The following is a 110,977-nucleotide window of genomic DNA, read 5'->3' on the forward strand; positions in this document are numbered from 1 at the left end:
CCCTCAGTGGCGATTTCCTCGCCGGTTTCCTGGTTCACGACCTTCATGGAAAGTTTCACCTTACCCCGGTCGTCAAAGCCCATCAGCTTCACCCATACAAGGTCGCCTTCCTTGACGACGTCGTTCGGGTGATTGACGCGCTCGGCTTTCAGCTGCGAGACGTGAACGAGGCCGTCACGCGCGCCGAAGAAGTTCACAAAGGCGCCAAAGTCCATGACCTTGACCACCTTGCCCTGATAGACCGCGCCCTGCTCCGGCTCGGCCGTCAGGGAGTGAATCCAGTCGCGGGCCGCCTTGATCGACGCGGCATCAGACGAGGCGATCTTGATCGTGCCATCGTCTTCGACATTCACCTTGGCGCCGGTCTTCTCCACGATCTCGCGGATCACCTTGCCGCCCGTGCCGATAACATCGCGGATCTTGTCGACCGGGATTTTCATCTGCTCGATGCGCGGCGCAGTATCAGCCAGTTCGCCGCGGGCGCCAGTAAGCGCCTTGTTCATCTCGGCAAGGATATGGGCGCGCCCGGCATGAGCCTGACTAAGGGCGGTTTCCATGATCTCCTTGGTGATGCCGGCGATCTTGATGTCCATCTGCAGCGAGGTGATGCCGACTTCCGTACCGGCCACCTTGAAGTCCATATCGCCGAGATGATCTTCATCACCGAGAATATCGGAGAGAACAGCAATGCCTTCCGGGTCCTTGATAAGGCCCATGGCGATACCCGAAACCGGACGCTTGATCGGCACACCGGCATCCATCAGCGCGAGGGATGAACCACACACCGTCGCCATCGAGGACGAACCATTGGACTCGGTGATCTCGGAGACCAGACGGATCGTGTAGGGGAAATCCTCTGCGCTCGGCAGAACCGCGCGCATGGCCCGCCAGGCCAGCTTGCCGTGGCCGATTTCGCGGCGGCCCGGAGCCAGGCGGAACGAGGTTTCACCGACCGAATAGGGCGGGAAGTTATAGTGGAGCATGAAGCGCTCCTTATACATCCCCGTCAGATCGTCGATCATCTGCTCGTCTTCACCGGTGCCGAGCGTGGCGACGCACAGCGCCTGCGTTTCACCGCGGGTGAAGAGTGCCGAACCGTGCGTGCGCGGCAAAATGCCCGCTTCCGACACGATGGCGCGCACATCATCGAGCTTACGGCCGTCAATGCGCTTGCCGGTCTTGATGATGCCGCCGCGCACGACAGACGCTTCCACGTCTTTGAGCACGCCTTTGAGCACCACTGGATCAGCACCGTCCGGATTGGCTTCCGACAGGGCGAGTTCAGCAAGCGCCTTTTCCTTGGCAAGGCCAACAGCGGCGTAGCGCTCTGCCTTGTTCTGGATGGTGTAGGCCTTGGCGATGTCCTTGCCGACGAGCTTCTGGACTTTGGCTTCCAGCTCGGAATGGTCTTCCGGCACGAAGTCCCACGGCTCCTTGGCGGCTTTTTCCGCCAGGCGGATGATCATGTCGATCACGGGCTGGAAGGCCTCGTGGCCAGCCATCACCGCGCCGAGCATGATTTCTTCGGTCAGTTCTTTCGCTTCGGACTCGACCATCATCACGGCGTCGCCCGTACCGGCGACAACCAGGTCAAGATCGGACTCTTTCATCTCGTCAATGGTCGGATTGATGACATAGCCGCCATCCTTGTAACCCACGCGCGCAGCGCCGATGGGGCCAAGGAAAGGCAGGCCGGACAGCACCAGCGCCGCCGACGCGCCGACCATGGCCACGATATCGGGATCGTTTTCCATGTCGTGCGACAGCACGGTCAGCATGACCTGCGTGTCGTTCTTGAAGCCTTTGGGGAAGAGCGGGCGGATCGGCCGGTCGATGAGGCGCGAGGTCAGCGTCTCCTTGTCGGTCGGGCGGCCTTCGCGCTTGAAGAAGCCACCGGGGATTTTCCCGGCTGCGAAGTATTTTTCCTGGTAGTTCACGGTCAGCGGGAAGAAGTCGATCCCGTCCTTGACCTGTTTCATCGCCACGGCGGTCGCGAGCACACTTGTCTCGCCGTAAGTGACCAGAACCGATCCGGTTGCCTGGCGGGCCATGCGGCCGGTTTCAATGGTGAGCTGGCGTCCAGCCCAGTCGATCGTCTCTTTTTGAATATTGAACATGTTCTCTCGTACGTACGGACAGGGCCGTGACCATCACGGCCCCTAAGGAAACGCCGGTCACCAGGGGGTGACCGGCGTTGAAGGGAAGCAGAGCCTAGCGGCGCAGGCCCAGCTTTGCGATCAGGACCCGGTAACGCGGTTCGTCAATACGGGCCAGATAGTCAAGAAGGCGGCGGCGCTGGGAGACGAGCTTGAGCAGGCCCCGGCGCGAGTGATTGTCCTTCTTGTGAGTCTTGAAATGCTCGGTGAGGTTGGCGATGCGCTCGGAGAGCACGGCCACCTGGACTTCCGGCGAGCCGGTGTCGTTGGCCTCACGGGCATATTCCTTGATGAGCGCAGCTTTGCGCTCTGCAGTGATCGACATATGTCATCTCCTCAGTGCCGGTCATTTCCGGCCTTGCCAGGGCACCGTCCAGCAAGGTCGGCAGTCATGCGCGGTGCTTATGGACGCAAAGTGTGCCGATAGCAAGGCATGTAAGGCGAATACACGCTCACATGCGCGCGAGGATCAGGCCCCGGACGGCACAAATACCCGCCAGGGCGAAAGCTTGCCCGCCTGCAGGTCGCCAATGGCAACCGGCTCATCGCCGTCCATCGCCAGTACCGAGCGCGAACAGTCCCGGTCGCCTATCCAGCGCTCACAGCGCAAGGCCCGCAAAGCCTCGACCCGGCGGGGCGGCACTACAATGGCCCGGCCCTGGCGCAAATAAGCCACCTGATCAGGGGTTACATCCAGTACCGGCAGATCGCTGGCAGCGGCGTGGACGGGATCGAGCGCTTCGCTTTCGCGGCCCTCAGATTTCAGCGCATCGAGATCAGCCAGCGTGATGGCGTCCGCGATATCAAACGGCCCGACCGCCACCCGGCGCAGCGCGGCGACATGGCCCTCCGCGCCCAGCGCCGCCGCAATGTCGCGCACCAGAGAGCGCACATAGGTGCCTTTACCACAATGCATTTCCAGAACGGCAAGGTCTGCGGACGGCGTATCGAGCAGGGAGACCGCATCAATGCGCACAGTGCGCGCTTCCAGCTCCACAATCTCGCCGGCACGCGCCAGATCATAGGCGCGCGCGCCATCCACACGAATGGCCGAGAAGGCAGGCGGTATCTGGCCGATCTCGCCAACAAATTGCGGCAGGACAGCCTCGATGGCCGCGCGCGCAGGGCGTACATCGCTTTTCGCTGTCTCTTCGCCTTCGGCGTCCAGCGTATCGGTGGAGATGCCCCAGCGAATGGTGAAGCGGTAGGTTTTCATGCCGTCCTGCGCGAACGGCACGGTCTTGGTGGCCTCACCCAGCGCAATCGGCAACAGGCCCGTCGCCAGCGGGTCCAGCGTGCCGGCATGCCCGGCCTTGCGGGCATCGAAAATGCGCCGCACCGCAGACACGGCCTGCGTCGAGGTCATCTCGGCGGGCTTGTCCAGCAAGACCCAGCCATCGACCGGATTACCCTTTTTCCTGCGTGCCATTATGTTTCCGGTCCTGCCTGATAATTAACTCCGTTTCGTCGTTCCCGCGCAGGCGGGAGCCCAGAGCTGGCTTTCAACGTCCTCGCAAAACAAACTCTGGACCCCCGCCTGCGCGGGGGTGACGAGAGAAAGAAGCGCCTTCCTAATCCAGATCGCGTTTCACCTGAGGGCGTGAGAGCACCTCGTCCACATGGGCGGCGTCATCAAAGCGGTCATCGGCTTCAAAGCGCAGCTTGGGCGTAAAGCGCAGATCAATCCGGCGGGCCAGCTCGCGCTGGAGATAGCCAGATGCGTGATCGAGCGCCTTTGCCAGCTTCACCCGGTCAGCCTGGCCCATGGCGGCGACGAACACGGTCGCATGGCGCAGATCGGGGCTCATGCGCGCCTCGGTGACGGTCACCGGCACGCCTGCCACCGCCGGATCATGGATCGCGCCTTCGGCGATGATATCGGCCAGCGCCCGGCGCACCAGCTCACCGGCGCGCAGCTGCCTCTGGGATTGGGCTTTCATGGGTCTGCACCTCGTTTCCGCGCAGGACGGGCCGGGATTGAACCGGGACGCCCTTGAGAAGGGGGCGGGTGATACGCGCTTGTACGCCCGCTGGCAAGCCGCTCAGCCGCGCACGACCATGATGGCACCGGCCATCAGAAGAAGAACACCGCCAATGCGCATCAGATTGGCCGGACGCACATCAAGGCCCAGAAGACCGAAATGGTCCATCACCAGCGCCGCGATAAGCTGCGCGGCGATGAGCACGGAGAAGAAGGCCCCTACCCCGATCTTGGGTGTCGCCCATGCCGATGTGGTGACGAACAGCGCACCGAGCGCACCGCCTGCAATCCAAAGATAAGGAGGCACAGAGACCATGGTTTCGCGGGCAGGCAATCCGTTGCGCAGGGCGAAGACCAGTACCAGGCTGAGCAGTATCAGCGCGCCCGCCGTAAAGTTCACCAGCGCGGCACGCAAAGGGGAATGCAGCAGCGCGGCAAGCTGGGCATTGAACGCCGGCTGCGTCGCAACCGCAGCACCTGCGATAACGACCATGATAACGGGCAAGACAAGAGAGGCGTTCATCCGGGATCCTTCAATTCAGGCATCCCCGCTTCAACCCTGCCGGACCCGCGCGTGTTCCCCGGCCGCCTGCGCCTTCCCTGCCGCAAACAAAAACCCCGGCTGTTTCCAGCCGGGGTTTGTCACTCTGCGGTCTGGTGCGAGATGATCAGAGCTTGCGCTCGATCTCCTCCACGGTGAAGCACTCGATCTGGTCGCCCTTTTGCAGGTCCTGATAGCCGACAAAGCCCATGCCGCATTCGGTGCCGGCACGCACTTCATTGACCTCGTCCTTGAAGCGTTTGAGCGTGGAGAGCTCGCCTTCATGGATGACGGTGTCATTGCGCAGCAGGCGCACACCGCAGCCGCGGCGCACCACGCCTTCGGTCACGCGGCAACCGGCCACCTTGCCAAGCTTGGTGATGTTGAAGACTTCCAGAATCTCGGCGTAACCGATGAAGGTTTCGCGTTTCTCAGGTGCCAGAAGGCCTTCCAGCGTCTTCTTCACGTCGTCGATCACGTCATAGATGATCGAGTAATAACGGATCTCGACCTTTTCCTGCTCGGCCAGATCACGCGCCTGCTTGTTGGCGCGCACATTGAAGGCAAAGATCGGAGCGCCGGAGGCTTTCGCCAGCTGCACATCGGCCTCTGACACACCGCCCGGGGCCGCATGAATGACGCGGGCACGCACTTCCTCATTGCCCACTTTTTCCAGCGCGCCGGTCAGCGCCTCGGCAGAGCCCTGAACGTCCGCCTTGATGAGGACGGGCAGTTCCTGCACTTCGTTCTGCTGCAGGCGGGCCATCATCTGTTCCAGCGATGTGCCGCCACCGCCCGTGCCGCCCGACTTGTCGCGGCGCTGACGCATGCGGTAATCGACGATTTCACGCGCGCGTGCCTCGCTCTCAACCACCGAGAAGGCCTCGCCCGGCTCCGGCGCGCCATCAAGGCCGAGAATCTCGGCTGGCAGTGACGGACCGGCTTCGCTCATCTGCGCACCGCGCTCATTGGTCAGCGCACGCACCTTGCCCCATTGAACACCGGCGACAACGATATCGGCACGTTTCAGCGTGCCGCGCTTGACCAGAACGGTCGCGACCGGGCCGCGGCCCTTGTCGATCTGGCTCTCGATCACGATGCCTTCGGCAGAGCGGTCTGGATTGGCTTTGAGCTCCAGCATTTCCGCCTGCAGCGAAATCGCGTCAGTCAGCTCATCAAGACCGATCTTCTTCAGCGCGGAGACCGGCACGAACTGGACGTCACCGCCCATGGATTCGGTCACGATCTCGTGCTGGAGAAGCTCGTTGAGCACCTTGTCCGGCGTCGCATCGGGCTTGTCGATCTTGTTGACCGCCACAATCATCGGCACGCCGGCCGCCTTGGCATGATTGATGGCTTCCGCCGTCTGCGGCATCACGCCGTCATCAGCGGCCACCACCAGGATCACAATATCGGTGGCTTGCGCCCCGCGGGCACGCATTGCCGAGAAGGCGGCGTGGCCAGGCGTATCCAGGAAGGTGATCTTCTCGCCGGATTTCAGCTGCACCTGATAGGCGCCGATATGCTGCGTGATGCCACCGGCCTCGCCGCCAGCAACGTCGGTGGAGCGCAGGGCATCGAGAAGCGAGGTCTTGCCGTGGTCAACGTGGCCCATAATGGTCACGACCGGCGGGCGCGGCTGTTTGGTCTCTTCAGCATCATCTGCAGAGATGAAGCCTTCTTCCACATCCGCGTCCGACACGCGCTTCACGCGGTGACCAAACTCTTCAACGATCAGCTCGGCATCATCGGCGTCAAGGAAGTCCACAGCACGGACCATCTGGCCCTGCTTCATCAGGAATTTCACCACATCGGCGGCGCGTTCCGCCATCCGGTTGGCCAGTTCCTGCACGGTGATGCTTTCCGGCACGACAACGTCGCGCGCAACCTTCTCGCGCTCGGTGCCGCCTTGCGTGCGGCGCTGCTTCTCGCGTTCACGGGCGCGGCGCATCGAGGCGAGTGAGCGCTGGCGCCCCTCATCGTCCTCGACGAGATTCTGGATGGTCAGGCGCCCCTTGTGGCGGCGCTCGCCAGCATCCTTGGACCGTGACGGCGCAGCCTTGGCAGCCGGAGCCAGCTTCTTCTTGGCGCGGCCCTCGTCATCCTCAACGTCACCGCCGCGCGCCTCGTCCTTGGCGCGGGCGTCCTTGTCGACAACCTTGCGCAGGGGTTTGGCCGTGTCGGGATCGACGGGAACAGGAATGTCAGCCGGATCAGGCGCCGCGGCCCGTTCGGCCTCGGCCTTTTTGCGGGCCTCAGCCTCCTTGCGGGCCTCTTCCTCACGCCGGCGCTGGTCTTCGAGAGCCTTACGGTCCTCTTCGGCCTTGCGGGCGTGCTCGGCCTCTTCAGCCTTCTTCTTCGCGTCACGCTCTTCGGCCTCGGCCCGCGCACGCGCAATCGCCCGCTGGCGGCGGATCAGCTCTTCTTCGGAAAGCCCGAGCTGCTTGGCCTTGGCGGCCAGCGCTGCACGCGCCTTGTCAGCGTCGCTGGCAGCAGGCTTGCCAGCCGGTGTGCCGGCATCCTTGCCCGCAGGCGCACCTGAAGCGCCTGGAGCAATCCGCTTGCGTTTCTTCTCAACCACAACCGCCTTGGAGCGGCCGCGCGCAAAGCTCTGCTGCACGGTACCCGATCCGGTACGGGCGCCGAGGGTGAGGGGCTTGCGGCCCGAAGGATTGCGTTCGTCAGCGTCGCTCATAAACGTCTTTCATCGCGGCTCTGCATAAAAGGCCTGTCGAAGCACTGCGCCGCAGCAATGCTTACTGCCCTGTCCATCCGGCTCTGGCGAAAGGTCCGCTAAACTAGCGGTCCTGCCTGCCGTTTCAACTCTCTCGTGCCGGGCCGTCCGGCGTTTGCGGGCCTGTGGCCCTGAAACCGGCCAGCTTGCCCATCAACACTCCGAACGCCGCAGCCTCCGGTCCCGGTGACAGCACAAGATGCACCACACCGGAGCGCCCAAGCGCCGCGCCAAGTTCCCCGGCGCTGAAACACATCGCCACAGGAACACCCGGCGCCGCACCGTGCGCCAGCTGGTCCAGCTTGCGCCGCCCGTCCGCCGCGCCGTCACTGGCCTCGATGCGCCAGGCCGGCGGCGGCGATGCGGTGATGGCACCTCTGGAGCCATCATACCCCATTGCGAGCCGTCCTGCGCGCCTTGCGAGACCTAAAATTGACAGTGCCCGTGCGGCAAGCTGTCTTTCGATCTCGTCAGCAAGCCCCTCAGGCACCGTTACCGGCCCCTCGAAAGCCCGCTGAAAGGCCTTGCGCCTTATGGCGGTGGCAACCGCCTCCCGGCTGGCGCTGATCCAGGCCCCGCGTCCGGGCAGCTTGGCCGCAATATCCGGCACCACCATCCCGTCAGGACTGGCCACCACACGGATCAGGCTGGCCTCGTGAGCGGTCTCACCGCTCGCGATGCAGCGCCGTGTCCGGGGCGTCTTCACGCGGGTTTCCCGTACGCCGCGGCTCACCTGTCTTCGTCTTCCTCCGCCGTCTCAGCTTCCTCACCCGCATTGATGAGGGTTTCAAGGTCCACGCCCAGGCGCTCGGCCTCGGCCTCCAGCGCGGCAAGGTCAAACTCGCCATCCTCGGCGAGCGCGTCCTCGACGGCCTCGTCGATGTCCGCCCCTGCGTCCGCCTCGGCTTCTTCGGGCTCCTCGGCAGGCAGGTCCTCTTCGGAAATCCAGCCAGCGGCCACGCGGGCCTTCATGATGAGGCGTTCAGCGTCGGCGGCCTCGATATCAAAGCCATCAAGAATGCCCGGCTCACGCACGCGCTCGCCATCGCGGGTTTCGTACCAGCCACGCAGATCGTCCGGCGTCATGCCGGCCAGATCGTCGACCGTGAACACCTCGTTCTCGCCGAACTTCACCGCCATCGGCAGGGTGACGCCGTCAATCTCCAGAAGCGCGTCGTCCACGCCCAGCTCCTTGCGGCGGGCATCCTGCTCGGTAGCCCGCTTGTCGAGGAATTCGCGCGCGCGCGTCTGGATTTCTTCAGCCGTTTCATCATCAAAGCCTTCAATGACGGCGATTTCATCCAGCTCGACAAAGGCGAGGTCTTCCACATCAGTGAAGCCCTCTGTTGCCAGAAGCTGGGCAATCACCTCGTCCACATCAAGGGCTTCGATGAAGAGGGCCGTGCGCTCGGTGAACTCTTTCTGGCGGCGCTCGCTCTCTTCAACCTCGGTCAGGATGTCGATCGACCAGCCGGTCAGCTGGCTGGCAAGGCGCACATTCTGGCCCCGGCGGCCAATGGCCAGCGACAGCTGGTCATCAGGGACCACCACCTCGATGCGCTGGCTTTCCTCGTCCAGCACCACCTTGGCGACTTCCGCCGGCTGCAGCGCGTTGACGATGAAGGTCGCGGGATCCGGATTCCACGGAATGATGTCGATCTTCTCGCCCGCCAGCTCATTCACCACCGCCTGGACGCGGCTGCCGCGCATGCCGACGCACGCGCCCACAGGATCGATGGAGCTGTCATTGGAAATGACGGCGATCTTGGCGCGGCTGCCCGGGTCACGCGCCACGCGGGGAATTTCGATAATGCCTTCATAGACTTCCGGCACTTCCTGCGCGAACAGGGCGGCCATGAAGTCCGGGTGTGCGCGCGACAGGAATATCTGCGGCCCGCGCACTTCGGTGCGCACATCGTAGATATAGGCGCGCACGCGGTCATTGGGCTGCAGCGCCTCGCGCGGAATCGCGTCATTGCGCCGGATAATGCCTTCGGCCTTGCCCAGATCGATAATCGCATTGCCGTATTCGACGCGCTTGACGATGCCGTTGATGATCTCGCCGATACGGTCCTTGTACTCTTCGTACTGACGCTCGCGCTCGGCCTCGCGCACTTTCTGCGTGATCACCTGCTTGGCGGTCTGCGAAGCGACGCGGCCAAACTCGATCGGCGGCAGCTCTTCCTCGAACACGGTGCCGATCTCGGCATTCGGGTCCATTTTCTTAGCTTCTTCCAGGCTGATTTCCTGGGAGTCGTTCTCGACTTCCTCAACCACTGTGGTGTGGCGGGTCAGCTTCATCTCGCCGGTCTTGGGATGGATCGAGCAGCGTATGTCCAGCTCGCTGCCATAGCGCGAGCGCGCCGCTTTCTGGATCGCTTCCTCGATTGCGGCGAGCACCAGCGGCTCGTCAATCATCTTTTCCTGCGCAACCGCGCGGGCAATCTGCAGAAGTTCCAGCCTGTTGGCGCTGACCCCGATGGCCATGATGAGTATCCTGTTATCTGTTGGTCTTTGAGGTTTTGTCGGTTTGGGTGTCGTCAGTCACGGTTTCGGCCCCGTCTGTCCAGACCGGGGCTTCCCCGCCGCGCCCTTTTAGGGACTCGGCGATCAGCGCATCGGTCAGCACAAGGCGGGCCTCGGCAATCCATTCAAACGGCAACATGGCCGTCTCTTCCTCGCCCTCGAGGTCGATCAGCACGTTTTCGCCCTCGATCCCGGCCAGAATGCCCCGGAAGCGCTTGCGGTTCTCTACCAGCCGGTCGAGCTCGATCTTGGCTTCAAACCCCTCCCAGCGTTCAAAATGGGCGAGCATGGTCAGCGGGCGGTCAATGCCGGGCGAGGAGACTTCCAGCACATATTCGCCCGAAATCGGATCGTTTGTTTCAAACACTTCGGACAGGGCGCGCGACAGCTTCGCGCAATCTTCCACATCCATCGTGCCGTCGGCCTTTTCCGCCATGATCTGCACGGTCTGGCGCTTGCCCGACAACACGCGGATGCGCACGATCTCATAGCCGATCGCGTCAGCGACCGGGTCCGCGAGCGCGGCAATGATCTCGTCCTGGCGGTTGCGTGTTCTCAAAGAGGGCTCCGAAGCGGCAAACTGGCCAAAAAAGGCAATGAAAAAGGCGGCCCCCGATGAGAGCCGCCCGATAGTGCCATCCGGCACATCGAACCTGATGAGCGCGCTTATACGCCTGTTGGCTGCACATTGCAATGGGGCGGGGCCTTGACCCTCCACCCGGCGCAGGGCGCTAATGGGCCATGGCCTTACGTGTCTTTGCCGCCCTGCCTGTGCCGGAGGAAATCGCCGAGCGGGTAAGCCCGCTCCTCAAAGGCGTGCCCGGCGCGAAATGGCGCCCGGAGGAAAACTTCCACATCACCCTCGCCTTCTATGGCGAATGGCCCGAAGACATGATCGCAGAGCTCGATCACGAGCTGTCCCTCATACGCATTGCCCCGTTCGAGCTGCGCCTGAAAGGCACTGGCCATTTTGGCAAGGCGAGCCCGCATGCGCTGTGGCTGGGTGTGGATGGCGGCGAACCGCTCGAACGCCTTGCCCGTCAGTGTCACCGCGCCGGGGTGAAGGCCGGGATGGACATGGAAAAGCGCAATTACACGCCGCACCTGACGGTCGCTTATCTCAACATGGCCGAGATAGTGCGGGTGCAGAAATTCCAGGAGCGGCTGAACTTATGGAAGTCGCAGCCCTTTCTGGCCGACCGCTTCCACCTCTATTCCAGCCACAGCCGTAGCCGTGGCCCCAATACCTATGAGATCGAGGCGGAATATCCGCTGGAGGCGTGAGACTTCCTAACCCGCCAGCCTCTCCAGCGCCTTGCGCCAGCTTTCGGGCAGGGAAACCGGGCGGCGGGTTTTACGGTCGACATAGACATGGGTGAAATGGCCCTCGGCAATGGCCTCCTCCCCGCCTTCGTGGAAAATCGCGATCTCGTAGCGCACAGAGGAATTACCCAGCCGCCCCACGCGTATCCCCGCCTCCAGCCGGTCGGGGAAGGCCGCCGGCGCGTGATAGCGGCAGCCGGTTTCGACCACGAGGCCGATGGGATCGCCAGCGGCAATGTCCAGCAATCCTGCCTTCACCAGCCAGCGGTTCACCGCCGTGTCGAAATAGGCGTAATAGGTGACATTGTTGATGTGGCCGTAGACATCATTGTCGGCCCAGCGCGTCTCGATGCGCTCGAACGCCGCGTAATCGGGCCGCCGCGCAGGCGGTTCACGCCCGCTCACAGGATTTCCTCATACATGGCAACGATATCACCATAGGCCATGGGCCGCGGATTATTGGGCAATAGCCGGTCATTGGCCGCCACATCCTCGGCCATGGCGGGAATATCGTTGTGGCTGATGCCCAGCTGTGAGAGGCGGCGCTCAATCCCCACCGCATCGGCAATGCGCTCCATTTCCGCGATCAGCCCGGCAGAGCTGGCCTGCAAGCCGATATGACCCGCAATCTCGGCATAGAGGTTTTCGGCTGCGCTGGCATTGAAGCGCAGAACGGGCGGCAGCACGACCGAGTTGGAAAGCCCGTGCGGCACGTGGAACATGCCGCCCAGCGGATAGGCCATGGCATGCACCCCGCCCACCGGCGAGTTGGAGAAGGCCTGTCCCGCCAGCATGGCGCCAAGCAGCATGCCGGCCCTTGCCTCGCGGTCCGAACCGTCCTTGCACACCCGTTCCAGATTGACGTGGAGCATCTTTAGCGCCGCCAGCGCCAGCGCATCAGAGACCGGGTTTTTAAACCGCTTGCCAGTAAAGGCCTCGATGGCGTGAACCATGGCATCAATGCCGGTCGCCGCCGTGATATGCTTGGGAAGGCCCAGCGTCAGATCCGCGTCAAGCACCGCCATGTCTCCATAAAGCGGCGCAGCGGCAATACCGCGCTTGGATGTCGCCCCCGTCGTGATGACGGCCACGCTCGTCACCTCCGAGCCGGTACCGGCCGTGGTGGGAATGAGGATAAGCGGCAGGCGCGGCCCCTTCACACGGTCCATGCCATACATGTCGGAAAGCGGCTGGTCGGAGCCGAGTAGCAGGGCGACCACCTTGGCAGTGTCCATCGGACTGCCGCCGCCAAAGCCGATCACAGCCTCGGCCCCGAATTCGCGCCCCTCGGCCACGGCCTCTTGGATCACGCTCTCAGGCGGGTCGGCCACCACCTTGTCATACACATGGACCTGAAAACCGTCCGCTTTCAGCCCTTCCAGAGCGCCCTTGAGCAGGCCCAGCCCCATCACACCCTTGTCGGTGACAACCAGCAGGCGTCTGGCGCCTTTCAGGGCAGGCGCGGCATGGCGGGCCAGTTGAGTAGCTGCGCCGGGCGCGGAAACGATGTGGGGAACAGTTCTGAACTGGAATGGAGTCATGGCGCGGCCCTGATGCTGAACGGTGCGAGTTCAGCAAGGCTGGCCGCTTGAGCCTTTCAGTTCAAGCAGAACGTGAAGTGCAGCGCGCCTTAAGCCACACCGATCCGCGGCGGACCGCCATGAGCGGCTTCCGACGGGCCGAAGGCACGGTCCAGAAGATGGGTGGAGTCCTGCGCCAGCTCGATCGCTGCCGACAAATGCTCCAGTATCTTCATGTTGTTGCCCATCACGTGCAGGGCTTCGGGCCGCGTGTCCTCGGAGATTTTCGTCGAACGCGTCAGCACTTCGGCGCGCAGCTGGATGAGAATATCCTCCAGCTTGCGTCCGCCAGGATTGGTTTCGGATACGAGAAAGCGGGTCATGTCTGCCGCCTCCTTTCTTGTTTCACCGGAACCGACTATGCCAGCGATGAGTCTTTTTTGTGTAAACGGCGAAGGAGCGATAAATGGCCCCGCAGAAAATTGGCGCTGATGCCGCCCTGAAGCAGGTGGACGGCTGGACGAAGGCGCAAGGATCGCGAGACGCCATCACGCGCACGGTGAAATTCGATGATTTCAACGCGGCGTTCGGCTTCATGACGCGCGTCGCCCTGAAAGCCGACAAGATGGACCATCATCCTGAATGGTTCAATGTTTACAACAAGGTGGAAATCGTTCTGACGACGCATGATTGCGACGGGGTCAGCGCGCTGGACGTCGAAATGGCCAGATTCATCAATGAAGCCGCTTCCGCCTGAGCCGGGCTTTGGTTAAGCTCCCGTTAACCATGCCGGGACGGGGCCAGACGGCCCCGTTGTCACAACAGGGCATGGGCAATCGAAGGGAGATGTATTCATGCTGACCATGCTTGCTGCCAGCCTTGCGCTGTTTGGCGCGGACGATCATGGCGCGTCTGTTGATGCGCTGCTTGAACATGCGCTTCAGGTCCAGTCCGACAGCGTCACCTACACGGTGATGCTGAACGAGGACGGCACCTATTCCAGCGATGTCGGCATTTCCGGCACCTGGGAGGTTCAGGGCGGCGAACTGTGTACCAGCCGCGCGAGCGGCGAAACCAATTGCCAGCCCATTCAGGAGGGCTTGAGCCTCGGTGATAGCTGGGAAGGCGAGAATACCGCCGGCGAGACCGTCACCTTCACCATCGTGCCGCGCGGCTGACGGGCGCGGCAGGGTACGGGCCTATGGCTCGTGCAGCGCAATCGAACGGATAAGGACCTCGGCGCCGCGTGCGCCGAGCGTCCTGTCGGTCGATTGCTGCAACAGACGTGTGATACGGACGAAGTCGGGCACATCGCCTGCCCGGTAGCCAAGCCCGCCATAGCTGGTCAGCGCCGTGACATAGCCATCGCGCAGGCGAAGCGTGCTGGCGCGCGCCTGCTCGCGCAGGGCCTCGTCGGGAATATCCAGCGAGAACTGGACCTCCAGCACACCCCCCATATAGGCGCCGGCACGCACCGAAGCCGAAACCGGCTCCATACGCACATAGCTTGACGATGTGGACAGCACCCGGTCAGAGACGGGCGCAGCCGTTTCCTCAGCCGGCGGCGGCGGACCGGCAAGCGCAAGGGCGGCAGCCGCCAGAAGGGTTGCAAACAGGGTTTCCATGACAGGGATATTAGCCCGTCATGCGTAAACAAGCGGTTGGCGAGACGCGGCTAGAAATCAGCGCTGAGGCGAGACAGTTCCGGGTCGAGGCTGACGGCCTGGCGGTAATAATCGCGCGCGCTGGCGGTTTCACCACTGGCCCGGCTGGCATAGGCCAGCGAGACAAGGATATTGGCATTATCCGGCGCACCCTCATGGGCCAGCACCAGCGCATGGGCCGCTGAACGGTGCATGCCAAGCGCCGTCATCACCACGCCCTGTTCATAGCGCCGCCACGGCGTGTCTTCTGCGGCAATCGCCTGGTCGATATGCGACAGGGCTTCACGGTTACGCCCGGCCAGGCGCGCATGGCTTGCCTGCTCGTCATGCCAGATGGCTGCAAATTGCGCTGGTAAAGCCCCGGGGCTCAGGCTGGCAAGCCCTGCGCGGGCCACATCATGGTCTCCGTCAAGCCGGGCCGCGCGCGCCGCCATCAGCCGGTCCTGTGCAGCGCCCGACAGCGCCGCTGCATCACGCCATGCCTGGCGCGTGCCCGACCGGTCACCAGCCGCTTCAGCGCGATAGCCATAGCTGCGCAGGGCAAAAAGCTGCTCATCAAGGGTGAGTGTGTGGCGCTCGGCCAGTACGGCCTGCAGCGCCGTCACCGCCCGGTCATGGTCCCCAGCTTCGATGGCGCAAGTGGCGGCTGCCAGCCAGTCGCGCACATTTCCGCTGGAACGGGCAAGTTCGGCAAAGGCGCTGTGCGCGGCGCGGCACTGCCCGCTTCCGGCCAGCGCATAGGCGCGCTCGCGCAAGGCATAATCCTCTGCAACCCGTCCCGATACTGAAAGGCCAGCCGCCACAAGAACCGCGCCGAGCGCAGTCTTGATAACACTGCCTGCCTGTATGGAAGCGAGAAGCGCCATGCCCTGCCTGTGCCAATAACCATACCAGGGCAAGGTTTATACGCCTGGCGGCCCTCAGCTTCCAGTTAAATCGGGCATAGGCATTGAGATCACGTGAATTGTCAGAAATTGACCACCACACGGCCAATCACGCTGTGATCGGGCGTGTCGCCTGTACCCGCCCGGTATTCCAGCTCGAAATCGACCCGGTGGCGGTAGGCGCGGTACTGATCTTCACCAAACCAGCGCGAGACCATCACCCCGGCGCCTGCCTCCAGCCGCTCACGCGTGACAAAGCTGTCATCGGAAATCTGACCCACGGCGGTGAGATAGGGCGTGACGGCCCAGCCCTCTCCGGCCCGGAAGCGCAGGCCATGGCGCACCGAGGCATAGGCGGACATGAATTGCGGATCGTCCGGTATCCAGGCGAGGTCGCCATAAAGGCTGGTATAGACCCAGCGGTCAGCAACCGGGTTCCAGTCGCCCCCTTGCGTCCAGCCATAGGAGGCCCGCAGGAGCCAGGCATCGCGCGCCAGATCACCGCCCGCGATCAGGCGTTCACCGGCAAGGCTGAAATCATGGTCGGCTAACGGCCTCCAGCGCGCACCGAGACCAAGCTGCAACGTATCATCGGCAAGCGAGAGCGATCCGGCCTCAAGGCTCTGGTAAGCGCGCCCATAGAGGGTAAGGCCCCGGCCTGCCCGGTACAGCGCCTCCGGGCGCCAGCCCGCCTCCATGCCGATCTGGCTTTCAAAACTGCCCTGTTCAGGCAGGGTGAACCCGCTGAAAACCGCGTCATTTCGATAGGTCAGATAGCCGGTGAAATAGGTGGTGCGCTCCAGCGTCTCCACCTCGCGGCGCAAGCGATAGAGGCGCGCCGGATCATCATTGCCCGTGCCCGCCTCGCCATGACGGTCAATGGCATCACGAAAGGCGGTGGCGGCGGCGCTGCGTTGTCCGGCCGCCGCACGGGCATAGCCTTCCTCTTCGCGTACGCTGAGATTGAGCTGCTCGCGCCCCGCCACATCGGCAAAGATCAGCGCGGCCTCATCATGGCGGCCAGCGCGCCGGTAGGCATAGGCGTTTGCCAGCGCAATATCGCGGTTGTGCGGGTCCGCCGCATGGGCTGCTTCCAGCGCGATCAGCGCCCCCGCATGATCACCCGCCGCCTGCAGCCAGAGGCCCTTGTCGAAATGCCGGAAAGCGGCCGGCTCGATGGCTATTGCCCTGTCCATCCACATGGCCGCCTCGAGCGGCTGATCAGCGGCAATCGTGCGTGCGCGTTCTTCATAAAAGAGCGCCCGTTCGCTGCCGTCAAAAGCCGTTTCATCAAGTGTGGCCAGCCGGGCGCGCGCTGCACCCTCTTCGCCCGCCAGCCGCAGCGCCCGCGCCGCCCGCAGACGGTCGCTGGCAGATTGTGACAGGCTGGCCGCCTCCACCCACGCCCAGCGCGAGCGGTTCAGATCACCGGCGGCTTCCGCCTGGAAGCCGATGGAACGCAGCACATAGAGGGTCTCGTCCCCAGTCATGCCGCCAATCGTGTGCGCGTAGAGATAGGCTTCCAGCGCCGTCGCCGGATCGCCCAGCGTCACGGCACAATCACCGGCCATCATCCAGCCTTGGGCCGTGCCGGCATTGACGGCCTGCGCGCGCAAATGCTCATAGCCGCAGGCCATCTGGCCAGAATTGCTGGCGAACGCCGAAACGGCGCGGTCCAGATCCACCCCGGACTCAAACAGCAGACCGGCAGCAAGAAGGCCAAGCGCCGTATTGAACCGAAGGCGCGTCAGGCGTGGGCGGGCATGAATCATGACATTGTCTCCGCGATACGGGCCGGAACAGGCATGGGCGGCGGGGCTGGCACTCTTTGCATCAGCACACCGGCCCGTCTGTCCAGATCAAAATTAAAGGGTATGTCCGCTGGCACAGGCGAGGCAGAAGACGCCGCCACAGGGCTGGCAAGGCTTGCCGTCAGCGTCTCGGGCAGCGGGCGGCGGGCGGCAGGCCTCTCATGCGAGGCAAAGCTCGACTGGGTGCGGCGTATCTCCTCGGGAGATGGATAGGAGTGCATGGTCTTGTCCCAGGTGATCGCCACGCCGGTAATCAGGTGGACGATCCAGCGCCGGTTGGCGCGCGCCGCGGCGAGAAAGCCGATATAATTGCCGACCACCATGCGCACCGGCACCAGTGCCATGTATTTGAACCCGTGCGTGATGCCGGTGAAGATGAGCCGGTGAACCAGCCGGTTCACAAGGAACCAGAAATTGATCAGCACAATCGCCCAGACCCAGCTTTTGGGATCAATCAGGGGCGGCAGGCCACCCGCTTCGGGAATGGTAGCCGAAACAAGCCAGTACAGCGCCCACTGCAGGGTGATGAAATAGGCCAGCATGCCGGTCGGCGCGGTCCAGATCGCCTTGCGGTCGCGATAGAGGAAATAGCGGTGCACGAGCGGGCCCACCCAGCCCAGCTGGCGCCAGCCCATATAGGAAATGCCCAGCATCCAGCGTGATTTCTGCTTCACCGACACCTTCATCTGGTCAGGAAAGAACTCGCGCGTACAGACCAGCTCGCGGCGGGTGCGGCGCTTGCCTTTGGGCGTTGTCACGCGCACGCGGGCAAAATAGCGCACGAAAGCCGACTTGAACCCGGCCTCATACAGGCGGTGGCCAATATCATAGTCCTCGGTCAGGCTATCAGTGTTGAAAGGCAGGTTCTCGCGCTCGGTATTGAGCAGATCAATGACGCGCCGTGACAGGGCGGTGGCCACCCCGGCAGAGGGCACTTGTGCAGTCAGGTGAGAGCGCGCGACCAGATCCTTGGTGTGCCACTCGGCAAACTCGTCCATGTAATGGCCTGCCACCAGCGCATTCCAGGCGCGCGGCATCGACAGGACAGGCAATTGCACCATGTCGGCCCGGTCCAGCCACGCATTCATCACCTTGAACGACAGAGGATGGATGACGTCCTCGCTGTCGTGCATGACAAAAGCGTCATAGCGCCTGCCGGTCTGGAACTCGCGGGCAATCGCGTTCTGGATGATCCAGTTCAGGCAATCGGCTTTCGAGGTAGGCCCTGGATGGCCGACATTGGCGCGGTAGACATTACCATGGCGGGCCACCAGCGCGTCGGCCTCGCGGATCGTGTCCGCATCATTGGGATAGACCCCGATGAAGATGTCATAGGCGGTGTAATCAAGCTCCTGAATGGTGTGATCGACCATGCGGGCGATAACATCCGCCTCCTGCCAGGCCGGGACCAGTATGGCGAGCCGCTTCTCCGGCATGGCGCGCAGCTTTTCCACTGACGGGATGCGGCGGAAGGGGCTCAAGACGAGGTTCTGCGCCGTCATCACCCAGTAATAAAGATCCAGAAACGCGTCATCGATGGAGGAGACGAAAATCACCAGCGCGGCATAGACCGTCGCCCAGGACAGCACGGTCCAGTATATGCGCACAGCCTCGCCGAGTTCGGCCCGGATGGCCGGATCGGCAAACCAGTCGCCCAGCCCCCCGATCAGGCCCGCAACCGCCTCTTGAAGAGAAAACCAGTCCATCCCCGCCCCGCTACTCCGATGCCGGGGACATGCCCGGCACGCTCTACGGGTAGGGGCGGAGTTTGCTGAAAATTAATCCTGATTAAGGCTATAAAAGGCCAACAAATACAGTCAGATGGCGTTCATCTCCCGTTCATATTGGGGGGGTTGTGTCTGTTAAGTGGTTGAATTTGTGCGGCGCGGCATGATCCGTCTGCTTCAGTAGTCACAAGCCCCACTGCCTTATTGATGCCGTCTTGGCGGGGCGCGGCCACATTGACGCCTCATACCGCAGCATGGCGGACGCAGCACGCCGGCAGATTGCCCGGCGTCTCAGATATCGAGAGGAAATGGTGGAGCCGAGCGGGATCGAACCGCTGACCTCGTCATTGCGAACGACGCGCTCTCCCAACTGAGCTACGGCCCCACTTCGCGAAGAGGTCAGGGAGGTAGTGCCCGGCCCCGCATCTTGTCAAGCACATGATGGAGCCGCGTCGAAAATCGCTGGCCGTCCGCTTGACGCCCGTCCCGGCGCATAGATAGTGCGCTAGAAACAGGGAGAGGCTTGCCGCGCATGGGCTCCATGACGCATTCGCTATCGACGCACGGCTTCATGCCTCACGGCATGTGCTATCTGTGGGAGCCCTCCATTCTGTGGACCCATGTGCTGTCCGACGCAGTTATCGCCCTGGCCTATTTTTCTATTCCCGCCGCGCTGGCCATATTCTCCATACGCCGGCCGGATCTGGTGTACCGGCCGGTCATGTGGCTGTTCGTGGCCTTCATTCTACTGTGCGGCATGACACACCTGTTCTCGATCTGGACGGTGTGGAACCCGCACTATCAGCTCGAGGGCCTGCTAAAAGCCGCCACGGCGGCGGTCTCGCTGGCTACCGCTATCGCCCTGTGGCCATTATTGCCGCGCGCGCTCGCCTTGCCATCAACCAGCCAGCTGCAACGCTCCAACCAGGCGCTGCAGGCCGAGATTGGCCGGCGCGACGAGGCTGAGGCGCGCCTGATGGCTGTTACCGGCCAGCTGGAGCATCGCGTCCGCCAGCGTACGCGCGACCTTGAACGGGCCAATACGGCGCTGCGCCAGTTTGCCGCCGCAGCTGCTCATGATCTGCAGGCGCCCTTGCGTCACATCCAGATATTTTCCCAGCTCCTCGAGCAGGAAGAGGCAGATGTCATGAGCGCAGACGGCCAGAAGTATCTGGCCAAGGTGCGCGAAGGCGCACTGCGCGCGCAGACTCTCATCAGCGTCCTGCAGGAATATGCCCAGCTGGTGAACCGGCCACCTCAGTCCCAGACGCTTGAATTGTCGCGGGTCATCACCGGCGTGATGTCGGCACTGGAAGATGAGATAGAGGCAAGCGGCGCAACGCTGGATATCGCGGACCTGCCCGAAATCGAGGGCGACCCAGTGCTTCTCACCCAACTTTTTCAGAATCTGGTTTCCAACGCGATAAAATACCGATCTGCCCTGGCACCAGTCATCACCATCCGCGCATCGCAGGGCGAAGACGGTATGGTGGCGATTTCCATAGCAGACAATGGAATCGGGATTGATCCGGCCCACGCCGAGACGATTTTCCAGATGATGAAACGACTGCACGACGATACCCGCTATCCGGGCATGGGCGTGGGTCTGGCCTTCTGCCGGGAGATTGTTGAAAGCCATGGCGGCGAGATTTGGCTGGACGAAACCCACCTTGACGGCGCACGCTTCTGCCTGACTCTGCCATCACCCGGCGCAACGCCCGCCGGCGGGGTCACCCAGTAAGCCAGCGAGCCCACACGGCCCGGGGAGAAAAAAATGGCGAAAACAATCCGCCTCCTGCTTGTCGAGGATGACGAAAGCGACGCCTTTCTGACCAAGCGTGCCTTTGCCGACATGAAAGGCGCCAATCTCATGCACGTGCCCGGCGGGCAGGCGGCGCTGGATGCTCTGCGCTCCAGCCGTTTTGACGCCATGCTTCTCGACCTGAACATGCCCGGCCTTTCCGGCCATGAGGTGATCGAGGCGCTGCGCGAGCGCGAGGACCCTGAACTGGTCCCGATCATCGTATTCTCGTCCTCCAGCCAGCCGGGCGATATCGACAAGGCTTACGAAGCCGGAGCGAACGCCTATGTCCGCAAGCCCGACAGCCTGGGGGGCTATCAGCAGGTAGCCGACGCAGTGTGCCGCTTCTGGCGCGACCATGCAGAGATACCCGGACGGCACTGACCACGTCCTTGCGCGGCACGCTTGCGTGAAAGGGTGGTGCGCGTCTAGACAGGCGCCACCCCTTGCACGGCTGCGGCGTGCGTCCAGACGGAGACAGTGATGACCTTCGGTCAGGCCCTGATTATCTATTTCATCATTCCGGTACTGAATATTCTCGTACTGCTCATCTTCGTGAACGTGGTGCTGAGCTGGCTGGTTGCGTTCAACGTGGTCAATCCGCGCAACCAGTTCGTCAATACGATCTGGCGCGCCACCAATGCCCTGACCGAGCCGGTCCTCTCTCCCATCCGCCGTATCCTGCCGCCGCTGGGCGGGATTGACCTGTCGCCTCTGGTCCTGCTGCTGATCATCTTCTTCGTGCGTGAGTGGGTGATCATGGGGCAGATTTTCCCTCTTCTGGGCTAGCATCCGTGACCACACCTGATTTCATCCGGCATCGCGAAGGGCTTGCCAGCCTGATTGATGGCAAGCTGGCCTCGGCCGCGCTTGACGCCGCCGTTGCCGCCCAGAGCGCAGCACTGGCTGCCCGCATCGGACGCAAGCCTTGCCTCGCCGTGGTGCTGGTCGGCGATGATCCGGCCAGCCATGTCTATGTCCGCAACAAAGTGCGCCGCACCGAAGCGGCCGGCATGATCTCTCAGGAATTCCGCCGCCCCGATGACCTGCCCGAAGCCGAGCTGATCGCTCTGGTGGAAACCCTCAATGCCGACCCGGCAGTGGACGGCATTCTGGTGCAGATGCCCCTGCCCGCCCACATTGATGCCCGCCGCGTTGTGGAAGCCATCGACCCGGCCAAGGATGTGGACGGGCTGACCGCCACCAGCGCAGGCCGGCTGGTGCTGGGGGCCGATGGCTTGCGCCCGTGCACACCGTCGGGCTGCGTGTGGCTCGCCCGGCAGGCGCTGGGCGATCTGTCAGGCCTCCACACGGTGATGATCGGGCGCTCCATCCTGGTCGGCAAGCCCGCCGCCCTGCTGTTTCTGGAGCAGAACTGCACCGTCACGCTGGCCCATTCGCGCACCCGCGATCTGCCGGAAGTCTGCCGCTCGGCGGACATTCTGGTCGCTGCAGTGGGCAGGCCGGAAATGGTGAAGGCTGACTGGATAAAGCCGGGTGCATGCGTGCTCGATGTCGGCATCAACCGCACCGATGCGGGACTGGTCGGCGATGTCGCCTTTGAGGCGAGCGAGAAGACCGCCGGCCATATAACACCCGTGCCCGGCGGGATCGGCCCCATGACCATCGCCGTCCTGCTGGCCAATACACTGAAAGCGGCAGCCGCGCGCACCGGCGAAAAAATCATCGATCCCCTCTGCTGATAATGCAGAAATTTACGCTTTGCTAAGCGCGGGCCAATAGCGTGAAAGCATGAGCGCTGTTGCACAAACCACCCAGATTTTGCGTGTCCTCCACGTCGAGGATGACTTCGCCGATGCCATGCTGCTGCAGCAGGCGCTTTGCGATGCTGGCGGCTATGAATTTGAACTGGAAGTTGTGCGCACGCTGAACGACGCCAAGCGCAAGCTGGCCCGGCGGCAATATGATCTGATCATCGTCGATCTGCGACTGCCTGACTCTATAGACCCCACCGACACGGTGCGTACGGCCGAAAAGATCGCGCGCGGCACGCCGGTTCTCGTCCTGACCGGATCGGCGCGGGTAGATGCCGAGGCATTGGGGCCGCACCTGACGATTCTGGACAAGAACGAGTTCTTCAACGGCAAGGACCGTACGGCCAGCTTCCGCCTGATGCGCAAGGTCCAGGACGCGGCCAACGACGCGCTGCACCTCTAGACGGCCGGTCAGCCCTTTCCGTAAAGCATCGGCGCTCTAGCTCATCTCGTCATGAGCAACACTCTTGAATCCCTGCCTGAGCACTACCGCGCGATCGTAGTCGGCGCGTCCGGCGGCATTGGCGGCGCGTTCGTACGCCAGCTTGCAGACGATCCGCGCTGCGGCGATGTGATCGCCCTGTCGCGGTCAGGCAGCGCGCCACAAGGGCCGAAGATCACCTCCGGCACCATCGACCTGGAAGACCCGGCCAGCATCAGGGGCGCGCTGGAGCCGATTGCCGGTGATGGCCCCATACATCTGGTGATCGTGGCCAGCGGCGTCCTGCATGGCGAGGGTTTCGGCCCGGAGAAGACATGGCGCCATCTGGATGCGTCCAGCATGGCCCGGCTCTTCGCCATCAACACCACCGGGCCGGCTCTGGCCGCCGCCGCCCTGCTGGACGCCCTGCCGCGCGAGGGAAAGTCGGTGTTTGCCGCCCTCTCGGCGCGCGTCGGCTCTATCTCCGACAACCGGCTGGGGGGCTGGCACGCCTATCGCGCATCCAAGGCGGCGCTGAACCAGATCATCCGCACACTATCGATAGAACTCGCCCGCAAGCGCCGCGACGCCCTGATCGTCAGCCTGCATCCCGGCACGGTGGAGACGGCCCTCTCAGAGCCCTTCCGGGGCAATGTGCCAGAGGGAAAGCTCTTCACGCCGGAATACAGCGCCGGACGCCTCCTGAAGGTAATCGACACGCTGACCCCTGACCACTCCGGACGTTGCTTTGATTTTGCAGGCGAAGAAGTCGCGCCCTAGCTCACGGCCCGGTCGCGGCCCTTCCAGTAAGGCTCGCGAAGCACGCGTTTGAGTATCTTGCCCGTGGGGTTGCGCGGCAGGGCGTCAATGAAATCGACCGTTTTGGGCACTTTGTAGGCGGCGATCCGCTCCCTTGCGTGCGCGATCAGGGCTTCGGGCGTCACGTCCGAACCCGGCGCCTTCACCACCACGGCCTTCACCGCCTCGCCCCAGCGCTCATCCGGCACGCCGATCACGGCGACATCCGCCACGCCCGGATGGGAGAAGAGCGCGTTTTCCACCTCTGCCGGATAGATATTCTCGCCGCCGGAAATGATCATGTCCTTCACCCTGTCATGGATGAAGAGATAGCCATCCTTGTCCAGATACCCGGCATCGCCAGACTTGAACCAGCCATCTGAATTGATCGCCTCTGCCGTGGCATCGGGCCGGTTCCAATAGCCTTTCATCAGGCTGGTGCCGCGTATCCACACCTCGCCCACCTCGCCTTGCGGGGCCGGCTTGCCGTCCTCGCCCGCGACGCGGATCTCGATACCGGCATTCGGCTTGCCGGCCGCGCGCAGCTTGCCGCGCGCGGGGTCATGGTCGGCCGGCGGCAGGTGCACTGCCGCGCCATTGGTCTCGGTAAGGCCATAAAATTGCAAAAAGCCGCAATCGAAAATCTTTGCCGCTTTGAGCAGCAATTCTTCCGCAATCGGTGAGGCGCCATAGGCGACAAGCCTGAGCGACGAGAAATCGCGCGGTTTCGCCGCGCTCGCCTGCACCAGAAACAATATCACCGCCGGCACGAAGAAGCTGGTCTGCACCTTGTGCTGCTCGATGAGATCAAGGATCGCGACCGGATCGACTTCCTTCACGATGATATTCGTCGCCGCCTGATAGAAGCCCAGGAGCGCCCAGTTCGTGCCCGCCACATGGAAATAGGGCATGGCGATGAGGTTGGTATCACCCGGCTCCCACCGCACGAACCCGTCTTTCAGACCCTGCTCGAAGAGGGAGAGATACGCGCCGTGCGACAGCACCACGCCCTTGGGATGGCCCGTCGTGCCGGATGTGTAGAGCTGGAGCACGTCCTCTTTCGGGTCCGTCTTAAGCATCGGATCGGTGTCGGACTGCCCATCCCGCCAGCTGGTATAGCCCTTCCATCTGGCATGCCCGCCATCAAGCGCGATGACCGTGCGAAGCGAAGGCCGAGCAGGCAGAAGGCTCTCGACAAGGGGATAGTATTCCGCATCAACAAACAGCGTGGTGACGCCCGCATCCTTCAGGATGAAAAGGATTTCCGGCCCGGCGAGGCGCCAGTTCACGCCCGTCAGCACGCATCGCGCCTTGGCCGCGCCAAAAAGAAGCTCGGCGAAATAGTCGCTATTCTTGCCCAGATGGCCGATGCGCATGCCCGGCTCGCACCCCAGCGCGATCAGCCCGTTGGCGACCCGGCTCGCCGCCGTGTCCAGCGCGGCATAACTCGTGGTGCGATCCTGGAATACTTGCGCCGCTACATGGCCGTTCACGCGCGCCTGCTGGCGCACGACATCGGCCATGGATACGAGCTTGCCCGCATCGATCATTCGCGTCTCCTCCCTCATTGCGCGCGGGAGCTTTGCCCCTCACGCCCCGGCCACTGACGGGCCTTTTGTGCGAGCGATGATAGGCAAAGCGGGGAGAAGGGGAAGGGGGTGTCAGGCGACCATCTCGAACAGCAACCAGGCAGGCGACCGGCCTCCCCCGACCCGGAAAGCGTACCGCCCAGTTGCAGCACTCTGCCTATCAAGACGATCAATAATGCTCTGATCAGGCGTCTCGCTCTGCGTGGCAATGATGAGGCATCCAGCCCGATATTCTGCTTCATAGCCGGGAACGGCTCTGGCATCATTGACGGCGGCCTCCAGGCGGCTCTCGATTGTGTTCGCCGTACCATTCGAAGACGCGAAAAGATACTTGAACTCGATGGCATAGGAACCGCCGGTAGCCGTATCGCCGACCCATAGATCACAGCGTCCCAGGCCATACGGCCTGCCCCGGCCGGGTTTGCGCTTGTACGCAACATATTCGGTCAACGCGACAAAGCGGGCGCGAACGGCGGCATTTGCCAATGCGCTGACACTGGCGGTTTCGTTGAGCCGGAAAGGGTCAAACTCCCCTTCCCAGCCAGCCTTCAATGCCCAATCCATCAGTCGCCTTCTGATTGGGGGAACAGACCCCATCCATTCGGCCAGAAACGCTGAATGCGTCGTCCGGCCATCACCCGACAGTTTAACGATGTCCCGTTTGCTCATCTTCCCGCCCCACCGCTGGACAACCAAATCTGGCGGACAAACACCAGCAGGTCGATACACACAAGATGGTCGGAGAAAAATGGTGCCGCTTGCGTGACTCGAACACGCGACCTACGCATTACGAATGCGTTGCTCTACCAGCTGAGCTAAAGCGGCTTTGCCACGTCGTTTAACGGGCGGGTGCGGGGGCGAGGCGGTCGGCCCCTTCCCGGCGGCGCGCAAACTATCCGCGAACGCGTGTCTTCGCAAGCGCGCTTGTGCGTGTGGTCTGGATGGCGCGGTTTCGCACCTGACTGCCTCAGGTGACGACCTGTCATCCTCCGGTCGCGAAGCGATCCGGGGGACCCATGCCTCTTTAGTTCCGCAACGCATTCCCCGCCTGCGCGGGGACAGGCCGCGTTGCGATGTTCCGCAAAAAGTCGCGAGCGCGCGTTCGCGCTTGCGGGCCGCTAATGCGCCCCGAAATACAAGCTCTCAGGCATGGGTGGCCCGGACAAGCCGGGCCATGACAACTTGAGAGACTATTGGTGATGCCCCGTTTCCCCGACGAAAGTCGGGGCCTAGAAAAGACTGGGCACCGGCGTGCGCCGGTGAAACGAAATCTGGGTTCCGGGTGTCGCTGCGCTCCCCCGGATTGACGAGGCGTAGTGTAGCTGTGGGGTCCCACTACCCCGCCTTCGCGCGTATCGCCTCCACGACCGGCTTTGCCAGCGCGTCGAAAAACGCTTCGAGATGGTCGGCCGGGCGGGCGGCGGCGGCGTCATTGCGGATCACGATATGGGCGCAAGCCGCATTCGGGTGCGTCCACTCATGGTGCATGGGCCGCACCGTCCCCAGATACTGGCCGACGACCGACTGGGCCGTGCGCCCGCGCTCGTTCACATCGCGTAAAAGGCGCCGGGCGAGGCGTATATCGTCGGGCGCATCGACATAGACGCGGATATCAAACAGCTCTTTCAGCCGCGCATCGCAGAAGAGGTGAATGCCCTCCACCAGCACGACATCCGCCGGCGCGATGCGGCGCGTATCGGCGCGCCGGCGGTGAATGGTGAAATCATAAATCGGCGCATCCACGCTCTCGCCGCGCCTGAGCGCGTCCAGATGATCGGCCAGAAGCGCATGATCACGAGAGGCCGGATGATCGAAATTGAAGCGGGCGGCATCAAAATCGGGCGAGGCACCGTGATCGCCGTAATAATCATCTTCGGCCATGACGAGCGCGCTCAGGGGCGCAATGGCGCGGGCGGCGGCACGCGCAATCTCCGTCTTGCCGGAGGCTGACCCCCCGCTTACCCCCACGATCAGCCGTGCCATCCGCTAGTCCCTTAGCCCTTATCGTCGTCATCGACGCCCGGATCATCGGGCGCGAAGCGCGGACCCGCAGCCGGGGTCTCCTCGCGCTGTCTCGTTTCCCGGTCTGGTAAAGGCGCAGGCGCGATGATGACAGGAGCCGTGTCAGTGGCAGGCGTTTCTTTTGCAGCCGGTTTGGGCGCTTCCAGCAGCACGCGGTCCGGGATGGCCTCGGCGATCATCTCGAAGCGCTCATGGCGCGGATGGATCAGCCGCTCTTCATCGCCCCACGCATAGACCAGGCGCTGCCAGTCGCTCTCGGCAAAATTGAAGGCTTCCCCATCCCCGTCAATATCCGACCAGTCTGGTTCCCCCGGCGCATGGGCCGCGCGGGCGAGATAACGCTGGGCAGCGTCCTCATCGCCCTCCAGACGCGTCAGGCGGGCGGCCAGCGTACACACGCGCGCCGAGAGCGGCGCTTCAGCCAGTAGCGGCGTAATGGCGCTGCGCGCGGCCTCGATATTGCGCTGCTGCAGGGCAATGCCGGTGAGCAGCAGGCGCGATTCCCGGTTGTCTGGATTGAACTCGGCGAGCGTACGCAGACGCGCCGCCTTCTTCGCCGCCGTATCGGATTTGCGAAGCTCGCCATAGGCCCGTGCAATCGCCGGGTGGGGCCGCAGCCGCCAGGCAGTTTCGAGGATGTCCGCCGCCTTGCGATGGCGGCGGCGCGCGGGCAGCAAATCGCCTGCCAGCACGGCGGCGGGCGCAAAGCCGGGCGAGGCATTGGCCGCCTTCTCGGCCAGCTCTGCGGCCTTCTCAGCGTCGCTCTGGCGGATCTGGCGCGCCTTCACGGTCAGGATCACCGCCCGGCGGCGCGCGGCGCTGTCCGGCGCGATATGGCGGCGTTTTTCGCCCTCGGAGAGGGTTTCCAGCGCTTCGTCCCAGCGCGCGGCGGCAATTTGCGCATTAAAGAGGCTGTCAAACGCCCAGCGTGCGGTGCGCGCTTCCGCAAACGCCTTGCCCGCGTGGGTTATGACATTGCCGGTCTCGCCTTGCGTTTCGGCCAGCACGGAGAGGCCCCGATGGGCAACGAGACGCGTTTTCGGGTCTTCCAGCAGGGCTTCATAATGCCCGCGCGCGGCCAGAAGATTGCCGGCGGCCTCGGCGGCTCTGGCAGCCAGCAGACGCGACAAAGCCGGCCGCTCCAGCAGGGCATCGGCGCGTGCCGCCTGACGCACGGCGAGTTCGCCTTCACCGGCAGCAGCGGCAATCAGCGCGCGTTCCAGCGCATCAACGCCCTGTTCGCGGCGGCGGCGCTGGCGCAGCTTGCGCCACGCGTCGGGCGCGCCCCACATCTTGGCGATCAGCCACCACAAGACGGTCAGCAGGAAGGCGGCAACGATCAGCACGCCCATGAAGAGCGCAAAGCTGGTTTCGGCCTGCCAGCCAAGGAACTCAAAGCTGGCCGTGCCGGGGTTCAAGGTCAGCCAGACAGCGAGGATCGCCGTGATGACGCACAAGGCAACAGTGAGGATAAGGCGGATCATGGCGTGCTCCTGCCCGCAGTGGCATCGCTGCTGAGCGCATTGCGCAGTGTGATGAGGGCGGCCTCGATTTCAAGGCGGGCGCGCGCGCGAACCAGCCAGTCAGAGGCGGCTTCAGCTGCCGGGCCTTCCAGCCGCCCTGCCGCCTCTACCGCGCCGGACAGATCGCCGCGCGCAAGGCGGTTTTCAGCCTGCCCGACCAGAGCCAGCGCGCTATCAGGGCTGGTATCGGCGGGGCGGATTTCAAACAGACCCAGAAAGCGGCGCGTCTCGCCAGATGCCGAACGTATCGCCGCTGCGGGGAAGCTGTCTGCCAGCTCATCAGACGATGGCACGCCCCGGCGCGCATGAGGCTGCAGGGCGGCAAGGCCCGGCGCGTTTGGCCAGAGCCGGGCCATATTGGCGCGCTCGGCCTCAAAACTCTCTGAAGTCTGAGCCGCTTCGCGCAAAGCCGTGAAGGCCAGAATGCGCGCCGCCGACCGCTCGACGGCCTCGGCCTCGCCGCCAGCGCTGGCTTCGGCCTCGCTCAGCCGGGCTTCAAGGGCATCAAGCCGGGCCTGCACGCTCTCATCACGCGAGGCCAAGGCATCGCGCATCTGCTCTGACAACGCCCCGGACGCTTCGTCCTGCCGCGCCGACAGGGCCGCCAGGCCTGCCTCAGCCTGTTGTGCAGTTTCGTTCAGACGCCTCTCAAGGGCCGCAACCGCCTCTTCCAGCGGGGCGAGGTCAACCTCCCCGCCGCCAGCCACAGGCCGGTTTTCAATGGCCCTGCGCAGACCATCGATCTCGGCGCGCAGCCCCCCTTCGCGCTCATCCAGCAGCGCTTCCAGCGCGGCCTCATCAAGCCCGGCGCCCGTCTCTCCCGCCGAGCGCGCCTCCACCGCCTCCACACGTTCTTCCAGCGCGCGTATCTCGCTGTCGAATGTGCGCAAGGCTTCGGTGGGGACCATTTCGGTCAGCGGCCGGTCTTCTGCCGCGTTCAGGCGCGCGTCCAGCCCTGCCAGCTGGCTTTCCAGCCGGGCGATCTCCGCGCTAGCGCCTGCGTCATCGGTGGCGTTCAAACCGGCAGCAAACCAGCCCGCTACCCCGCCAACACCGCCTGCCAGCACCAGCAGCAATACAAAGCCGGCAAGACGCATCGCTGCCTTGCCGCCGCTGACACGCTTTTCAGGCTTTGCCGGTTCAAATTCGGCATCAATCGGCTCTGCCTCGCCGGGCGGAGGGGTATTTTCAGGAGAGTCCGCTTGCATGATCAGGTCTTCGCGCCTTTTCTGGGTCGGCTTCCTGCGCAGTCTAGGGTGCGCCGCGCCGCTTCGCCAGTTCATCCAGTGCGGCCAGAAGACTGTCTTCAGCCGGTTGGGCGGCGATATGTGCCTGCAGGCCGCGCGTGTGCAGCGGCACCGCGGCACGCTCCGATATGGCGATGAACTCCAGACGCGCGAGGGTGGCAGTCCGTTCCGCCGCGTCCACAAGCGCCAGAAAGCGCTCCGCACCGCGCGCCGAATGGATGAGCACGATGGCCGGGCCGTCTGCAAGCGCCGCTCTGGCACGCGCGGTCAGGCCGCGCGCCAGCCGTGTGCGGTAGACGATGTGGGTCGTAACGTTGAGGCCGAGAACCTCCAGCATGCCGGCCAGATCGCCCGCCCTGTCCTCCCCGCTCAAATGAAGGACATGACCGCCTGCGGGCAGAGCTCGCGCGATTACCCGCGCCAGCGCTTCGGCATCGCCATCGGCACTGGTAACGGACGAGAAGCCGGCATCACGCGCAGCCTGCGCCGTACCTTCACCCACCGCGAACACCGGTAGGTGAAGCAGCGGGCCGGTATTGCGGACGGCCTGCAGCGCATTGGCGCTGGTCAGGGCCAGAGCATCAGTGCCATTAGCGCCAATCACCGCTCGCGAGCGAACGACTTGCGAAACCGGGCAGGCTATCGCGGCAAAACCCATTGCCCGGACGGCCCGGACGGTGCGGGCATTGCCCGGCTGGGTGCGCGTCACAAGGACTGGCGCATGCGCGGTCATGATCCCGTGCCGGTGAGGATGGCTTCCACCGCCGCCCCTCCATCCTTGCGCAGGGTCTCTCCCAAAGACAGGCCGAAGGCCCGCGCCGCTTCAATCGTATCGATCCCGGTTCGCGCATCATTCATGCGCCAGCGCTGTGATCCGTCAGGTTTCAGCACTTCGGCTGTCAGATGGAGCGTATCGCCCTCAAACACGCCATGCGCCGCCAGCGGCGTGCGGCAGGACCCGTCCAGCGCTTCCAGCACGCCGCGCTCGGCTGCGATGGCAAGGGTGGTGGGGGCATGGTTCAGCGGGGCGAGGGCCACGCGGGCCGCATCATCATCGCTGCGGATCGTCACACCGATAGCGCCCTGCGCCGGGGCAGGCAGGCTGTGTGCGAAATCAAGGCCCGGCCAGTCCCCTTCCGGGCGGCCCAGCCGTTTCAGTCCCGCCTTGGCGAGGAAGGTCGCGGCAATGGGGCCCTCATTCAGCTTTTGCAGGCGTGTGCCGACATTGCCGCGCAGAAGCGTGATCTGAAGGTCTGGCCGGGCGTGAAGCGCCTGTGCCTGACGGCGCAAGGAGGCTGTGCCGATCAGCGCCCCTTGGGGCAGGCTCTTCAGCGTGCCGGGGCCGGTCGCGGTCAGTAATATGTCTGACGGGTCTTCACGTTCGAGCACACAAGCCAGCTCCAGCCCGTCCGGCAGATGGGTGGGAACGTCCTTCATGGAATGGACAGCAAACGCCGCCTCGCCGTCCAGCTGCGCGCGGTCGAGCTCTCGGGTGAAGAGCCCCTTGCCGCCGGCATCCAGCAGCGCCCGGTCCGTGATCTGGTCGCCCGTGGTGACAAGGCCGAGGATCGGGAAGCCTGCTTCGATGTCCTCCACACCGTGCGCGGCCGCCAGCTGTACTTGCACCATCAGCGCCTGCGCCATGGCCAGCGGAGAGGTGCGGGTGGCTAGCGCCATGACGGGCAGGGAAGCGGTCAAGATGATCTCCGTGAGTTGTCAGCCTGCCGGAGCGGCGCTAACGGATGGGTATGGCGTTATCCCATACCCACCCCGGCGCGCAAGAAGGCCAGCCCGTTACCGTGCTGGGCCTTGAATCGAGCTGCGATGACAGCGCGGCGGCAATCGTGCGCCTGAACCCTGACGGAAGCACGCAAGTTCTGGCCGAGCGCGTCGTCAACCAGAATAGCGATCATGCCCCCTTTGGCGGTGTGGTGCCGGAGATTGCCGCGCGCAGCCACGCCGAGCGCATGGACCATCTCGCGCGCGAGGTGATGGAGCAAGCCGGGCTGGAATTCGGCACGCTCGACGCCATCGCCGCCACCGCCGGTCCCGGCCTGATTGGTGGGGTGATGGCCGCGCTGATGACCGCAAAAGGGCTGGCACTCGGTTCGGGCAAGCCGCTGATCGCCGTCAATCATCTCGAAGGCCACGCGCTCTCCCCGCGCCTTGTCGAACCGCTTCCCTTTCCCTGGCTGCTCTTGCTGGTCTCTGGCGGGCATACCCAGCTTTTGAGCGTGGACGGCGTGGGACAGATGACCCGGCTCGGCTCCACCATCGATGATGCGGCAGGCGAAGCCTTCGACAAATCGGCCAAGGTGCTGGGCCTTGGCTTTCCCGGCGGGCCGGCGCTGGAAAAGCTCGCCGCGCAAGCAACCGACCCGTCACGCTTCCCCCTGCCGCGCATGCTGGCCCACGACAAAAGCTGCAATTTCTCGTTTGCGGGCCTGAAAACAGCCGTGAAGCGCAGCTTTGACGCGCTGGACGCACCGGCAGACGCTGACAAGGCCGATCTCGCCGCCGCTGCGCAGTCTGCCATCGCGGCGCATCTGGCCGAGCGCACGGGCCGCGCGCTCGATCTGTATGCCGAGCAAAATCCTCAAGGCCGGGTGCTGGTCGCGGCGGGCGGTGTAGCCGCCAACCGGGCCGTGCGCGACGCACTGGTGAAAGAGGCCGAGGCACGAGGCTTCCGCACGCTCTTCCCGCCTCTGAGATACTGCACGGATAATGCCGCGATGATTGCGCTGGCGGGCGCAGAGCGTTTCCGGCTGGGCATCACCGATGATCTGGAGGTGCCGGCACGCGCGCGCTGGCCGCTGGATTCCGGTGCAGCCAGCGATGATCCGCTGCTAGGGTCTGGCAAGAAGGGACCAAAGGCATGAGCGCAAGACTGGGCATTATCGGGGCGGGCGCATGGGGCACGGCGCTGGCGCAAGCAGCCGCGCGCGCTGGCACGCCCTCTATCCTCTGGGCGTTCGAGCCGGAAGTGGCAAAAGCCATCAACGAAACCCGTGAAAACCCGGCCTTCCTCAAAGGCGTGGCGCTCGACGCGTCCATCCGCGCCACCAATGATGCCGCAGACCTCTCGGCCTGCGATGCCTGGCTGGTCGTCACCCCTGCCCAGCACATGCGCGCCAGCCTTGAGGCGTTCGGCACGCATCTCAAACCCGGCACGCCGGTCGCCCTGTGCTCGAAAGGCATTGAGCGCGGCACATTGAAACTAATGAGCGATGTGCTGGCCGAAACCCTCCCCTCAGCCATTCCCGCCGTCCTCTCCGGCCCGTCCTTTGCCGCCGATGTGGCGCGCGGCCTGCCGACCGCCGTGACGCTGGCCTGCACCGATGCGGGCTCGGGCGAGAAGCTCATCGCCATGATCGGTTCAGCCAGCTTTCGGCCCTATCTGGCTGATGATCTCATCGGCGCGGAGATTGGCGGCTCGGTGAAGAACGTGCTCGCCATCGCCGCCGGGATCGTGGAAGGGCGCGGGCTTGGCAAATCAGCCCATGCCGCCCTGATTGCGCGCGGATTTGCCGAGATGACGCGCCTCGCCGTAGCGCTGGGCGCGCAGCGTGAAACCCTCACCGGGCTTTGCGGGCTGGGCGATCTGGTGCTCACCTGCTCCTCACCGCAATCGCGCAACATGTCGTGCGGGCTGGCGCTGGGCCGGGGCGAGGCGCTGGCAGACATCATGGCGGCGCGCAATTCGGTGACCGAAGGCGTCGCGACGGCCCCGGCCGTGATGGAACTTGCTGCGCGCCACGGCGTCGACATGCCCATCTGTGAGGCGGTGGCCGCGATTGTGGGCGGCACGGCCAGCGTTGATGACGCCATCAACGCCCTGCTCTCACGTCCCTTCACCAGCGAGGGCGCGTGAGTATGAGCGACATGCCCCCACCCGGCACGGTGCTGGGCCGTCTCGATGCGCTTGGCGATCCGGGCGCCTTCCCGTCAGACTATGAAGCGCTGCCGATCCTGCTGGTGCGCAAGGGCGATGAAGCCTTTGCCTATGTGAATGTGTGCCCGCATCAGGGCCGCCCGCTCTGCCTGCCTTCAGGACGGACACTCATCAGCGAGGAAAGCTTCATCGTCTGCCCGTTTCACGGGGCAAGCTTTGCCATTGAGAGCGGCGCCTGCACCGGTGGGCCGGCAGGCAGGGCCGGGCTCAAACCTGTGCCGGTGAAGGTATCAGGCGGCGAAATCATCGCCGCCTGAACCTTTTCTCTAGTCCTTAGCCGCGTTCTGCGCCAGTTCACGCAGCTCGGTCGAGGCAATGGCGATCTTGGAAAGAGTCCACCCGCCAGACGCTGACAACTGTTCGATCAGGTGATCAGTGCGGTCAACCTCGTGGGCGTGGGTCACCTGCCAGGACGAGACCAGCTCTTCGGCCCATTCCTCTGACGGCTCTTCCGCGCCGGCTTTCAGCTTGCCGCCCGCCGCATCAGCATAGCGGGCAATGGCGGTGGAGATGGCCAGCTGGCTGGCAAACAGATCTTCCACCAGACGGCGCGTGGCCAGCCGGTCCCAGTGCTGGTCCGAGGTCAGATAGCTGGCGGCAGAGCGCAAAGGATCGAACCCGAAACGTTCCCCGATGGCATGATAGGCGCGCGCCGCCGCCGCCAGCGGCCAACCCGCACTCGTGGCCAGATCGATAATGTCCGTAGCGGGAATCAGCGGCTGCAGCAGCGCCGCCGCGCCCGCCAGCTTTGCCGGTGCGCCCTCCTCGGTCAGACGCGACCGGCGGCCGGCCACACCTGCCCGCTCATGGCTGGATAGGATGCTTTCGCCCCATTCACGCAGCTGGTCTGCGCCTTCCTGGTAGCGCGCGATCATGTCACCGACCGGCGTGGTCTTGCCCGCTTCCTCAGCTCGCGACCGGCGGGCCAGCCAGACCGTCTGCTTGAAGAGCAGGCGGCGCACCTCCTGGTGCAGACTCGTCTGGGCGCTGGCAGGCACCTTGTTGTCGAGCGCATTTATCTTCGCGGTCAGATCGTCAATGCGGAAAATCTCCCGCGCGGCGGCAAAGGCCCTTGCGATGGCCGGGGCATCCGCCCCGCTCAGCTCCAGTGCGCGCTGGAGGAAGTCCGGCCCGCCCATATTCACCAGATCATTGGCAATCCGCGTTGCAATGATCTCCCTTTTCAGCCGGTGCCCGTCCATGGCATCGGCAAATTTGTGCAGGGCTTTCGGGAAATAGGTGACCAGCGTGTCCTTGAAGTGCGGGTCGTCCGGCACGTCACACGCCACGATCTTGTCGAACAGGGCGATCTTCACATAGCTGGTGATAATTGCGATTTCCGGCCGCGAAAGCCCGTCATTCTGGTCTTTGAGCTCGCGGATCGTCTCCTTGCCGGGAAGCCCCTCCACGGCCCGGTCCAGACGCCCTTCAGATTCCAGGCTCTCCATGACACGCTCGTGCACATCAAGGTCCTCTGCCGCCCGCTCGCGCGCCAGCGTCAGGGTGAGCGTCTGGTCGTAATTGTGGCGCAGCACATGCTGGGCCACATCGTCGGTCATGGATTCCAGCAGTTTGTTGCGGTCCTCCCGGCTCATATCGCCCGAACGCATCATCGGGTTGAGCAGGATCTTGATATTCACCTCATGGTCAGAACTGTCGACACCGGCCGAGTTGTCGATGAAGTCGCCATTCACGCTGCCGCCCCCGCGCGCAAAGGCAATGCGGGCCGCCTGCGTCATGGCCAGATTTGCCCCCTCGCCCACCACACAGGCCTTCATCTCTTCGGCATCGACCCGGATGGCATCGTTATTCTTGTCGCCTACTTGGTAGTTCTGTTCAGACGCCGCCTTCACATAGGTGCCAATGCCGCCGAACCAGAGAAGCTCGGTCTCAGCCTTGAGAAGGGCATGCATGAGCTCACTTGGCGTCGCGCTCTTACCTTCAAGGCCGGTCAGGGCCCGGATCTCGTCATTGAGCTGGATGGCTTTGGCAGAGCGCGAGAATACGCCCCCGCCCTTTGAGATCAGCTTGGAATCGTAATCCTGCCAGCTGGAACGGTCCATCTCGAACAGGTGCTTGCGCTCCTTCCAGCTGGCTTCCGTGTCCTGCGGATCGGGATCAATGAAGATATCGCGATGGTCGAATGCCGCCAGAAGGCGGATCTGCTTCGACAAGAGCATGCCATTGCCGAACACATCGCCAGACATGTCGCCCACGCCAATCACCGTGAAGGGCTCGCTCTGGATGTCCTTGCCCCGCTCGCGGAAGTGGCGCTTGACCGATTCCCACCCGCCGCGCGCGGTGATCGCCATTTTCTTGTGGTCATAGCCGGCTGACCCGCCAGAGGCGAAGGCATCGCCTAGCCAGAAATCATACTCGTCCGTGGCGACACCATTGGCGATGTCGGAGAAACTCGCCGTACCCTTGTCGGCCGCGACAACGAGATAGGGATCTTCCCCGTCCCAGCGCACGACGTTGTCCGGCGCCACGACATTACCGTCCGCGTCGAGATTATCGGTGATGTCGAGAAGACCGCGCAGGAAGGTGCGGTAGCTCTCCTTGCCTTCGGCCATGAAGGCTTCCCGGTCAGACGGCTTGGGCAATTGCTTGGGATAGAACCCGCCCTTGGAGCCGACCGGCACAATGACGGCATTCTTCACCTGCTGGGCCTTCACAAGGCCCAGAACCTCGGTGCGGAAATCTTCACGCCGGTCAGACCAGCGGAGCCCGCCGCGCGCCACAGGTCCGAAACGCAGATGCACGCCCTCCACGCGCGGGCTCCACACGAATATCTCGCGATAGGGCTTGGGCGCAGGCAGGTCGCGGATCTTGCGGCTGGCAATCTTCAGCGAAATCCAGGGCTTGGGCTGACCGTCCTCATCGGTCTGGTAGAAATTGGTCCGCAGCGTATATTTGATGAGCTTGACCAGCCGGCGCAGGGCCTTGTCGTGGTCCAGGCTGGAGACCGCATCGAGCTTGCCGCGCAATTCCTTCTCCAGCGCATTGGCCTTTTCCTCACGCACCTTGTGGTCAAGATCGAGCGAAGGATCAAAGCGCAGGCGGGCAAACTCCAGAAGGCAGCGCGCGATTTCAGGATGCCCGGCAAGGGCTTCTTCCTGGATGGATTGCGACGGGTCTAGCCCGGACTGCTGGCGGTAGCGCGCGCAGGTACGCAGGAATGCCGCCTCGCGCCAGCTGACCCCGATCGCGGGCACCAGCGTGTTGAAACCGTCATCTTCGGTTCGCCCGTCCAGAACGGCCAGAACCGCGTCCTCAAACAGCGGCGCCAGGGTTTCCAGCTCGGCAAACTCACCCGAACGCGCGCCTACCTCGAACTCATGCACCCACAGCGTCTCGCGCTCCTCGCCATCACGCTGGCGCTGGACCGGATAGCCAGCCTCCGCCTCGACATGCAGGCCGAGATTCTCAAGAACCGGCAGCACATCCGACAGCGCCAGCATCCGGCCATGGCTGTAGAGCTTCACACGCAGATGCGCATCGTCATCTTCCGATTCGCGGTACACACGCGCACCGCGGGGATTGTCTGCCGACAGGGTCTCCAGCCGCGCGATGTCAGCCAGTGCCGACAAGGGCTGGTAGCGCTCGCGGTAGCCGGCCGTATAGCCATCAAGATAAGTGCGCACCGCGCGCAAGGAATCAGCATCGCCATCACGGCGCGCCTCAGCTTCCAGCTCGTCCTCCCAGGTGCGCGCCAGAAGCGCGATCTCGCGCTCCAGCTCGGCCGGATCAGGCTCGGGGTGGTTGAACGGGTCCAGCCCGATAATGAAGTGGACGCGCGCCAGAGCGCCATCGCCAAACATGGGGTAGAAGGCCGACAGGCGGCCATTGAAGGCCTTGCGGATCAGCTCGCCCGCCTCGATGCGCACGCGCGTATTATAGCGGTCACGCGGCACGTAGAGCAGCACCGAGACAAAGCGGTCAAACTGGTCGCGGCGCAGGAAAAGGCGCGTGCGGGGCCGGTCGAACAGGTGCAAAATGCCCTGGCTGATCTTCAGCAGATCCTCTTCGGAGGTCTGGAACAGCTCGTCGCGGGGATAGTTCTCGACGATGTGCTGGAGCTTTTTGGCCGAGTGGGAGCCTGGCGCCTTGCCGGCCTTGTCGAGCACGCGGCGCACTTTTCGCCGGATCAGCGGCACATCGCGCGCCATCTGGTCATAGGCCTCTGCCGTGAACAGGCCGACAAAGCGCGTCTCGCCCACCACCGCGCCATCATCGCGGTAACGCTTGACCCCGATATAATCCATGTAGACGCGCCGGTGGACGCGGCTTTTCATATTGGCCTTGGCCACGATGACTGGGCTCGGCGCGCGCAGGAAAGCCTCAATGGCCGGTACAATGACCAGCGGCTCGGAGGTGCGGCGCAGCACGGTGCGGTCAGGATCGCGCAGAATGCCCTTGCCACTGTCCTTGAGAATTTCCGGCTCGCGCGAGCGCAGATTGCCCTCCTCGTCAACGTCGAACGCGTAAGCGCGGCAGCCGATGAACGCGAAATGGTCGTCGCGCAGCCAGCTCAGGAAGGCGAGCGATTCTTCCACCTCCTCGCGCGGCGCGCGGGTATTGGCAGCCTTGAGGTGCTCCAGGCACTCATCCATGCGCGCGCGCATGTCGCGCCAGTCCTCGACCGCCTCGCGCACATCGCTCAGCGTCGCGCGCACCTCTGATTCCAGAGTTTCGCGTGCGGACGGATCAAGCAGATCCACATGCACCTGGATCATGGACTCGGCGGCAACGCGCCCGTCCTTGCCGTTGCGCTTGCCATCCTCGTTCCGGCGCACCTGCACGATCGGGTGCACCATGGCTAGCACGTCCAGCCCGTGAGAGGCGATCTCGCCCATCACCGAATCAACCAGGAAAGGCCGGTCCTGCCCGATAACCTCGACGATATCGCGCCCCAGCGGCTTGCCGTCGCTGCCCGCGCCTTCGCGCACACGCACCTTGATCTTGTCGCTGGCACGTTCGGCCGCGAACTCCCAGAAATCGCCAAAGACCGTCAGCGCATCATCCTGCGTGATGCCTTGCAGATCATCAGACAGGGAATCTTCCCAGACCTGTTCGGCAAAGCTCGCCGCGGCATCATCCAGTCCGCCAAAGCGGGCCTTCCAGTGCTTGCGGGCTGCTTTGAGAAACTCATCGCGGTCAAAGGCATGGGCGGAACTGACGACAGCGGTCATGCTCGGGGGCGCTCCGTTTCGGACTTGCGGGTACGCGCCGGGGGCGGCGCGCCGCTATTGATGACGCCAGCCTAGCTGCACTGCTGCGCCGTTCAAGCGATGAACGCCACTGCGGCATGATGAACACCGAGACTGGACCAATTGGCGCGCGGTGTGGTTCGTTGCGTGACTGAAAACAAGTCCTTTTTCTGCGGAGACTGTCGAACCATGCCCCACATGCTCATTACCGGCGCCAACCGTGGCATTGGCCTGGAACACACGCGTGTTCTTTTGTCACGTGGCTGGCATGTCAGCGCAGCCTGCCGCAACCCCGGCAAGGCCAGTGAGCTAAAAGCGCTCGATCCCGGTGACGGACGCCTGACCCTGCTGGAATATGACGCCGCCCGGCCCGATGGCGGCAAGGCTCTGGCCGGCGCGGTGAAGGGCCCGATCGACATTCTGTTCGCCAATGCCGGCATGTTTGGCCCGCGCGAACAGGGCTTCGGCCAGACCGACTATGCCGGCATGGCTGAAATCGCGCAGGTAAACGCCTTTGCAGCGCTGGAGCTGGCGGAAACCTTCGCCGGTCAGGTCGCGCAGTCCCAGCTAAAGGTGATTGCCCTTCAATCGAGCCGTATGGGCTCCATCGCCGACAATACCAGCGGCGGCTATTACGCCTACCGCATGTCCAAGGCAGCGCTGAACGCGATTGGCAAGTCACTGAGCATCGACCTCAAGCCAAAGGGCATTGTGACGCTCATCTTCCACCCCGGCTGGGTGAAGACCGATATGGGCGGCGCAGGCGGCACCCTGACCGTCAATGAATGTGTGGAAGGCCAGCTCGATCTCATTGCACGCGCCAACCCGGCAATGAATGGCCGCTTCTTCCATGTCAGCGGCGAAGATCTCGACTGGTAAAAAAGGAAAGGCGGGCGCTGCCAGACGGGGACAGGACAGTCCGGCAGCGCCCTTCGGGTCTCACGATGGCAGGCTGGGGACGCGCAAACGGAGACCCGTCTTTCTAATACGCCAGTAACGCACGAGCGGATCAGCGGCGGAACAGGAAACCGGGTTGACGGGTTTCCAAGGCAGACACCGCCGACAGGAGCCTGACATGGCAGATCGCAACCCAAACCCCGTGCCGCCCCCAAAAACCGTTACGCCCTCGCAAAGGCGTCCGCGTAAGTCCGCTCGTGAAGAGGCGCTCGACGAAGCGCTGGAAGAAAGCTTTCCGGCCTCCGACCCGCCCGCTCCGGTGCAGCCGGACAAGCGCTGACACAGAGTCCCGACAGCATGAAGAGCGGGAGGTAGGCTAAGGCCGCCGCAACACGCTTATACCCGGTTTGCACAACCAGGTATAAAGGCTGGCGCCAATGCGCTGCCCAAGGCTGCCGGCAAAACAGGGCAGCCGGCAAAATCACAGATTATCGGGATCTGGTCCGGAAAATGGAGCGGGCGATGAGATTCGAACTCACGACCCTCACCTTGGCAAGGTGATGCTCTACCCCTGAGCTACGCCCGCTCATTTGCGTTACCGGGGCTGGTCACATGGACCAGAGGGCGCGGTATATCGCGCATCGCGAATGGTTTGGCAAGCCTTCACTGCGGCGCTCATTTCATCTCTTGCATCCGGGCGCTTGCGCGGGGCAGGAAGGAAGCCATGACAGTTTCAGACCCGGCCCCGCCACTGCCCGCCCCGCCCGTCACCCGCGAGAGCCTGCTGGGCTTTCTCGATGCGCTGGGCATTGCCCACACCACGCACGATCACGCGCCGGTCTTCACCGTTGCCGAGAGCGACGAGATCAAGGCGCACATGCCCGGCGGGCACACCAAGAACCTGTTTCTCAAAGATAAAAAAGACAATCTCGTCCTGATCTCGGCCGAGCATTCGACGACAATCAAGCTGAAGCGCCTGCACGAGCGTCTGGGCTGCGGGCGGCTCTCCTTCGGGTCGGCAGAGCGGCTGGAAGAGGCACTGGGTGTAACCCCCGGATCGGTAACAGCCTTTGCGCTCGCCAATGATCCTGAACGCCGGGTGCGCTTCATCCTCGATGCCGCGCTGATGGCGCACGAGACCATGAATTTTCATCCGCTGAAGAATGACGCCACCACCGCCATATCGCGCGACGGCCTGCTGGCCTTTCTGGCGGCGCTTGGGCGCGAACCGGAAATCATGGATTTCACGGCCGGGGCCTGACCGCCTACTTGCAGTCTTGCCTCTGCCAGTCCACCTAAGGCGCAACATATCAGACATTCCGGGATGCCCCTCCTGCGCCCCGGACAGGAACTCCAGGGATCAGACGTCATGCAGATTTTCGGCAAGCAGCCCGCCAGCACCCCGGCCAGCAATCCCGGCGGTGGCCATGTGAAGGACTCCACCGACCAGAATTTCATGGCCGACGTGGTGGAGGTCTCAAAGCAGGTTCCGGTTCTGGTCGATTTCTGGGCGCCCTGGTGCGGCCCGTGCCGCCAGCTCGGCCCCGTCATCGAGAAGGCCGTCAATGCGGCTGGCGGCAAGGTGAAGCTGGTCAAGATCAATATCGACGAGAACCCGCAAGTGGCCGGCCAGCTGCGCATCCAGTCCATCCCCGCCGTGCTGGCCTTCGTGAACGGGCAGCCCGTGGACGGCTTCATGGGCGCACTGCCCGAAAGCCAGATCAACGACTTCATCAAGCGCGTTAGCGGCGACATCGACGAGGCCGCGCTGGACGATGTGCTCGAACAGGCAGAACAGGCGCTTGCAAGAGGCGATGCGGGCGGCGCAGCGCAGGATTTTGCCGCCGTCCTGCAGGCGGCCCCGGACAATACCCGCGCTCTGGCAGGCATGGCACGGGTATTTCTCTCGCAGGGCGACCGGGAAGGCGCTGAAGGCGTTCTGGCACAAGTGCCCCCGGCCAAGGCGGGTGATCCGGCCATAGCGGGTGTGCGCGCCGCCATGGAGCTGGCCAGCGAAGGCGAGGATGCCGGTGATCCGGCTGATGCGCGGGCTGCCCTTGAGAAAGCCGGCGGCAAGGGCGCAGCCCTGCATTACGAACTTGCCCGCGCCCTGATCGGTGCAGGCGATCTGGAAGGCGCCGCCACTGAACTTCTCGACAGCATCTCGGAAGACCGCGAATGGAACGAAGGGGCGGCGCGCCAGTTATTGCTGCGCGTGTTCGAGGCCGCCGGGCAGACATCCGAGCTGACAAAGGCCGGACGCAAACGCCTCTCCTCCATCCTGTTCAGCTAGAGAACTGGCTGCGGGGCGGCTGAGGCCTATCTCTTTGGAGGGGACACGCCACGACTATCAGGAGGCCCGCGAAAACACATGACCGTTCACCCCGCCTTGCCGGACACGCTGCCGCTCTTCCCGATCCGCGGCTGCATATTGCTGCCTGGCGAGGCTCTGCCTCTGAACGTGTTTGAACCGCGCTATCTGAACATGGTCGACGACGCCATGAGCGGAAACGGCTTTCTGGGCATCATCCAGCCACGCGAGACCGGCCCGCGTGACCATCCAGACCTCGAGCGGGTCGGCACGGCAGGGCGCATCGCCAAACATTCCGAAACCACTGACGGGCGCTATCTGATCGTGCTGGTGGGCGTTTCTCGCTTCACCCTGACCGCCCAGCCCCAGATGAAGACCCCCTATCGCGTCGGGCGCGCCGACTATGCCGGGTTCGAGCGCGATATTGACGGACCCGAAGCCGACGGTCCGGGTGCCGACCGGGCCGGCTTCCTCGCACTCCTGAAACGCTTTTTCCAACATGCCGGGATTGATGCAGACTGGGCATCGATGGACCACGCGCCCCTGTCGGCGATCACCAGCAAGGTCGCCATGGCAGCGCCCTTTGACGCGGCCTGCAAGCAGGCACTCCTGCAGGCCTCGAGGCCCTGCGTGCGCCGCGAACTTCTGGCCACCTTGATGGAAGGCGCGCTGGAGCACGCCTTGCGCGGACCGTCATCGGGTCCGGCGGACCGGCTGCACTAGGCTTGCCTGACCCGCGGGCGATGCCGTAAAGACGCTAGCCATGAGCACCGAGACACCCACCGACACGCCCAATCCGCGCCGCTCCGCCCATGTGGACCCGAAGCTGCTGGAAATCCTTGTCTGCCCGGTCACCCGCCAGACGCTGGAATATGACCGCGAGGCAGGCGAGCTGATCTCGCGCGCGGCGGGGCTCGCCTATCCGGTGCGCGAAGGCGTGCCGGTCATGCTGCCCGAAGAAGCCCGCCAGCTAGATGGCTGAGCCCAGGCAGACGCCCTGGCCCGTCCGCCTCGCCTTTCAGGCATCGCACAGGCGTTTGCGGGCGAGCTTTGATGATGGCGCGGTGTTCGACATCCCCTATGCCCTCCTGCGCCGCGAGAGCCCGTCTGCCGAGGTGCAGGGCCATGGCCCCGGCCAGAAGCGCGGCGTCCCCCACGCTGACAGTGTCATGGTTGCAGCGGCCGAGCCTGTCGGACGCTATGCCGTGCGTCTCGTGTTTGATGACGGCCATGATAGCGGCATCTATGCCTGGACCCTCCTGCGCACGCTGGGCGAGGCAGCAGCAGGCCCGGCCTTGAGCCGCTGATTGCCAGCAATGGCCTGACACGCCACACTCCGGGCTGAAATGGTTTTTGAGGGACATTCAGATGAAAACGGTTCTCCGCGCCGGTATGGCGCTCGCATCGGGCTGCCTGCTGGCGGCGCCTGCTGGCGCTCAGGCCACCGGGCCAGTGATCGAGCACATTGATGCGCAGGGCTTGCGCGCACTGGTGACGGGGCTTGGCCACGAGATCACCAATGAGGCCGTATCCGAGGAAGGCCAGCCAATCGTGACGGCCACGACCGGCACCATGAACTATCTGGTGGCCGGCACGGTGTGCGAGAACGGGCAATGCCAGGGCCTGCTGACCGAGCTGGTTTTCACCAACACACCGGCCACACTGGAAATAGCCAATCACGTCAACCAGAGCTATGCGGCCATCAAGCTGGTGGTTCTGGATGGCGATAACGTAGTGTTTTCGCGCTATGACGTGCTCAATGGCGGTACGACACTGGGGGCGCTATCGACCTCGGTCAGCACATTGCTGGAAATCGCGGGCACGATCGTTCAATCGAACGGCGAGTAACGCACTACACTTTTCGCTCTAGGCCTGGTCCCCGGCGGGTACGGGATCTGCGATCTCGGCAGGAGCAGATGGCCGGGGGGCGGGCTGTATCCGCGCTAGCAGGCCTTGCAATTCCTGCAGCTTGGCGGGGCCGTTTTCGGCGCGCGCTTCGGCCCGGCCCATTTCCGAGGACAAGAGCCGCATGGCGCGTGCCTGCGCGTCCTGCTGGCAGCGTCCCAGTGGCAGTATGTCCTGCGCGGCAAGCCGCAATAGTCCCGCAGCCCGGTCGAGGGCGGGCAGGTTTGAGGCCGTGATACGTTCAAAGAGCTTGTTATCGTGAATAATGGCCACGCCCAGCTGGTCAAATGCATCACTCATTTCCAGCTTCGCCGCTTCGGGAAATGTCCCTTTCAGGGCCCGCTTTTGCAGTGATGCCAGCGTGGCCAGGCGTTCAAACGGCTGGCCGGGGCCCTTCACAAACCAGCTTACCGATTTCTGTGATGAGAGCTTTGCCCGCACGTAGGTAGCCAGCTTCACCTTGTTCTGCTCACCGACCAGATTGTCTTCCATCGACAGGAGGCGGGTAATTTCCTCGGCGGGTGTCGCGGCGTCCTTCAAGGCCTCCTCGACCGATTCAGGCGATAACAGGCGCGCCGAGCGCACCGTGAACGCCTCCACCAGGGCCTGCGGATTGAGATGGTCACCTGACGCCGCGATGAGGCGCTGGGCGAGCGAGCGGGCGAGCGCAATTTCTTCAAGCACGTTGTCCGGCTTGAAGCGCTTGGGCTGACGCAGGGCCTCCAGCACACGCCGCGCGATCTCGCCCTTGCTGTCGGGCAGCTGGCTTGCTGCAAATTTTGACGCCAGCCGGCGCGCATTGTCGGGTGCGGCGGTCATGCTGGGATGAGTCTGGGTGCCGGCAAACACGCTGGTCAGACGTTCGACATGACTGCCCAGATCCCGGCTCTGGCCGAGAATCTGGTTCAGCGCACGATCAAAGGAGAGCATTTCGGCCAGAAAGGCATCCGCCTCCTTTGCCGCAAAGGCGCGCGCGTCCGGATCGTCGGGCAGGTCATCATGGAAATCGAGCAGCATTTCGGCCTTGCGCGCCATGCCGGACGCATTGGCCAGCCGCTCGGCTATAGCCCGGCGCAGGCGTGTTTCGGCGCTGCCTTCAGCATGAATTTTCTCGGTCAGCTCCCGGAAGCTGGCATTTCTCGGGTCCTGCGCCTTGCGTTTGGCATCCTTGCGCGCCTTTTCGATCGCCCGCTCAACCAGCTCGGTAAGAAGGCGGACATAGGCATGAACCGATGCATCGGAGTTTTGCGAGCGGGCAATCGCCACTTTCTGGATGGCGTGCTGCAGATCGCTTTCGCACGCATCCAGCGCCTCGGCCATGTCCGGCCGGTACAGCAGTTCCAGCGGGCAGATTTCCTGACGTTCCAGCCATGGGGCGAGAGCGCGGCGCACCGTATCGCGCGCAGCAGGCCCGGCCAGATCCTCCGGCGTCACGCAAGGCAGTGTTGCCTCGCCAGTCTTGGCATCGGGAACGCTGAAGCGTTCTGCGCCTACCTCATGAATGGTGACGGTGCTGAACGTGCCGCTGGCATCATTCCATGTTTCACGCGCCACCCGGGCCGAGCCGCGGGGCATCTTGGCGACAAGCCGGTCAGCCAGATTGATCGCGTCGGAACGTTCGTTGAGCGCTTCCACCAGCACCCATTCCGCCTTTGGATGCTTCTTGAGGAAGACCTCGAAATGGACTTTTCCCGAAGCCATGGAGCCCGCCCGCACCCTGATTGTTTCCCCGCTGCGTCCCACACTGGCGTGTTATGCTTAACCGCTCGTAACCATGAGGCTCGCTCAACCCCCTTGCTCCGGGCGGGCAGCGCTGTAGGTTTGCTCAGACCTGTCCTGATCAGAGGATCAAAATACGCATGGCCCAGATAGCCCTTGTCGATGATGACGAGAACATTCTCACCTCCGTCTCCCTTTTCCTTGAAGGTGAAGGCTATCAGGTGCAGACCTTCACCGACGGGGTGGAGGCCTTGAATGTCCTCTCCGACAACCCGCCGGACCTTGCCATATTCGACATCAAGATGCCGCGCATGGACGGGCTGGAACTGCTGCGCCGCGTGCGCCAGAGCTCCAACCTGCCGGTCATATTCCTGACCTCCAAGGATGGCGAGTTCGACGAGGCGCTGGGGCTGGATCTGGGCGCTGACGACTATATAGCCAAGCCGTTCTCCCACCAGCTTCTGGCCAAGCGGATCAAGGCGGTGCTGCGGCGCGCCCAGCCCGACGATGCCGACCTGCCGGCCAACGAAGCCGACCAGAAAGCGCTGGTGCGCGGCTCGCTGACCCTCGACCCCAACCGGCACGCGTGTCTATGGAATGGCAAGCCGGTGCGCCTGACCGTCACCGAGTTCCTGATCCTGCAGGCGCTGGCCAACCGCCCCGGCTATGTGAAGAGCCGGGACAATCTCATGGACGCGGCCTATGACGATCAGGTCTATGTCGATGACCGCACGATTGACAGCCACATAAAGCGCATCCGCAAGAAATTCCGCGTCGTCGACGACAGCTTTGACGGGATCGAGACCCTTTATGGCGTCGGATACCGCTACAAGGAGGCGTGAGCCGGGCCGCCTGAAGGCGCGGCTGGCAGGGCTCACCTCCACTCTGCGTCAGGCGCTATTTTCGCGCCTTGCTGCCAGCATCCTGGTCGCCAATCTGTTCGCGCTCGGGCTTCTGGCGCTGGGCACGCTCGCCCTGATCGAGAACCGCACCGGCCTGATCGATGCCAAGGTCGACTCGCTGACCCAGCAGGCCGACATAATCCGCAATGTCATCACCGAGACAGCGGTGGAAGGCTCGCCTGAGCCCGCCCTCAATGCGCGCATAGCCGCCGAAGTGCTCGCCCGGCTCTACGTGCCCGAGGGCACGCGGGCCATGATCCACGGGCCTGAAGGACGCCTCGCCGCCGACAGCTATCTGAGCGCCGGACGTGTCAGCGTGGAGCTTCTGCCACCGCCGGGTGAACGCGATATTGAAGGCTTTTTCACCGGCCTCTGGCGGGCCGTGCGCGACTTCGTCGGCGGCTTCTTCCTGTCTGCCGAGGAACGCGAGACCCGCGAGCGCTCACTCACCGAGGAGATTGCGCTAGCCCAGACAACCGGCGAAGCCGTGGCAGGGGTGAGGCGCGGCCGCTATGGCGAGCGCGTCGTGTCGGTGACACTGGCCATAGCGCCCGTACAGACCATTGTCGGCTCGGTGACGTACGAATCCTATGATTATGACGCCCTGATCGCCGCTGACCGCGTGGCGATCCTGCCCTATCTGGGCTTTGCTGCGCTCATCATCGTTGCTTTCGGTGCTCTTCTGGCCTTGCGCATTGCCGGCCCGGTCAAGCGCCTGTCGGATGCGGCGCGCAGCGTGCAACTTGCAGGCGGCCGGCGCGTGCCTCTGCCGGACTTCTCGCGCCGGGGCGACGAGATTGGGGATCTGGAACAGGCCTTCCGGGCCATGACGGATGCGCTTTATGACCGGCTGGACGCGATTGAAAGCTTCGCCGCCGATGTAGCCCACGAGATCAAGAACCCGCTCACCTCCATCCGCTCTGCCGCCGAGGTATTGGTACGCGCCCGCGACGATAGCGCCCGCGAGCGTCTGGTCAGCGTGATCCAGAAGGATGTGCAGCGCCTCGACCGCCTCATCACCGACATTTCCAACGCCTCAAGGCTCGATGCCGAGCTGGCGCGTGATCAGGTCACGCCGGTCGATCTGGTCCGCCTGATCCGCGATATTGTGCGCGTCTATATCGATGGGGAGCGGGCATCGCCCGGACAGCTGGAGCTGCAGACCAGTCTCGGCGAGGCCTTTGTCGCCGCGCGCGAGGAACCGCTAGGGCGGGTCTTCACCAATCTGATCGACAATGCGCTGACCTTCTCTCCGCCAGACGGCAAGGTGCGCATTTTTATCAAACGTAAGCACGGCAATGCCCGGGAGCGCTACATCGTCACGGTGGAAGATGACGGTCCCGGTATTCCGCCCGAAGCGCTGGAAACCATTTTCAACCGCTTTTACACCCAGCGTCCTGCCGGTGCGGCATTTGGCACCCATTCAGGGCTGGGGCTGGCGATTGCCCGCCAGATCATCTCGGCCCATGGCGGCACAATCCACGCGGAAAACCGCACCGGCCCGGCGAGCGGCGCACGTTTTGTCATCGAGCTGACGGGCGTGTCCTGAAAGGCACTGCTGTGGCCTCTTTGCAAGACGCCCCTTTCACATATCTGAAATGCAAGGTTACATGGCGGTCACAAATCGTCCCGCCCCGCTCTTCAGAGTCTCCATGATCGGCCTAGTCATCGTCACCCATGGTCAGCTTGCCCAGGAACTGGTGGCAGCAACCGAGCACGTCGTTGGCCGTCTGGCGGCATGTGTGGCCGTCTCCATCGGCGCCGATGACGATATGGAGCAACGCCGGGGCGATATCCGAGCGGCGGTAGAGGCCGCAGACAGCGGCGATGGCGTCATCATCGTGACCGACATTTTTGGCGGCACCCCTTCCAACCTCTCCATGTCCCTTCTCGAGAAATGCAAGGTAGAGGTGATCGCCGGCGCCAACCTGCCCATGATGATCACGCTGGCCGAGGCGCGCGGGCGCATGAGCCTCTCCGACCTCGCCGCCAATGCCTCAAGCGCAGGCAGGCGTTATATCACTGTCGGCTCCCATCTGATTGACGGGCTGTCGTGAGCACATATACGGCGGACGTCACGATCGTGAACAAGCGGGGTCTGCATGCCCGCGCGGCTGCAAAATTCGTCGGTCTGGCCAGAGAATTCGAGGCCACGGTAACCGTGGAGCGCGATGGCGAGCAGGCCGATGGCCGCTCCATCATGGACCTGCTCATGCTGGGCGCCGGGCCGGGCACCCAGCTGACGCTGAGCGCAGAAGGCACCGACGCTGAGGCGCTGACCGCAGCCCTCCGCACGCTTGTCGAGAGCGGGTTCGGCGAAAGCGAGTAATCAGCCCTCGCGCGGACGCTCGCCCGTTTCGCTGCCCGTGACCCCGGCGCCCGCATCGTCGGCGTCCACTTCGCCGTCACCGGCAACCGCGTTGTCCTGACCGCCAAACGCATCGCCGGCCGTCAGCGAGGCATCTTCCGATGCGTCAATTTCCAGCGGGGTAGCGGCATCGCCGGCTGCCGGCGGAACCATACCGGCTGCCTCGACAGGTGCTTCAGGCCGCAGGGTTTCGGTTTCGGTGATCACCGGACCTGGCTCGGTCTCCACACCCGCTTCCACACTTTCAGCATCACGATTGACGCGCTCAGCCGAAGCATCGCCAGAGAGGGCCTCCGACGGCATGGGCGGTGGCGGCGGAATGTCCATGGACCGGGCTTCGGCGCGCGGATCGTGCACAGCCTGCGCTCCGGCGCTGGCGGCGCCGTGCGCCTCAAACGCGGCCGGGTGTACCGCGTCCTCGCTGGCCGCCATGGCCAGCTCTGGCTCGGTACGGGCTTCCTCTCCGCCTTCCGTTTCTGCCGTCACTTCGGCCAGCGCAGAGCTCGGGCCATCATTATCGCCTGAATGGGCAATGCTGGCGGTCGCAGCAGCAACAGGCGCCGCGACCATTGCGGCCGGTACACCTTGCGCCTCTTCCTCCTCTGGTGTTTCGGCCTGCGCCCCGCCAGCATCGCTAAGCGCGGCAGGTGTCTCACGGCGGGTCACCATTTCCTGCGGGGGGTGGCGCAGCACATGATCGGCCAGACGCGCAATGCGCGCTTCGAGACGCGCAGCGTCCCGCCAGCGATTGATGACGCCTGCAAACAGGAACAGGGTCACGCTGCCTGCCAGAGCCAGCAAGGCGGGAATGGCCGCGGCTTCAGCGCCATTGATGGCCACCGCACCGGCCAGCGTGATGACCAGGAAGGCCGGTACCCAGGCGAACCGCCAGGAACGCGCGCCAGGCGCCAGAAGCGCGCCCGCGAGCGTGATCGCGGCGAAGATCACCGCCCCTTCAAAGCCTGACAATTGTGGCGCCAGCTCCACAAGACTGTCCGATACGGCAGGCACCGCTTCGGCAAGCCGGGCATCGGCCAGACCCGGCTGAACCGCAACCAGCGCCGAAAACACGTCAAATGCGGGAAGGCCGTTAGCCAGACCGGGCGCCAAAAGGGCCAGCAGGGCGAGCATTTGCGGCCAGACAATAACAAGCGCAAGAACCGTGAGCGCGAGAACCGTCAGTAGCCAGTTTGCATTACGCGAGACGCCGGCGCGTGACAGGATGCTGGTATTGTCCTGGCTGGTGCGCGTCCAGCTATTGGTGCGGTAATTGACCACCGCGACCGGGCTGGAGCGCCGTTTCGGGCCGGGCTGCAGGCGGATCACGGCGGCATAGTCACCGGCATCGAGCGCAAAATCGCGCTTGCCGATCCGCACAGGGTGACGTTCGCCGTCCAGATCCTGAATACGGCGCTCGTCAGCGCGGGCACGCGGATCCGAGCCGATCACCTGTCCCGGCGCTACGTAGAAATCGATCGCGCGGCTTCCAAATCGCTGGGTAGCGTGAGCTGTCGGCAGTATCGCCATGCCTGGTATTCCCCTCATCACGCGCCATATTCGTGCTCGTCACGGCTGTAAGCCAATGGCACAGACGCCCCTCGTTAAAAGAGTGTATACAAAAAACGGGCCGGTTTAACCTCTTGTTTGCAAATTCCCTGTGTCAGAGCCGTGACAGCGCTCAGCGCGCCGTTTGCGCTGCACCCGCGCGGGGGCTATACACCGCGCATATCAAGCACTCCCGCTTTTGAATTCCGCGAAAGAAGGATCATCCATGACCCTGCTGTTCAACACGCCCGACGGCAAAGACTATCTCGTCAAGGACCTCTCTCTGGCCCGCTGGGGCCGGATCGAGCTGGACATGGCCGAGATCGAGATGCCGGGCCTGATGGCGCTGCGTGAGGAATTCGGCAAATCCAAGCCCCTGAAAGGCGCCCGCATCGCCGGCTCACTGCACATGACCGTGCAGACCGCCGTGCTGATCGAGACGCTGACGGCTCTGGGCGCCGACGTGCGCTGGGCCTCGTGCAACATCTTCTCCACGCAGGACCATGCCGCCGCCGCCATTGCCGAAACCGGCGTGCCGGTCTTCGCGGTAAAGGGCGAGACGCTGAAAGAATACTGGGATTATGCCGACGCCATCTTCCACTGGCCGAATGGCGAAACCGCCAACATGATCCTGGATGATGGCGGCGATGCCACCATGTATCTCCAGCTCGGCGAAAAAGCCGAAAAAGACCCCTCCGTGCTCGGCGAGCCGAAATCGGAAGAAGAGCGCTGGCTCTTTGACGCGATTCAACGCCGCATCAAGGCGAGCCCGGGCTGGTTTGCCAAGGCCAAGGCCAGCATCAAGGGCGTGTCCGAAGAGACCACCACGGGCGTGATGCGCCTCTACCAGATGGCCAAGCGCGGCGAGCTGGCCTTCCCGGCGATCAACGTCAATGACTCTGTCACCAAGTCGAAATTCGACAACCGCTATGGCTGCCGCGAAAGCCTGGTGGACGCCATCCGGCGCGGCACCGACGTGATGATGGCCGGCAAGACGGCCGTCGTGTGCGGCTATGGCGATGTCGGCAAGGGCTCGGCCGAATCCCTGTCACAGGCGGGTTGCCGGGTTTCCGTGACTGAAATCGACCCGATCTGCGCCCTGCAGGCGGCGATGGACGGCTATGGCGTTGTCCGCCTTGAGGACGTGATCGGCGAAGTGGACATCGTCGTCACCGCCACCGGCAACAAGGACGTCATCACCGTCGACCATATGCGCGCCATGAAGAACATGGCCATCGTCTGCAATATCGGCCATTTCGATAACGAAATTCAGGTCGAGGCCCTGCGCAATTTCCAGTGGACCAATGTGAAGCCGCAGGTCGATCTGGTCGAGTTCCCCGAAGGCCACAAGATCATCCTCCTGTCCGAAGGCCGCCTCGTAAATCTGGGCAATGCCAATGGCCATCCGAGCTTTGTGATGTCGGCCAGCTTCACCAATCAGGTGCTGGCCCAGATCGAGCTGTGGACCAGAGGCGATCAGTACAAGAACGATGTCTACATCCTGCCCAAGCATCTCGACGAGAAGGTGGCGGCGCTTCATCTCGACAAGCTGGGCGCGAAACTGACCACGCTTTCGACCGAACAGGCCGACTATATCGGCGTGGAGCAGAAAGGCCCGTTCAAGGCCGAGCATTACCGCTACTAGGCGTTCAGCCTTCTGCGCATGAAAAAGCCCCGGCGGATCGCTCCGCCGGGGGTTCTTTTACTGCCGGCCCCAGGCGAGCGCCTCGGCCTGCTGGAGGATTGAAGCGGTGGCTTCCGCCTCGCTGCCCGGTATCTCGCGGGCGGGGACAGGGTCTGAAAAGCGCATACGATAGGTCTTGCCGCGCTGGCGCATCAGCCCGTGGAAGAGCGTTATATCGCGCAGCTCCTCATGGATCTGGTCCAGCGCATAAAAGGCGACCGGCATGGACTGGCGCACGCCCAGCGTCACCACCGGCGTATTGAAGCGCCGGGCGAGCGAGATCGCCGTCGGTGCCCACGGCTCCTCCACCAGACCCCAGCGTCTCCAGCGCCAGCGCGCCATGCGCCCGGAGGGGAAGATGGCCAGGCACCGGCCATGATTGAGCGCTTCCATCGACCCACGCAGCGTATCGCGGGCATTGGCCCGGCTGCGCGCATTCTTGCGCCATTCAACCGGGATCAGCATGTCTTCTAGGCCCGGACAGACGCGCAGCGCATCCCGGTTGGCCAGAAAGCAAAGATCAGGGCGCTTTTCCCGGATCGCCTGCCACAGCGCGATGCCGTCCGCGATGCCGCCGGGATGATTGCCGATAATCACCACCGGGCCGGTGTCTGGAATGGCATCAAGCCCGTGCGTTTTCACCGTCAGGTCCAGATAGTCTGCCGCCCAGTCGAACGCCTCTCGCGCGCGCATCGGCCTCACCGTATCGACCATACGGATGGCCTCGCGATAGCCCATCAGCGCGCCCGCCGTGGGCCGGACGACATTCCACAGCCGGGGATGTTTTCTCAGGCGCGGCGCGCGCTCATCGATCAGCTGATCGACAAGTTCCTTCGCCGACCGGGGCGGCGCAGGGGGGATGGGATAAAGGTCGGCGGGGTATTGGCTCATCGCGCCTAGTTCAAACGGGTTTACGTCAGTTGCAAGCCCTTAGCGCGGATACGGCCAGCTTGGCCGTCACATCCCGGCACAGTGCCGGATCCCCGCCGCAGCAATCGGCAATGAGAAAGCTCACGAGCTCCGCCGTCGCCACCAGATTGGCGGCATAAATGCGCTGACGGCCAGCTTTCTCCACCTGCGCGAGACCCGCCCCGGTCAGCACCGCCAGCTGGGCGGAAAGATTGCTGGGACTGATAGCTAGCTGTTCGGCCAGCCTGCCTGCGGCAAGCCCTTTGGGACCTGCAGCGACAAGAGCACGGAATATGCGCAGCCTGCCCTCATGGGCGAGGGCGGAGAGTTGGGCGCAGGCTTGCGCTTCGGCAAGTTCGGGACGATCTGACATTTCATTTCAATACTTCTTGAAATATTGAAATGTCAAGGCTAGAAATCGGGAAAACCCGCGCCCCGGAAAGCCGCCCATGATCCGCATTCTTGTCCTGTGCACCGGAAACTCCGCCCGCTCCATCCTTGGAGAGGCCCTGTTCAATGCGCTGGGCGCAGGAAAAATCACCGCCATCTCTGCCGGGTCGAAGCCCAAGGGCGAACCACACCCGGTAGCGCTGGAAACACTTGCCCGCCACGGCCATGCCGTGGACGGTCTAAGATCAAAAAGCTGGGACGTGTTCGCCGCAACGCAAGCACCAGAGATTCACGGCGTGATCACGGTGTGCGATTCAGCCGCCAGCGAGACCTGTCCCATCTGGCCCGGCGCGCCGGTACAGGTCCATTGGGGCCTGCCGGACCCCGCCTATGTGACCCCGGATGCCGCCTGCCGGGAGGCGTTCGAGCAGGTCTTTCAGGCCCTTAAAGCCCGCGTGGAAGCGGTAATGGCGTTCGACGGTGATCTGTCTGATCCCGCCAGTCTAAAAGCCGCCCTGAAGGCCGCGCATGACGGCGCAGCCCTGCCAGACTTTCAGCCCTGAAGGACATGTCCATGACCGCACAGAAGGACGTTGCGCCTGCCGGTATTGGCCCATTTGAAAAATGGCTCTCGGTCTGGGTGGGCCTTGCGATTATTGCCGGTATCGCGCTCGGCGCGCTTGTACCGGGCGCGTTCGGCTTTCTGGCCGGGCTGGAATACGCCTCTGTCAATCTGGCGGTGGCCGTCCTCATCTGGGCGATGGTCTCCCCGATGATGGTGAATGTCGATTTCGGCGCGCTGATGCGTGTGGGCGAGAGGCCCAAGGGCCTCATCATCACCTTGGTGGTAAACTGGCTCATCAAGCCCTTCACCATGGCGCTGCTGGCGGTTGTGTTCTTTGAGGGTGTCTTCGCCCGCTTCATCGAGCCCGAGAATGCCGAGCAGTATATTGCGGGCCTCATCATTCTCGGCGCCGCGCCCTGCACCGCCATGGTGTTTGTCTGGTCGCAACTCACCAAGGGCGATCCGGCCTACACCCTCGTTCAGGTGTCGGTGAATGACGCGATCATGGTCGTAGCCTTTGCGCCCATCGTGGCCCTGCTGCTGGGCGTCACCTCCATCTCGGTACCGTGGGAGACGCTTGTTCTCTCCGTGGTGCTCTATGTGGTGATCCCGCTGGCCGCTGGCATTGCTGTGCGCCGCTGGCTGATCCGCTCTGGTGGCACGGCGCGGCTGGACGGGTTCAATGCCCGGATCAAGCCGGTTTCCATATCCGCGCTCATCGCCACCGTCGTGCTACTTTTCGGCTTTCAGGGTGGGACCATACTCGCCCAGCCACTGGTCATCGCCATGATCGCAGTGCCCATCATCATCCAGTCCTACGCCATTTTCGCGCTCGCCTATGGCGCAGCCTGGATGTGGAAAGTGCCGCATAACGTGGCCGCGCCCTGCGCCCTCATCGGCACCTCCAACTTCTTCGAGCTGGCGGTCGCCGTCGCCATCGGGCTCTTTGGGCTCAATTCCGGCGCAGCGCTGGCGACGGTCGTGGGCGTGCTGGTGGAGGTCCCAGTCATGCTCTCGCTGGTGGCGCTCGCCAACCGGACACGCGCGAAATTCCCGACGGAGCAACCCCGATGAGCCTTGATCCCTCCACGCCCCATCTGGACGAGGATTGCTACCGCGATGTGGAGCCGGAGCGGCTCTTCCCCTCGGCGCGCGCCACGCACAGGCCGCGTATCCTGCTGCTCTGCGGCTCGGTCCGCGACCGCTCATTCAGCCGCATGGCCACAGAAGAAGCTGCCCGCATACTTGAGCGGCTTGGCGCGGAAACGCGCATCTATAACCCGTCCGGCCTGCCTCTGCCCGACGATGCGGAAGCAACTCATCCCAAGGTCGCCGAGCTGCGCGATCTCGTGGTGTGGTCGGAAGGCATGGTGTGGTGCTCGCCTGAACGCCATGGCGCGATGACGGGCATCATGAAGGCGCAGATCGACTGGATACCGCTTTCGCTCGGCGGGGTGCGGCCCACACAAGGAAAGACGCTGGCCGTGATGCAGATTTCCGGCGGCTCGCAGAGCTTCAACACCGTCAACCAGCTGCGCGTGCTGGGGCGCTGGATGCGCCTCATCACCATCCCCAACCAGTCTTCGGTCCCGAAAGCCTGGCTGGAGTTTGACGAGCACGACCGGATGAAGCCCTCCTCCCTCTATGACCGCATTGTCGACGTGATGGAGGAGCTGGTGAAATTCACCCTGCTGACCCGTGATTGCGCCGATTATCTTGTCGACCGCTATAGCGAGCGCAAGGAAAGCGCCGCCGAAGTATCAAAGCGGGTCGGCCAGCGCTCCATGTAGTATGCAAGACCGTGGGGGGCGACGTGGCGGCAAACCGGCGCTAGGCTGGAGACGCACGCTGACCTAAGCAGAGGATCTGGCCGTCATGAGCATACTTCTCGCCCTCCTGCTTGCCGCCCAGACGCCGCAAGCCTCAGCCATAGCCGGAAACTACACCGCCACCAGCGAGGCCGGCACGCAGTGCGCGCTCGTCCTGATGCCGCCCGCCCGCCGCCCGCAAGGGGCAATGGCGCTGATGACCGGCGCTGCGGGCCTCGCCGCCGTGTCGCCCGAGTGCGAGCTGGCAATCGCTGAAACCATGTTCTGGCAGTTCGACGAGGAGGGTGGCGGGCGCCTTCTCTTCGTGGACGCTGCCGGCAACACACTTTTTGCCGGCGAGCGGGCGAGCGCGGACAGTCCCTGGCAAGGCGCCATGACCGATGGCGCGCGCATCCGCCTGGAACGCAGCCGCTAGCTTTTGTAGAGCCTGAATGCAAAAAGGCCGCCCCGGGATGTCGAGGCGGCCTTTCTGTTTACGGCCCTGGCGCCCTAGAAGCGCGTGCGCAGACCAAGCATGAACACGTCCACATCCCGGATACGGTCATTCCCGGCGCGGGTCTCATACGAGAACGAGACGTCAAACCCGTTATCCATCCGGGCGATGCCGCCAATCGATAGCTCGTACCATCCGCTTTCCGCGTCCAGACCGCTGGCGAGCGCAAAGCCCTGGCTGCCCGGCGTCCCGGCGAAATCACCGCTGATCGTCTCGCTTTCATCGCTCAGACGGCTGGCAATACCGGCGTAGGCACGCGGCTCGAACGTATAACCCGGACCGGAGAGGATATAGCCCACATCCAGTCCGGCACGTGCTGTGGTGAAGGAGTCCGTATAGCTCGCCAGGTCAAAGGCAGCGGGCGAACCGGCCATGCTGCCTGCGTCCATCTCTATGCGCTGCCAGGTGATCCCGGCAACCGGCGTGGCGCGCAAGGCTCCGCTGGTGACAGTGTAACCAATCTGCGCCGTCAGATCATAGCTGGTGGCGCCCAGAGAGCCTGAGACAGGCAGCGAGACACCGCCAACGACGGCCGTGCGGCCCGCTCTCGCAGTATGGTCGCCATAGCTGGCCGCAAGCAGGGCCTGGACGGTGTCGCTGCGATAGGCCGCATAGCCGGTCACCTGCACGCTCTCGACCCGGCTGGAAGCCGAGCCGCCACCAGCAAGAACCTGTTCGCTTTCCGATGTGGCAAAGCCGATGGCGCCGCCAAACCGCCAGCCCACGGACCGGCCGTAATCCACGCCGGCCAGGGCAAACCCGCCCTCGGTCGATGCATTGGCCGAGCTTGCGGTGGTCGGCGCTGACCCGTCCACGAGACCGCCAGCGAAGAACACTTCGAACCCGTTGCCGAGATCCTGTGCCTGATCCTGTACGGCAGAACCGTTCATGCGCATGGCATCAGCGATGGCCATGCCTGTCATTCCGGCCGACGCCTCTGAACCCATCAGGCTGAACATGGCCTGACCGCTGCCGGTTGGCGTGCCTGTCGGTGCTCCCTGCAGCATCCGTCCCCGCAGGGCATCGCTGAGCAGGTCGCTATGTCCGCTCAAGGCACGCCGGAACTGGAAGCCCTCATGCGGCACCAGATTCTCGAACGCGTTTTCCAGCGGTCCATTCGGCAGAAGGTCGATGATCTGGTAGAGCTGGGCCACCGGACCGGCTTGCGGATTGCCGCGCAGCTCATCGAAACGATTGCCCAGAGCGGCCTGGGACGGGTTGGCGAAGTTGGCAAAGCTGGTGAAGTCTTCCGCTTCAATCACCAGCTCCACTTCTCCGGCACCGTAGACCGGCGTGACGAAGAGCACGCCGGGCAGGTCCATCACCGCGTCAAATTCACCGACAAGCTCGCCCGTATAGCCAAGCACGGTGCGGCGGTCGCCGAACTGCGGCACGTAACCATCGACCGGGTTCACCGCCACGCCGCCAGCCAGCGATACATCGCCATTCACCAGCAGAAGGCTGTTCGTGGTGGCGTTCCAGTCAACCGCAAGGACACCGCCAGAGGTCTGGATATAGTCACCATTGACGAGAAGGCCGCCAGCGCTGGCAAGACCCGGATTGACGATGCCCGCGACATTGAAGAATGCGCCCGACATGATCTGGCCATTGCCAAACAGGAAGTTGGGGTCAAACAGGTCGATCGTGCCTGTACCGCGGACCACCCCGCCCCAGTTCACCAGCTCACGCGTGATGAAACCGCCATCAATCGTCAGCGTGCCGGCAAAAAGCTCGGCAGAGATCAGGCTCCACATATCGGCATCGGCCGCAATGGTAAGACCGGCACCGGACCCGGCAAGGGTCAGCCGGTCAATCTCCACGAAAGCACCCGACAGAGTCACTTCACTGTCGGAAGCCAGCGTCACGTCGTAGAAGCGGGGCGCCTCCACACCCTGGTTGCCATAGAAATTGTCCGGCACGAAGCCGGTGGAGCCCGGGCCGGCATTCTGTGTTGTCATCTCGCCATCATCGACGGCTTCAGGCGCTTCGGAGGCATTGGCAGTATCGCCGGACCCCGGCACCGTGCGCTGCAGGTCGCCGCCCACAGTGGCAACAATGCCGTCAGCGGCAAAATTCGTGGTGATCGACAAGCCGCCGGCAAGGCCCCCGGGCGCTTCAGCCGATGCGGCCAGTTCGATATCCGCAACGTCAGTATCAAACACCACGCCCCACGGGGTGCCAGTGCCGGTTTCAAGGTCCGGACCGTCCGGTAGGCCGTTCACGATTTCTCCGTCCTGGTAGACAAAATAGTTCGGATCGAGCGCCTGCACCCAGATCGTCTCGTCAAACCAGTCACCGCCACCCGTATTGGTGACGTATTTGTAGGGGTTGTTCTCCGCAATCCAGTTCGCATAGGCGTAGAGCGGATTATAGTAGCTGACACCGCCATAATCCTGCCCGGCAGCCTGCAGCGAGCCATCGACAAATCCGCCTGACAGCACGCCGAGGATCAGCGGGTTGGAGAAGATGTTCATGGCCATGAGCGGACCGCCGGAATCCCCGCCAGCGGTACCGACCTCATTGGGTAGCGCATCGCCGGGGAAAATATCGAGTGACGGTCCGGGGATAATCAGCGTGTCACCATCGATTAATGCGCCGCTGATACCATCCTCGTCAGAGCAGACGATTGAATTGGTGAAGCCAAAAAAGTCCTCGCGGCCGCATTCGCCGGTGCGGTCTGGCTGATCAAAATCGATCCAGTACATCATCTGCGTGTTCGGGCCGCCGGGGAACGAATTGTCCTGCTGGCCCAGCGCGCTGAAGAACTGATTGAAATTGCCCAGGAAGCCCAGCATGTTTTCGCCAGCCCTGCGGCGGCCATTGATGGCGGATACCGTATTGTCCGAGCCCGGATTGAACGTGCCATAGCCGATCATGTTGACGTGCACGCCTTCGCTGAGCACGTCTTGCGGGATCGGGCTGAACAGCATGCCATAGGTCGGCAGGGTGAAAAGCGGATCGAAGGTGGTCAGCATGGCCACATCGGCCGCCGGGAAGGGATCACCGCCGAACGCGCCCGCCTCCGGCGTCATCACGTTGAGCGCGAAAGTCAGGCCATTGCGGTCATCAATGAACTGGTTGTCGGTATCGATCCAGTTGAACAACGCATCAAATGTGTCGGGGCCGTAGGCGATGATCGGTGTCAGCGGGCCGCCCTGGAGGCCGTAGAAATCATTCGGCAGGCCGTTGAAGCAGTGCGCGGCGCTGATCACGGTGCGCGGATTGATCATCGAGCCGGTACAGTTGAAGCCGATATTGCCGTTAGTCCGGTTCCACATGAAAATCTGGATGACACCGTCCCATTCGGCGGCAAAAGCCTGCGCGCCCTCGTCCCCGACATCGTCACGATACGGAATGGCAGCGGCTGGCGCCGTCATTGCCAGCGCAAGCGTGCTTGCAGACGCAGCGGCATAAAGGCTGCCCTTGATCCCTTTGATCATTGGAGTTTCCCCTTTTTGATTTTCTGGCGCAGGCTTGGAAGTAGCTTCGACATCAGCCCGCAAGACGGCTAAGATTAGGCTGGAACCTCACTTAGACAAACACTTTAGTAATGAATCGCACCCGGTTTTTTTCCGCCTGTGTCCTTCTGGTCTGGATCGCGTCTGGCTGCGCGCCGGCCCCGTCGGCCGATTCCAGCCACGCGCCGCGGCCCTTTCTGGATCTGGAATCGCAGCCCCCCTCCAACCGGATTGCTCCCCCGCAAATGGTCCGTATTTCCGGCATGGTGTCACCCGTCCGGGCAGACCAGATCACCGGCAGCTGGCATGCAGGAACGTGTGAACTGACTCTTTCTGGTGACGGGCTGCAGGGTCAGGCGGCTGTATCCGGTGAGTGCCCGCATGGTCTTGATGCGGTTTCGGGCTGGGTGATTGAGGCGGAGCACCGCGCACGTTTGAGCCTGACGGATCAGAACGGCAATGAGCTGTGGGCGGGTATCTATACCCGTACCGGCCTGCTCAGCGGCATTGCAGCCGGTAGCGGGGCGCTGGAGTTTGCCCGCTAGCACTGGCAGGACACGCCTCGACACCCGCCGCCTGAGCCGTTAATCCCGTCGCCAAAGATGATACCGAGCGGGCCGGTCATGGCCTGCCATCAGGAGGACAGTTCGATGAGCGCCGATATCCGCACCATCCCGCACTTCATCAAGGGCAAGCATGAGGCGGGCGCCTCTGACCGCTTCGGCGATGTGTTCGATCCGAGCGCTGGCGAGGTGCAGGCGCGCGTTCCGCTGGCCACGAAAGCCGAGCTGGCCGCCGCCGTGGAGATCGCACGGGACGCGCAGATCGGCTGGGCGGCAACCAATCCGCAGCGCCGCGCGCGCGTCATGTTCCGCTTCAAGGCGCTGGTCGAAGAGAATATGGAAGAGCTGGCCCGTATGCTCGCCTCCGAGCACGGCAAGGTGGTTGCCGACGCCAAGGGCGACATCCAACGCGGCCTTGAAGTGATCGAGTTTGCCTGCGGCGTGCCTCACCTGCTCAAAGGCGAGTACACCGAAGGCGCTGGCCCCGGCATCGATGTCTATTCCATGCGCCAGCCTCTGGGCGTGGTCGCGGGCATCACCCCGTTCAACTTCCCGGCCATGATCCCGATGTGGATGTTTGGCGTCGCCATTGCCTGCGGCAATGCCTTCATTCTGAAACCCTCCGAGCGTGATCCGTCCGTGCCGCTGCGCCTGGCCGAGCTGATGCAAGAAGCCGGTCTGCCGGACGGCGTGCTGAACGTCGTGCATGGCGACAAGGAAGTCGTCGATGCGCTTCTGGAACACCCGGATGTGAAAGCCATCAGCTTTGTCGGCTCATCCGACATCGCCCAGTACGTCTATGTGAAGGGCGCGGAGAACGGCAAGCGCGTGCAGGCCATGGGCGGCGCGAAAAACCACGGCATCGTCATGCCGGACGCCGACATGGATCAGGTCGTGAAAGACCTTGTGGGTTCCGCCTTCGGGTCGGCTGGCGAGCGCTGCATGGCGCTGCCTGTCGCTGTTCCGGTCGGCGAGGACACCGCCAACCGCCTGATCGAGGCGCTGATCCCCGAGATCGAGAAACTCACACCCGGCCATTCCCTCGACCCGGATGCCATCTACGGCCCCGTCGTCACCGCCGCCCACAAGGCGCGCATTGAGAGCTATATCGAGATGGGCGTGAAAGAAGGCGCCGAGCTTCTCATCGATGGACGCGGTTTTGAACTGCAGGGCCACGAGAAGGGCTTCTTCGTCGGCCCGTCGCTCTTCGACCGGGTACGCCCGGACATGCGCTCCTACAGGGAAGAAATCTTTGGCCCGGTCCTGCAGATTGTGCGGGCGAAAGATCTGGAAGAGGCCGCACGCCTGCCGAGCGAACACCAGTACGGCAATGGCGTGGCCATCTTCACCCGCAATGGTCTCGCCGCGCGCGAGTTTGCCGCCAAGGTGAATGTGGGCATGGTCGGCATCAATGTGCCGATCCCGGTGCCGGTCGCCTACCACACCTTTGGTGGCTGGAAGCGCTCGGCCTTTGGCGATTCCAACCAGCACGGCATGGAGGGGGTGCGCTTCTTCACCAAAATCAAGACGGTCACCCAGCGCTGGCCGTCTGGCGAGGTTGCCGACCAGTCCTTCATCATCCCGACCATGGGGTAGGGTCTACTCCGCAGGCGCGCCGGGCGGGCGGGTATCCTTGCCCGAGCCGGCCGTGGCTGCGGACGCATCAAACTGACGCGAGAATTTTTCAAGCTGGCGCGAGGTCCATTCGGGCGTCTTCGTGTAGCGGCCGAGTACGGCGTAGCTCGCCGGGATCACGATCAGGGTGAAAATCGTCGCCACCAGCACACCGGTAAAGATCACCACGCCGATCGTGCCGCGGCTTTCCGAACCCGGCCCGGATGACACGATGAGCGGGATGGCGCCCGCGGCGGTGGAGATGCCCGTCATCAATATGGGGCGGAAACGGGTTTCGGCGGCGGTGAGCGTAGCTTCGGCCAGCTCCATGCCCTCATCGCGCAGCTGGTTGGCAAATTCGACGATCAGAATGCCGTTCTTCGCCGCCAGCCCGACAAGGATGATCAACCCGATCTGCGAATAGATATTGAGCGAAGAGCCTGCGATGTAGAGCCCGAACAGACCGCCAGCGATCGCCAGCGGCACGGTGAGCATGATGATGAGCGGCTGGATCAGGCTTTCAAACTGTGCCGCCAGCACCAGAAACACGATCAGCAGGGCCATGGCAAAAGCGAACAGGGCAGCCTGATTGGCTTCCAGAAACTCCTGCGCGCCGCCCAGATAGGAGGTCTGGACTGTCTCCGGCAGATTCTCTGCCGCATAATTGTCCAGCCAGTCCACGGCGGCACCCAGCGGGTATCCATCGGCCAGCGTCGCCGAAACAGTGACTGACCGGAAGCGGTTTACCCGGCGGCGCTCTGAAGACTCGCCAGTCTCCGTCAGCGTGACAAGATTCGACAGGGGCACGATCGAGCCACCTGTCCCGCGCACATAGAGGCCTTCCAGATCAATGGCCGAGGCGCGGGCGTCACGCCGGTTCTGCAAGACCACATCATAGGCTTCGCCGCGGTCGATGAACTGGCCCACCCGGCGCGAACCCAGATGGGTCTCCAGCGTACGGGCCACCTGCTCGTCGGTCACGCCCAGCTCCGCCGCACGGTCAATATCCACGTCGACCACAAGGCGCGGCGAGGTCGGCCGGTAATCGGATGCCAGCTGAAGAAAGCCCCGATTACTCGCCATCGCCTCAGCGACGAGATCATCGGCAAACGCACCGAGCTCGGCGTAATCATCGCCGCTCAGGATAAACTCGAGATCTGATCCCGCCCCTTCCCCTGCGAGGGTGGAGCGCATGGTGGCAAATGCCCGCAAGCCGGGAATCTCAGCAAGGCGCGCATTGATCTCCGCCACCACGGCCGGGCCGTTGCGGCGGCGCTCATTCCAGTGGGTCAAAGTACCGAAAACGACGCCCGAGCCGAAGCCGGAACCGCCAAACCCCGGTATGCGGATAATGGCGCGCTCGATCTCTCCGGCCTCGACATACTCCATCAATATGGCCTCGACCTGATCTGCCTGGGCGCGCGTGTAATCGAACCCGGCGCCCTCCTGCGCGGTAAAGGAGGCAAAGAAGCTGCCGCGGTCCTCTGCAGGGGTAAGCTCGCCCGGCAGCCGCGCGAAAAAGAACAAAGCCCCCAGCACCGCTGCCAGGACCAGCGGAAGCACCAGCAAAGGGCGGCGCAGGACCACGTCCAGTGACCGCCTGTAATGCAGCTTCGCGCCATCCAGCACATCATTGACCCGGCGGTTGAGCCCGGTCGCCTCTCCGCCCGGACGGATCAGCTTGGATGCCATCATCGGCGACAGCGTCAGCGCAACCAGCGAGGACAGTATCACGGCCCCGCACATGGTAACGGCAAGCTCGATAAAGATGCGCCCCGTCACCCCCGGCAGGAATATGAGCGGAACAAACACCGAGACCAGCACGGCAGTGGTCGCCACCACGGCAAAGAAAACCTGATTGCCACCGCGCAGGGCCGCCAGCATGGGCGGCTCGCCAAGATCGGCCCGGCGCTGGATGTTTTCCAGCACCACAATGGAATCGTCCACCACCAGCCCGATACACAAGACCAGAGCCAGCAGCGTCACGATATTGATGGAGTATCCAAACGCCGCCAGCACGGCGAATGTACCTGTCAGGCAGACCGGCACGACGATCGCCGGTATCGCCGCCGCCCGGAATGAGCCGAGAAAGAGCCAGATTACAGCAACGACCAGAAAGGCGGCGATCAGCAGGGTGGTCCAGACCTCGCGGATGGATTCTGCAACAAATATGGTGTTGTCACTGGACAGGGTAAGTTCCATGCCGTCGGGCAATACCGCGCGAATGCGCTCGGCTTCCTCATTGGCAGCACGCGACAGAGCCAGATCATTGGCCTGACTTTGGCGCACCAGCCCGATACCAACCTGCGAAACGCCATTACCGCGAAATACGTTACGCGGCTCCAGAGCGGACAGTTCAACATCTGCCAGCTCCCCGAGCCGGATAACGGTTCCGCCCACATTGGCGACCGGCATGCGCTCAAAATCCTGCGGCGAGGCATACGAACGCTGGATACGGACCGTCAGATCGCTTTCAGGCGTCTCCACAAACCCGCCGGGCAACTCGACATTGCGCGAGCGCAAGGCTGACTCGATGTCACTCACGGTCAGCTCGCGCGCCGCAAGCGCCGCCGGATCCAGCCAGATGCGGATCGCATAGCGCAGATTCCCGCCGGTCAGCACCTGGCTGACCCCGTCAATCACGGCAAAGCGGTCGCGGATGTAGCGTTCATTGAAGTCGGTCAGTTCTTCTATGGTCAGCCGGTCAGACGATAATGCAAACCAGATGATCGGACGCGCATCGGCTTCCTGCTTGCGGACCAGCGGCGGATTGACCTCATCGGGAAGGCTTTCGCGTGCCCGCTCCACGGCGCCGCGCACATCGTTGGCGGCAGCATCGATATCCCGCCCCATCGAGAAGGTGATGTCGATATTCGAGCGTCCGTCACGGCTGGCGGAAATGATCTCGTCAACGCCGGCAATGCCTGAAAGCGCATCCTCGATCACTTGCGTGACCCGGTTCTCCACCACTTCGGCATTCGCTCCGCGATAGGTGACGATGACCGACACGACCGGACGGTCCACATCGGGCAGTTCGCGCAAGGGTAGCGACTGGAAACCCAGAATGCCGAACAGGACGATCAGCGCCGAGAATACGGCGGCCATGACAGGCCGCTTGACGGCCAGGCTGGAAAGCGTCACCGGCCCGCCTCCCCGTCCGCGGCTGCATCAAGGGGTGCTGTATCGCCCGTGGAATCCGGCACCGGCGCAGATTCTGCCTCTCGCCCGGCGCCTGTATCAGCCTCCGGATCATCGGCAACTTCGCCAGCATCACCCTCGGCTTCGCTAGCGCCGCCTTGCTCATGCACAGCAGTGCTAAGGCGGCTCGAGGGCAGAACAAAACTTTCCTGCGCAGCGTCGGCTGGCGCCGCAGCTACTTCGTCCGGCCCGGCCTCAGGCAAGGCCACGGCGCGCTGGCGCACGGGCAGCTCCGGCTGTGGCGTCAGGGTGCGAAGCCGCTCGGGCGGGGCAGGGCGTTCGCTGGCAACTCGTACCGCCCCGCCATCGCGCGTGCGGTGCGTGCCATCGACGATGATGCGCTCGCCATCCTCCAGCCCGGAAAGTATCTCGATATAACCAAAGCTGCGTAGACCCGTCACCACATCACGCCGCTGTGCGATCGTGTGCCCTTCCTCGCCTTCGCCGGCCACGAATACATAGGACTGGTCAGCCAGGCGCATCAGCGCAGCTTCGGGGATGCCTGCCTGCATACGCTCGTCCCGTCGAACCTCCACGCGCATCAGCATGCCGGGAACCAGACGGCCGTCATCATTGGGAATCTCCGCGCGGACCGTAACCGTGCGGCTGACCGGGTCGATCTGATTGTCGATATTGGTGACGAGCCCCGTAAACACGTCTTCAGGCCAAGCCGACACACGCGCATTGACCAGCTGTCCTGCCCGGACGCTGGAAACAAATCTCTCAGGCACGGCAAAGTCCAGCTTGATGATAGTTACATCGTTCAGCGTCGCGATCACCGTGCCAGTGGAGATCAGCTCGCCTGCCGATATGTTGCGAAGCCCGACCTCGCCTGCAAACGGCGCCCGGATGATCCGGTCCGCCATGCGTGCCTCAATCGCGCTGACCTGTGCAGCGGCGCGCTGATAGGCCGATTCCGCCTCGTCCCGGCGCTGTGCCGGCGCCACACCGCGCTCTGCCAGCGCAGCGACGCGCACGCGTTCACGGCGGGCTTCTTCCAGCGTGGCGCGAGCCGCGTTGAGACCGGCCGCCTCCTCGGCATCAACCAGCTCGGCAAGCACCTGCCCTGCCTCTACCTGATCTCCGGACTCAAACATGACGCGGCTGATCGTGTCGGAAATCTTGGATGTAACCGCGACTGACTCATTGGCGCGCGCCGTACCCACCGCCGTGATCGTGTCGGCAAACACCATGGGGGTAACTTCGGCCACCACCACTGGGCTGGCCTGCGGAGGCGGGCTTCCCGATGTCACCAGCATGAAGAGTTCACGCACGATGACGGCAAGCACCATGAGCACGAATATCGCCACGATGACGGCGAGGAAGCTGCCCCGCCGCCCCGCAGCCATAAGCCGTGTCCGGTATGCCGCCATCCGGGCACGCATATCTGTGTTGGTTCTGGTCAATCGCTGCTACCCTTCCTGCCAGTTCCCGCGCAATCAAGACTGGCTTCCCGCAGACCATACGGCCCACGAGGCAGTCCTGTTCCGCGCGATGCACATGCCGGGGTAACAATTGTGTGTTTCGGTAAATGAAATGCCCCGCCGCTGATCAGCGGCGGGGCACGGTTCTTATGACCCGATTAGGTCTGGACTACTCTTCACCATCCATCAGGTTCTGCATGAGGAAGGTGTATTCCAGCGCGAGCCTATTGGCTGTCTCGCGCAGATTTGCCGCCGCCGAGTGGCCGCCTTCCATGTTCTCGTAATAGAGCATGTCGAGGCCGAGCGCGTCGGTGAGATAGGCGAGCTTCCTCGCGTGAGCGGGATGCACCCGGTCGTCCTTGGTCGAGGTCAGAAGGAAGAGTGGCGGGTAGTCCCGGTCCGGGTTCACATTGTGAAGCGGCGAGATCGAGCGCAGGAAGTCGCGCTCCTCCGGGTTCTCGTCCGGGAAGCCGTATTCGGCCTGCCAGCTGGCACCTGCGAGCATGGTATGGAAGCGCATCATGTCCAGCAGCGGCACCTGGCTGATGACGGCGCCAAACAGATCCGGGCGCTGGGTATACATCACGCCGGTCAGAAGCCCGCCATTGGAGCCGCCCATCACGCCGAGCTGGCCAGTGGTGGTGACGCCATCCTCGACAAGGGCTTCGGCCACCGCGATCAGATCATCATAGATGCGCTGGCGGTTAGTGGTCAGGCCCGCCTGGTGCCAGGCAGGGCCGAACTCGCCGCCGCCCCGGATATTGGCCAGCACATAGGTGCCGCCATTTTCCAGCCAGAGCCGGCCCATCGTGCCCGAATAGGACGGGTTCAGGCTGACCTGGAAACCGCCATAGGCATAAAGCAGGGTTGGCCCCGGCTCGGCGCCCGAGCGTGCCGGATTGTGGATGATGAAATAGGGGATTTGCGTCCCGTCCGCGCTCGTCGCCTCGCGTTGCTCGACCACCAGCCCGGTCGTGTCAAACCAGCTCGGCATGGACTTGGCCGGCGAGAGCGAGGTCGCATCCGCGCTGACGCGGTAGAGCGTGTTGGGCGTCAGATAGCCCTGCGCCGAGACGAAGGCGAGGTCAGACTGATCATCGGCCGTGGTGATGGAGACCGAGGTGTTCTCCGGTGTCTCGATCTGGCGGCGCTGCCAGCCATTTTCATCACGGGTAAAGACCCACAATCCCCCGACAACATTCTCGTCGATCACGGCCAGCAAATGATTGGCCGTCGCGGCAAACCCGCCAACCGACTGGCGCTCGCCCGGCACAAACACGGTCTCGATGGCGGGAAGCTCGCCGGTTGCGGCCAGCTCAGACATGGAAAGCGAGAGCACGGCGCCCTGGGGATAGGTCTCGCCGCCTTCCACGGGCGTCCAGTCTTCCTCGATGGAGAAGACAAGCTGGTCGCCGAATAGCGCCTGCGGGCTGACCCGGCGGGGCAGGGTGAGCCGGATCGGTTCACCTTGCGCATTGTCGGGCAGCAGCCAGTAGACGCTCTCAAAGAAGGTCTCTGCCTGCGTGGCCAGAAGATAGAAGGTGCCGTCGGCCTGCTGGTAGCGGGCCGGCCACACGCCGACATCGCTGGCCGCGCCCGTGAACACGACTTCTGCCTCTTCAATCGGCGTGCCGCGCGTCCAGCGCTTGACGACGAAAGGATAGCCGGACGTGGTGGTTTCCGCCGGATCAAGCGCGGTCGCGATCAGCAGCGTGTCTTCATCGATCCACGCAGTTGAGCCCTTGGTGGCGTCGATCTCGAAACCGCCTTCAACGAAGCTGCGCGTCTCCATGTCCCATTCGCGCCGGACCGCCGCGTCAGAGCCGCCATCGGAGAGCGTCAGTATGCAGCGATTATAATCGGGCGACAGGCAGGACGATCCACGCCAGACCCAGTTGCGCCCTTCGGCGTCCGCCAGCGCATCAAGATCAAGCACGACATCCCACTCAGGCGCGTCGGTCTCATAGCTTTCCAGCGTGGTGCGGCGCCACAGGCCGTGCGTGTTGTTGGCGTCCTGCCAGAAATTCCACAACTCGCCGCCGCGCACCCCGACAAACGGAATGCGGTCCGTGCTCTCGAGTACTTCCAGTGCGCGGTCATAAAGCTGCTGATAGCGTGGATCGGCCTGCAAATGGCCCAGCGAGCGCTCGTTCTGCGCCGCGGCAAAGGCAAGGGCTTCCTCGCCTTCCACCTCTTCCAGCCACAGCAATTCTTCGGAGCCGGACTGGATCGCCGCATTCAGCGCGCGCGATTCAGCATCCGGGCTGGCACGCTGACCGTCGCGGGCATCAGAGGCGGACGCAGACTGGTTCACAATGACGTCTCCGGAATTGGCAGGTTCACAGGCGGCCAGCAAAAGGCCCGAGCCAGCAGCCATCAGGGCAGCTTTGTACATCTTCATGGATTTATGATCCCCCATAGGAAAAGCTGTCCGCATTGAACTCTGACCGGGTGCCAAGGTCAAAGCCCGCTACATTACAAACCTGACATAAGCGCGGTGCTTGCGCACCGCGGCGATGACGCGTATCGGCTTGTGCCATGAGAGCCTGGGCCATGAACGGGGCGGGAAACGCCTTTATCGTGATCGACGCGCGCGGGCGCGGGCGGCCTCTGGAGCTATCGCCCGCACAGCTCGCCGCGCTGCATGCCCGCCACCCGTTCGACCAGATCATGGGACTGGAAGACCATGGCGTGGCAGATGCCACCTTGCGGGTCTGGAACGCGGATGGCGGCGAGGTCGGTGCCTGCGGTAACGGCACGCGGGCAGCTGCCTGGCTGTTGTTCCGGGACGACGGCCGCTCCCGGCTGACATTCGCAGCCAGAGGCGGCGTGCTCAGCGCGCGGCAGCTGGACAATGGCGCGGTGGAAGTTGATCTCGGCCAGCCCGGCCTCAGCTGGCGCGATATTCCGCTGGCGCGGGAAATGGATACGGTCAGGCTCGACTATACCGTCCCCCTGCCCGGCGGCGGACGCCTTGAGGGGCCGGGCGCCGTATCCATGGGCAATCCGCACGCGGTCTTTTTCGTCGATGATCTGGCCGCGTTGCCGCTGGCCGAAATCGGCCCGGCCATTGAGCACGACCCGCTTTTCCCCGAGCGCGTGAATGCGGGTTTTGCGCAAGTGATTGACCGCCAGACGATCCGGCTGAGGGTCTGGGAACGCGGCGCAGGGCTGACGCTGGCTTGCGGCACGGGCGCCTGCGCGGCGCTGGTCGCTGCGCACCGGCGCGGCCTGACAGGGCGCGAAGCGGTGATCATCGCCGATGGCGGCGAGCTGCCCGTCCGCTGGGACGCGGACGGCCATGTACACCTGTCCGGCCCGGTGGAGATGGAAGGCGGGCTGGATATTGCGGGGCTGGCCTAGCCTTCGGTCTCGCGCAACAGGCTCATCTCGTAGACGAAGCGGTTGCCCGGATGGACCGTATCGGACAACGCAATCACCCGCCCGCTCTTGTCATAATAGCGCCGTCTTGTACGCAGAGCCGCTGTCCCCGCCTCGCAGTCGAGCTTCCCGGCCTCACGCTCGGTCATGGCACCTGCCAGGATGGCCTGATCGACGCGCGCCGTGGAAACACCGCGCACGCTGGCGATCCACTCGATGATAAGCCCGTTCATCTCCACGAGCTTTTCCACCGGCGGGGCAAGGTCGGCGCGGATATAGATGTCGGTCAGCGCCAGGGGCGGCTCGCCCGGCACGGCCCTCAAGCCGGATACGCGCATATACTCCCCGCCCGGCGCTATGCCGAACGTGCGCGCCAGATGGGACTCCAGCGAAACCATTGCCGTGGCATCAGGGGTCAGGCGCGCATCGCGCGCATACTGCATCAGATCGTCCACATTGCCGAGGCGCTGGGAAAAGGCGGCCTTGCTCTCCGTAGCGATGACCAGCGTGCCCGCCCCGCGGCGGCGCACGATCAGCCCGGCCTCGGCCAGCAGGCGCAAGGCCTCACGCGCGGTATGACGCGAGACATTATACGCCTCGCACAGCGCATGCTCGGTCGGCAGCAGCTTGCCGACCGGCGGATCGCCCGCCGCGATGCGTTTTTTCAGCGTTTCAGCCAGCCACACATAGCGCGGTGCGGCGCTGTCCTCGCCCCTGTCCTGTCCGGTCTGGGTCAAACAGGCTCTCCTGACGGCGTTCTGATTCCGCCCGCTCATACCATAGACTGGCGCGATTCCGTCAGCATTTGTCAGGGCAAACAAGGGCCGGCGGACAGGGCGCACCCTTGCAACGGGCGCAGGGTCAGGCTGGAATGGCCCGGACAAGCCGGAGACCTGCCATGATCGCGCTATTGCTGGCCACCCTCGCCTTTGCCGAGCCGGAAACCGCGCCGCAAGCGCAGGCTGAGCCGGTCTATGGCACCGCCGCCTACAGGGCCAGCTTTCTCACCGGACGCTTTTCCAATGCCCAGCAGTACGAGGCGTGGCAGAACGACGCCCAGCCGGATGTCCCCGCCTACGAGTTCGAGCTGTACTACGCCACGCATGCGCGCGTGGAGGCGCCCGGACTTGGCGAGCACGTTATCTATGTGGAATGGCGTTCCGGCGCAGCGGACGGCCCCGTCAGCCGCCAGCGGCTCTGGGTGTTTCGCGACGGCGAGGAACAATGGTCAACCGGGTTTGACGTTTTCAAATTCCGCGATTCCGAAGCTTTTGCCGGCCGCGCGGATGAAGATGGCGCATTTGCATCCCTTACCGCAGAGGACCTGATCGGCTACCCGGAGGCGTGTCTGGTGGAGACCCAGTCGCCAGCCCATGCGGGCTATTACTTCACCATCGAGAGCAATGATTGCGTCGTGACGGCCGAAACGGGGGATGAGATACGGCTGCGTGCCAGCCTGCGCGGTCATCGCCACTTCTTCACCTATCGCGAATGGGCCAGTACGCTGGAAGGCGAGCTCGTATACCAGTTCCCTGATGCGCCCTACCCCTACAGCTTCCGCCGCCTGCCCGATGAGGACTGACACCTCGCAATGACACAGCGCCCCCGCCCGCTCGTCATGGGCATTGTCAATGTGACGCCCGACAGCTTCTCCGATGGCGGTCAGCATTTTGATGCCGCCCGCGCCATCGCGCATGGCCATGCCCTGATCGATGCGGGCGCAGACTGGCTGGATATTGGCGGGGAAAGCACCAGGCCCGGCGCGCAGCCGGTCAGCGAAGCGGATGAGCTGACCCGCATCATCCCTGTGATCGAAGGGCTCGCGGGTACTGGCATTCCCCTCTCCATCGACACGATGAAGCCGGGCGTGGCGCGCGCCGCCGTGCAGGCAGGCGCGAGCCTCTGGAATGATGTGAACGCCCTGCAGGCCGATGACGCGCTGGAAACGGCCGCGGAGCTGGGCTGCAAGGTATGCCTCATGCACATGCAGGGCGCACCGCAGACCATGCAGGCCGACCCCGTTTACGGCGATGTCGTGGCCGAGGTGGAAGCTTTCCTGCTCGCGCGCGTCGAAGCCGCAGTGCAGGCGGGCGTTTCACGCGAAAATATCTGGCTTGATCCCGGCATAGGGTTCGGCAAGACACTCACCCATAATCTGGCGCTGATGGCAGTCCTGCCACGCCTTGCAGGCCATGGCTTCCCGCTCCTCTTTGGCGCGTCTCGCAAGCGCTTCATCGCCGCGCTGGACGGCGATGCGCCCGCAGACCAGCGCCTTGGCGGGTCACTGGCGGCGGCGCTGCACGCGGCCCGGTCAAAAGCCGGGATGATCCGCGTGCATGATGTGCGCGAAACCGTGCAGGCGCTGAAAATTCAGGCCGCCATCGCCAGCGCGCTCTAGCTGTCCTTGCGCGGCTTGCGCTTGATGCGCTTCAGGGTCTGATCACCGCCTGACGGGCCATCGCCCTTATAGGGCTTTTTGCCGGCCTGCGGTTTGCCATCCTTGCCGGGCTTGCCAGCGCGGAACGGTTTCTCGCCGCCCGCCGGCTTGTCCTTCCGGAAAGGCTTGTCGCCCTTGAAGGATTTGCCGCCCTTGTGCGGCCCCTTGTGCGCTCCATCCGGCTTCTTCCCGCCGGACAGCGGCTTGATATTCACACTCGGCGCGGGCGGCTTGTCCTCATAGAGGGCATCTTCCTCGCGCTCTGTCTTGCGGGCAAAGCGCTCCCGGCGGCCCGGACGGTCATCGCGCGGCGGGCGCTGACGGGCGGGCGGCGCATCCGGATTGGCAGGCTGCAAGGGCGTATCGCCCGCGCGCCGGACCACCACGTTCTGGTCACGCTCGCGCGGCTCCAGAAGTGATTTTTCGAAATGCTCGACCTGCGCGCCGGTGATTTCAAAGCGGGTGGCCACCTCGCCAATATCAATCGCGCCAATATCGCGGCCCGTGACATCGCCCAGACGGCAGATCATCGGCACCAGCCAGCGCGGCTCGGCGCGTTGACGCCGGCCCATATCCACTTCGAACCAGACACTGCCCTCAAACCCGGCGCGCGGCGTGCGTTCACGCCGCTCGCGCCGCTCAAACGGCTCATTGCGGTCGCGCGGAGCTCGCTCCTCGCGCCGGACCGGGCCGCTATCCACGCCCAGCTCTTCTGGCGCGGGCAGGCGGCGCTCCAGCTCGGCCAGAAAGCCCAGCGCGACGCGTTCAGCGCCAAAGCGCTCAATGATCTCGCGCGCTTCGCTGAGCCGGTCTTCGTCGATCTCGCCAGCAAAGGCGGGATGTTCACCAAGACGCTCGCGGTCTTTTGCCCGCACGGCCTCCGCGTCCGGCGCGTCGGACCACTCCGCATCGAGGCGCGCATCGCGTAAAAGCCTCGTCGCCCGGCCGCGCTGATTGAACCCGGTGACCAGCACGCTGATACCCTTCGCGCCCGCGCGGCCCGTACGCCCTGAACGGTGCAGCAGGGTCTCTGAATTGTTGGGAAGATCGGCATGGATAACCAGATCCAGGCCCGGCAAATCAATCCCGCGCGCAGCCACATCCGTCGCCACGCACACAGCCGCCCGGCCATCGCGCAGCGATTGCAGCGCCTTGGTGCGCTCTGCCTGGCTCAGCTCGCCTGAGAGGGCCACCGAAGCAAATCCGCGATTGGCAAGACGTGCCGCCATGCGGTTCACGCCTTCGCGCGTGCCGCAGAACACCAGAGCGCGCGGCGCGCCATGATAGCGCAGCACGTTGATGACAGCGTTTTCCCGGTCGCGCGGCGGCACGGCATGCACGACATAGCTGATATCGGCGTGCTGGCTGCCATGACTGATCGTGGAGATACGTACCGCATCTGACTGATAGGTCTGGGCGATGCGCGCGATCTCTTTCGACACCGTAGCCGAGAACAGCAGCGTGCGGCGCTCTTCAGGGGCAGACCCCAGAATGAATTCAAGGTCTTCGCGGAAGCCGAAATCGAGCATCTCGTCGGCTTCATCGAGCACGATGGCGCGAATGGCAGACAGGTCCAGCGCGCCCCGCTCGATGTGATCCTTCAGACGGCCCGGCGTGCCGACAATGATGTGTGCGCCGCGCTCCATGGCCCGGCGCTCGGCACGAGGATCCATACCCCCGACCGCAGAAGCAATACGCGCGCCCGCATCAGCATAAAGCCAGGTGAGCTCGCGCTGGACCTGCAGGGCCAGCTCGCGCGTGGGCGCGATCACAAGAGCCAGCGGGCTTTGCGAAAAGGGCAGTTTTTCGTCCTCGCCCAGAAGGTCAGGGGCCATCGCGATGCCGAAGGCCACCGTCTTGCCAGAGCCGGTCTGGGCGGAAACCAGCAGATCCTGCCCGAAAGCGTCCTCGGCCAGCACCGCGCCCTGAACGTCGGTAAGGGTCTCATAGCCCTTGCGCGCCAGCGCTGCGCGCAGCGCGGGGTGGATAGTGTCAGGCAGCGTCATGAAAAGGCCTCGCAGGCGCGCGCTCAGACACAATCTGGCAGCGCGACACAAAAAACATCAGGCGCGCAAATCCTCCGGCGCCCATACAGCGCGGCGCTATAGCAGCTTCCCCGTGATAAGGGAACTGATCTGGCTTTGAGGGCTTACAACCCCTCAAAGACGCTGTCGAAGCGCACCATGCCTTTCACCCCTTTCATCGCCGCCCGGTCCAGCCGCGAAATCATGAAGGCTTCCTCCGGAACGCCCTCATAGGGGCACGTGATTCCCAGCGGCCCCGCCGGGACGAAACCGAAGCGCGGATAGTAGGCCGGGTGGCCGATCAGCACGACATAAGGCGCGCCGCGCGCCTGCGCACATGACAGTGCCGAGCGGCAGAGCGCCGACCCGACACCGCTGCGCTGGCCGGCCGGGTCAACACTGACAGGCGCCAGCGCCAGCCCGTCCCTGACCACCCCGCCCGCCTCGTCGACGATGGGCGCGGGCGAGAGCATGATATGCCCGGCAAGCCCATTGCCCGGTATCTCGGCGACCAGCGAAATCACCTCATCGCCATGCTTGTCACGCAACAGATCGACCAGCCTTGCCTCGTCATCGCGCTGGAAGGCGGCATGGGTGAGCCGGTGAACAGCCGTCTGGTCCTGTTTTGTCTCAGGTCTGATCAGCATGACCCGCCCCTATTCCGCCACTGCCAGCGCCGCGAGGCGCGCATAGACGCCCTCGCCTTGCGCGCGCAGCTCGCCATGCGTGCCCTGCTCGACGATCCGGCCTTCATTGAAGACCAGAATCCGGTCTGCGTCCCGGATAGTGGACAGGCGGTGCGCGATCACGATAGCCGTGCGGCCCGCCATCACATCGGCCATCGCCTCCTGCACCTCGCGCTCGGTCTCGTTATCGAGGCTGGACGTGGCTTCATCGAAGATGAGGATCGGCGCATCGGCGAGCACCGCGCGGGCAATCGCCACACGCTGACGCTCCCCGCCCGACAGCTTCACACCGCGCTCTCCCACCAGCGTGTCATAACCGGCGGGCAGGCGCGTGATGAAATCATGGGCGCGGGCACGCTTTGCCGCCGCGACAATCTCCTCCATGGAGGCATCGGCGCGCGCATAGGCGATATTCTCCGCAATCGTGCGGTGAAACAGGGCCGGATCCTGCGGCACGAGCGCTATGGAACGTCGCAGGCTTGCCTGCTTCACGGCGCGCACATCCTGCCCGTCAATGAGGATAGCGCCCTCATCAACATCGTAGAGCCGCTGGACCAGCTTCACGAAGGTCGACTTGCCAGAGCCTGTCGGACCGACCAGCGCCACTTTCTCGCCAGCGGGAACCTCCAGCGAGAAATCCTCGTAGAGCGGGCGGTTCTGCCCGGCATAGGTGAAGCGCACGCGGTCAAAACTGATTGCCCCGGGACCCGGCACAAAGTCCGGTGCATCCACAGCATCGGCGATTTGCGTTTCCTGCAGCGCGTAGGCGGCGATGTCCTGGATCTCATCGAGACCACGCTGGACGTTCTGCACTTCCTCGCCAAAGCGGCGCATATAGCCCGCCATCAGCATGAAGGCGGTGATCGCAAACACCACCGCGCCGGGGCTTGCCTCACCGCGCTGCCACAGATTGATGAGCAGCCCCGTCAGGCCCGCCTGCAGGGCGAGCACGGCAATGATCTGCACCAGCCAGGTGTTCACAAAGCGCAGCCAGGTCTTCTTCACTTCCGCCCGCCAGCGCCAGGCCAGCGTATGAAAGCGCTGGTCCTCACGCGCTTCTGCGCCAAAGCTCTTCACCGTGGCGATGCCCGATACGGCGTCGGCAACCGCCCCGCCAAGCTCGGAATCGATACGGTTGGAACGGATATTCTGCGGGCGCACATAAAGCGCGGACATCAGCACCGAGGCCACGATGAAAATGGCGGTGACGCTCAGCGCATAGAGCCCGACCAGCGGCCAGGTGAACAGCATGTAGACACCCAGCCCCGCCATCACGAGGACAGAGGGGATCAGCCCGAACCAGAGCGTCGCGGTGATCGTGTCATACGCCCACATGCCGCGCGTGATCTTGCGCACGACCGAGCCGGCGAACGTGCTGGCATGCCAGTCGAGCGCGAAGCGCTGTACGCGTGCAAACGATTCCGTCGTCATGTCGGCCATGTTGGCGCTGGAAAAGCGTATCTCGAAGCGCACCGCGATCTGGCGCATGGCGTTGAACGCAATGGCGAGGCCCAGAAACAGCGCGAACGCCGCCCAGTGGCCGCCATCACCGTCCGTTGTCATGGAATCAATGAGTCTCCCCGCGGCGACGGGGATGAATACGTCAATCACCGTGGCAATGAGCGTGAAACCCACCAGCGCAGCGAAGAACCACGGGCGGCGCATCCATTGCCGCCAGAGGAAAGCCAGAACGGCAGAATTGGAAAGCACGCGCGGTGCATGCGCGTCGTCATCAAATTGTTCGGTCATGATCGTCTCGAATGCTTTGGCCCGCATGGCCCGGTAACGGGCGCGGACCAAGGGTCTGAAAATGGGAGCGTGGCTGTGCGGCAGGGGAAAGCGTTACGCAGGACAGCAGCCTTTCGGCCGGTGGTCCCGGTGCCCTCCAGATGCCGCGCTACCGCGTGCGCGTGAGGGCGCTCCAGATTTCAGATCGCATGGGTCGGACGAGACCTCCTTTGGACGGCTTAACGCCGCCGGTGAGACGATCCTGTTACACCTGCCCGGTAGCCGGGCCAAGCGCGCAGACGGAAAACTGTGGCATTGTGGTTAACAGGTGTGGCGATGAAGGCACAGGGATCGCATCCTTCGAGACGCTCGCTTCGCTCGCCCTCAGGATGAGGGATCGAGCTTTATGCCCTCATCCTGAGGGGCTTCGTAAGAAGCCGTCTCGAAGGACGAGGGCATAAGCGAACAGTGAAGATCAACGCCTTAGAAATCCAGATCGGCATACCACCGGGCAGGCGGCAGGCCGGGCAGGCGGTCATCCAGGAGCGAGCGGAAGGCCGGGCGGCACTTGATGCGCTCATACCAGGCTTTTGCCGCCGGGAAGCTGTCCCAGGGCACATCGCCGAGATAATCGACGCAGGAGAGATGCGCCGCCGCCACCAGATCGGCCATGGAGTAGCGCGGCCCCGCCAGCCCGTCGCGGCGCTCCAGAAGCATGCTCATATAATCAAGATGCGCCCGCAGGAAATCGCGCCCCGCCCGGATGACCGAAGCATCGGGAGAACCCAGATTCTGCATGCGCTTTTCCAGCTTCTCATGCAGCAGATAGGCGTTCACCTCGGCGTCAAACTTGCGGTCAAACCAGGTGACCAGCCGGCGCACCTCCGCGCGGCCCGCCGGTTCTGATGGCAGAAGCGGCGGTTCGGGCCGGGTCTCTTCAAGATGGGCCAGAATGGCATCGGCCTGCACGATGACCAGCGGCGTCTCGCCGCTACGGTCTTCAAGCACGGGCGTCAGCCCTGCGGGATTGAGGTCGAAAAACGCATCTTCCGGTTCCCATACCCGCTGGAAGCGCAGCTCCACGGCGCACTTCTTCTCGGCCAGCGCAATACGCGCCTGCCGGGACCAGGGATCAAGGGGCCAGTGGTGCAGAATAAACATCGGCCAAAACGCTAATGCGCTTCGCGCGGCGGTTTAAGCGCGTATTCAGCGCGCGCCGCCATCATGGGGCTCCGGGTCGGCGTCGAAAAAGCCCCGCCCGTGCGCCTCGCCATAGCCTTTGGGATCGGAATGGATCAGCAGGTCCGCGGCCGGATAGTGTTTGAGGACCCGCAGCTCGGCCGCCACCACGACGTCATGAGCCTCTTTGAGCGTCTGGAACGGCTCCAGATCCATGTGAACCTGAATGTGGATAAGCGGCCCGGCCGCGCGGGTACGTAGCTCATGCACGCCCAGCACGCGCGGATCGTCTGTCAGGAGAGCCTCGATATGCGCGCGGGTTGCGTCCGGCAATTCCCGGTCGAGCAGCTGGTTGACGGACTCCCGTCCCAGCTCAAACGCCGACTTTGCCAGCAGAACACCAACAAACAGCGCCAGAATCGGGTCTGCCCGCTCCAGCCCGGCAAAGACCGCCAGCGCAATCCCGCCCATCACGGCCAGGTTGGACAATACATCGGCAGAATAATGCGCACGGTCGCCTGTTACGGCGATGGAGCCGGTGCGCCGGATCACCAGCGTCTGCATGCGGATAAGGCCCAGAGTCAGCACCAGCGACAGCGCCATCACCGCCAGCGCCCAGCCGCCCGCCTCGACGGGCTGCGGATCAATGAGGCGGCGCGTGCCTTCCACGAAGAGGAAGAGGGCAGACGCCGCCACCAGCACCGCCTGCAGAAGACTGGAGAATGCCTCCGCTTTGCCATGGCCGAAGCGGTGCTCGTTATCGGCAGGACGGGCCGCATAGCGCACAGCCAGAAACGCCGTCACAGAGGCCGCAAGGTCCAGAAGCGAATCGAAGAAGCTCGCCAGCAGGGCGATCGACCCGGAGCCTATCCAGCCCGCGAGCTTGGCGCCCACCAGAATCAGCGCCACGCTTACCGAAAGCGCCGTCGCCATCGTATTGATGCGCTGGGACTTGGCCGGATCCATACGGCCCGGCCCCGCCGGGCTGGCAGGCTGGATATCCGTTTCGGGGGCGGGCGCGGGATTAGTCATGGCGCCGATATAGGCGCACACCGTTACCTTGTCACCAACGCCCGCTAGCGCAGATCAGCTCGCAAAATAGGCCTCAACCTCGCGGATCAGCGCCTTCTTCGCCACTTCCACGATGCGCTTGCCCTTCTCGGGCGTCGCCTGTGAGGGATCAGAGCCGATCCGGCCATCGGGGAAGTTCTTGCGGTAGTCTGCCGCGTCGGTGAACCGGCCCTCTGGCGCGGTTTTGGGTGTCATCACCACATCTTTCACCGCTTCCGGGTAGGCGTAATAGGTGACGGCCACTTCAGAGGCCGTCGCATGGCTGCCATCGCCTTCAGGGAACAGCTCCTTGCAGACCTGTGCCACCTCGTCAAACATCCACCAGGAGGTCTGTTTGAGCTTGTAGGGGCAGGCCTCGCCATCCAGCGACCAGGCCGCATAGCTTTCCACGAACGCGGCATCAATGGTGGTGATATTCCCGCCATGGCCATTGAGGAAGAAGATGCGCTTGAAGCCGTGCCGGTGCAGGCTGTCGATCCAGTCATTGAGCGCGGCAATCATGGTTGTCGGGCGCAGCGTGATGGTGCCGGTAAAGCCTAGATGGTGCTGGGCAGAGCCAACCGAGAAGGTCGGCCCGACCAGAAAACCCGCCTCATCGCCGGCGGCCTTGGCGATCACTTCAGGGCAGATCGCATCGGTGCCGAGAAGGCCATTGGGGCCATGCTGCTCGACAGAGCCGATCGGGATGATGATGCCCTTGGACTTCTTCAGATAGGCTTCGACTTCGGGCCAGCTGGCCTGGTTGAGCTGCATGCCGGTATGTCTCCCGCAAATGAGGGGTAAATCATTCGCGACGGAGATCAGCCGATCACGCACCGTCTTGCAAGGGGATAGGCGCAGATAGGTTTAAGCTAACCCCGCCCGGCGCCGGAATTTGGCAATGAAGGCAGACTGGTCCGCGCTCTGCATTTCGGTGCGGTCGGCGCTCGCCTGAAGAACAGGCGACAAGGATGACAGCGCCTCGTTACCAGCGTTTTCCGCCACTATGTCTGTCAGCCGGTTTACCGCATTCAGCGGATCAACCATCCCGCCGACATGCCATGCCGCCCGGGCGGCCAGCTCGGTAGCGTCGGCCTCGCTTATCTCGAAAAGCCGGGCCATGTCGTGCGTCATCGCCGCCCGGTCTGCCTCGGTTATCGGTCCTGCGCATGCCGCGACACCAAAAATCAGGACCGCCGCCGCCTCGCGCGGATCATCGATGGTCTCCACGGCGCGCCGGTTCGCCTTGGAGCGGAACCGCATTTTGCGCGGCAAGTTGGCCGCCTCTCCGGCCAGATCTGCGAGGTTGCGGGCAGCCTGCGAAGCGATGTGAATCCGCCAGAGAATGAAGGCCGCAGTCCCCAGAACGCCCAGTATCGCCATGACTATGTGCATTGCCCGCCTCCATGCCGGGCTGAATATTACTGGCAGGCGCATCTGGTACAAGCTGGAATTGATCGGTGCGGGCAAGATGGTCCGCCCGCTTGCGCCAGCCCGCACCCTTCGGCCAAGCTCCGCCCGTCAGATGAGAGCCGAACGCGGAGCAGCACAGCCATGACAGACGAGATCATCCCGGTAGCCTCCAGCTTCTCAGGCTCGGACATGGGCGCAGAACGCTACAAGGCCCGGTATGCACGCTCCGTTGAAGAACCCGAAGCATTCTGGCGCGAGGAGCTGGGCCGGCTCGACTGGATCAAGCGGCCGGAAAAAATCTCCGACGTCTCGTTCAACAGGGATGATTTCCGCATTCGCTGGTTTGAGGACGGCATTCTCAATGTTTCGGTCAACTGCATTGACCGGCATCTGGAGACCCGCGCCAACAAGCCCGCCCTGATCTGGGAGGGCGATCACCCCGCCCACCACCATTCCATAACCTACCGCCAGCTGCACGACCATGTGTGCCGATTTGCCAACGTGCTCAAAATGCTGGGCGTGAAGAAGGGCGACCGCGTCACGCTCTACATGCCGATGATCCCGCAGGCCGTCTTTGCCATGCTCGCCTGCACGCGCATTGGCGCAGTGCATTCGGTCGTGTTTGGCGGCTTTTCAGCCGAGGCCCTGTCAGGCCGGATCAATGACTGCCAGAGCGAGTTTGTCATCACCGCCGATCAGGGCGTGCGCGGCGGCAAGGCAGTGCCCTTGAAAGACAATGTGGACGCGGCCCTGAAACATGCGCCCGGCGTCAAACGCGTGCTGTGCGTGAAGCATACGGGCGCGAACGTACACTGGGAGGAGGGCCGCGATTACTGGTATCATGACCTGTCCATCCAGGTGGACGCCCATTGCGCGCCTGAGCCCATGGGCGCGGAAGATCCGCTCTTCATCCTCTACACCTCAGGCTCCACCGGAAAGCCCAAGGGCGTGCTGCACACGACCGGCGGATATCTTCTGTGGGCCACCATGACCCACGCCCTCACCTTCGATGCCAAGGAAAACGATATTTTCTGGTGCACAGCCGATATCGGCTGGGTGACGGGCCATTCCTATATCGTCTACGGCCCGCTCGCGAACGGCGCGACCAGCCTGATGTTCGAGGGCGTGCCGACCTGGCCGGATGCCTCGCGCTTCTGGGAGGTGATCGAGAAGCACAAGGTTTCTGTCTTCTACACCGCGCCCACCGCCATCCGCGCCCTGATGCGCCTGGGCGATGATCCGGTGACGAAGCATGACCGCTCCTCCTTGCGCCTTCTGGGCAGTGTGGGCGAGCCGATCAATCCCGAAGCCTGGCGCTGGTATCACAAGACGGTCGGCAATGGACATTGCCCCATCGTGGACACCTGGTGGCAGACCGAAACTGGCGGGCATCTCATTACGCCGCTTCCCGGCGCCCATGGCCTCAAACCCGGCTCGGCCAGCTTTCCCATGTTTGGCGTCCAGCCCGCCCTTGTCGATAATGACGGCAAGCGCCTGCCCGATAGCGGCGCGGCAGAAGGCAATCTGGTGCTGCTGGGTTCATGGCCGGGGCAGATGCGCACCGTCTATGGCGATGACCAGCGCTTCTTCGACACCTATTTCTCCACTTATCCCGGCTATTATTTCACCGGCGACGGCGCCCGGCGCGACGAGGACGGCTACTGGTGGATTACCGGCCGGGTGGACGACGTGCTCAATGTCTCCGGCCACCGGCTGGGCACCGCCGAGATCGAAAGCGCGCTCGTGCTCCACCCGGATGTCGCGGAGGCTGCTGTCGTGGGCTATCCGCATGACATCAAGGGCCAGGGCGTGTGGTGCTATGTGACGCTGAATGAGGGCGTTGAGGCTGGCGAAACGCTGGAAAAGGCGCTGAAAGACCAGGTGCGCAAGGAAATAGGCCCCGTCGCCAGCCCGGACGTGATCCAGTTCACGCCCGGCCTGCCCAAGACGCGTTCGGGCAAGATCATGCGGCGCATCTTGCGCAAGATTGCAGAAAATGAGCTGGGGTCACTGGGTGATACCTCGACGCTCGCCGATCCCGGTGTCGTCCAGTCCCTGATCGAAGGGCGGGTAAAGGCAGGCGGTTAGTGAGGCGCTAACCCAAAGGACCGCTTTGGCTGGCACGCCCGCATGCGGGGTTTATCCTGCACATCACATCGCAAGGCTCTCGAGGGGTTTAAAGAGTCGCCATGAACCGCAGGACCGTCTCCGTCCTTTTTGTCTGTACGGGTAATATATGCCGCTCGCCCATGGCACAGGGCGTGGCCGAAATCATGGCTGCAAAGCTCAACAAATCCATGATGTTTGATTCCGCCGGCACCGGCGACTGGCATGCGGGCGAGGCACCCGATCCACGCGCGGTCGAGGCGGCGGCCCGGCGCGGCTATGACATCGCCGACCAGCGCGCCCGCGCGCTGAGCGATGAGGATTTCGCGCGCTTTGACCACATTATCGGCATGGATGCCGGTCACAAGCGCTGGCTGGTCACGGCGCGCGATGTGCGCCGGCTGGAGGAACGCCCTGTCTCCATGCTGATGGACTGGTCGGTGGGCCTGGCGGGCAAGGGCGTGCCCGATCCCTATTATAGCGATGACGCGGCTTTCGAGCACGCGCTGGACCTGATCGAAAAGGGTGTGGACGGACTGCTCAGGAGAGTGTGAACAACACCGCGCCCTTGGCACGCCCGCCCGCGCCGCGCTAGACGGGACACATGCGCACCATCCGCCGCCCGGCCCTGTTCGTCATTGCGATTCTCATCAGCTTCGGGTTGGCAGTAGCCGCCATGATTGCCCTTGCCCTGAAAGGTCTGGCGTGAGGCCATCGCAAGCACTCGAAGCAGGCATTGCGCACGGAAAGCTCGCCGATGATGCCGGGCAGCGGGCCATAGCGCGCCATCTCGATGCACTCGTCACCGATATTGAAAGCTGGAATGGCGGCAGGTCCGGCCTGTTCGCGCGCTCCCGGCCTGCGCCGAGGGGCCTTTATCTATGGGGCGGGGTGGGCACGGGCAAATCGCTGCTGATGGACCTCTTCCACGACGCGGTGCGCCTCAAGGCCAAGCGCCGCGCGCATTTCCACGCCTTCATGCAGGACGTGCATGCCCGCATCGCCCGCGAACGCGAAACCAGAAAGGGCGAACCGCTCATCGCCGTGGCTGACGAGATTGCGCGCGAAACACGGCTTTTATGCTTTGACGAGCTGCAGGTGACCAATGTCGCCGATGCGATGATCCTTGGCCGCCTGTTCGAGCGCCTGTTCGAGAAGGGCGTAGTCGTGATCGCCACCTCCAACCGGCACCCATCAGAACTCTACAAGAATGGCCTCAACCGCCAGCTCTTCGAGCCCTTCATCGCCATGATCGAGGCAAAACTGGAGGTGATGCGTCTCGATAGCGGGCGCGATTACCGTCTGGAACGCCTGACCGCTGCGCCGGTCTACTACACGCCGCTGGATGAAGAGGCCGATGCGGCCATGGACGCGGCCTTCGACCGCCTGACGCTCGGCGCGCGCGCGCAAAGCTGCGCGCTTGCCATTCAGGGCCGCACGCTGGAGGTGAAGCGCGAGGCGGCGGGCGTTGCCCGTTTCAGCTTCGCTGAGCTGTGCGCAAGGCCGCTGGGCGCCGCCGACTATCTCGCCCTCGCCGACACCTTCCACACCCTCCTCATCGACCATGTGCCGGTCATGAGCCCGGCAAAGCGCGACGAGGCTGCCCGCTTCGTCACCCTTATTGATGCGCTTTATGATACGCGCGCCAAGCTGGTGATGAGCGCCGAAGCCCCGCCCCAACGGCTCTATCCTGCAGGCGATGGCGCCTTCGAGTTCGAGCGCACCGCCTCGCGCCTGATGGAGATGCAAAGCGCGGAGTATCTGGCCGCCGAACGGCGCAGCGCAGCCAACTGACGGTCCCGGCCCGGCGGGTTGTGCCACCTTGCCAATCTGTAACTTGGCTGTTTGATAAGGCAGCCGGACAGTGCCCCGGCAAGCCGCAAGTATAGCGGCGTCTTTTTATTGAGGTCGATAATGCTCAAGGCTTTCAGCTCTGCCGCCTGCGCAGTTGCGGCGCTCTCTACCCCTTCCTTCGCGTCGGACCCGGACTGGCGTGAGGTGTATCTTGCTGATCTGGCAGCGATCCGCACAACCATCGAGACCCAGCATCCCGGGCCCGTCGACACGCTGAACCCCGCCTTCTCTAGCTGGCTGGACGAGGGATATGAACGCGCGCTCGGACGCGCTGACCAGGTTGATAGCCAGCTAGCCTATTTCTACGGCCTGAGCGCCTTCGTGGACGGTTTTCGCGATGGCCATCTCGGCCTCTCCTACAATCTTGATAACCCCTATTTTGCCTGGCCGGGCTTTGTTGCGACCTGGCGCGGGGGCGAAGTCATTGTACTGGACGCCGACCCGTCTTTTGCCGGGGCCCCGCCCGCTGGCGCGCAGATCACTGCTTGCGATGGCCGTCCGGTCAGGGACTGGATCCACGCGCGTGTGTTCGATTTCATGATGAACCCGGACCTGCCCGGCGACTGGTACAGAGCTGTGCCGCGCGCTTTTCTCAGCCGGGGCAACCCGCTGGCGCCGCTGCCGGCAAGCTGCACGTTTGTAGCCGGCGGCGAAGCGCGTGACATCGCGCTCGACTGGCAGATCACGAACGCCCAGACCTATATGGCCGCATTCCGTGCCGGCGGGTTTGGCGAGGCCAATGATCTGGGCATGACGCAGATTGGCGAGCATCGCTACTGGATCAGCCTGCCTACTTTCGGGCCGGACGGCGATCTGGCCGAGACCATGGCCGTCCTTGCAGATGATATGCGCGAGCGCGCCGAAACCTACCGCAACGCGGAACTGGTTGTCTTTGACCTGCGCGGAAATACCGGCGGTTCCAGCATGTGGGGCGATGCCTTTGACACGGCATTGTTTGGCGGCCGGGTGGAGCAGACACCGGACGAGACCTATGTCGACTGGCGCGTCACACAGGAAAACCGCGACCATATCGCGGATGCCGCCGACGGCTTTATTCTCGAACAGTTCGGCGAGGATTCCGATGCGATGCGCTGGGCACGCCGGATCATTGCCGGGATGGACGAGGCGCTGGCCAATGGAGACGCGTTGTGGACACAGCGCTCCGATCCGGCAGACCTGCCCCCAGAGGATGCCCTGCCGCCGGCGGAACTGACAGCCCGTGTGGTGGTGCTGACCGATGGATATTGCGCAAGCGCCTGCCTGGATTTCATGGACCGGCTGATGGACCGGCCCGGCGTCATTCATGTCGGCGCGCCCACAAGCGCGGATACCGACTATATGGAGGTGCGCACCATCACCCTGCCGTCAGGCGCGGCAAGACTGACCTTTGCGCTGAAGGTCTATCGCGGGCGCCCGCGCGGTTCGGGCGTCTACTACGTGCCTGATATCGTGTTCGACGGCCAGCACTGGACCACGCAGGCACTGAACGCCTGGGTTAACGGGCTTTACGAATCCGGCCAGCTGGACCGCTGATCTGACATTTCCTGTGGGTCCATGGGCAAGTCCTCCCGGCGGCGCTAGCGTCTCTGCCGGGAGGGCTTTGCTATGACAGGTCTGCGCGGGTTGTTCGGCGGCATCACCACACTGGTCGCGGGCGTCATCGTTCCGCTCATCGTGCTGGGGGCGTTGTTTCTGATCGGTGATCCACCGGCCATCATCGCGGCGTGGGAGCGCGGTGAAGTGCGCGTGATCGGCGTTAATGAGGTCGAGGTGGACACCGGCTATGGCGTCACGAGGCGCCATGTCGTGAGCGGGCTGGGCCCCGATGATGAAATGCGCGAGCTGCGCATCGCCGATGATCCACTGGGCGACGGCGCTGTGAACCTTTTTCAGGCCGGCACGGTGCACATGGCGCGCCTGTCGCCGGGCGGAAACCTGGCTTATCCCGATGGCGAGACGGGCAGGTTCACCTTCGCGGCCTTCACGGCGGCACCGCTGATCCTGTTTGTCGTTCTGGGGATTGTCTTCCGGCCCGTGATCACAGCTTTGGCACTGATCGTCCCCGCGGTCGCGGCGCGCGCAAACCTCGTCCGCTCGGCGCTTGGCACCGGCACAGCGCTGATGAGCTTCATCACCATTCCGCTATTCGTGATGGGCCTGTTCTGGAGCCTTGGCGAAGCCCCCGCCTTGCGCTGGTTTTCGCCGGTTGAAAATGCGCAGATAGTCGGGGTCACCACACAGGAATATGCCGATGGCGAGCGCCGGATTACAGGTATCGGCGTCTATACGCCTCGCATTGCCTTTTTCGAAGTGATTGGCTTCCCCGCAACACCCCTTGGCGAGGCGGAGGAGGCCGTCGACAGGATGGGCAGCACTTACCCGGTCCGCGTTTACCGTCACCGGCCCTATGCGCTGGGATGGCGGTGGTTTGATGGGGCGGTTATCGGCGTGACCGCGGTCTGCCTCTTGGTCATGGTGGCAGGGATCGCCGCCATCGGACGCACCATCCTGACTGGCCGCCCGCTGCGCAGCTAGCTGCCTGGATCCGGAACATCCATATCGAGAATATCACCGGGGCGGCACTCCAGCGCGGCGCAGATGCGCGCCAGCGTTTCAAAGCGCACACCCTTCACCTTGCCGGACCTCAACAAGGAGAGATTGGCTTCGGTGATACCTACAAAGGCGGCCAGATCCTTCGCCTTCATCTTGCGGCGGGCGAGCATGACATCGAGCGTCACAACGATATCGGGAACGGGGCCGGTGTCGTTCATCACACGAAGCTGTCACTGTCTTCCTTGATGGCGACTGCTTCAGCCATGACACGCGCCATCACGAAGACGAACACACCCGCGCAGAACAGCGCGACCGGGGCCTCGTTGAGCTGCAGGTCAATGCCACGATCCACACCGCCAATCCAGTCCAGCAAGGTGGGGCGGAAGATGACAAATGCGCCCGCAGCCAGAACAAGCGCGCTGCCGAACTGTTCGATCAGACCGGCATTGCGGCGGGTAAACACCTCTCCGCGCCGGTAATGAGCACCAAGCCTCACGAGCGCCACCAGACCGGGTATCAGGAACACGAAGGGCATGATGTGAACCAGCCCGACAAGGCCCGCATTGAGATAACCCAGAGCGCCGTCAGCCCCCAGAGGCCCGTTAGCCAGCACCTCCACCCACTCGCGGCCCGCATGGATGACAAGAAGCGCCAGCGATAGCAGGCTGACGACATAAAGCATCGAATCCCAACGTGTTTTCATCTCAGGGCTCCCCCGGTGCTGTAACTGATGCATTCTATAATACAGAAAAATCTTTCTGTAAAACAATAATTTTTGCGCAAAGCGCCCCATCACCCGCTTTCGCGTCGACACCGCGTGCGGACATTGCGGAAATCCTCATGCAGCGCTAGACACGCGGCCATCGGTTTTGCGCCGCAGCACGGCCCTGTGTTTTCCGGCGCTCCCTAACAGACGAGGAGAGGCTCATGGCCCGCAAGAAGATTGCCCTTATCGGCGCCGGCATGATCGGCGGCACGCTTGCCCATATTGCTGCGCGCGAGGAGCTGGGCGATGTCGTCCTGATGGACCTGGCGGAAGGCACCGCCAAGGGCAAGGCGCTCGACATCGCTGAAGCCAGCCCCGTGTTCGGCAAGGACAGCCATCTCTCCGGCGGTTCGGTGGAAGACTACTCCCCGATCAAAGGCGCCGATGTGTGCATTGTCACCGCAGGCGTGCCGCGCAAGCCCGGCATGAGCCGTGATGATCTTCTGGGTATCAACCTCAAAGTCATGAAATCGGTCGGTGAAGGCATCAAGAAATTCGCCCCAAACGCCTTCGTGATCTGCATCACCAATCCGCTGGACGCGATGGTGTGGGCGCTGCGCGAGTTCTCCGGCCTGCCGCACAACATGGTGGTCGGCATGGCGGGCGTCCTGGATTCGGCCCGCTTCCGCTGGTTCCTGGCTGAAGAATTCAAGGTGTCGGTTGAAGACGTCACCGCCTTCGTGATGGGCGGTCATGGCGACACCATGGTGCCGCTCACGCGCTATTCGACTGTCGCTGGCATTCCGGTGCCGGACATGATCGCGATGGGCTGGACCACGCAAGAAAAGATGGACGCCATCGTGGACCGCACCCGCTCTGGCGGCGGCGAGATCGTCCAGCTTCTGGGCAATGGCTCGGCCTTCTACGCACCGGCTGAAAGCGCGATTGCCATGGCCAAGTCCTATCTCAACGACAAGAAGCGCGTCCTGCCCTGCGCGGTGCATCTGAACGGCGAGTTCGGCGTGAAGGACATGTATGTCGGCGTGCCGGTGGTGATCGGTGCGGGCGGCGCGGAGAAGATCGTCGAGATCAGCCTCAATGCCGACGAACAGAAAATGTTCGATCACTCGGTCGACGCCGTGAAGGGCCTCGTGAAGGCCTGCAAGGACATCGATCCGAGCCTGGCGTAACCACACCTGTCATCCTCCGGCCGCTTTAGCGGTCCGGGGGATCCATGCCTGCAACGATACCGCTAGCTCGCCTCTCTCAGGCATGGGTGGCCCGGACAAGCCGGGCCATGACACCGATAAAGAATGCATTTCAAGGACCACTTCCATGGCACTCAATATCGCAGTCGTTGGCGCAACCGGCGCGGTGGGCAAGGAAATGCTCACCATTCTGGCCGAGCGCCTGTTCCCGGCTGGCGAGGTCCACGCCCTCGCCTCGCGCCGCTCGGTCGGCACCGAGCTGAGCTATGGCGACAAGACCCTGAAATGCAAGGATCTGGAGACGTTCGATTTCTCGTCGGTCGATCTCGTCCTGATGAGCGCGGGCGGGGATGTATCGAAGGAATGGTCCCCGAAAATCGCCAAGGCAGGCGCCATTGTGGTCGATAATTCCTCGGCCTGGCGGATGGACCCGGATGTGCCGCTGATCGTGCCGGAAGTGAACGCCGATGCGCTCGATGACGGCATAAAGAAGGGCATTATCGCCAATCCCAACTGCTCCACCATCCAGACGGTTGTGGCGCTGAAACCCCTGCACGATGCGGCCGTGATCAACCGCGTATCGGTTGCCACCTACCAGTCCACCTCCGGGGCAGGCGCGGAAGGCATGGACGAGCTGTGGAAGCAGACCCGCGCCATCTATGTGAACGATCCGATTGAACCGCAGGCCTTCATCAAGCAGATCGCCTTCAACGTGATCCCCAAAATCGACGTCTTCATGGAGGACGGCTCCACCAAGGAAGAGTGGAAAATGGTGGTCGAGACCAAGAAAATCCTCGACCCCAAGATCAAGCTCTTCGCCACCTGCGCGCGCGTGCCGGTCTTTGTCGGCCATTGCGTGGCGGCGCATATCGAGTTTGAAAACGAGATCAGCGCCAAGAAGGCCCGCACGATATTGCGCGAGGCGCCCGGCATCATGCTGATCGACCGCGCCGACGAGGAAGACCCGGCCTTCGTCACGCCGGTGGAAAGCGTTGGCGAGTTTGCGACCTTCGTAAGCCGCGTACGCGAAGACCCGACGGTAGAGAATGGCCTCGCCCTGTGGATCGTCTCGGATAATCTCAGGAAAGGCGCGGCGCTCAACGCCGTCCAGATCGCCGAACTGCTGCTCAACAAGGGTATCGTGAAGGCCTGATGCAGAACCCGTTCGATACAGCCGAACGCAAGGCCTTCCGGGAATCGGTGGAGGCCTTCGTGGCGCGCGAGATCGCGCCTTTTGCCAATGAATGGGACGAGGCGGGCGATTTCCCCTGGGAACTGCATGAGAAAGCCGGCGCGCTCGGCCTGTTCGGCTTTGCCATTGACGAGGCGTATGGCGGGCTTGGTTTTGACGATGCCTTCATGCGCATGGATAGCGGCGTAGCCCTCTCATACTGCGGCGCGGGCGGGGTCAATGCCTCGCTCGGCTGCCGCAATATCATGACCGGGCCTATCGCGAAGCTGGCGTCTGAAGAGATCAAACTGGCTGTCCTGCCGGAGATCATTTCAGGGCGCGAAGGCGGGGCGCTCGCCATGACCGAGCCGTCTGGCGGCTCTGACCTGTCGCGCATCAGGACCCGCGCGGTAAAGGACGGCGATGGCTGGCGTATAACGGGCGAGAAGACCTTCATCACCGGCGGCATGAAGGCGCGCTGGTATGTGGTGGGCGCGCGCACGGGCGGGGAAGGCTTTGGCGGCATCTCGCTCTTCCTTGTGGAGGCAGGCTCTGAAGGCTTCAGCCGCACCGCCATAAAGAACAAGATGGGCTGGTGGGCGTCTGACACTGCCACGCTCCATTTTGATGACTGCTATGTCCCGGCGGGCCATCAGCTGGGTGAGGAGGGCCTCTGCCTCCTCGCGATTATGGAAAACTTCAATTATGAGCGCCTCGCGCTCGCTTCGGGCTGCCTTGGCATGGCGAAGCGCTGCCTTGACGATGCGGTGGCCTGGGCGAAGGAGCGTGAGACCTTCGGCAAGCCGCTCATCAAGCATCAGGTCATCCGCCACAAGATCGCGGACATGAGCATGCGCATCGACGCGCTCGAAGCTTACCTGCGCGCCATCGCCTGGAGCATGAATGAGGGCGAGATGCCGGTCGCCGAGCTGTCCAAGGTGAAAGTGCTTGCCTCCACCACGGCCGAGTTCTGCGCCAGCGAGGCCATGCAGATCCTCGGCGGGGCGGGCTATCTACGCGGCCAGGCCATCGAGCGCATCTACCGCGAGGTGAAGGTAATGGCGATTGGCGGTGGCTCTGAAGAGATCATGCGCGATCTGGCCGTGAAACAGATGGGGCTTTAGCCTGTGCGTGCTTCGAGACGCGCTTCGCGCTCCTCAGCATGAGGGAAGCATGGGGTGTTCGGCCCTCATCCTGAGGGTGAGCGTAGCGAACGTCTCGAAGGACGAGGGCCGGTTGTGCTACTCCCCCGGCGCCCTTGCCCGTATTACCAGCGCGTGGATGGGCCCCGTCAGTTCCGCAGCCAAAGCCTGATTGACGAGGCGATGGCGCGCAATGCGGCTCTGGCCTGCGAACGCCTCTGACACGATCTCGACGGTGAAATGGCTCTGCCCGCCGGGCCGCGAGCCCGCATGACCGGCATGGGCGGCGCTATCGTCAGTGATGGTCAGCTCGAGCGGAGCCAGTGCCGCTTTCAGCTTGTCTTCGATCACCCGGCGCATCTCTGTCATTTCACCTGTATCCTTCATTGCCCGATAACCCGCGCGGCACCATACTCTGTACCATGGATTCCGGCTTCAAATACCGCCCGCGCTTCAAGGATATCCGCATCCGTCCGCCCGGCGGCAAGCCGGCCGAGGAAGTGGTCTTGTGCGAATATCCGCGCTGCAACGAGCACGCCACCGCCAAGGCGCCCAAATCGCGCGAGCGGCTGAACGAGCATTATCATTTCTGCCAGAAGCATGCCGCAGAGTACAATAAGAGCTGGAACTTCTTTGAAGGTATGAGCGAGGGCGCGGCGCAAGCCTATACCCAGAGCGCGGCCTGGGGCCACCGGCCCACCTGGAATTTCCGCGCAGGCGGCACGGCGCGCGCCAAGGCCCAGCAGGCCAGCACAGACTGGCAGTCCGCCTTCATTGATCCCTTCACCCTGTTTGGCGAACGCCCGCCGCCACGCCATGGCGAAGGCGCAGCCGCCCCGAAGGGTCCGCAGCTTGGCCGCCTGCAGCAAAAGGCGCTCGATACGCTGGGGCTGGAGGCCGAGGCCAGCAAGGGCGATGTGCGCAAGCGCTATGCCGAGCTGGTGCGCGCCTATCACCCCGATGCCAATGGCGGGGACCGCTCCCGCGAGGAAGCCCTGCAGCGCGTCGTCGCCAGCTACCAGATTCTCAAGAGCGCAGGCATGGCGTGAGGGCTTTCCCTCAACGCCCGCGATTACAAAGACTTCACGATTTCCCCATGCTGGAGACAGGGTAGGCGCTCTAGGCCGGTGGTCTGTCTGTTTCGGGGGTTATCATGCTGATTTTTTCCGCTGTCATCGCACTTTCTATCGCACCGTGCCCACCATCTGCCACCTGTCTGGAGGAAGAGGGGCTGCTGGTTATTGCCTCTGGTGAAGCTGAAGCCGCCGCCACGCTGGAGACAGCGATTTCCGCGCGCCAGCGCTTCTACAGCGTGTTTGGCGAGACGCCCGTGCCAACCGCCATCGTCGAGGATATCGCGCTCTATCCCGGCATTGCGCTTGAGCTTCGCTCTGCCGGTTACACGATCAAGCCATGGATCTCGCCTGGCGCGATGCGTACGGCGCTGGAAACCCAGTTGCGGCCCGTGCTGCAGGCGTCCATGGCCGATGCCGGCCCGGAAGCGGTGGAGAACGCCGTTCAGGCGGCAGTGGCGCGCCGTCTGGACCAGAACGAGCAGGTCCGGCACGCAGATGCCATCATCGCCCATGAGCTGGGCCATATCTGGCTGATCCATGGCTTTGACTGGCCTGAAGCATCGGTTCCGGGGGAGCGAGCCTATGGCGCTGCGGGCGCGCCGGACTGGATGGATGAAACGGCGGCTGTCCTCATGGAAAGCGAGGCCCTGACCGCAGAACGGCATACCGCTTTGTGCGAGGCGGTGCCGGAGAATATGGAGGCCACACTCTCGCGCTATTTCGCCATGGAACATCCGATGATCAACATGGCCCGGCAGGCTGCCGCCCAGCGTGAAGCGGCCTTAAGGGAAACCGGAAACGACAGCTCTGCGCCCCATATCATGGTGATGACTAGGGAGGCGCGCAGCGCTGATGACGCGCTGATGACCGACGCAGGCTATTACTACGCCCTGACCCGGGCCTTCGTTGACTATGTCGTGGCCGAAACTGGCTCTGAAGCGGTATTTGCCAGCCTGGCCCGCGCCCTTGCGGACGGTCAGACGCTGGATGACTGGCTGACGGCCGGCGTTGACGGTCTTCCGGGCAGTGACAGGGCGCTGATCCACGGTCTTGGCAGGCACATCACGGCGCAGTGCGCCGCCTGAGTGAACCGGCTTGCAGGTGCTGGCGGGATGGCCAATGCTGCGCATGCGCGCTAGTTAGCACGACAGAGTGAATTTCCCTGATTAGAGACCGGACTGACATGACCGACACGCTCATCGCCGCCAAGCCTGATACCACTGCCGACTGCAAGGCCCTGTTCGGCTTTGATCCCGGCTTTGAGGTGCCTGCCTTTTCCATGCGCGACGAGCACGTGCCCGCGATTGACGAGACCTATGTGTTCGATCCGGCCACCACGCGCGCCATTCTGGCAGGGTTTGCCTTCAACAGGCGGGTGATGGTGCAGGGCTATCACGGCACCGGCAAATCCACCCATGTCGAGCAGGTCGCCGCGCGCCTGAACTGGCCGATGATCCGCGTCAATCTGGACAGCCATATCAGCCGGATCGACATGGTCGGCAAGGATGCCATCGTGGTGCGTGACGGCCAGCAGGTGACCGAGTTTCAGGAAGGCATCCTTCCCTGGGCCGTGCAGCGCCCCGTCGCCCTCCTGTTTGACGAATATGATGCAGGCCGCCCGGACGTGATGTTCGTCATCCAGCGCGTACTGGAAGCCTCCGGCTCGCTGACCCTGCTCGACCAGACGCGCGTCATCCGCCCGCACCCGCATTTCCGCCTGTTTGCCACCACCAACACGGTGGGGCTTGGCGATACGACCGGGCTCTATCACGGCACCCAGCAGATCAATCAGGGCCAGATGGACCGCTGGTCGCTGGTGGTGACGCTGAACTATCTGCCTGCAGAGACCGAGCGCGCCATCGTGGAAGCCAAGCTGGGCGAGTACGGCAAGACCGAAGAGGGCAAGGCCCGCATCGCCGACATGGTGAAAGTCGCTGACCTCACCCGCGAGGCCTTCATCAACGGCGATCTTTCTACCGTGATGAGCCCCCGCACCGTCCTCACCTGGGCAGAGAACACGGCGATTTTTGGCGATCCGGGTACCGCCTTCCGCCTCACCTTCATCAACAAGTGCGATGAGCTGGAGCGGCCCATCGTCGCCGAATTCTACCAGCGCGTTTTTGGCGAAACCCTCGCCGAAAGCCCGGTGAAGGGCACCAGCCCCGGCCGGGCGGCTTGAGCCTACCAGATGCGGGTCACGCCATAGGCGTCAAGTGCTCTATCGGTACTGACGATAGGTAAGTTGCGATTCAGCGCCTGAGCGATCAAGAGTCTGTCGAACGGGTCGGCATGATGGCGAGGTAGAAGGCCTGCGTCTATATAATCGTCAATGGTGGGTGCCAACAGCTCAAAACCTTCTGCAAATTTGCCGACTTTGAGCATTTTGAAGAGCCGATCCATCTCTGTTGAGCGATTAGCGCCTAACTTCCCAATCTTGATGCTCATCTCCCAAACGCTGGCGAAGCTGAGGAAAACGGTATCCGCCTTCTCAATGCGCCGCTGCGCCTGGATACTGAGTTGAGGCACACCAGCGAACCACCAAACAGCAGAGTGGGTGTCACATAACAGTTGGTTCAAGATTGGTCGCCTTCGATAAGAAGGGGCGAGCCTTCAAACTCTTCAATCTCTTCATCAGTCAGAGGCGTCGCCAGAATTTCGAGCTCTTGGTCACTCAAACTAAGGCCGCCGGGCTTGCGTTTCGGTTTGGTGACGGGCTTTTCCGCGATCAGGCGCGCGACCGGCTCCTTCCCACGGCGGATGATAATCTCTCCGCCCGCCTCGATCTCGCGGATCAGGCGCGAAAGCTGGGTCTTGGCCTCATGTATCGTGACATATTTCATGGCGCGCCCTTCACTTGGCTAACTGGCCTTAGCTAAGTTAGCTAAATCCAGTGGAAATGTCCAGAAAATCGCGCTGGCAGGGTTTGCGCACAAACCCCCTTCGCCTCGCGGCGCAGCGCCTCTAGGTTAGTCCCCATGACCTCTTCGTCCGACACAGCCGCCGAGACCTTCAAGCGCGCGCTTACAGCGGCAACGCGGGCCATGGCGCGTGACCGGGAGCTGGAGGTGGCGTTCTCCGGCGACACGGCCACGCTGAGCGGCGGCAAGGCGATCCTGCCCGCCCTGTCGCCTGATCCCGGCCCGCTGGAGGCGGCCCGCCTGCGCGGCAAGGCCGATGCGCTGGCGCTCAAACGCGCCCTGCATGATACCGATGCTCACAGTGCCGCCCTGCCGCCGGGCAGCGAGGCGCGCCGCATATTCGACGCCGTCGAGCAGGCGCGCTGCGAGGCGCTGGGCGCGCGCGCCATGAAGGGCGTCGGCGAGAATATCAATGCCATGCTGGAGGAGCGCTATAGCCGCGCCGGTTTCCAGCAGGCCGAAGACCGCCAGAACGCCCCCTTGTCCGAAGCTTTGGCCATGCTGGTGCGCGAGCGCATCACCGGCATGAGCACACCTGACGCCGCCAGGGGGGTAATGAAGGTCTGGCGCGAGGACATTGAAAAATCTGCCGGAACCGCGCTGGACCAGCTGGCCGAAGCTGCGCAGGACCAGCGCGCCTTTGCAAAAGCCCTGCGGGAAGTAATCCGCGATCTCGATCTGGCTGACGAGCTGGGCGATGAGGCCGAAGAAGACCAGCCCGACGAGACCGAGGATTCCGGCCTCGAAAACCCGCCCGAAGAGGGCGATAGCGATGATGAGGATGGCAGCGAGGGCGAGGACAGTCAGGAGCGCTCTGACGCGTCCGGCACAGCCGCCGACGAGGAGGACATCTCCTTTGCCGAGGACAGCCAGACCCGCATTGATGCCGAGGACGAGCCCGGCGAGACCATGGAAGCGGCCCGGCCCAACTGGGTGCCGCCAAAGGGCGATGATCCCAATGCCTACAAGGTCTTCACCACCCGCCATGACGAGATAATCGCCGCCGACACCTTGTGCGATGGCGAGGAGCTGTCCCGCCTGCGGCGCACGCTGGACCAGCACCTCAAAGGCCTTGAGGGCGCGGTTGGCCGCCTCGCCAACCGGCTGCAGCGCAAGCTCATGGCCCAGCAGAGCCGGTCATGGGCGTTCGATCAGGAGGAAGGGATACTCGATCCCGCCCGCCTGCCGCGCGTCATCATGGACCCGATGCTGCCGCTCTCCTTCAAGCAGGAGCGCGATACCGAATTCCGCGACACTATCGTCACGCTTCTCATCGACAATTCCGGCTCCATGCGCGGACGCCCCATTCTGGTGGCGGCTGCCTGCGCCGATATTCTCGCGCGCACGCTGGAACGCTGCGGGGTGAAGACCGAAATCCTGGGCTTTACCACCCGCGCGTGGAAGGGCGGGCGCTCGAAGGAGGACTGGCTGGCCGCCGGCAAGCCGCCAAATCCCGGCCGTCTCAATGATTTGCGTCACATCATCTATAAGGGCGCCGACGCGCCCTGGCGGCGCACGCGCAATAATCTGGGCCTGATGCTGCGCGATGGCCTCCTGAAGGAAAATATCGACGGCGAAGCCCTGCAATGGGCGTGGAAGCGGCTGCTGGCGCGGCCTGAACAGCGCCGCATCCTCATGGTCATTTCCGATGGCGCGCCGGTTGATGATGGCACGCAGTCGGCCAACTCGCCCGCTTACCTCGAAAAGCATTTGCGCGAGATGATCCGCCTGATCGAAACCCGCTCGGAAGTGGAACTCCTCGCCATCGGCATCGGCCATGATGTGACGCGCTATTACAAGCGCGCCGTCACCATCGTCGATGTGGAACAGCTGGCAGGGGCCATGACCGACCAGCTGGCCAGCCTCTTTGACGAAAAACCGCGTACCCGGACCAAAAGCGAACCGCGCAAACCCTCCGGCGATGGCCTCTCCGCGCTGAAGCGCGCCGTCCGCGCGGATAGGTAGCGTTAGACGCTCTTTTTGAACCTCCGGACGCGCAGCGATCCGGGGCCTGCTTCCTGAGAGGCTTTTCCCGCGACAGGTCCCGGATGGCCCTCCGGGCCTCCGGGAGTTCAGAAAATGTAGTCACTGAAACCCCGGAACGCCGGAGGCGTATCCGGGGCCTCTCTCAGGACTATTCTGCAAATAGGTCCCGGCTCTGCGCTTCGCTTGGCCGGGAGTTCAGCCCAATTTTGCGTCACCCCCCCGCCAGACGATTTCCCCGCCAATCACCGTCATCACCGGCCTTGCGTGGCGCAAATCGAGATCGTCTGCCGTCATCAGATCCATGTCGAAGACGGAGAAGTCGGCGAGCATGCCGGGCTGGATCGTGCCCAGCTCCTCCTCGCGGAAGGCGGCAAAGGCCGCATTGCTGGTGAAGAGGGCGAGCGCCTCATCGCGTGAAAGCGCCTGTTCGAGATGCCAGGTCGCAGGGTCAGCAAAGCCATCAAGATCGCGCCGGACGGTGGCCGCATAGAACTCGATGCGCGCCTCCCCGCGCTCCACCGGCGCATCAGACCCGCCCGCGATCACCGCGCCGCTGTCTGTAATGTCGCGCCACGCATAGGCCCCTGAAAGCCGCTGCAGGCCGAGACGGGCAGGCGCAAAGTGCAGATCACCAATGGCGTGGGAGGGCTGCATGGAGGCGATGAGGCCGAGCTCCGCAATGCGCGGCAGGTCTGAAGGGCTGACGACTTGCGTATGCTCGATCCGCCAGCGGGGCTCATCTATCGCGCGGTCCTCCACCGGCACGCGGGCATAAGCCGCCTCCACCCAGTCCAGCACTGACCGGTTTCCCAGATCGCCAATGGCGTGGATGGCCAGCTGCACTCCATCGCGCAGGGCATCATCCATCATCGCGCCTGCAGCTTCCGCCTGCATCAGCATCAGGCCACGGTTGGCCGGATCATCGGCGTAAGGATTGAGGAGCGCTGCGCCGCGTGAACCCAGCGCGCCGTCTGCATAGAGCTTTACCGCCCGCGCGGTGACCTGCCCTGATGCGTGCTGGCGCGGCGCGTTGGCCGCGACGTCGGCGTAATCACCCGGATTGGCCGAGACATGGACACGAAGCGGTAGCCGGCCTTCATCGGCGAGGCGTTCAAGGATCGCGACATCCCGGTAAGGCACGCTCATATCGTGCACACCGGTCCAGCCATAGCTGGCCATCACGCGCGCACCGGCGGCGTAAATCTCCACCCGTTCGGCCTCTGTCGGTTCGCCCAGCAGCGCGCGGAACGGGGCCATGGCGGTGTCGATAATCATGCCGGTCGCCCGGCCATCCTCGCCCCGCAATATCGCCCCGCCATCAGGATCAGGCGTCTCATCGGTCACGCCCGCCGCCTCAATCGCGGCTGTGTTGGCAACCAGCGCATGACCATCGGCGCGGATCAGGATGACGGGCCGGTCCGCCACCACTGCATCGAGATCAGCGGCACCCGGAAAGCGCGCTTCAGGCCAGTGCGTCTCGATCCAGCCGCGCCCGAACACCACGCCTTCGCTGTTGGTTTCAGCATAGGCCGCCACACGCGCCTGCAGGTCCGCGATGGACGCAGTTTCCTCAAGGTTCAGCGTGCGCTCGCGCTGGCCGATCCCGATGAGGTGGGCGTGGGAGTCGGTAAAGCCCGGAAACATGGCCGCGCCGGCCAGATCAACCGTTTCGGTATAGCTGCCGGTGAACTCTGCCAGCCCCGCCGCATCGCCCGCATAGACGATCCGGCCCTCACGCACCGCGACGGCCTCAACTGTGTTACCAAGCCCGGTATGAATGGTGCCGCCGGTGAAGATGCGCTCCGCCGCTTCGCTGGGCGCCGGCCCGTTTTCAGACGTGCCATTGCAGGCCCCTAGAAGCCCCACAGAAACGATTGTCATGAGTGTGATGGTGCGGATCATCTGGCCCTCCCGAAGCGCTTCAGCGGGCAAGCTAGGCCGTTTAGCGGAAGGGATCAAAGCCTGCCGCACTGCTGCATGCCAGCTTGACGATATATTCCCCGATGGTTATTGATCTGCCAATGCATAACCAGATGATTATGAGTTTATGAAACAGACACCAGATCCGCTCTTTCGTTCGCTCGCCGATCCCACGCGAAGGGAGATCTTTGAGCGCCTGTGCCGCGAAGGCGAACAGACAGTGGGTACGCTCACCCGCCACGCGGGCATTTCTCAGCCCGCCGTGTCCAAGCACTTACGCGTCCTGACAGAAGCCGATCTCGTTTCCGGCCGGCCGCAGGGGCGTGAGGTCTATTACAGCGTCCGGCAGGGCGCATTGGACCCGCTGGTCCACTGGACCGAGCAGATGAAGACGGTCTGGGAGGCGCGGATCGACCGTCTGGAGGAGCTTTTGAACAGGATGGACCAATGATGCAGCCCGAAACGGCGCCCCGCAGCGTTATCGTGGAACGTCATCTGCCGCATCCGCCCGAAAAAGTATGGCGCGCGCTGACGACAAATCACCTGATCGCAGAATGGCTGATGGAAACCGATTTCAAGCCGGAACCGGGGCACCGCTTCACGTTCACGCAAAGCTGGGGGAGCATCAGCTGCGAGGTGCTCAGCGCCGAACCGCTGCGCGCGCTTGCCTATAGCTGGAACAGTCAAGACTTGGAAACGGTGGTGAGCTGGACGCTGACCCCTGTTCCGGGCGGCACGCATCTGCGCATGGAACAGACCGGCTTCCGCAAAGGACAGGCGCGCTATTTTGGCGGTGCCCAGGCCGGATGGCCCCGTTTCCTCGACGCCCTCGAACAACTTCTCGATCAGACGCACCAGTAAGGGAGTTTTGCATGACCACCAGCATCTTCATCCGCCAGAGTCATCGATGGGTGGCCGTGTTCTTCACCCTCACGGTGATTGGCAATTTTGCCGCCATCGCAGCTATCGGTGAGCCACCGGCTTGGATCACCTACGCGCCCTTGCCGCCACTATTCCTATTGCTGGCCAGCGGCATGTATCTGTTCGTGTTGCCCTATGTCACGAAGCGGAAGCCTGCATAACCGGGCTTGCTTCAGGATATATTGGCCGGAAAAAGAAAACGCCCGCCTCTAGCGAGACGGGCGTTTGATCTTTCCAAGGCAGGAAGAAAGGGGCTTAGGCCGCCGCTTCGCCTTGCGCCTTTTTCAGCTCGCGCTTCACTTTCAGCGCGCCAGCCGAGAGATTCTCGTCGCGGGCTTTGAGCAGGAACGGGTCGAGACCGCCCACATGGTCCACGCTGCGCAGGGCTTTCGCCGCAATGCGGAATTTGAACGCGCGGCCCAGAGCCTCCGACGCCAGCGTGACGTCGATCAGGTTCGGCAGGAAGCGCCGGCGGGTCTTGTTATTGGCGTGGGACACGTTGTTGCCCGACATTGGGCCGGTCCCGGTCAGTTCGCAGCGGCGCGCCATGGCTTCCACCTTCTCTTGCAAAGTCGCGTTCTAGAATATTGTCTCGCGCAAGGAAGAGCCTCCAGCGCAAGGAGCGCGGGTGTTAGCCGAGAGGGCGCGCAACGTCAAGCCGGGCCTGTATATGAGCGCGCTGCCTGAACCGGATGCCACAACACTGCCGTGTTCATCGTGCAGACAGCTTGGGAACGCGATAGAATATCTGTGCAATCATCCTGCTGGAGCGAACCATGCGATTGAAAGCCCTTCTGGCCATGACGGCCCTGGCCGTTCTGCCCGCCCTGCCAGCCAGCGCAGACACGGGAACCCGGCTCGCCGCACCCCCGGAAAGCCTGTTTGTCCAGTATTCCGGGTCATTATTGCTGATCCCGGTCGCGAACATCTCCATCAACGCGGTCTGGCCCGGCGACACCTATTCGGCAACCGCCACCTTCCAGTCGGGCGGACTGCTGCGCTGGTTCGACGACACCAATATCGAGGCCGGCGTGTCGGGCTATGTCCGTGAAGACGGGCTGGACCCATGGCGCTATCAGCACCTCAACCATGCCAGCGGCAAGGGCCGCATCGTGGCCGTGAACTTCGTTGAAGGCATGGCCGTGCCCGATATCAACCCGCCTTTCGGCTCGATGGGTGATCCGGCGGCCAGCGATGAAGACCGCGCGGGCGCGATTGATCCCATTTCGGGCATTCTCAACATGATGCTGACCGCACCGATGACGGCCAATGGCGAGCCCTGCTCCGGCCGGGTCCCGATCTTTGACGGCCGGGCACGCTATAATCTGCGTCTGGAAAATGGCGGTATGAGCAACGTGAACACACGCGCCTGGTCTGGTGAAGCGCTGGTCTGCCGCGCTTATGTCGAACCGATCAGCGGCTATGAGGAAGGCAAGCGCCCGACCGAGGAAGACACCAACCGCCCGGTAACGATGTGGCTGGCCCAGCACGGTGATGTCTGGGTGCCGGTGCGCTACCGCGCCAACACCCGCATTGGCAACCTGACGATCAACGCCACGCATCTGCGCGTGGGCGGTTAGGCGAAATCCACAGCCAGGCCTAGCCGGTCAAGGACCCGCGCCAGACGCCTGTCGCGGGTCCATAAGCCTTGTAGCGCACCCAGCTTTGCCGATGCGGCGAGATGTGCGTCAAGATAACCGATACCGCTGCCCGCAAGACCGTGCTGATCGATAAGGCGGCGCACCTCCTCATCAGCAGCCAGGGGCGCGATGGGCAGGTTTTCCATATCAGCCAGAATATCCGCCCGGTCTGACAGGTTTCCGAGCGCCAGCTCACCAATGATGAAGGGATGGCACACGGCCTGCCCATTCATCAGCAGGCCAGCCAGCAGCGGTTCGCCGGAACGTAGATGATCTACCCACACCGATGTATCGACGAGGATCAAGCAGGTTCGCCCTGCCGCCGGGGAACGGGCCGCAAATCTGGCTGCGTGCCCCCCAGCCGGGCGAGGCGGCGCGCGCTCTCGCGCTCGATCAGGGCCTTCATGGCCTCTCGGACAAGAGCGGCGCGCTCTTCAATACCTGTAAGCTTTACGGCCTTTTCGAGCAGATCATCATCAAGGTTCAAGGTCGTACGCATGGCAGACGCTCCGGTTCAGGCATCCATTTTAGCATCAATCGATGCCAGTATCCATGCCTGCCATCCGCCCTTAAACCGGCGCGCGCTACACCCTATCTTTCAGGCTTGAAAGCGAGGCGGTCATGCCCACGCAAGGCGAGATCACGGCGGTTCTCGGGCCGACCAATACCGGCAAGACCCATCTTGCCCTGACGCGCATGCTGGGGCGCTCCTCCGGCGTGATGGGCCTGCCTTTGCGCCTGCTGGCCCGTGAGCTTTACGACCGCGTGGTCAAGGCCAAGGGGCCGGGGGCGGCGGCGCTCATCACCGGCGAGGAAAAGATCGTGCCGAAAAGCGCGCGCTATTTCCTGTGCACGGTGGAGGCCATGCCGCTCGATCTGCGCCCCGCCTTCCTCGCGATCGACGAGATCCAGCTCGCCGCAGACCCGGACCGTGGTCATGTCTTTACCGACCGGCTTCTGCATGCGCGCGGGAGTGAGGAGACCATGCTGCTGGGCGCCTCCACCATGGCGCCCATGCTGTCGCGGCTGGTGCCCGATGCGCAAAGAGTAGAGCGCGAACGCTTTTCCACCCTCACCTATTCTGGCCCGAAAAAGCTCGGCAAGCTGCCGCGCCGCTCCGCCATTGTCGCCTTCTCGGCAGAAGATGTGTACGCGATTGCAGAGCTGATACGCCGCCAGCGCGGCGGGGCCGCTGTGGTGATGGGCGCACTCTCACCGCGCACCCGCAACGCGCAAGTTGAGCTCTACCAGTCCGGCGAGGTGGACTATCTCATCGCCACTGACGCTATCGGCATGGGCCTCAACATGGATGTGGACCATGTCGCCTTTGCCGCCTTCTCCAAATTCGACGGCCATCGCCGCCGCCGCTTGCGGCCCGACGAGATCGGCCAGATTGCCGGGCGCGCAGGCCGCTTCCGCTCCGATGGCACGTTTGGCGAGACGGGCGATGCACGCGCGCTCGATGCCGAGACCATTCAGGCTGTGGAGAACCATGAGTTCGCGCCGGTAACAAAGCTGACCTGGCGCAACAGCGCGCTGGATTTTTCGTCGCTGGAAGCCCTTCGCAATTCGCTGGCAAGGCCCTGCCCCGCCAAAGGGCTGGAACGGGTGCGCGGCGCACTGGACGAGCAGGTGCTTGAAACCCTGAGCGCGGATGGCGAGGTGCGTGGCTGGACGCGTACGCGCGGCGGACTGGAAACCCTGTGGGATGTCTGCCGCATCCCTGATTTCCGCAAGACCACCGTGGACGAGCATGCCCGCCTGTCGCGCCAGATATACGCCTATCTGATGAGCCGTGAGGGGGTGTTGCCCGATGCCTGGCTGGACGGTCAGCTGGCGCGTGTGTCCGGTACGGCCGGTGATGTCGCCACCCTGTCCCAGCGTCTCGCCCATGTGCGCACCTGGGCCTATGCGGCCAACCGTCCCGGCTGGACACGCGACCCGGCCCACTGGCAGGCACGCACACGCGAGGTGGAAGATGCGCTGTCGGACGCCCTGCACGAAGCCCTGATGACCCGTTTCATCGACCGGCGCACCTCAGCCCTTGTGAAGGGTCTGCGCGACAAGACCGATCTGGCCGCCGGGGTGGACCATCGCGGTGAGGTGACGGTGGAGGGCCATTTTGTCGGCCGCCTCAAGGGCCTTCGCTTTGCACCCGACCATGCGGGCGGGCCGCTGGCCCAGCGCGCGGTCACCGGCGCGGCACTCAAGGCTGTGCGCCCGGAGATCAACCGGCGCCTCGGCGAGTTGGCGCGGGCGGACGCGGCCGATCTGGAGCTGGATGGCGATGGCTATCTGGTCTGGCAGGGCGAGCGGACGGGAAAGCTCGCCCGGTCGGCAGACCGGCTGAACCCGGATGTCGTGCTGGTCGGCGGAGAGCTGGGCGCGGCTGAAGCGATTGCCAGGGCGGCGCAGCGCCTGCAGCGCCACGTTGCCGGAGAGGTGTCGCGTCATCTGGGCGCCCTTGTCGCGCTCAAAAACCGGACCGGCGCCGATTCCGGCCTTGACGGGCTGGCGCGCGGCATCGCCTGGCGGCTTGTGGAAGCAGGCGGCGCCATGCCGCGCCACGAACTGGCCAGTGACATAGCCCAGCTGTCCGCCCATGAGCGCCGCCAGCTGCGCAGCGCCGGGGTGCGTATCGGAGAGCACGCGGTCTTCCTGCCCGCTCTGCTCAAACCCCGCGCTGCCGGCCTCAACACGCTCCTTCATGCCCTGCATGCAGGCGAAGCCGAGGCGCGTTTCCGCCCGGCCCCCGGACGGGTATGCCTGCCCGCCCCGCAGGGCCGGCCGGCAACGGAAATGGCATCAGCCGGCTATCTCGTCTGCGGGTCGCTGGCGGTGCGCATCGATATGCTGGAGCGCCTGGCCGATGCGGTGCGCGAAGCAAGAAAACCGCATCCGCGCGGCTGGTTCGCTCTTGATGACACCATGATGGCCCTGCTGGGCCTGCCGATGGACGGTCTGGAGGAAATTGTCCGCGCCCTTGGGTATACCCGCGTGAAAAAGGCGGCTGACAGCACGCCGGACCTCTGGTCAGCAACCCGCAAGGCGCGCAGCAAGCCCGCAGACATCACCCGGCCTGCCACGCCGCCTGACGCCGCCAGCCCCTTCGCCCGGCTTGCCGAACTCGACCTGCCGCGCGCTCCGGCCCGGCGGCCTGCAAACAGCGGCAGAAAGCCCCGGCGCAGACGCAACGCCCGTGCCGCAAAGGGATCGGGACCCACATGACAGGGCCAGCCTCCGGCGACGAAGCGCCAGAGCGTATCCGTATTGATATCTGGCTGTTTCGCGCGCGCTTCCTCAAATCGCGCGCGCTGGCTGCCGATCTCGTCAATCGCGGCCATGTCAGGCTGGAACGCGGTGGCCAGATCGTCAAAATTGCCAAGGCGGCCCACATCATCCAGCCCGGTGACATCCTCACATTGCCGCTCCGGCCGGTCCCTGCACGCATTGAGGTCTGTGCCATCGGCGAGCGGCGCGGCCCCCCTGCCGAGGCCAGAACGCTATACCGGACGCTGGATATCGCAGGACCGTGATTGACAAACCCCTTTGCGGGTTCCATCTCCGGCGCGCCGCCTGTCCGCCGTCCATGCCAACCGGAAACCTGACGCTGCCATGACCTATATCGTCACTGACGCCTGCATACGCTGCAAGTTCACCGACTGCGTGGAAGTCTGTCCGGTGGACTGCTTCTATGAAGGCGAGAACATGCTCGTCATTCATCCCGACGAGTGCATTGACTGCGGCGTATGTGAGCCGGAATGTCCTGTAGAGGCCATCAAGCCAGACACTGAAGACGATCCAGATGGCAAGTGGCTTGCCCTGAATTCAAAGTACGCCACTGCCTGGCCAAACATTACCGTCCGCAAGGACCCGCCTGCAGATGCCGCTGAATTCGAGACGGTGTCTGGCAAGCTGGACAAGTACTTTTCCGACAAGCCGGGGTCTGGCGATTAACTTTGTATTTACTGTTGTGGCGAAACCGTTAAACATTCACAAACGCAGCAATTGAATTTCTGTCACGATTGTGGTAGCTTGAACGCCTTCGATAACCGCGCCTGAAGCGGACCCCTCAGGGAATTGCTTTGATCTGATCTATTGTCTTCACCATCACTTCCCCGGTTCTCACCGGCGGGAGGGCTGTTGACAATTATCAGTGCCCCGAAGGCTCCGTGCGCGCTGGCCAAGAGAGTGTCGATGACCAAGAAAACCGCCAATGACAACAAGTCCTTCAAAAAGGGTGATTACATCGTCTATCCGGCTCACGGCGTAGGCCGCGTGACCGGGGTGGAGAAGGAAACCGTGGCAGGCTTCGATATTGAAGTTTATGTCGTTTCCTTCGAGCAGGACAAAATGACACTGCGTGTGCCGACCGCAAAAGCCATCGCGTCAGGCATGCGTCCGCTGGCCAATGACAAGGTGCTGGCCGACGCCCTGAAAACCCTGCGTGGCAAGGCCAAGGTGAAGCGTACCATGTGGAGCCGCCGCGCCCAGGAATATGAAGCCAAGATCAATTCCGGCGACCTGATCTCCATCGCCGAAGTGGTGCGCGACCTGCACCGGCACGAAGACCAGCCCGAACCCTCCTATTCCGAGCGCCAGCTTTATGAATCCGCGCTGGACCGGATGGTGCGCGAGGTTGCTGCCGTGGAGAAGGTCGACCGTGACAAGGCGCTGGAAATCCTCTCCACCTCCTTGCAGAAGAAAGCCGCCTAAGGCGCACGCTTCCTTCCCGATCTGACGAAACGCCCCGCCCTTGCCGGCGGGGTGTTTTCGTTTGCGCCCGGCCCGGCTGCACAGAATGAGGCACAAATATGATCCGGTGAACGCGGTTCACCGTAAAGGCTGGTGAAATCCGATGCCGCCCTTGCCGGAGTAGCGTCCATGTCCACCCAGCCTTCTGCCCGCCGCAGCGCCGATCCTGACCGTCAATACATGAAAGCCGCGATGGCGGTACCCTTGCTGGAGCGCGAGGAGGAACTGGCGCTGGCAACAGCCTGGCGCGAGGAGGGTGACGAGCAGGCCCTGCACAAGCTCACCACGGCCTATATGCGCCTCGTCATCGCGGTGGCCGCACGTTTCCGCCAGTACGGCCTGCCTTTTCCGGACCTCGTACAGGAAGGCAATATCGGCCTCATGCAGGCGGCGGCCCGCTTTGAGCCGGAGCGCGGCGTGCGCTTCTCCACTTACGCCACCTGGTGGATACGCTCTTCGATCCAGGATTATGTGCTGCGCAACTGGTCGATCGTGCGCACCGGCACCACGGCAGCCCAGAAATCGCTGTTCTTCAATCTGCGCCGCCTGCGCGCCCTGATCAGCGATGTGAGCGGGGGCGCACTGACGCCCGAAAACCGCGCTTATGTCGCCGAAGCGCTCAAAGTCGGTGAAGACGATGTGGACGCGATGGCCGCACGCCTGGCTGCTGTTGACCGCTCGCTGAATGCGCCCTTTACCGAAGAGGGTGAAGGCGAGTGGCAGGATCTGCTCGCTGATGACCGCCCCGATCCTGAAGCGGCTGTGATGGATGCGCGCGACACGGCCACACGCCAGAGCTGGATCAGCGAGGCCATGGGCCGCCTGAGCGAGCGCGAGCGTCACATCATCACGCAGCGCCGCCTTACCGAGGAATCCGTCACGCTGGAAAAGCTCGGCGAGGAGCTGGGTATCTCCAAGGAGAGGGTGCGCCAGATCGAACATCAGGCGCTGATGAAGCTGAAAAAATCCCTGACCGAAATTGTCGGCGATCCTGAAGAGGCCGGACTGGTTCCGGCAGGGTAGCCTGTTGGGCCAGCCTTACCGGCCGGGCAGGCGCGCTGCCTCGGGCGCGTCCACCAGCTCCAGCGCCTCCGGGTGATTGAGCGAGATCATCGGGCCGTTCTCGGCATACATCCAGCCACGTACCCGCACCACGGCGCCTTCCAGCGCACGCAGATCAATGCCTTGCGCCTCGAAGCGGCGCTGGTCGCGGCGCATGACCTGCACGGTGAAATCCGTCCGCCAGTCCGTGCCGAAATTGAGATAGATGCGCCCATCGCGGGCCTGCCCGGTGGAGATCACCCGCCCCTCCACGATCTGAACACTGTCCAGCCAGGGCGCGAGCGCGTTGGGATCGGTGGAGTGAACCAGAAGATCGCGCAAACCCCACGCGCCGAGCCCTGCCAGCCTTGCCTCCTCCTCCAGCACGAGAAGCCGGGCGGTGTGCGCCGTGTTGTCGCCATGGCTGTCGACAGCGGCCAGCCCCTCGCCCACGAGGATTTCCTGCAGAGTAGAGCCGTCACCGCGCGTGGCGGTCACCAGAAGCGCGCCATAGCGATTGCGGCCGGGTCCGGCAGGGGTAAGCACCAGATTGCCGCCAGCCTCGTCCAGCAGGGCCTGTAGCCGTGCCAGCGCCAGCTCTGCAGACGGGCCGGAGCGCGGCGCGCGTATACCGGCAAGGCGCACATCGGCCACCTCGCCCTCAATCTCCAGCGTGAAGCGATCCCCGCTGATGGCGCGGGCGCCTGAAGTGTCCTCAGCCAGCGGCAGCGCGTCCGGTTCCGCGTCGGGCAGCGCACCGCAGGCAGCAAGGCAGAAAGTGGCAAATGCCGCTGCGATTATCCTTCCCACCTGGCCCTTCCCCGTCCCGCTTCACCCCAGTCTGACAAGACATCAGAGCGGAGTGAAGCGTAAACGGGTGCCGCTAGAAGAAGAGCGCGGCGGCAAAGAAGGCAAAGAAGAAGCCGATCACCCATACGATTGCCGCGGCGATCAGCACGATCCCGCCCCACCGGCGCAGCCGCGCACAGGCTGCCGCCTGCTTCGGGTCCGCCGGACAGGGCGCATTGCGGGTGAACCAGCGCATGGCGAACGCCCCCAGCAATAGCGCTCCCGACAGGGCAAAGAGCGGCCCCTTCCAGGCGGTGAACGCCACCAGACCCGGCACATTGGCCACCAGCCCCGCCATCACCGCGCCCGCCCCGACGGTCACCAGCAGGGCTGGCAGGGCGCAGCAGATGAGGGTGGATAGGCTAGCGAAAAGGGCGAGGGCCGGAGCCCCCGCCTCGCGGAAGACAAGCCGCATTACAACGCCTCCGGCCGGGTTATGCCATTGGCCTGATAGCCGGCGCGGCGGATCAGGTCGGTAATCGTGGCATCATCAAGCGTCTGGTCTTCATGGACCACGAAGGTCAGCGTCTTGGCATCAAGATCAACTGTAGCGGCGGCGACTTCGGCGCGGCGTTCGAACGTGCGCGTCATGGCGAGCGCGCAGAAATCGCACACCGCACCCAGCACATCGACCACGACCAGCGAGCCACCCTCATCGAGGGCGCTTCTCATGGCGGGCGTGATCTGGCTTTCCGACAGGGCGGTTTCCTGAGCCAGCGCATGGGGCGCAGCGCTCAGCGCCGGGGTGACGGCAAGGGCGAAAGCAAGCGTGATTTGGCGAATAGACATGGAATGTCTCCTTTTAATCGGGAATGGCCGCTTCAGAAGCGGTACTGGAACTGGAGGAAAGGCTTGTCATCGGTGACCGACCAGCCGAACTCGGCCATGAGCGGTCCTTGGAAGAAGCGCACGAGCGGTGTCACACCGACGGGGTTCTCGGCCTGCGGATTGTGCTCCACCTGAACCATCAGCCAGGTGTGGAGCGCGCCGTAATTGGCCACGTAAGGGGCAACGCCTGCCCTCGCGGACTGCATGGCCTTTTCACCGACCGTTTCACCGGCAAAGCCTCTGGCCATGTAGGAGACGAACCAGCGGCGCGTCTCCCAGTCGGCCATCAGCCCCAGCGAGCCGGCCGCACCGCTGCCTGCCGGGTTATCGTCCACGCCAGATGCAATACCGGCCGCGCCAAACAGGTAAAGATTGGCCTGATAGTCCTCGCCAAACCAGCGATTGGCGAGCCATGTGGCTTGCACGCCGTGGAAGACATGATCATCCTCGCGGTGCCATTCGCCGCGATAGCCGATGGAATAGCGGTGATGGGGCGTGTAGTGCGCCCAGATGGCGCTCATATCGCGGTCATGTTCCACGATGAGCGTTCTGCCGCCCTCATAGGATACCGGACGGGCATCTGCGATGCCGCCGGATGCAAGCGCCAGCAAGGCGCCTGCGAAGATATATGCTCTCAAGGGATTATCCTTCCCGTCTGATCAATTCCGAAGAGGCGCGGACAGAGCCGCGCCGGTTCAAGGAAGGATCAGATCCGGGGAGGGGGCGGGTCGTGCGCAGGCGCAGACGAGAGGACCGTCTTCACGGCGAACAGGCGCGGCGCGCCGTGCAGAGCTACGCCGTCAAGAAAAGCGGCATCCACCGACAACCCGGACGCCAGCGCGCAATCAATACACGCTGCGCCGCCCTGACAGGCTTCATCGCCATGCAGGGCAGGATGCAGGTCGTCGTGAGACACCGGCGCCGGTTCGTGACAGGGCGGGTGGCTTGCCGGAGCAGCGTGAGACGCCGTTTCGGCAGCCTCCACAACCGGCATGGCAAGCGCGCAATTGGCCGAGCCGGTAACGGCAAGGCCAAGCATGACAAGGCTGGCAAGAAGCGCGCGCATGCAGCCTTGATACCCGTTTGCCCCGCTTTGCGCCAGTCACAGACCGGTGATGGGCCGGAAAGACACCGCAAAAAGACAAGGGGCGCGAGGTTTCCCTCGCACCCCTGGCTTTAGGCATTCAGGCTATATGGCCTAATAGTTGAAGCGCAGGCCAACAAACACGCTGCGGCCGAACTCTTCGTACTCATAGACACGCTGACGCTCGCCGAAATAGCGCACGCCGGGCGTGTTGGTCAGGTTCTTGGCTTCCAGGAAGAGCTCGAACTGGCTCGTCACCTCGAACGCTGCCGTAAAGTCGAGCTGCTCGCGGCCTTCCCAGTAGAGATCACGGCCCGGCTCTTCGATGTCGAGCGCATCGAG

General features: G+C 63.6%; 110 protein-coding genes and 3 tRNA genes (1 of these 113 cut by a window edge). 55 read left to right on the forward strand and 58 right to left on the reverse strand.

What is annotated here, in order from left to right; genetic code table 11:
- The 9 genes from pnp to rimP form a co-directional block, all read right to left on the reverse strand.
- The coding region (gene pnp, locus ACTIGC_RS00005) for a polyribonucleotide nucleotidyltransferase (protein ID WP_439632460.1) at window positions 1-2,117 on the reverse strand (2,117 nt) is incomplete at its 3' end.
- 94 nt (window positions 2,118-2,211) lie between these two features.
- Window positions 2,212-2,481 (reverse strand): 30S ribosomal protein S15, encoded by a 270-nt coding sequence (gene rpsO / locus ACTIGC_RS00010; protein ID WP_188450554.1) that lies wholly within the window; start codon window positions 2,479-2,481, stop codon window positions 2,212-2,214.
- Between the two features lie 144 nt (window positions 2,482-2,625).
- Window positions 2,626-3,585, reverse strand: a complete 960-nt coding sequence (truB, locus tag ACTIGC_RS00015; protein WP_439632461.1) for a tRNA pseudouridine(55) synthase TruB — start codon at window positions 3,583-3,585, stop codon at window positions 2,626-2,628.
- Window positions 3,586-3,727: 142 nt separating this feature from the next.
- Window positions 3,728-4,096 (reverse strand): 30S ribosome-binding factor RbfA, encoded by a 369-nt coding sequence (gene rbfA / locus ACTIGC_RS00020; protein ID WP_439632462.1) that lies wholly within the window; start codon window positions 4,094-4,096, stop codon window positions 3,728-3,730.
- Between the two features lie 102 nt (window positions 4,097-4,198).
- The gene (locus tag ACTIGC_RS00025; protein ID WP_439632463.1) at window positions 4,199-4,660 is read right to left on the reverse strand and encodes a DMT family transporter; all 462 of its coding nucleotides are present in this window, start codon (window positions 4,658-4,660) and stop codon (window positions 4,199-4,201) included.
- Window positions 4,661-4,805: 145 nt separating this feature from the next.
- Window positions 4,806-7,373 (reverse strand): translation initiation factor IF-2, encoded by a 2,568-nt coding sequence (gene infB, locus ACTIGC_RS00030; RefSeq protein WP_439632464.1) that lies wholly within the window; start codon window positions 7,371-7,373, stop codon window positions 4,806-4,808.
- Between the two features lie 124 nt (window positions 7,374-7,497).
- On the reverse strand, window positions 7,498-8,118 hold the full coding sequence (locus ACTIGC_RS00035; RefSeq protein ID WP_439632465.1) for an RNA-binding protein: 621 nt from the start codon (window positions 8,116-8,118) through the stop codon (window positions 7,498-7,500).
- Between the two features lie 23 nt (window positions 8,119-8,141).
- Window positions 8,142-9,899, reverse strand: coding sequence for a transcription termination factor NusA (gene nusA / locus ACTIGC_RS00040; RefSeq protein ID WP_439632466.1), 1,758 nt, complete (start codon window positions 9,897-9,899; stop codon window positions 8,142-8,144).
- Window positions 9,900-9,912: 13 nt separating this feature from the next.
- On the reverse strand, window positions 9,913-10,536 hold the full coding sequence (rimP, locus tag ACTIGC_RS00045) for a ribosome maturation factor RimP (RefSeq protein WP_439632922.1): 624 nt from the start codon (window positions 10,534-10,536) through the stop codon (window positions 9,913-9,915).
- Between the two features lie 143 nt (window positions 10,537-10,679).
- Between rimP and thpR the strand changes: the two genes are divergently transcribed.
- The gene (gene thpR / locus ACTIGC_RS00050) at window positions 10,680-11,222 is read left to right on the forward strand and encodes an RNA 2',3'-cyclic phosphodiesterase (protein ID WP_439632467.1); all 543 of its coding nucleotides are present in this window, start codon (window positions 10,680-10,682) and stop codon (window positions 11,220-11,222) included.
- Window positions 11,223-11,228: 6 nt separating this feature from the next.
- Here thpR and ACTIGC_RS00055 read toward each other — a convergent pair whose 3' ends face one another.
- From ACTIGC_RS00055 to ACTIGC_RS00065, 3 genes are all read right to left on the reverse strand, one after another.
- The gene (locus ACTIGC_RS00055) at window positions 11,229-11,666 is read right to left on the reverse strand and encodes an acyl-CoA thioesterase (RefSeq protein ID WP_439632468.1); all 438 of its coding nucleotides are present in this window, start codon (window positions 11,664-11,666) and stop codon (window positions 11,229-11,231) included.
- Window positions 11,663-12,802 (reverse strand): iron-containing alcohol dehydrogenase, encoded by a 1,140-nt coding sequence (locus ACTIGC_RS00060; RefSeq protein WP_439632469.1) that lies wholly within the window; start codon window positions 12,800-12,802, stop codon window positions 11,663-11,665. The genes ACTIGC_RS00055 and ACTIGC_RS00060 overlap by 4 nt, the downstream gene beginning before the upstream one ends.
- A gap of 89 nt (window positions 12,803-12,891) precedes the next feature.
- Window positions 12,892-13,164: a histidine kinase gene (locus ACTIGC_RS00065; protein WP_127569104.1), complete on the reverse strand. Its 273-nt coding sequence runs from the start codon at window positions 13,162-13,164 to the stop codon at window positions 12,892-12,894.
- Window positions 13,165-13,247: 83 nt separating this feature from the next.
- Between ACTIGC_RS00065 and ACTIGC_RS00070 the strand changes: the two genes are divergently transcribed.
- Together ACTIGC_RS00070 and ACTIGC_RS00075 are read left to right on the forward strand one after the other, a co-directional pair.
- Complete coding sequence (locus tag ACTIGC_RS00070) at window positions 13,248-13,538, forward strand: 4a-hydroxytetrahydrobiopterin dehydratase (protein WP_127569106.1); 291 nt, start codon at window positions 13,248-13,250, stop codon at window positions 13,536-13,538.
- Window positions 13,539-13,635: 97 nt separating this feature from the next.
- Window positions 13,636-13,959 (forward strand): hypothetical protein, encoded by a 324-nt coding sequence (locus tag ACTIGC_RS00075; RefSeq protein WP_127569108.1) that lies wholly within the window; start codon window positions 13,636-13,638, stop codon window positions 13,957-13,959.
- A gap of 21 nt (window positions 13,960-13,980) precedes the next feature.
- Here ACTIGC_RS00075 and ACTIGC_RS00080 read toward each other — a convergent pair whose 3' ends face one another.
- From ACTIGC_RS00080 to ACTIGC_RS00100, 5 genes are all read right to left on the reverse strand, one after another.
- On the reverse strand, window positions 13,981-14,406 hold the full coding sequence (locus ACTIGC_RS00080) for a hypothetical protein (protein ID WP_439632470.1): 426 nt from the start codon (window positions 14,404-14,406) through the stop codon (window positions 13,981-13,983).
- A gap of 50 nt (window positions 14,407-14,456) precedes the next feature.
- Window positions 14,457-15,311 carry a hypothetical protein gene (locus tag ACTIGC_RS00085; RefSeq protein WP_439632471.1) on the reverse strand — a complete coding sequence of 285 codons (855 nt, stop codon included), beginning with the start codon at window positions 15,309-15,311 and terminating at the stop codon, window positions 14,457-14,459.
- 101 nt (window positions 15,312-15,412) lie between these two features.
- On the reverse strand, window positions 15,413-17,101 hold the full coding sequence (locus ACTIGC_RS00090) for an NfrA family protein (RefSeq protein WP_439632472.1): 1,689 nt from the start codon (window positions 17,099-17,101) through the stop codon (window positions 15,413-15,415).
- Complete coding sequence (locus ACTIGC_RS00095) at window positions 17,098-18,846, reverse strand: glycosyl transferase family protein (RefSeq protein WP_439632473.1); 1,749 nt, start codon at window positions 18,844-18,846, stop codon at window positions 17,098-17,100. The genes ACTIGC_RS00090 and ACTIGC_RS00095 overlap by 4 nt, the downstream gene beginning before the upstream one ends.
- A 330-nt stretch (window positions 18,847-19,176) precedes the next feature.
- Window positions 19,177-19,252 (reverse strand) — tRNA-Ala (locus ACTIGC_RS00100).
- A 147-nt stretch (window positions 19,253-19,399) separates the two neighbouring features.
- Here ACTIGC_RS00100 and ACTIGC_RS00105 point away from each other — a divergent pair.
- The 6 genes from ACTIGC_RS00105 to ACTIGC_RS00130 all read left to right on the forward strand — a co-directional run bounded on the left by ACTIGC_RS00105 (window position 19,400) and on the right by ACTIGC_RS00130 (window position 23,644).
- Window positions 19,400-20,608, forward strand: coding sequence for a sensor histidine kinase (locus ACTIGC_RS00105; protein WP_439632474.1), 1,209 nt, complete (start codon window positions 19,400-19,402; stop codon window positions 20,606-20,608).
- Between the two features lie 33 nt (window positions 20,609-20,641).
- Complete coding sequence (locus ACTIGC_RS00110) at window positions 20,642-21,052, forward strand: response regulator (protein ID WP_439632475.1); 411 nt, start codon at window positions 20,642-20,644, stop codon at window positions 21,050-21,052.
- A gap of 99 nt (window positions 21,053-21,151) precedes the next feature.
- A complete protein-coding gene (locus tag ACTIGC_RS00115; RefSeq protein WP_127569118.1) occupies window positions 21,152-21,457 on the forward strand; it encodes a YggT family protein in 306 nt (101 codons plus the stop codon).
- 5 nt (window positions 21,458-21,462) lie between these two features.
- On the forward strand, window positions 21,463-22,371 hold the full coding sequence (locus tag ACTIGC_RS00120) for a bifunctional 5,10-methylenetetrahydrofolate dehydrogenase/5,10-methenyltetrahydrofolate cyclohydrolase (protein ID WP_439632476.1): 909 nt from the start codon (window positions 21,463-21,465) through the stop codon (window positions 22,369-22,371).
- Between the two features lie 49 nt (window positions 22,372-22,420).
- Complete coding sequence (locus ACTIGC_RS00125; protein ID WP_439632477.1) at window positions 22,421-22,846, forward strand: response regulator; 426 nt, start codon at window positions 22,421-22,423, stop codon at window positions 22,844-22,846.
- Window positions 22,847-22,897: 51 nt separating this feature from the next.
- Complete coding sequence (locus tag ACTIGC_RS00130) at window positions 22,898-23,644, forward strand: SDR family NAD(P)-dependent oxidoreductase (RefSeq protein ID WP_439632478.1); 747 nt, start codon at window positions 22,898-22,900, stop codon at window positions 23,642-23,644.
- Here the strand turns inward: ACTIGC_RS00130 and ACTIGC_RS00135 are convergent.
- The 8 genes from ACTIGC_RS00135 to hemC form a co-directional block, all read right to left on the reverse strand.
- Window positions 23,641-25,212, reverse strand: coding sequence for a long-chain-fatty-acid--CoA ligase (locus tag ACTIGC_RS00135; protein WP_439632479.1), 1,572 nt, complete (start codon window positions 25,210-25,212; stop codon window positions 23,641-23,643). The genes ACTIGC_RS00130 and ACTIGC_RS00135 overlap by 4 nt on opposite strands.
- A 111-nt stretch (window positions 25,213-25,323) precedes the next feature.
- Window positions 25,324-25,920 carry a hypothetical protein gene (locus ACTIGC_RS00140; protein WP_439632480.1) on the reverse strand — a complete coding sequence of 199 codons (597 nt, stop codon included), beginning with the start codon at window positions 25,918-25,920 and terminating at the stop codon, window positions 25,324-25,326.
- An 80-nt stretch (window positions 25,921-26,000) separates the two neighbouring features.
- Window positions 26,001-26,076, reverse strand: a tRNA-Thr gene (locus ACTIGC_RS00145).
- 510 nt (window positions 26,077-26,586) lie between these two features.
- The gene (gene udk / locus ACTIGC_RS00150) at window positions 26,587-27,234 is read right to left on the reverse strand and encodes a uridine kinase (protein ID WP_439632481.1); all 648 of its coding nucleotides are present in this window, start codon (window positions 27,232-27,234) and stop codon (window positions 26,587-26,589) included.
- Between the two features lie 11 nt (window positions 27,235-27,245).
- Entirely contained in the window at window positions 27,246-28,757 is a 1,512-nt protein-coding gene (locus ACTIGC_RS00155; protein ID WP_439632482.1) for a heme biosynthesis protein HemY, read from the reverse strand.
- Window positions 28,754-30,004 (reverse strand): mitofilin family membrane protein, encoded by a 1,251-nt coding sequence (locus ACTIGC_RS00160; RefSeq protein WP_439632483.1) that lies wholly within the window; start codon window positions 30,002-30,004, stop codon window positions 28,754-28,756. Before ACTIGC_RS00160 ends, ACTIGC_RS00155 begins: the two co-directional genes overlap by 4 nt.
- Window positions 30,005-30,047: 43 nt before the next feature.
- On the reverse strand, window positions 30,048-30,776 hold the full coding sequence (locus ACTIGC_RS00165; protein WP_439632484.1) for a uroporphyrinogen-III synthase: 729 nt from the start codon (window positions 30,774-30,776) through the stop codon (window positions 30,048-30,050).
- Window positions 30,773-31,741, reverse strand: a complete 969-nt coding sequence (hemC, locus tag ACTIGC_RS00170; protein WP_439632485.1) for a hydroxymethylbilane synthase — start codon at window positions 31,739-31,741, stop codon at window positions 30,773-30,775. The genes ACTIGC_RS00165 and hemC overlap by 4 nt, the downstream gene beginning before the upstream one ends.
- A gap of 50 nt (window positions 31,742-31,791) precedes the next feature.
- On the opposite strand from hemC, the gene tsaD reads away from it, so the two are divergent.
- Genes tsaD through ACTIGC_RS00185 form a run of 3 tightly spaced genes read left to right on the forward strand, consistent with a single transcriptional unit; the run spans window position 31,792 to window position 34,252 of the window.
- Window positions 31,792-32,922, forward strand: a complete 1,131-nt coding sequence (gene tsaD, locus ACTIGC_RS00175) for a tRNA (adenosine(37)-N6)-threonylcarbamoyltransferase complex transferase subunit TsaD (RefSeq protein ID WP_439632486.1) — start codon at window positions 31,792-31,794, stop codon at window positions 32,920-32,922.
- Window positions 32,919-33,914 carry an NAD(P)H-dependent glycerol-3-phosphate dehydrogenase gene (locus ACTIGC_RS00180; RefSeq protein WP_439632487.1) on the forward strand — a complete coding sequence of 332 codons (996 nt, stop codon included), beginning with the start codon at window positions 32,919-32,921 and terminating at the stop codon, window positions 33,912-33,914. The genes tsaD and ACTIGC_RS00180 overlap by 4 nt, the downstream gene beginning before the upstream one ends.
- Before the next feature lie 2 nt (window positions 33,915-33,916).
- Window positions 33,917-34,252 carry a Rieske (2Fe-2S) protein gene (locus ACTIGC_RS00185; RefSeq protein ID WP_439632488.1) on the forward strand — a complete coding sequence of 112 codons (336 nt, stop codon included), beginning with the start codon at window positions 33,917-33,919 and terminating at the stop codon, window positions 34,250-34,252.
- Between the two features lie 9 nt (window positions 34,253-34,261).
- Here the strand turns inward: ACTIGC_RS00185 and ACTIGC_RS00190 are convergent, their stop codons facing one another.
- A complete protein-coding gene (locus ACTIGC_RS00190; RefSeq protein WP_439632489.1) occupies window positions 34,262-39,187 on the reverse strand; it encodes an NAD-glutamate dehydrogenase in 4,926 nt (1,641 codons plus the stop codon).
- A gap of 207 nt (window positions 39,188-39,394) precedes the next feature.
- On the opposite strand from ACTIGC_RS00190, the gene ACTIGC_RS00195 reads away from it, so the two are divergent.
- Together ACTIGC_RS00195 and ACTIGC_RS00200 are read left to right on the forward strand one after the other, a co-directional pair.
- The gene (locus ACTIGC_RS00195; RefSeq protein ID WP_439632490.1) at window positions 39,395-40,084 is read left to right on the forward strand and encodes an SDR family oxidoreductase; all 690 of its coding nucleotides are present in this window, start codon (window positions 39,395-39,397) and stop codon (window positions 40,082-40,084) included.
- A 196-nt stretch (window positions 40,085-40,280) separates the two neighbouring features.
- The gene (locus tag ACTIGC_RS00200; RefSeq protein WP_439632491.1) at window positions 40,281-40,442 is read left to right on the forward strand and encodes a hypothetical protein; all 162 of its coding nucleotides are present in this window, start codon (window positions 40,281-40,283) and stop codon (window positions 40,440-40,442) included.
- A gap of 171 nt (window positions 40,443-40,613) precedes the next feature.
- Here ACTIGC_RS00200 and ACTIGC_RS00205 read toward each other — a convergent pair.
- Window positions 40,614-40,688, reverse strand: a tRNA-Gly gene (locus ACTIGC_RS00205).
- A 138-nt stretch (window positions 40,689-40,826) separates the two neighbouring features.
- Here ACTIGC_RS00205 and ACTIGC_RS00210 point away from each other — a divergent pair.
- The 6 genes from ACTIGC_RS00210 (at window position 40,827) to ACTIGC_RS00235 (ending at window position 44,261) form a co-directional block, all read left to right on the forward strand.
- Window positions 40,827-41,363: a prolyl-tRNA synthetase associated domain-containing protein gene (locus tag ACTIGC_RS00210; protein ID WP_439632492.1), complete on the forward strand. Its 537-nt coding sequence runs from the start codon at window positions 40,827-40,829 to the stop codon at window positions 41,361-41,363.
- A 108-nt stretch (window positions 41,364-41,471) separates the two neighbouring features.
- Window positions 41,472-42,395, forward strand: a complete 924-nt coding sequence (gene trxA, locus ACTIGC_RS00215; protein WP_439632493.1) for a thioredoxin — start codon at window positions 41,472-41,474, stop codon at window positions 42,393-42,395.
- Between the two features lie 78 nt (window positions 42,396-42,473).
- A complete protein-coding gene (locus ACTIGC_RS00220) occupies window positions 42,474-43,136 on the forward strand; it encodes an LON peptidase substrate-binding domain-containing protein (protein ID WP_439632494.1) in 663 nt (220 codons plus the stop codon).
- Window positions 43,137-43,176: 40 nt separating this feature from the next.
- On the forward strand, window positions 43,177-43,395 hold the full coding sequence (locus tag ACTIGC_RS00225; protein WP_127569158.1) for a Trm112 family protein: 219 nt from the start codon (window positions 43,177-43,179) through the stop codon (window positions 43,393-43,395).
- Window positions 43,388-43,720: a gamma-butyrobetaine hydroxylase-like domain-containing protein gene (locus ACTIGC_RS00230; protein ID WP_439632495.1), complete on the forward strand. Its 333-nt coding sequence runs from the start codon at window positions 43,388-43,390 to the stop codon at window positions 43,718-43,720. Before ACTIGC_RS00225 ends, ACTIGC_RS00230 begins: the two co-directional genes overlap by 8 nt.
- 61 nt (window positions 43,721-43,781) lie before the next feature.
- Complete coding sequence (locus ACTIGC_RS00235) at window positions 43,782-44,261, forward strand: YbjN domain-containing protein (protein WP_439632496.1); 480 nt, start codon at window positions 43,782-43,784, stop codon at window positions 44,259-44,261.
- 18 nt (window positions 44,262-44,279) lie between these two features.
- Here the strand turns inward: ACTIGC_RS00235 and ACTIGC_RS00240 are convergent, their stop codons facing one another.
- The gene (locus tag ACTIGC_RS00240) at window positions 44,280-46,019 is read right to left on the reverse strand and encodes a hypothetical protein (protein WP_439632497.1); all 1,740 of its coding nucleotides are present in this window, start codon (window positions 46,017-46,019) and stop codon (window positions 44,280-44,282) included.
- 158 nt (window positions 46,020-46,177) lie between these two features.
- Between ACTIGC_RS00240 and ACTIGC_RS00245 the strand changes: the two genes are divergently transcribed.
- The 4 genes from ACTIGC_RS00245 to ACTIGC_RS00260 all read left to right on the forward strand — a co-directional run bounded on the left by ACTIGC_RS00245 (window position 46,178) and on the right by ACTIGC_RS00260 (window position 49,268).
- Complete coding sequence (locus ACTIGC_RS00245) at window positions 46,178-46,879, forward strand: response regulator transcription factor (protein ID WP_439632498.1); 702 nt, start codon at window positions 46,178-46,180, stop codon at window positions 46,877-46,879.
- Window positions 46,848-48,488, forward strand: coding sequence for a stimulus-sensing domain-containing protein (locus ACTIGC_RS00250; RefSeq protein ID WP_439632499.1), 1,641 nt, complete (start codon window positions 46,848-46,850; stop codon window positions 48,486-48,488). The genes ACTIGC_RS00245 and ACTIGC_RS00250 overlap by 32 nt, the downstream gene beginning before the upstream one ends.
- Window positions 48,489-48,591: 103 nt before the next feature.
- Window positions 48,592-48,996, forward strand: a complete 405-nt coding sequence (locus tag ACTIGC_RS00255; RefSeq protein ID WP_439632500.1) for a PTS sugar transporter subunit IIA — start codon at window positions 48,592-48,594, stop codon at window positions 48,994-48,996.
- Window positions 48,993-49,268, forward strand: coding sequence for an HPr family phosphocarrier protein (locus tag ACTIGC_RS00260; RefSeq protein ID WP_439632501.1), 276 nt, complete (start codon window positions 48,993-48,995; stop codon window positions 49,266-49,268). Before ACTIGC_RS00255 ends, ACTIGC_RS00260 begins: the two co-directional genes overlap by 4 nt.
- Here the strand turns inward: ACTIGC_RS00260 and ACTIGC_RS00265 are convergent, their stop codons facing one another.
- Window positions 49,269-50,852, reverse strand: coding sequence for a hypothetical protein (locus tag ACTIGC_RS00265; protein ID WP_439632502.1), 1,584 nt, complete (start codon window positions 50,850-50,852; stop codon window positions 49,269-49,271).
- Between the two features lie 226 nt (window positions 50,853-51,078).
- Between ACTIGC_RS00265 and ahcY the strand changes: the two genes are divergently transcribed.
- Entirely contained in the window at window positions 51,079-52,497 is a 1,419-nt protein-coding gene (gene ahcY, locus ACTIGC_RS00270; RefSeq protein ID WP_439632503.1) for an adenosylhomocysteinase, read from the forward strand.
- Window positions 52,498-52,554: 57 nt separating this feature from the next.
- On the opposite strand, the gene ACTIGC_RS00275 is transcribed toward ahcY, so the two are convergent.
- Together ACTIGC_RS00275 and ACTIGC_RS00280 are read right to left on the reverse strand one after the other, a co-directional pair.
- Window positions 52,555-53,427, reverse strand: coding sequence for a 1-acyl-sn-glycerol-3-phosphate acyltransferase (locus ACTIGC_RS00275; protein ID WP_439632504.1), 873 nt, complete (start codon window positions 53,425-53,427; stop codon window positions 52,555-52,557).
- A gap of 25 nt (window positions 53,428-53,452) precedes the next feature.
- Window positions 53,453-53,818, reverse strand: a complete 366-nt coding sequence (locus ACTIGC_RS00280) for an ArsR/SmtB family transcription factor (protein ID WP_439632505.1) — start codon at window positions 53,816-53,818, stop codon at window positions 53,453-53,455.
- Window positions 53,819-53,894: 76 nt separating this feature from the next.
- Here ACTIGC_RS00280 and ACTIGC_RS00285 point away from each other — a divergent pair, with 76 nt between their 5' ends.
- From ACTIGC_RS00285 to ACTIGC_RS00300, 4 genes are all read left to right on the forward strand, one after another.
- Entirely contained in the window at window positions 53,895-54,398 is a 504-nt protein-coding gene (locus tag ACTIGC_RS00285; RefSeq protein WP_439632506.1) for an arsenate reductase ArsC, read from the forward strand.
- 11 nt (window positions 54,399-54,409) lie between these two features.
- Window positions 54,410-55,474, forward strand: coding sequence for an ACR3 family arsenite efflux transporter (gene arsB / locus ACTIGC_RS00290; protein ID WP_439632507.1), 1,065 nt, complete (start codon window positions 54,410-54,412; stop codon window positions 55,472-55,474).
- The gene (gene arsH, locus ACTIGC_RS00295) at window positions 55,471-56,190 is read left to right on the forward strand and encodes an arsenical resistance protein ArsH (RefSeq protein WP_439632508.1); all 720 of its coding nucleotides are present in this window, start codon (window positions 55,471-55,473) and stop codon (window positions 56,188-56,190) included. The genes arsB and arsH overlap by 4 nt, the downstream gene beginning before the upstream one ends.
- A gap of 85 nt (window positions 56,191-56,275) precedes the next feature.
- A complete protein-coding gene (locus ACTIGC_RS00300) occupies window positions 56,276-56,644 on the forward strand; it encodes a hypothetical protein (protein WP_439632509.1) in 369 nt (122 codons plus the stop codon).
- A 74-nt stretch (window positions 56,645-56,718) separates the two neighbouring features.
- Here ACTIGC_RS00300 and ACTIGC_RS00305 read toward each other — a convergent pair whose 3' ends face one another.
- Window positions 56,719-60,162, reverse strand: a complete 3,444-nt coding sequence (locus ACTIGC_RS00305; RefSeq protein ID WP_439632510.1) for an autotransporter domain-containing protein — start codon at window positions 60,160-60,162, stop codon at window positions 56,719-56,721.
- A gap of 110 nt (window positions 60,163-60,272) precedes the next feature.
- Between ACTIGC_RS00305 and ACTIGC_RS00310 the strand changes: the two genes are divergently transcribed.
- Together ACTIGC_RS00310 and ACTIGC_RS00315 are read left to right on the forward strand one after the other, a co-directional pair.
- A complete protein-coding gene (locus ACTIGC_RS00310; RefSeq protein ID WP_439632511.1) occupies window positions 60,273-60,725 on the forward strand; it encodes a hypothetical protein in 453 nt (150 codons plus the stop codon).
- Between the two features lie 117 nt (window positions 60,726-60,842).
- Window positions 60,843-62,339: a CoA-acylating methylmalonate-semialdehyde dehydrogenase gene (locus tag ACTIGC_RS00315; RefSeq protein ID WP_439632923.1), complete on the forward strand. Its 1,497-nt coding sequence runs from the start codon at window positions 60,843-60,845 to the stop codon at window positions 62,337-62,339.
- Window positions 62,340-62,342: 3 nt separating this feature from the next.
- Here ACTIGC_RS00315 and ACTIGC_RS00320 read toward each other — a convergent pair whose 3' ends face one another.
- The 3 genes from ACTIGC_RS00320 to ACTIGC_RS00330 all read right to left on the reverse strand — a co-directional run bounded on the left by ACTIGC_RS00320 (window position 62,343) and on the right by ACTIGC_RS00330 (window position 69,380).
- Window positions 62,343-65,498 carry an efflux RND transporter permease subunit gene (locus ACTIGC_RS00320; RefSeq protein WP_439632512.1) on the reverse strand — a complete coding sequence of 1,052 codons (3,156 nt, stop codon included), beginning with the start codon at window positions 65,496-65,498 and terminating at the stop codon, window positions 62,343-62,345.
- Complete coding sequence (locus tag ACTIGC_RS00325) at window positions 65,495-66,961, reverse strand: efflux RND transporter periplasmic adaptor subunit (RefSeq protein WP_439632513.1); 1,467 nt, start codon at window positions 66,959-66,961, stop codon at window positions 65,495-65,497. Before ACTIGC_RS00325 ends, ACTIGC_RS00320 begins: the two co-directional genes overlap by 4 nt.
- 187 nt (window positions 66,962-67,148) lie before the next feature.
- Window positions 67,149-69,380 (reverse strand): prolyl oligopeptidase family serine peptidase, encoded by a 2,232-nt coding sequence (locus ACTIGC_RS00330; protein ID WP_439632514.1) that lies wholly within the window; start codon window positions 69,378-69,380, stop codon window positions 67,149-67,151.
- 137 nt (window positions 69,381-69,517) lie between these two features.
- Between ACTIGC_RS00330 and dapF the strand changes: the two genes are divergently transcribed.
- Window positions 69,518-70,342 carry a diaminopimelate epimerase gene (gene dapF, locus ACTIGC_RS00335; protein ID WP_439632515.1) on the forward strand — a complete coding sequence of 275 codons (825 nt, stop codon included), beginning with the start codon at window positions 69,518-69,520 and terminating at the stop codon, window positions 70,340-70,342.
- Here dapF and ACTIGC_RS00340 read toward each other — a convergent pair.
- A complete protein-coding gene (locus ACTIGC_RS00340; protein WP_439632516.1) occupies window positions 70,339-71,097 on the reverse strand; it encodes a GntR family transcriptional regulator in 759 nt (252 codons plus the stop codon). The two genes, dapF and ACTIGC_RS00340, sit on opposite strands and share 4 nt — an antisense overlap.
- A 161-nt stretch (window positions 71,098-71,258) precedes the next feature.
- On the opposite strand from ACTIGC_RS00340, the gene ACTIGC_RS00345 reads away from it, so the two are divergent.
- A complete protein-coding gene (locus ACTIGC_RS00345; RefSeq protein WP_439632517.1) occupies window positions 71,259-71,942 on the forward strand; it encodes a CpcT/CpeT family chromophore lyase in 684 nt (227 codons plus the stop codon).
- A gap of 9 nt (window positions 71,943-71,951) precedes the next feature.
- Window positions 71,952-72,758 (forward strand): dihydropteroate synthase, encoded by an 807-nt coding sequence (gene folP, locus ACTIGC_RS00350; protein WP_439632518.1) that lies wholly within the window; start codon window positions 71,952-71,954, stop codon window positions 72,756-72,758.
- On the opposite strand, the gene ACTIGC_RS00355 is transcribed toward folP, so the two are convergent.
- The 7 genes from ACTIGC_RS00355 to ACTIGC_RS00385 form a co-directional block, all read right to left on the reverse strand.
- On the reverse strand, window positions 72,755-74,803 hold the full coding sequence (locus ACTIGC_RS00355; protein ID WP_439632519.1) for a DEAD/DEAH box helicase: 2,049 nt from the start codon (window positions 74,801-74,803) through the stop codon (window positions 72,755-72,757). The genes folP and ACTIGC_RS00355 overlap by 4 nt on opposite strands.
- A gap of 143 nt (window positions 74,804-74,946) precedes the next feature.
- Window positions 74,947-75,468: a GNAT family N-acetyltransferase gene (locus ACTIGC_RS00360; protein WP_439632520.1), complete on the reverse strand. Its 522-nt coding sequence runs from the start codon at window positions 75,466-75,468 to the stop codon at window positions 74,947-74,949.
- A 9-nt stretch (window positions 75,469-75,477) separates the two neighbouring features.
- A complete protein-coding gene (locus tag ACTIGC_RS00365) occupies window positions 75,478-77,283 on the reverse strand; it encodes an ABC transporter ATP-binding protein (RefSeq protein ID WP_439632521.1) in 1,806 nt (601 codons plus the stop codon).
- A gap of 435 nt (window positions 77,284-77,718) precedes the next feature.
- Window positions 77,719-78,396 (reverse strand): FtsZ-binding protein FzlA, encoded by a 678-nt coding sequence (gene fzlA / locus ACTIGC_RS00370; RefSeq protein ID WP_439632522.1) that lies wholly within the window; start codon window positions 78,394-78,396, stop codon window positions 77,719-77,721.
- Window positions 78,397-78,441: 45 nt separating this feature from the next.
- Window positions 78,442-79,446, reverse strand: a complete 1,005-nt coding sequence (locus ACTIGC_RS00375) for a cation diffusion facilitator family transporter (protein WP_439632523.1) — start codon at window positions 79,444-79,446, stop codon at window positions 78,442-78,444.
- Window positions 79,447-79,500: 54 nt separating this feature from the next.
- Window positions 79,501-80,238 (reverse strand): creatininase family protein, encoded by a 738-nt coding sequence (locus tag ACTIGC_RS00380; protein WP_439632524.1) that lies wholly within the window; start codon window positions 80,236-80,238, stop codon window positions 79,501-79,503.
- Window positions 80,239-80,331: 93 nt separating this feature from the next.
- On the reverse strand, window positions 80,332-80,859 hold the full coding sequence (locus ACTIGC_RS00385; RefSeq protein WP_439632525.1) for a hypothetical protein: 528 nt from the start codon (window positions 80,857-80,859) through the stop codon (window positions 80,332-80,334).
- 159 nt (window positions 80,860-81,018) lie between these two features.
- Here ACTIGC_RS00385 and acs point away from each other — a divergent pair, with 159 nt between their 5' ends.
- The 5 genes from acs (at window position 81,019) to ACTIGC_RS00410 (ending at window position 87,372) form a co-directional block, all read left to right on the forward strand.
- On the forward strand, window positions 81,019-82,965 hold the full coding sequence (gene acs / locus ACTIGC_RS00390) for an acetate--CoA ligase (protein WP_439632526.1): 1,947 nt from the start codon (window positions 81,019-81,021) through the stop codon (window positions 82,963-82,965).
- A 101-nt stretch (window positions 82,966-83,066) separates the two neighbouring features.
- Window positions 83,067-83,537, forward strand: a complete 471-nt coding sequence (locus ACTIGC_RS00395; RefSeq protein ID WP_439632527.1) for a low molecular weight protein-tyrosine-phosphatase — start codon at window positions 83,067-83,069, stop codon at window positions 83,535-83,537.
- 151 nt (window positions 83,538-83,688) lie between these two features.
- Window positions 83,689-84,777, forward strand: a complete 1,089-nt coding sequence (gene zapE, locus ACTIGC_RS00400; RefSeq protein WP_439632528.1) for a cell division protein ZapE — start codon at window positions 83,689-83,691, stop codon at window positions 84,775-84,777.
- A 120-nt stretch (window positions 84,778-84,897) separates the two neighbouring features.
- Window positions 84,898-86,370: a S41 family peptidase gene (locus ACTIGC_RS00405; protein ID WP_439632529.1), complete on the forward strand. Its 1,473-nt coding sequence runs from the start codon at window positions 84,898-84,900 to the stop codon at window positions 86,368-86,370.
- Window positions 86,371-86,442: 72 nt separating this feature from the next.
- Entirely contained in the window at window positions 86,443-87,372 is a 930-nt protein-coding gene (locus tag ACTIGC_RS00410) for a hypothetical protein (RefSeq protein WP_439632530.1), read from the forward strand.
- On the opposite strand, the gene ACTIGC_RS00415 is transcribed toward ACTIGC_RS00410, so the two are convergent.
- Both ACTIGC_RS00415 and ACTIGC_RS00420 read right to left on the reverse strand, forming a co-directional pair.
- Window positions 87,369-87,608, reverse strand: a complete 240-nt coding sequence (locus tag ACTIGC_RS00415; RefSeq protein ID WP_439632531.1) for a helix-turn-helix domain-containing protein — start codon at window positions 87,606-87,608, stop codon at window positions 87,369-87,371. The genes ACTIGC_RS00410 and ACTIGC_RS00415 overlap by 4 nt on opposite strands.
- A complete protein-coding gene (locus ACTIGC_RS00420; RefSeq protein WP_439632532.1) occupies window positions 87,608-88,093 on the reverse strand; it encodes a DUF2975 domain-containing protein in 486 nt (161 codons plus the stop codon). Before ACTIGC_RS00420 ends, ACTIGC_RS00415 begins: the two co-directional genes overlap by 1 nt.
- A gap of 224 nt (window positions 88,094-88,317) precedes the next feature.
- Here ACTIGC_RS00420 and mdh point away from each other — a divergent pair, with 224 nt between their 5' ends.
- From mdh to ACTIGC_RS00435, 3 genes are all read left to right on the forward strand, one after another.
- Window positions 88,318-89,286, forward strand: coding sequence for a malate dehydrogenase (mdh, locus tag ACTIGC_RS00425; protein ID WP_439632533.1), 969 nt, complete (start codon window positions 88,318-88,320; stop codon window positions 89,284-89,286).
- Window positions 89,287-89,431: 145 nt separating this feature from the next.
- Window positions 89,432-90,457, forward strand: coding sequence for an aspartate-semialdehyde dehydrogenase (locus ACTIGC_RS00430; RefSeq protein ID WP_439632534.1), 1,026 nt, complete (start codon window positions 89,432-89,434; stop codon window positions 90,455-90,457).
- Window positions 90,457-91,599: an acyl-CoA dehydrogenase family protein gene (locus ACTIGC_RS00435; protein ID WP_439632535.1), complete on the forward strand. Its 1,143-nt coding sequence runs from the start codon at window positions 90,457-90,459 to the stop codon at window positions 91,597-91,599. The genes ACTIGC_RS00430 and ACTIGC_RS00435 overlap by 1 nt, the downstream gene beginning before the upstream one ends.
- Before the next feature lie 117 nt (window positions 91,600-91,716).
- On the opposite strand, the gene ACTIGC_RS00440 is transcribed toward ACTIGC_RS00435, so the two are convergent.
- Window positions 91,717-91,986 carry a BolA family protein gene (locus tag ACTIGC_RS00440; RefSeq protein WP_439632536.1) on the reverse strand — a complete coding sequence of 90 codons (270 nt, stop codon included), beginning with the start codon at window positions 91,984-91,986 and terminating at the stop codon, window positions 91,717-91,719.
- Window positions 91,987-92,039: 53 nt separating this feature from the next.
- Between ACTIGC_RS00440 and ACTIGC_RS00445 the strand changes: the two genes are divergently transcribed.
- The 3 genes from ACTIGC_RS00445 to cobS all read left to right on the forward strand — a co-directional run bounded on the left by ACTIGC_RS00445 (window position 92,040) and on the right by cobS (window position 94,872).
- A complete protein-coding gene (locus ACTIGC_RS00445) occupies window positions 92,040-92,666 on the forward strand; it encodes a DnaJ domain-containing protein (RefSeq protein ID WP_439632537.1) in 627 nt (208 codons plus the stop codon).
- Window positions 92,667-92,770: 104 nt separating this feature from the next.
- Window positions 92,771-93,778 carry a hypothetical protein gene (locus tag ACTIGC_RS00450; protein ID WP_439632538.1) on the forward strand — a complete coding sequence of 336 codons (1,008 nt, stop codon included), beginning with the start codon at window positions 92,771-92,773 and terminating at the stop codon, window positions 93,776-93,778.
- Window positions 93,779-93,876: 98 nt separating this feature from the next.
- On the forward strand, window positions 93,877-94,872 hold the full coding sequence (gene cobS / locus ACTIGC_RS00455) for a cobaltochelatase subunit CobS (protein ID WP_439632539.1): 996 nt from the start codon (window positions 93,877-93,879) through the stop codon (window positions 94,870-94,872).
- 2 nt (window positions 94,873-94,874) lie between these two features.
- Here the strand turns inward: cobS and ACTIGC_RS00460 are convergent, their stop codons facing one another.
- Complete coding sequence (locus tag ACTIGC_RS00460; RefSeq protein ID WP_439632540.1) at window positions 94,875-95,270, reverse strand: type II toxin-antitoxin system VapC family toxin; 396 nt, start codon at window positions 95,268-95,270, stop codon at window positions 94,875-94,877.
- Complete coding sequence (locus ACTIGC_RS00465; protein WP_439632541.1) at window positions 95,267-95,533, reverse strand: type II toxin-antitoxin system Phd/YefM family antitoxin; 267 nt, start codon at window positions 95,531-95,533, stop codon at window positions 95,267-95,269. The genes ACTIGC_RS00460 and ACTIGC_RS00465 overlap by 4 nt, the downstream gene beginning before the upstream one ends.
- 135 nt (window positions 95,534-95,668) lie before the next feature.
- Here ACTIGC_RS00465 and cobT point away from each other — a divergent pair, with 135 nt between their 5' ends.
- Window positions 95,669-97,576, forward strand: coding sequence for a cobaltochelatase subunit CobT (gene cobT / locus ACTIGC_RS00470; protein WP_439632542.1), 1,908 nt, complete (start codon window positions 95,669-95,671; stop codon window positions 97,574-97,576).
- Between the two features lie 216 nt (window positions 97,577-97,792).
- On the opposite strand, the gene ACTIGC_RS00475 is transcribed toward cobT, so the two are convergent.
- Window positions 97,793-99,499 carry an amidohydrolase gene (locus ACTIGC_RS00475; RefSeq protein WP_439632543.1) on the reverse strand — a complete coding sequence of 569 codons (1,707 nt, stop codon included), beginning with the start codon at window positions 99,497-99,499 and terminating at the stop codon, window positions 97,793-97,795.
- Window positions 99,500-99,644: 145 nt separating this feature from the next.
- On the opposite strand from ACTIGC_RS00475, the gene ACTIGC_RS00480 reads away from it, so the two are divergent.
- From ACTIGC_RS00480 to ACTIGC_RS00490, 3 genes are read left to right on the forward strand one after another with little or no spacing between them, the layout of a single operon-like run.
- Window positions 99,645-99,968, forward strand: a complete 324-nt coding sequence (locus ACTIGC_RS00480; RefSeq protein WP_439632544.1) for an ArsR/SmtB family transcription factor — start codon at window positions 99,645-99,647, stop codon at window positions 99,966-99,968.
- Window positions 99,965-100,378: an SRPBCC family protein gene (locus tag ACTIGC_RS00485; protein WP_439632545.1), complete on the forward strand. Its 414-nt coding sequence runs from the start codon at window positions 99,965-99,967 to the stop codon at window positions 100,376-100,378. Before ACTIGC_RS00480 ends, ACTIGC_RS00485 begins: the two co-directional genes overlap by 4 nt.
- Window positions 100,379-100,389: 11 nt before the next feature.
- The gene (locus ACTIGC_RS00490; RefSeq protein WP_439632546.1) at window positions 100,390-100,599 is read left to right on the forward strand and encodes a hypothetical protein; all 210 of its coding nucleotides are present in this window, start codon (window positions 100,390-100,392) and stop codon (window positions 100,597-100,599) included.
- 94 nt (window positions 100,600-100,693) lie between these two features.
- Here ACTIGC_RS00490 and rpmB read toward each other — a convergent pair whose 3' ends face one another.
- Window positions 100,694-100,987, reverse strand: coding sequence for a 50S ribosomal protein L28 (rpmB, locus tag ACTIGC_RS00495; RefSeq protein ID WP_127565059.1), 294 nt, complete (start codon window positions 100,985-100,987; stop codon window positions 100,694-100,696).
- Between the two features lie 227 nt (window positions 100,988-101,214).
- Here rpmB and ACTIGC_RS00500 point away from each other — a divergent pair, with 227 nt between their 5' ends.
- Complete coding sequence (locus ACTIGC_RS00500; RefSeq protein WP_439632547.1) at window positions 101,215-102,018, forward strand: DUF3108 domain-containing protein; 804 nt, start codon at window positions 101,215-101,217, stop codon at window positions 102,016-102,018.
- Here ACTIGC_RS00500 and ACTIGC_RS00505 read toward each other — a convergent pair.
- Together ACTIGC_RS00505 and ACTIGC_RS00510 are read right to left on the reverse strand one after the other, a co-directional pair.
- Window positions 102,015-102,383 (reverse strand): type II toxin-antitoxin system VapC family toxin, encoded by a 369-nt coding sequence (locus tag ACTIGC_RS00505; protein ID WP_439632548.1) that lies wholly within the window; start codon window positions 102,381-102,383, stop codon window positions 102,015-102,017. The genes ACTIGC_RS00500 and ACTIGC_RS00505 overlap by 4 nt on opposite strands.
- Window positions 102,380-102,577 (reverse strand): type II toxin-antitoxin system VapB family antitoxin, encoded by a 198-nt coding sequence (locus ACTIGC_RS00510; RefSeq protein ID WP_439632549.1) that lies wholly within the window; start codon window positions 102,575-102,577, stop codon window positions 102,380-102,382. The genes ACTIGC_RS00505 and ACTIGC_RS00510 overlap by 4 nt, the downstream gene beginning before the upstream one ends.
- Window positions 102,578-102,699: 122 nt before the next feature.
- On the opposite strand from ACTIGC_RS00510, the gene ACTIGC_RS00515 reads away from it, so the two are divergent.
- From ACTIGC_RS00515 to ACTIGC_RS00535, 5 genes are all read left to right on the forward strand, one after another.
- Window positions 102,700-105,306 carry a helicase-related protein gene (locus tag ACTIGC_RS00515; protein ID WP_439632550.1) on the forward strand — a complete coding sequence of 869 codons (2,607 nt, stop codon included), beginning with the start codon at window positions 102,700-102,702 and terminating at the stop codon, window positions 105,304-105,306.
- Window positions 105,303-105,614 (forward strand): RNA-binding S4 domain-containing protein, encoded by a 312-nt coding sequence (locus ACTIGC_RS00520; RefSeq protein ID WP_127565063.1) that lies wholly within the window; start codon window positions 105,303-105,305, stop codon window positions 105,612-105,614. Before ACTIGC_RS00515 ends, ACTIGC_RS00520 begins: the two co-directional genes overlap by 4 nt.
- A 79-nt stretch (window positions 105,615-105,693) precedes the next feature.
- On the forward strand, window positions 105,694-106,035 hold the full coding sequence (gene fdxA / locus ACTIGC_RS00525; protein ID WP_127565064.1) for a ferredoxin FdxA: 342 nt from the start codon (window positions 105,694-105,696) through the stop codon (window positions 106,033-106,035).
- A gap of 240 nt (window positions 106,036-106,275) precedes the next feature.
- Entirely contained in the window at window positions 106,276-106,794 is a 519-nt protein-coding gene (locus tag ACTIGC_RS00530; protein ID WP_188393600.1) for a CarD family transcriptional regulator, read from the forward strand.
- 168 nt (window positions 106,795-106,962) lie between these two features.
- The gene (locus tag ACTIGC_RS00535; protein WP_439632551.1) at window positions 106,963-107,856 is read left to right on the forward strand and encodes an RNA polymerase factor sigma-32; all 894 of its coding nucleotides are present in this window, start codon (window positions 106,963-106,965) and stop codon (window positions 107,854-107,856) included.
- A gap of 15 nt (window positions 107,857-107,871) precedes the next feature.
- On the opposite strand, the gene ACTIGC_RS00540 is transcribed toward ACTIGC_RS00535, so the two are convergent.
- From ACTIGC_RS00540 to ACTIGC_RS00565, 6 genes are all read right to left on the reverse strand, one after another.
- Window positions 107,872-108,684: a thermonuclease family protein gene (locus ACTIGC_RS00540; protein ID WP_439632552.1), complete on the reverse strand. Its 813-nt coding sequence runs from the start codon at window positions 108,682-108,684 to the stop codon at window positions 107,872-107,874.
- A gap of 73 nt (window positions 108,685-108,757) precedes the next feature.
- Window positions 108,758-109,138, reverse strand: coding sequence for a hypothetical protein (locus ACTIGC_RS00545; protein WP_439632553.1), 381 nt, complete (start codon window positions 109,136-109,138; stop codon window positions 108,758-108,760).
- Window positions 109,138-109,512: a heavy-metal-associated domain-containing protein gene (locus ACTIGC_RS00550; RefSeq protein ID WP_439632554.1), complete on the reverse strand. Its 375-nt coding sequence runs from the start codon at window positions 109,510-109,512 to the stop codon at window positions 109,138-109,140. Before ACTIGC_RS00550 ends, ACTIGC_RS00545 begins: the two co-directional genes overlap by 1 nt.
- Window positions 109,513-109,544: 32 nt before the next feature.
- Window positions 109,545-110,189, reverse strand: a complete 645-nt coding sequence (locus tag ACTIGC_RS00555) for a hypothetical protein (protein ID WP_439632555.1) — start codon at window positions 110,187-110,189, stop codon at window positions 109,545-109,547.
- Between the two features lie 68 nt (window positions 110,190-110,257).
- Window positions 110,258-110,617 (reverse strand): hypothetical protein, encoded by a 360-nt coding sequence (locus ACTIGC_RS00560; RefSeq protein ID WP_439632556.1) that lies wholly within the window; start codon window positions 110,615-110,617, stop codon window positions 110,258-110,260.
- Between the two features lie 132 nt (window positions 110,618-110,749).
- Window positions 110,750-110,977, reverse strand: the end of a protein-coding gene (locus ACTIGC_RS00565) for a TonB-dependent receptor (RefSeq protein WP_439632557.1). It continues 2,571 nt past the right edge of the window; only the last 228 of its 2,799 coding nucleotides appear in the window; its start codon lies off the right edge, out of view; it ends in the stop codon at window positions 110,750-110,752.

Source organism: Glycocaulis sp. (assembly GCF_051859565.1).
Taxonomy (GTDB): Bacteria; Pseudomonadota; Alphaproteobacteria; order Caulobacterales; family Maricaulaceae; genus Glycocaulis.

What these genes read in the sequence shown, in the direction of transcription:
- ACTIGC_RS00365 (WP_439632521.1), bottom strand. Translation starts at nt 77,283, where the DNA reads ATGCGGGCCAAAGCATTCGAGACGATCATGACCGAACAATTTGATGAC.
- ACTIGC_RS00185 (WP_439632488.1), top strand. Translation starts at nt 33,917, where the DNA reads ATGAGCGACATGCCCCCACCCGGCACGGTGCTGGGCCGTCTCGATGCG.
- ACTIGC_RS00280 (WP_439632505.1), bottom strand. Translation starts at nt 53,818, where the DNA reads ATGTCAGATCGTCCCGAACTTGCCGAAGCGCAAGCCTGCGCCCAACTC.
- ACTIGC_RS00230 (WP_439632495.1), top strand. Translation starts at nt 43,388, where the DNA reads ATGGCTGAGCCCAGGCAGACGCCCTGGCCCGTCCGCCTCGCCTTTCAG.
- ACTIGC_RS00480 (WP_439632544.1), top strand. Translation starts at nt 99,645, where the DNA reads ATGAAACAGACACCAGATCCGCTCTTTCGTTCGCTCGCCGATCCCACG.
- rbfA (WP_439632462.1), bottom strand. Translation starts at nt 4,096, where the DNA reads ATGAAAGCCCAATCCCAGAGGCAGCTGCGCGCCGGTGAGCTGGTGCGC.
- ACTIGC_RS00385 (WP_439632525.1), bottom strand. Translation starts at nt 80,859, where the DNA reads ATGCACATAGTCATGGCGATACTGGGCGTTCTGGGGACTGCGGCCTTC.
- ACTIGC_RS00065 (WP_127569104.1), bottom strand. Translation starts at nt 13,164, where the DNA reads ATGACCCGCTTTCTCGTATCCGAAACCAATCCTGGCGGACGCAAGCTG.
- ACTIGC_RS00255 (WP_439632500.1), top strand. Translation starts at nt 48,592, where the DNA reads ATGATCGGCCTAGTCATCGTCACCCATGGTCAGCTTGCCCAGGAACTG.
- ACTIGC_RS00430 (WP_439632534.1), top strand. Translation starts at nt 89,432, where the DNA reads ATGGCACTCAATATCGCAGTCGTTGGCGCAACCGGCGCGGTGGGCAAG.
- ACTIGC_RS00330 (WP_439632514.1), bottom strand. Translation starts at nt 69,380, where the DNA reads ATGAAGATGTACAAAGCTGCCCTGATGGCTGCTGGCTCGGGCCTTTTG.
- ACTIGC_RS00535 (WP_439632551.1), top strand. Translation starts at nt 106,963, where the DNA reads ATGTCCACCCAGCCTTCTGCCCGCCGCAGCGCCGATCCTGACCGTCAA.
- ACTIGC_RS00355 (WP_439632519.1), bottom strand. Translation starts at nt 74,803, where the DNA reads ATGACGCTGCCTGACACTATCCACCCCGCGCTGCGCGCAGCGCTGGCG.
- ACTIGC_RS00450 (WP_439632538.1), top strand. Translation starts at nt 92,771, where the DNA reads ATGCTGATTTTTTCCGCTGTCATCGCACTTTCTATCGCACCGTGCCCA.
- arsB (WP_439632507.1), top strand. Translation starts at nt 54,410, where the DNA reads ATGACCGCACAGAAGGACGTTGCGCCTGCCGGTATTGGCCCATTTGAA.
- ACTIGC_RS00105 (WP_439632474.1), top strand. Translation starts at nt 19,400, where the DNA reads ATGGGCTCCATGACGCATTCGCTATCGACGCACGGCTTCATGCCTCAC.
- ACTIGC_RS00545 (WP_439632553.1), bottom strand. Translation starts at nt 109,138, where the DNA reads ATGCGGCTTGTCTTCCGCGAGGCGGGGGCTCCGGCCCTCGCCCTTTTC.
- ACTIGC_RS00085 (WP_439632471.1), bottom strand. Translation starts at nt 15,311, where the DNA reads ATGGCGCTTCTCGCTTCCATACAGGCAGGCAGTGTTATCAAGACTGCG.
- ACTIGC_RS00265 (WP_439632502.1), bottom strand. Translation starts at nt 50,852, where the DNA reads ATGAGGGGAATACCAGGCATGGCGATACTGCCGACAGCTCACGCTACC.
- nusA (WP_439632466.1), bottom strand. Translation starts at nt 9,899, where the DNA reads ATGGCCATCGGGGTCAGCGCCAACAGGCTGGAACTTCTGCAGATTGCC.
- ACTIGC_RS00275 (WP_439632504.1), bottom strand. Translation starts at nt 53,427, where the DNA reads ATGAGCCAATACCCCGCCGACCTTTATCCCATCCCCCCTGCGCCGCCC.
- ACTIGC_RS00155 (WP_439632482.1), bottom strand. Translation starts at nt 28,757, where the DNA reads ATGATCCGCCTTATCCTCACTGTTGCCTTGTGCGTCATCACGGCGATC.
- ACTIGC_RS00130 (WP_439632478.1), top strand. Translation starts at nt 22,898, where the DNA reads ATGAGCAACACTCTTGAATCCCTGCCTGAGCACTACCGCGCGATCGTA.
- trxA (WP_439632493.1), top strand. Translation starts at nt 41,472, where the DNA reads ATGCAGATTTTCGGCAAGCAGCCCGCCAGCACCCCGGCCAGCAATCCC.
- ACTIGC_RS00465 (WP_439632541.1), bottom strand. Translation starts at nt 95,533, where the DNA reads ATGAAATATGTCACGATACATGAGGCCAAGACCCAGCTTTCGCGCCTG.
- ACTIGC_RS00220 (WP_439632494.1), top strand. Translation starts at nt 42,474, where the DNA reads ATGACCGTTCACCCCGCCTTGCCGGACACGCTGCCGCTCTTCCCGATC.
- ACTIGC_RS00380 (WP_439632524.1), bottom strand. Translation starts at nt 80,238, where the DNA reads ATGCAGCTCAACCAGGCCAGCTGGCCCGAAGTCGAAGCCTATCTGAAG.
- ACTIGC_RS00240 (WP_439632497.1), bottom strand. Translation starts at nt 46,019, where the DNA reads ATGGCTTCGGGAAAAGTCCATTTCGAGGTCTTCCTCAAGAAGCATCCA.
- cobS (WP_439632539.1), top strand. Translation starts at nt 93,877, where the DNA reads ATGACCGACACGCTCATCGCCGCCAAGCCTGATACCACTGCCGACTGC.
- ACTIGC_RS00300 (WP_439632509.1), top strand. Translation starts at nt 56,276, where the DNA reads ATGAGCATACTTCTCGCCCTCCTGCTTGCCGCCCAGACGCCGCAAGCC.
- ACTIGC_RS00475 (WP_439632543.1), bottom strand. Translation starts at nt 99,499, where the DNA reads ATGATCCGCACCATCACACTCATGACAATCGTTTCTGTGGGGCTTCTA.
- ACTIGC_RS00160 (WP_439632483.1), bottom strand. Translation starts at nt 30,004, where the DNA reads ATGCAAGCGGACTCTCCTGAAAATACCCCTCCGCCCGGCGAGGCAGAG.
- ACTIGC_RS00490 (WP_439632546.1), top strand. Translation starts at nt 100,390, where the DNA reads ATGACCACCAGCATCTTCATCCGCCAGAGTCATCGATGGGTGGCCGTG.
- ACTIGC_RS00445 (WP_439632537.1), top strand. Translation starts at nt 92,040, where the DNA reads ATGGATTCCGGCTTCAAATACCGCCCGCGCTTCAAGGATATCCGCATC.
- tsaD (WP_439632486.1), top strand. Translation starts at nt 31,792, where the DNA reads ATGGCGTTATCCCATACCCACCCCGGCGCGCAAGAAGGCCAGCCCGTT.
- udk (WP_439632481.1), bottom strand. Translation starts at nt 27,234, where the DNA reads ATGGCACGGCTGATCGTGGGGGTAAGCGGGGGGTCAGCCTCCGGCAAG.
- ACTIGC_RS00090 (WP_439632472.1), bottom strand. Translation starts at nt 17,101, where the DNA reads ATGATTCATGCCCGCCCACGCCTGACGCGCCTTCGGTTCAATACGGCG.
- ACTIGC_RS00485 (WP_439632545.1), top strand. Translation starts at nt 99,965, where the DNA reads ATGATGCAGCCCGAAACGGCGCCCCGCAGCGTTATCGTGGAACGTCAT.
- ACTIGC_RS00510 (WP_439632549.1), bottom strand. Translation starts at nt 102,577, where the DNA reads ATGCGTACGACCTTGAACCTTGATGATGATCTGCTCGAAAAGGCCGTA.
- ACTIGC_RS00070 (WP_127569106.1), top strand. Translation starts at nt 13,248, where the DNA reads ATGGCCCCGCAGAAAATTGGCGCTGATGCCGCCCTGAAGCAGGTGGAC.
- ACTIGC_RS00115 (WP_127569118.1), top strand. Translation starts at nt 21,152, where the DNA reads ATGACCTTCGGTCAGGCCCTGATTATCTATTTCATCATTCCGGTACTG.
- ACTIGC_RS00195 (WP_439632490.1), top strand. Translation starts at nt 39,395, where the DNA reads ATGCCCCACATGCTCATTACCGGCGCCAACCGTGGCATTGGCCTGGAA.
- ACTIGC_RS00245 (WP_439632498.1), top strand. Translation starts at nt 46,178, where the DNA reads ATGGCCCAGATAGCCCTTGTCGATGATGACGAGAACATTCTCACCTCC.
- ACTIGC_RS00200 (WP_439632491.1), top strand. Translation starts at nt 40,281, where the DNA reads ATGGCAGATCGCAACCCAAACCCCGTGCCGCCCCCAAAAACCGTTACG.
- thpR (WP_439632467.1), top strand. Translation starts at nt 10,680, where the DNA reads ATGGCCTTACGTGTCTTTGCCGCCCTGCCTGTGCCGGAGGAAATCGCC.
- ACTIGC_RS00420 (WP_439632532.1), bottom strand. Translation starts at nt 88,093, where the DNA reads ATGAAAACACGTTGGGATTCGATGCTTTATGTCGTCAGCCTGCTATCG.
- ACTIGC_RS00180 (WP_439632487.1), top strand. Translation starts at nt 32,919, where the DNA reads ATGAGCGCAAGACTGGGCATTATCGGGGCGGGCGCATGGGGCACGGCG.
- ACTIGC_RS00560 (WP_439632556.1), bottom strand. Translation starts at nt 110,617, where the DNA reads ATGCGCGCGCTTCTTGCCAGCCTTGTCATGCTTGGCCTTGCCGTTACC.
- folP (WP_439632518.1), top strand. Translation starts at nt 71,952, where the DNA reads ATGACACAGCGCCCCCGCCCGCTCGTCATGGGCATTGTCAATGTGACG.
- arsH (WP_439632508.1), top strand. Translation starts at nt 55,471, where the DNA reads ATGAGCCTTGATCCCTCCACGCCCCATCTGGACGAGGATTGCTACCGC.
- ACTIGC_RS00235 (WP_439632496.1), top strand. Translation starts at nt 43,782, where the DNA reads ATGAAAACGGTTCTCCGCGCCGGTATGGCGCTCGCATCGGGCTGCCTG.
- ACTIGC_RS00025 (WP_439632463.1), bottom strand. Translation starts at nt 4,660, where the DNA reads ATGAACGCCTCTCTTGTCTTGCCCGTTATCATGGTCGTTATCGCAGGT.
- dapF (WP_439632515.1), top strand. Translation starts at nt 69,518, where the DNA reads ATGAGAGCCTGGGCCATGAACGGGGCGGGAAACGCCTTTATCGTGATC.
- ACTIGC_RS00190 (WP_439632489.1), bottom strand. Translation starts at nt 39,187, where the DNA reads ATGACCGCTGTCGTCAGTTCCGCCCATGCCTTTGACCGCGATGAGTTT.
- ACTIGC_RS00080 (WP_439632470.1), bottom strand. Translation starts at nt 14,406, where the DNA reads ATGGAAACCCTGTTTGCAACCCTTCTGGCGGCTGCCGCCCTTGCGCTT.
- ACTIGC_RS00225 (WP_127569158.1), top strand. Translation starts at nt 43,177, where the DNA reads ATGAGCACCGAGACACCCACCGACACGCCCAATCCGCGCCGCTCCGCC.
- ACTIGC_RS00135 (WP_439632479.1), bottom strand. Translation starts at nt 25,212, where the DNA reads ATGATCGATGCGGGCAAGCTCGTATCCATGGCCGATGTCGTGCGCCAG.
- rpsO (WP_188450554.1), bottom strand. Translation starts at nt 2,481, where the DNA reads ATGTCGATCACTGCAGAGCGCAAAGCTGCGCTCATCAAGGAATATGCC.
- ACTIGC_RS00165 (WP_439632484.1), bottom strand. Translation starts at nt 30,776, where the DNA reads ATGACCGCGCATGCGCCAGTCCTTGTGACGCGCACCCAGCCGGGCAAT.
- ACTIGC_RS00375 (WP_439632523.1), bottom strand. Translation starts at nt 79,446, where the DNA reads ATGACTAATCCCGCGCCCGCCCCCGAAACGGATATCCAGCCTGCCAGC.
- ACTIGC_RS00440 (WP_439632536.1), bottom strand. Translation starts at nt 91,986, where the DNA reads ATGACAGAGATGCGCCGGGTGATCGAAGACAAGCTGAAAGCGGCACTG.
- ACTIGC_RS00515 (WP_439632550.1), top strand. Translation starts at nt 102,700, where the DNA reads ATGCCCACGCAAGGCGAGATCACGGCGGTTCTCGGGCCGACCAATACC.
- ACTIGC_RS00530 (WP_188393600.1), top strand. Translation starts at nt 106,276, where the DNA reads ATGACCAAGAAAACCGCCAATGACAACAAGTCCTTCAAAAAGGGTGAT.
- ACTIGC_RS00305 (WP_439632510.1), bottom strand. Translation starts at nt 60,162, where the DNA reads ATGATCAAAGGGATCAAGGGCAGCCTTTATGCCGCTGCGTCTGCAAGC.
- ACTIGC_RS00140 (WP_439632480.1), bottom strand. Translation starts at nt 25,920, where the DNA reads ATGAGCAAACGGGACATCGTTAAACTGTCGGGTGATGGCCGGACGACG.
- fdxA (WP_127565064.1), top strand. Translation starts at nt 105,694, where the DNA reads ATGACCTATATCGTCACTGACGCCTGCATACGCTGCAAGTTCACCGAC.
- ACTIGC_RS00410 (WP_439632530.1), top strand. Translation starts at nt 86,443, where the DNA reads ATGACAGGTCTGCGCGGGTTGTTCGGCGGCATCACCACACTGGTCGCG.
- ACTIGC_RS00310 (WP_439632511.1), top strand. Translation starts at nt 60,273, where the DNA reads ATGAATCGCACCCGGTTTTTTTCCGCCTGTGTCCTTCTGGTCTGGATC.
- mdh (WP_439632533.1), top strand. Translation starts at nt 88,318, where the DNA reads ATGGCCCGCAAGAAGATTGCCCTTATCGGCGCCGGCATGATCGGCGGC.
- ACTIGC_RS00285 (WP_439632506.1), top strand. Translation starts at nt 53,895, where the DNA reads ATGATCCGCATTCTTGTCCTGTGCACCGGAAACTCCGCCCGCTCCATC.
- ACTIGC_RS00500 (WP_439632547.1), top strand. Translation starts at nt 101,215, where the DNA reads ATGCGATTGAAAGCCCTTCTGGCCATGACGGCCCTGGCCGTTCTGCCC.
- cobT (WP_439632542.1), top strand. Translation starts at nt 95,669, where the DNA reads ATGACCTCTTCGTCCGACACAGCCGCCGAGACCTTCAAGCGCGCGCTT.
- ACTIGC_RS00395 (WP_439632527.1), top strand. Translation starts at nt 83,067, where the DNA reads ATGAACCGCAGGACCGTCTCCGTCCTTTTTGTCTGTACGGGTAATATA.
- ACTIGC_RS00110 (WP_439632475.1), top strand. Translation starts at nt 20,642, where the DNA reads ATGGCGAAAACAATCCGCCTCCTGCTTGTCGAGGATGACGAAAGCGAC.
- truB (WP_439632461.1), bottom strand. Translation starts at nt 3,585, where the DNA reads ATGGCACGCAGGAAAAAGGGTAATCCGGTCGATGGCTGGGTCTTGCTG.
- acs (WP_439632526.1), top strand. Translation starts at nt 81,019, where the DNA reads ATGACAGACGAGATCATCCCGGTAGCCTCCAGCTTCTCAGGCTCGGAC.
- ACTIGC_RS00360 (WP_439632520.1), bottom strand. Translation starts at nt 75,468, where the DNA reads ATGCTGATCAGACCTGAGACAAAACAGGACCAGACGGCTGTTCACCGG.
- ACTIGC_RS00415 (WP_439632531.1), bottom strand. Translation starts at nt 87,608, where the DNA reads ATGAACGACACCGGCCCCGTTCCCGATATCGTTGTGACGCTCGATGTC.
- ACTIGC_RS00520 (WP_127565063.1), top strand. Translation starts at nt 105,303, where the DNA reads ATGACAGGGCCAGCCTCCGGCGACGAAGCGCCAGAGCGTATCCGTATT.
- fzlA (WP_439632522.1), bottom strand. Translation starts at nt 78,396, where the DNA reads ATGTTTATTCTGCACCACTGGCCCCTTGATCCCTGGTCCCGGCAGGCG.
- ACTIGC_RS00060 (WP_439632469.1), bottom strand. Translation starts at nt 12,802, where the DNA reads ATGACTCCATTCCAGTTCAGAACTGTTCCCCACATCGTTTCCGCGCCC.
- rpmB (WP_127565059.1), bottom strand. Translation starts at nt 100,987, where the DNA reads ATGGCGCGCCGCTGCGAACTGACCGGGACCGGCCCAATGTCGGGCAAC.
- ahcY (WP_439632503.1), top strand. Translation starts at nt 51,079, where the DNA reads ATGACCCTGCTGTTCAACACGCCCGACGGCAAAGACTATCTCGTCAAG.
- ACTIGC_RS00405 (WP_439632529.1), top strand. Translation starts at nt 84,898, where the DNA reads ATGCTCAAGGCTTTCAGCTCTGCCGCCTGCGCAGTTGCGGCGCTCTCT.
- ACTIGC_RS00550 (WP_439632554.1), bottom strand. Translation starts at nt 109,512, where the DNA reads ATGTCTATTCGCCAAATCACGCTTGCTTTCGCCCTTGCCGTCACCCCG.
- ACTIGC_RS00125 (WP_439632477.1), top strand. Translation starts at nt 22,421, where the DNA reads ATGAGCGCTGTTGCACAAACCACCCAGATTTTGCGTGTCCTCCACGTC.
- ACTIGC_RS00250 (WP_439632499.1), top strand. Translation starts at nt 46,848, where the DNA reads ATGGCGTCGGATACCGCTACAAGGAGGCGTGAGCCGGGCCGCCTGAAG.
- ACTIGC_RS00210 (WP_439632492.1), top strand. Translation starts at nt 40,827, where the DNA reads ATGACAGTTTCAGACCCGGCCCCGCCACTGCCCGCCCCGCCCGTCACC.
- ACTIGC_RS00095 (WP_439632473.1), bottom strand. Translation starts at nt 18,846, where the DNA reads ATGGACTGGTTTTCTCTTCAAGAGGCGGTTGCGGGCCTGATCGGGGGG.
- ACTIGC_RS00435 (WP_439632535.1), top strand. Translation starts at nt 90,457, where the DNA reads ATGCAGAACCCGTTCGATACAGCCGAACGCAAGGCCTTCCGGGAATCG.
- ACTIGC_RS00075 (WP_127569108.1), top strand. Translation starts at nt 13,636, where the DNA reads ATGCTGACCATGCTTGCTGCCAGCCTTGCGCTGTTTGGCGCGGACGAT.
- infB (WP_439632464.1), bottom strand. Translation starts at nt 7,373, where the DNA reads ATGAGCGACGCTGACGAACGCAATCCTTCGGGCCGCAAGCCCCTCACC.
- ACTIGC_RS00345 (WP_439632517.1), top strand. Translation starts at nt 71,259, where the DNA reads ATGATCGCGCTATTGCTGGCCACCCTCGCCTTTGCCGAGCCGGAAACC.